The organism is Actinoplanes sp. NPDC023801, from assembly GCF_040639655.1.
GTDB lineage: Bacteria > Actinomycetota > Actinomycetes > Mycobacteriales > Micromonosporaceae > Actinoplanes.
In genome coordinates this window covers 1-111,773 of the sequence record NZ_JBFAAI010000006.1, presented here as the reverse complement: position 1 = coordinate 111,773, position 111,773 = coordinate 1, and the positions used below count along the sequence as shown (strand labels likewise).

Annotated in this window: 112 protein-coding genes and 1 tRNA gene (1 of these 113 running past the window's edge); 61 read left to right on the top strand and 52 right to left on the bottom strand. The window is 69.6% G+C overall.

The annotated features are described in order from the left end of the window. Positions 1–946, top strand: partial view of a Stk1 family PASTA domain-containing Ser/Thr kinase gene (gene pknB, locus AB0G04_RS14185; protein ID WP_360981915.1) — the 3' portion only. Its footprint begins 830 nt before the window's first position; 946 of the gene's 1,776 nt are visible here — the last part of the coding sequence; the start codon falls outside the window, past its left edge; the stop codon is at positions 944–946. A gap of 71 nt (positions 947–1,017) precedes the next feature. On the opposite strand, the gene AB0G04_RS14180 is transcribed toward pknB, so the two are convergent. From AB0G04_RS14180 to AB0G04_RS14165, 4 genes are read right to left on the bottom strand one after another with little or no spacing between them, the layout of a single operon-like run. After that, positions 1,018–1,668, bottom strand: a complete 651-nt coding sequence (locus AB0G04_RS14180; protein ID WP_360981913.1) for an aminodeoxychorismate/anthranilate synthase component II — start codon at positions 1,666–1,668, stop codon at positions 1,018–1,020. A gap of 4 nt (positions 1,669–1,672) precedes the next feature. After that, positions 1,673–1,936: a hypothetical protein gene (locus AB0G04_RS14175; RefSeq protein ID WP_360982291.1), complete on the bottom strand. Its 264-nt coding sequence runs from the start codon at positions 1,934–1,936 to the stop codon at positions 1,673–1,675. Between the two features lie 5 nt (positions 1,937–1,941). After that, positions 1,942–4,080 carry a class E sortase gene (locus AB0G04_RS14170; RefSeq protein ID WP_360981911.1) on the bottom strand — a complete coding sequence of 713 codons (2,139 nt, stop codon included), beginning with the start codon at positions 4,078–4,080 and terminating at the stop codon, positions 1,942–1,944. After that, complete coding sequence (locus tag AB0G04_RS14165; protein WP_360981909.1) at positions 4,080–4,877, bottom strand: DUF881 domain-containing protein; 798 nt, start codon at positions 4,875–4,877, stop codon at positions 4,080–4,082. The genes AB0G04_RS14170 and AB0G04_RS14165 overlap by 1 nt, the downstream gene beginning before the upstream one ends. 198 nt (positions 4,878–5,075) lie before the next feature. Between AB0G04_RS14165 and AB0G04_RS14160 the strand changes: the two genes are divergently transcribed. The 7 genes from AB0G04_RS14160 (at position 5,076) to AB0G04_RS14130 (ending at position 14,232) form a co-directional block, all read left to right on the top strand. Beyond that, the gene (locus tag AB0G04_RS14160; RefSeq protein ID WP_360981907.1) at positions 5,076–5,339 is read left to right on the top strand and encodes a cell division protein CrgA; all 264 of its coding nucleotides are present in this window, start codon (positions 5,076–5,078) and stop codon (positions 5,337–5,339) included. Between the two features lie 173 nt (positions 5,340–5,512). Then, the gene (locus tag AB0G04_RS14155; protein WP_360981905.1) at positions 5,513–7,666 is read left to right on the top strand and encodes a (Fe-S)-binding protein; all 2,154 of its coding nucleotides are present in this window, start codon (positions 5,513–5,515) and stop codon (positions 7,664–7,666) included. A gap of 135 nt (positions 7,667–7,801) precedes the next feature. Further along, positions 7,802–9,136, top strand: coding sequence for a hemolysin family protein (locus AB0G04_RS14150; RefSeq protein ID WP_360981903.1), 1,335 nt, complete (start codon positions 7,802–7,804; stop codon positions 9,134–9,136). A 66-nt stretch (positions 9,137–9,202) separates the two neighbouring features. Continuing rightward, positions 9,203–10,243: a hemolysin family protein gene (locus AB0G04_RS14145; protein WP_360981901.1), complete on the top strand. Its 1,041-nt coding sequence runs from the start codon at positions 9,203–9,205 to the stop codon at positions 10,241–10,243. A gap of 276 nt (positions 10,244–10,519) precedes the next feature. After that, complete coding sequence (locus AB0G04_RS14140; RefSeq protein WP_360981899.1) at positions 10,520–11,308, top strand: LamG-like jellyroll fold domain-containing protein; 789 nt, start codon at positions 10,520–10,522, stop codon at positions 11,306–11,308. 411 nt (positions 11,309–11,719) lie between these two features. Further along, positions 11,720–12,985: a hypothetical protein gene (locus tag AB0G04_RS14135; RefSeq protein WP_360981897.1), complete on the top strand. Its 1,266-nt coding sequence runs from the start codon at positions 11,720–11,722 to the stop codon at positions 12,983–12,985. Positions 12,986–13,014: 29 nt separating this feature from the next. Next, complete coding sequence (locus tag AB0G04_RS14130; protein ID WP_360981895.1) at positions 13,015–14,232, top strand: glycosyltransferase family 2 protein; 1,218 nt, start codon at positions 13,015–13,017, stop codon at positions 14,230–14,232. A 129-nt stretch (positions 14,233–14,361) separates the two neighbouring features. Here AB0G04_RS14130 and AB0G04_RS14125 read toward each other — a convergent pair whose 3' ends face one another. Continuing rightward, entirely contained in the window at positions 14,362–15,441 is a 1,080-nt protein-coding gene (locus tag AB0G04_RS14125) for an acyltransferase (protein WP_360981893.1), read from the bottom strand. A 227-nt stretch (positions 15,442–15,668) separates the two neighbouring features. Here AB0G04_RS14125 and AB0G04_RS14120 point away from each other — a divergent pair, with 227 nt between their 5' ends. Next, positions 15,669–15,791, top strand: coding sequence for a hypothetical protein (locus AB0G04_RS14120; protein WP_360981891.1), 123 nt, complete (start codon positions 15,669–15,671; stop codon positions 15,789–15,791). A 53-nt stretch (positions 15,792–15,844) separates the two neighbouring features. On the opposite strand, the gene AB0G04_RS14115 is transcribed toward AB0G04_RS14120, so the two are convergent. The 3 genes from AB0G04_RS14115 to AB0G04_RS14105 form a co-directional block, all read right to left on the bottom strand. Next, a complete protein-coding gene (locus AB0G04_RS14115; RefSeq protein ID WP_360981889.1) occupies positions 15,845–16,018 on the bottom strand; it encodes a hypothetical protein in 174 nt (57 codons plus the stop codon). Positions 16,019–16,263: 245 nt separating this feature from the next. Next, positions 16,264–16,337: transfer RNA gene (locus AB0G04_RS14110), tRNA-Gly, on the bottom strand. A gap of 140 nt (positions 16,338–16,477) precedes the next feature. After that, on the bottom strand, positions 16,478–16,984 hold the full coding sequence (locus AB0G04_RS14105; protein ID WP_360981887.1) for a pyridoxamine 5'-phosphate oxidase family protein: 507 nt from the start codon (positions 16,982–16,984) through the stop codon (positions 16,478–16,480). Between the two features lie 75 nt (positions 16,985–17,059). Here AB0G04_RS14105 and dcd point away from each other — a divergent pair, with 75 nt between their 5' ends. After that, on the top strand, positions 17,060–17,638 hold the full coding sequence (gene dcd / locus AB0G04_RS14100) for a dCTP deaminase (protein ID WP_360981885.1): 579 nt from the start codon (positions 17,060–17,062) through the stop codon (positions 17,636–17,638). Between the two features lie 130 nt (positions 17,639–17,768). Here the strand turns inward: dcd and AB0G04_RS14095 are convergent, their stop codons facing one another. Continuing rightward, positions 17,769–18,248: a YcxB family protein gene (locus tag AB0G04_RS14095; RefSeq protein ID WP_360981883.1), complete on the bottom strand. Its 480-nt coding sequence runs from the start codon at positions 18,246–18,248 to the stop codon at positions 17,769–17,771. 113 nt (positions 18,249–18,361) lie between these two features. Here AB0G04_RS14095 and AB0G04_RS14090 point away from each other — a divergent pair, with 113 nt between their 5' ends. Continuing rightward, positions 18,362–18,640 carry a YciI family protein gene (locus tag AB0G04_RS14090; RefSeq protein ID WP_360982289.1) on the top strand — a complete coding sequence of 93 codons (279 nt, stop codon included), beginning with the start codon at positions 18,362–18,364 and terminating at the stop codon, positions 18,638–18,640. A gap of 10 nt (positions 18,641–18,650) precedes the next feature. On the opposite strand, the gene AB0G04_RS14085 is transcribed toward AB0G04_RS14090, so the two are convergent. After that, positions 18,651–19,193 (bottom strand): phosphoribosyltransferase, encoded by a 543-nt coding sequence (locus AB0G04_RS14085; RefSeq protein WP_360981881.1) that lies wholly within the window; start codon positions 19,191–19,193, stop codon positions 18,651–18,653. A 123-nt stretch (positions 19,194–19,316) separates the two neighbouring features. Here AB0G04_RS14085 and AB0G04_RS14080 point away from each other — a divergent pair, with 123 nt between their 5' ends. Continuing rightward, the gene (locus AB0G04_RS14080; protein WP_360981879.1) at positions 19,317–20,450 is read left to right on the top strand and encodes a PP2C family protein-serine/threonine phosphatase; all 1,134 of its coding nucleotides are present in this window, start codon (positions 19,317–19,319) and stop codon (positions 20,448–20,450) included. A gap of 11 nt (positions 20,451–20,461) precedes the next feature. On the opposite strand, the gene AB0G04_RS14075 is transcribed toward AB0G04_RS14080, so the two are convergent. Beyond that, on the bottom strand, positions 20,462–20,617 hold the full coding sequence (locus tag AB0G04_RS14075; RefSeq protein ID WP_360981877.1) for a hypothetical protein: 156 nt from the start codon (positions 20,615–20,617) through the stop codon (positions 20,462–20,464). Between the two features lie 267 nt (positions 20,618–20,884). On the opposite strand from AB0G04_RS14075, the gene AB0G04_RS14070 reads away from it, so the two are divergent. Then, complete coding sequence (locus tag AB0G04_RS14070) at positions 20,885–22,741, top strand: acyl-CoA dehydrogenase (RefSeq protein WP_360981875.1); 1,857 nt, start codon at positions 20,885–20,887, stop codon at positions 22,739–22,741. 114 nt (positions 22,742–22,855) lie between these two features. On the opposite strand, the gene AB0G04_RS14065 is transcribed toward AB0G04_RS14070, so the two are convergent. Further along, positions 22,856–23,374, bottom strand: coding sequence for a histidine phosphatase family protein (locus AB0G04_RS14065; protein WP_360981873.1), 519 nt, complete (start codon positions 23,372–23,374; stop codon positions 22,856–22,858). Positions 23,375–23,488: 114 nt separating this feature from the next. Here AB0G04_RS14065 and AB0G04_RS14060 point away from each other — a divergent pair, with 114 nt between their 5' ends. Next, positions 23,489–23,764 (top strand): DUF6458 family protein, encoded by a 276-nt coding sequence (locus AB0G04_RS14060; RefSeq protein WP_360981871.1) that lies wholly within the window; start codon positions 23,489–23,491, stop codon positions 23,762–23,764. A 77-nt stretch (positions 23,765–23,841) separates the two neighbouring features. Here the strand turns inward: AB0G04_RS14060 and AB0G04_RS14055 are convergent, their stop codons facing one another. Further along, positions 23,842–24,519, bottom strand: coding sequence for a hemolysin III family protein (locus AB0G04_RS14055; protein WP_360981869.1), 678 nt, complete (start codon positions 24,517–24,519; stop codon positions 23,842–23,844). 78 nt (positions 24,520–24,597) lie between these two features. On the opposite strand from AB0G04_RS14055, the gene AB0G04_RS14050 reads away from it, so the two are divergent. Genes AB0G04_RS14050 through AB0G04_RS14040 form a run of 3 tightly spaced genes read left to right on the top strand, consistent with a single transcriptional unit; the run spans position 24,598 to position 26,778 of the window. Further along, entirely contained in the window at positions 24,598–25,203 is a 606-nt protein-coding gene (locus AB0G04_RS14050) for an allophanate hydrolase subunit 1 (RefSeq protein WP_360981867.1), read from the top strand. Then, entirely contained in the window at positions 25,200–26,039 is an 840-nt protein-coding gene (locus tag AB0G04_RS14045; protein WP_360981865.1) for a biotin-dependent carboxyltransferase family protein, read from the top strand. The genes AB0G04_RS14050 and AB0G04_RS14045 overlap by 4 nt, the downstream gene beginning before the upstream one ends. Further along, on the top strand, positions 26,035–26,778 hold the full coding sequence (locus AB0G04_RS14040; RefSeq protein ID WP_360982287.1) for a 5-oxoprolinase subunit PxpA: 744 nt from the start codon (positions 26,035–26,037) through the stop codon (positions 26,776–26,778). Before AB0G04_RS14045 ends, AB0G04_RS14040 begins: the two co-directional genes overlap by 5 nt. Here the strand turns inward: AB0G04_RS14040 and AB0G04_RS14035 are convergent. From AB0G04_RS14035 to pdhA, 8 genes are all read right to left on the bottom strand, one after another. Beyond that, positions 26,766–27,620 (bottom strand): CU044_5270 family protein, encoded by an 855-nt coding sequence (locus tag AB0G04_RS14035; protein ID WP_360981863.1) that lies wholly within the window; start codon positions 27,618–27,620, stop codon positions 26,766–26,768. The genes AB0G04_RS14040 and AB0G04_RS14035 overlap by 13 nt on opposite strands. Then, positions 27,613–28,188: an RNA polymerase sigma factor gene (locus AB0G04_RS14030; protein ID WP_360981861.1), complete on the bottom strand. Its 576-nt coding sequence runs from the start codon at positions 28,186–28,188 to the stop codon at positions 27,613–27,615. Before AB0G04_RS14030 ends, AB0G04_RS14035 begins: the two co-directional genes overlap by 8 nt. Before the next feature lie 57 nt (positions 28,189–28,245). Further along, entirely contained in the window at positions 28,246–30,039 is a 1,794-nt protein-coding gene (locus AB0G04_RS14025; RefSeq protein WP_360981859.1) for an NHL domain-containing thioredoxin family protein, read from the bottom strand. A 283-nt stretch (positions 30,040–30,322) separates the two neighbouring features. Next, positions 30,323–33,790 carry a hypothetical protein gene (locus tag AB0G04_RS14020; protein ID WP_360981857.1) on the bottom strand — a complete coding sequence of 1,156 codons (3,468 nt, stop codon included), beginning with the start codon at positions 33,788–33,790 and terminating at the stop codon, positions 30,323–30,325. A gap of 340 nt (positions 33,791–34,130) precedes the next feature. Then, positions 34,131–34,271, bottom strand: coding sequence for a hypothetical protein (locus AB0G04_RS14015; RefSeq protein WP_317789281.1), 141 nt, complete (start codon positions 34,269–34,271; stop codon positions 34,131–34,133). Positions 34,272–34,470: 199 nt separating this feature from the next. Then, positions 34,471–35,892: a dihydrolipoamide acetyltransferase family protein gene (locus tag AB0G04_RS14010; RefSeq protein WP_360981855.1), complete on the bottom strand. Its 1,422-nt coding sequence runs from the start codon at positions 35,890–35,892 to the stop codon at positions 34,471–34,473. Next, entirely contained in the window at positions 35,889–36,878 is a 990-nt protein-coding gene (locus AB0G04_RS14005) for an alpha-ketoacid dehydrogenase subunit beta (protein WP_360982285.1), read from the bottom strand. Before AB0G04_RS14005 ends, AB0G04_RS14010 begins: the two co-directional genes overlap by 4 nt. After that, entirely contained in the window at positions 36,875–38,014 is a 1,140-nt protein-coding gene (pdhA, locus tag AB0G04_RS14000; protein ID WP_360981853.1) for a pyruvate dehydrogenase (acetyl-transferring) E1 component subunit alpha, read from the bottom strand. The genes AB0G04_RS14005 and pdhA overlap by 4 nt, the downstream gene beginning before the upstream one ends. 399 nt (positions 38,015–38,413) lie before the next feature. On the opposite strand from pdhA, the gene AB0G04_RS13995 reads away from it, so the two are divergent. After that, positions 38,414–39,934, top strand: coding sequence for a hypothetical protein (locus tag AB0G04_RS13995; RefSeq protein ID WP_360981851.1), 1,521 nt, complete (start codon positions 38,414–38,416; stop codon positions 39,932–39,934). 97 nt (positions 39,935–40,031) lie between these two features. Here AB0G04_RS13995 and AB0G04_RS13990 read toward each other — a convergent pair whose 3' ends face one another. The 3 genes from AB0G04_RS13990 to AB0G04_RS13980 are packed head-to-tail and all read right to left on the bottom strand — an operon-like array spanning position 40,032 to position 44,626. After that, positions 40,032–41,234: a hypothetical protein gene (locus AB0G04_RS13990; protein WP_360981849.1), complete on the bottom strand. Its 1,203-nt coding sequence runs from the start codon at positions 41,232–41,234 to the stop codon at positions 40,032–40,034. 33 nt (positions 41,235–41,267) lie between these two features. Next, positions 41,268–42,932, bottom strand: coding sequence for a GTPase (locus AB0G04_RS13985; RefSeq protein WP_360981847.1), 1,665 nt, complete (start codon positions 42,930–42,932; stop codon positions 41,268–41,270). After that, the gene (locus AB0G04_RS13980; RefSeq protein ID WP_360982283.1) at positions 42,929–44,626 is read right to left on the bottom strand and encodes a GTPase domain-containing protein; all 1,698 of its coding nucleotides are present in this window, start codon (positions 44,624–44,626) and stop codon (positions 42,929–42,931) included. The genes AB0G04_RS13985 and AB0G04_RS13980 overlap by 4 nt, the downstream gene beginning before the upstream one ends. 393 nt (positions 44,627–45,019) lie before the next feature. On the opposite strand from AB0G04_RS13980, the gene dnaK reads away from it, so the two are divergent. The 4 genes from dnaK to AB0G04_RS13960 all read left to right on the top strand — a co-directional run bounded on the left by dnaK (position 45,020) and on the right by AB0G04_RS13960 (position 49,210). Beyond that, positions 45,020–46,864: a molecular chaperone DnaK gene (gene dnaK, locus AB0G04_RS13975; RefSeq protein ID WP_360981845.1), complete on the top strand. Its 1,845-nt coding sequence runs from the start codon at positions 45,020–45,022 to the stop codon at positions 46,862–46,864. Then, positions 46,861–47,475: a nucleotide exchange factor GrpE gene (gene grpE, locus AB0G04_RS13970; RefSeq protein ID WP_360981843.1), complete on the top strand. Its 615-nt coding sequence runs from the start codon at positions 46,861–46,863 to the stop codon at positions 47,473–47,475. Before dnaK ends, grpE begins: the two co-directional genes overlap by 4 nt. 70 nt (positions 47,476–47,545) lie before the next feature. Further along, on the top strand, positions 47,546–48,745 hold the full coding sequence (dnaJ, locus tag AB0G04_RS13965; RefSeq protein WP_360981841.1) for a molecular chaperone DnaJ: 1,200 nt from the start codon (positions 47,546–47,548) through the stop codon (positions 48,743–48,745). A 21-nt stretch (positions 48,746–48,766) separates the two neighbouring features. Next, positions 48,767–49,210 (top strand): MerR family transcriptional regulator, encoded by a 444-nt coding sequence (locus AB0G04_RS13960; protein ID WP_360981839.1) that lies wholly within the window; start codon positions 48,767–48,769, stop codon positions 49,208–49,210. A 68-nt stretch (positions 49,211–49,278) separates the two neighbouring features. Here the strand turns inward: AB0G04_RS13960 and AB0G04_RS13955 are convergent, their stop codons facing one another. From AB0G04_RS13955 to AB0G04_RS13940, 4 genes are all read right to left on the bottom strand, one after another. Beyond that, positions 49,279–49,725 (bottom strand): hypothetical protein, encoded by a 447-nt coding sequence (locus AB0G04_RS13955; protein ID WP_360981837.1) that lies wholly within the window; start codon positions 49,723–49,725, stop codon positions 49,279–49,281. A 183-nt stretch (positions 49,726–49,908) separates the two neighbouring features. Next, positions 49,909–51,117: a cation:proton antiporter gene (locus AB0G04_RS13950; protein WP_360981835.1), complete on the bottom strand. Its 1,209-nt coding sequence runs from the start codon at positions 51,115–51,117 to the stop codon at positions 49,909–49,911. 5 nt (positions 51,118–51,122) lie between these two features. Further along, positions 51,123–51,617, bottom strand: a complete 495-nt coding sequence (locus AB0G04_RS13945; protein ID WP_360981833.1) for a cation:proton antiporter regulatory subunit — start codon at positions 51,615–51,617, stop codon at positions 51,123–51,125. 10 nt (positions 51,618–51,627) lie between these two features. Further along, positions 51,628–52,845: a sugar efflux transporter gene (locus tag AB0G04_RS13940; protein ID WP_360981831.1), complete on the bottom strand. Its 1,218-nt coding sequence runs from the start codon at positions 52,843–52,845 to the stop codon at positions 51,628–51,630. 182 nt (positions 52,846–53,027) lie between these two features. On the opposite strand from AB0G04_RS13940, the gene clpB reads away from it, so the two are divergent. Then, positions 53,028–55,604, top strand: coding sequence for an ATP-dependent chaperone ClpB (gene clpB, locus AB0G04_RS13935; protein WP_360981829.1), 2,577 nt, complete (start codon positions 53,028–53,030; stop codon positions 55,602–55,604). Between the two features lie 42 nt (positions 55,605–55,646). Here the strand turns inward: clpB and AB0G04_RS13930 are convergent, their stop codons facing one another. Next, on the bottom strand, positions 55,647–55,823 hold the full coding sequence (locus AB0G04_RS13930; RefSeq protein ID WP_360981827.1) for a hypothetical protein: 177 nt from the start codon (positions 55,821–55,823) through the stop codon (positions 55,647–55,649). Between the two features lie 348 nt (positions 55,824–56,171). On the opposite strand from AB0G04_RS13930, the gene AB0G04_RS13925 reads away from it, so the two are divergent. The 5 genes from AB0G04_RS13925 (at position 56,172) to AB0G04_RS13905 (ending at position 59,984) form a co-directional block, all read left to right on the top strand. Beyond that, positions 56,172–57,215, top strand: a complete 1,044-nt coding sequence (locus AB0G04_RS13925) for a hypothetical protein (protein ID WP_360981825.1) — start codon at positions 56,172–56,174, stop codon at positions 57,213–57,215. Between the two features lie 99 nt (positions 57,216–57,314). Continuing rightward, positions 57,315–58,031, top strand: coding sequence for a hypothetical protein (locus AB0G04_RS13920; protein WP_360981823.1), 717 nt, complete (start codon positions 57,315–57,317; stop codon positions 58,029–58,031). A 371-nt stretch (positions 58,032–58,402) separates the two neighbouring features. Next, positions 58,403–58,771: a hypothetical protein gene (locus AB0G04_RS13915; protein ID WP_360981821.1), complete on the top strand. Its 369-nt coding sequence runs from the start codon at positions 58,403–58,405 to the stop codon at positions 58,769–58,771. Between the two features lie 57 nt (positions 58,772–58,828). Beyond that, complete coding sequence (locus AB0G04_RS13910) at positions 58,829–59,206, top strand: metalloregulator ArsR/SmtB family transcription factor (protein WP_092549981.1); 378 nt, start codon at positions 58,829–58,831, stop codon at positions 59,204–59,206. Between the two features lie 103 nt (positions 59,207–59,309). After that, on the top strand, positions 59,310–59,984 hold the full coding sequence (locus AB0G04_RS13905) for a class II aldolase/adducin family protein (protein ID WP_360981819.1): 675 nt from the start codon (positions 59,310–59,312) through the stop codon (positions 59,982–59,984). Positions 59,985–60,036: 52 nt separating this feature from the next. Here the strand turns inward: AB0G04_RS13905 and AB0G04_RS13900 are convergent, their stop codons facing one another. From AB0G04_RS13900 to AB0G04_RS13890, 3 genes are all read right to left on the bottom strand, one after another. Beyond that, positions 60,037–61,011, bottom strand: coding sequence for a DedA family protein (locus AB0G04_RS13900; RefSeq protein ID WP_360981817.1), 975 nt, complete (start codon positions 61,009–61,011; stop codon positions 60,037–60,039). Positions 61,012–61,086: 75 nt separating this feature from the next. Beyond that, positions 61,087–63,582: a polynucleotide kinase-phosphatase gene (locus tag AB0G04_RS13895; RefSeq protein WP_360981815.1), complete on the bottom strand. Its 2,496-nt coding sequence runs from the start codon at positions 63,580–63,582 to the stop codon at positions 61,087–61,089. Next, a complete protein-coding gene (locus AB0G04_RS13890) occupies positions 63,579–64,943 on the bottom strand; it encodes a 3' terminal RNA ribose 2'-O-methyltransferase Hen1 (RefSeq protein ID WP_360981813.1) in 1,365 nt (454 codons plus the stop codon). Before AB0G04_RS13890 ends, AB0G04_RS13895 begins: the two co-directional genes overlap by 4 nt. Before the next feature lie 97 nt (positions 64,944–65,040). On the opposite strand from AB0G04_RS13890, the gene AB0G04_RS13885 reads away from it, so the two are divergent. Then, a complete protein-coding gene (locus tag AB0G04_RS13885; RefSeq protein WP_360981811.1) occupies positions 65,041–65,523 on the top strand; it encodes a SigE family RNA polymerase sigma factor in 483 nt (160 codons plus the stop codon). Next, on the top strand, positions 65,520–66,524 hold the full coding sequence (locus AB0G04_RS13880) for an LCP family protein (RefSeq protein ID WP_360981809.1): 1,005 nt from the start codon (positions 65,520–65,522) through the stop codon (positions 66,522–66,524). The genes AB0G04_RS13885 and AB0G04_RS13880 overlap by 4 nt, the downstream gene beginning before the upstream one ends. Positions 66,525–66,528: 4 nt before the next feature. Here AB0G04_RS13880 and AB0G04_RS13875 read toward each other — a convergent pair whose 3' ends face one another. Together AB0G04_RS13875 and AB0G04_RS13870 are read right to left on the bottom strand one after the other, a co-directional pair. Next, a complete protein-coding gene (locus tag AB0G04_RS13875) occupies positions 66,529–66,711 on the bottom strand; it encodes a hypothetical protein (RefSeq protein ID WP_360981807.1) in 183 nt (60 codons plus the stop codon). Positions 66,712–66,746: 35 nt separating this feature from the next. Further along, on the bottom strand, positions 66,747–67,799 hold the full coding sequence (locus AB0G04_RS13870) for a hypothetical protein (RefSeq protein ID WP_360981805.1): 1,053 nt from the start codon (positions 67,797–67,799) through the stop codon (positions 66,747–66,749). Positions 67,800–67,959: 160 nt separating this feature from the next. Between AB0G04_RS13870 and fbaA the strand changes: the two genes are divergently transcribed. Together fbaA and AB0G04_RS13860 are read left to right on the top strand one after the other, a co-directional pair. Next, on the top strand, positions 67,960–68,985 hold the full coding sequence (fbaA, locus tag AB0G04_RS13865) for a class II fructose-bisphosphate aldolase (RefSeq protein ID WP_106327683.1): 1,026 nt from the start codon (positions 67,960–67,962) through the stop codon (positions 68,983–68,985). 110 nt (positions 68,986–69,095) lie between these two features. Next, entirely contained in the window at positions 69,096–69,617 is a 522-nt protein-coding gene (locus AB0G04_RS13860) for a hypothetical protein (protein WP_360981803.1), read from the top strand. Positions 69,618–69,627: 10 nt separating this feature from the next. Here the strand turns inward: AB0G04_RS13860 and AB0G04_RS13855 are convergent, their stop codons facing one another. The 3 genes from AB0G04_RS13855 to AB0G04_RS13845 form a co-directional block, all read right to left on the bottom strand. Beyond that, complete coding sequence (locus tag AB0G04_RS13855) at positions 69,628–69,972, bottom strand: hypothetical protein (RefSeq protein WP_360981801.1); 345 nt, start codon at positions 69,970–69,972, stop codon at positions 69,628–69,630. A 114-nt stretch (positions 69,973–70,086) separates the two neighbouring features. Further along, positions 70,087–70,404: a hypothetical protein gene (locus tag AB0G04_RS13850; RefSeq protein WP_360981799.1), complete on the bottom strand. Its 318-nt coding sequence runs from the start codon at positions 70,402–70,404 to the stop codon at positions 70,087–70,089. Positions 70,405–70,430: 26 nt separating this feature from the next. Then, the gene (locus AB0G04_RS13845) at positions 70,431–71,618 is read right to left on the bottom strand and encodes a hypothetical protein (RefSeq protein ID WP_360981797.1); all 1,188 of its coding nucleotides are present in this window, start codon (positions 71,616–71,618) and stop codon (positions 70,431–70,433) included. Between the two features lie 57 nt (positions 71,619–71,675). Between AB0G04_RS13845 and AB0G04_RS13840 the strand changes: the two genes are divergently transcribed. The 3 genes from AB0G04_RS13840 to AB0G04_RS13830 all read left to right on the top strand — a co-directional run bounded on the left by AB0G04_RS13840 (position 71,676) and on the right by AB0G04_RS13830 (position 73,863). After that, positions 71,676–72,665 (top strand): ADP-ribosylglycohydrolase family protein, encoded by a 990-nt coding sequence (locus tag AB0G04_RS13840; RefSeq protein WP_360981795.1) that lies wholly within the window; start codon positions 71,676–71,678, stop codon positions 72,663–72,665. Positions 72,666–72,779: 114 nt separating this feature from the next. Then, positions 72,780–73,202, top strand: coding sequence for a DUF3151 domain-containing protein (locus AB0G04_RS13835; protein ID WP_360981793.1), 423 nt, complete (start codon positions 72,780–72,782; stop codon positions 73,200–73,202). Between the two features lie 115 nt (positions 73,203–73,317). Then, positions 73,318–73,863 carry a hypothetical protein gene (locus AB0G04_RS13830; protein WP_360981791.1) on the top strand — a complete coding sequence of 182 codons (546 nt, stop codon included), beginning with the start codon at positions 73,318–73,320 and terminating at the stop codon, positions 73,861–73,863. Here AB0G04_RS13830 and AB0G04_RS13825 read toward each other — a convergent pair. The 3 genes from AB0G04_RS13825 to AB0G04_RS13815 are packed head-to-tail and all read right to left on the bottom strand — an operon-like array spanning position 73,860 to position 77,883. Continuing rightward, positions 73,860–75,581 carry a chromosome partitioning protein gene (locus AB0G04_RS13825; protein ID WP_360981789.1) on the bottom strand — a complete coding sequence of 574 codons (1,722 nt, stop codon included), beginning with the start codon at positions 75,579–75,581 and terminating at the stop codon, positions 73,860–73,862. The genes AB0G04_RS13830 and AB0G04_RS13825 overlap by 4 nt on opposite strands. Before the next feature lie 60 nt (positions 75,582–75,641). Further along, positions 75,642–76,589 carry a hypothetical protein gene (locus AB0G04_RS13820; RefSeq protein ID WP_360981788.1) on the bottom strand — a complete coding sequence of 316 codons (948 nt, stop codon included), beginning with the start codon at positions 76,587–76,589 and terminating at the stop codon, positions 75,642–75,644. Position 76,590: 1 nt separating this feature from the next. Next, positions 76,591–77,883 (bottom strand): adenylosuccinate synthase, encoded by a 1,293-nt coding sequence (locus tag AB0G04_RS13815; RefSeq protein WP_360981786.1) that lies wholly within the window; start codon positions 77,881–77,883, stop codon positions 76,591–76,593. A gap of 91 nt (positions 77,884–77,974) precedes the next feature. On the opposite strand from AB0G04_RS13815, the gene purD reads away from it, so the two are divergent. Beyond that, a complete protein-coding gene (gene purD, locus AB0G04_RS13810) occupies positions 77,975–79,216 on the top strand; it encodes a phosphoribosylamine--glycine ligase (protein WP_360981784.1) in 1,242 nt (413 codons plus the stop codon). On the opposite strand, the gene AB0G04_RS13805 is transcribed toward purD, so the two are convergent. Beyond that, a complete protein-coding gene (locus tag AB0G04_RS13805) occupies positions 79,206–79,787 on the bottom strand; it encodes a hypothetical protein (protein ID WP_360981782.1) in 582 nt (193 codons plus the stop codon). The two genes, purD and AB0G04_RS13805, sit on opposite strands and share 11 nt — an antisense overlap. A 175-nt stretch (positions 79,788–79,962) precedes the next feature. Here AB0G04_RS13805 and AB0G04_RS13800 point away from each other — a divergent pair, with 175 nt between their 5' ends. Both AB0G04_RS13800 and AB0G04_RS13795 read left to right on the top strand, forming a co-directional pair. Next, the gene (locus AB0G04_RS13800) at positions 79,963–81,219 is read left to right on the top strand and encodes a sensor histidine kinase (protein WP_360981780.1); all 1,257 of its coding nucleotides are present in this window, start codon (positions 79,963–79,965) and stop codon (positions 81,217–81,219) included. Continuing rightward, positions 81,216–81,860 (top strand): response regulator transcription factor, encoded by a 645-nt coding sequence (locus AB0G04_RS13795; protein ID WP_360981778.1) that lies wholly within the window; start codon positions 81,216–81,218, stop codon positions 81,858–81,860. Before AB0G04_RS13800 ends, AB0G04_RS13795 begins: the two co-directional genes overlap by 4 nt. An 80-nt stretch (positions 81,861–81,940) precedes the next feature. Here the strand turns inward: AB0G04_RS13795 and AB0G04_RS13790 are convergent, their stop codons facing one another. Next, a complete protein-coding gene (locus AB0G04_RS13790) occupies positions 81,941–82,393 on the bottom strand; it encodes an SCP2 sterol-binding domain-containing protein (RefSeq protein WP_360981776.1) in 453 nt (150 codons plus the stop codon). A gap of 127 nt (positions 82,394–82,520) precedes the next feature. On the opposite strand from AB0G04_RS13790, the gene AB0G04_RS13785 reads away from it, so the two are divergent. From AB0G04_RS13785 to purB, 3 genes are read left to right on the top strand one after another with little or no spacing between them, the layout of a single operon-like run. Beyond that, positions 82,521–83,051 carry a helix-turn-helix domain-containing protein gene (locus AB0G04_RS13785; protein ID WP_360981774.1) on the top strand — a complete coding sequence of 177 codons (531 nt, stop codon included), beginning with the start codon at positions 82,521–82,523 and terminating at the stop codon, positions 83,049–83,051. Next, on the top strand, positions 83,048–84,295 hold the full coding sequence (locus tag AB0G04_RS13780) for an MFS transporter (RefSeq protein ID WP_360981772.1): 1,248 nt from the start codon (positions 83,048–83,050) through the stop codon (positions 84,293–84,295). Before AB0G04_RS13785 ends, AB0G04_RS13780 begins: the two co-directional genes overlap by 4 nt. Then, positions 84,292–85,713, top strand: coding sequence for an adenylosuccinate lyase (gene purB, locus AB0G04_RS13775; protein WP_360981770.1), 1,422 nt, complete (start codon positions 84,292–84,294; stop codon positions 85,711–85,713). Before AB0G04_RS13780 ends, purB begins: the two co-directional genes overlap by 4 nt. A 54-nt stretch (positions 85,714–85,767) precedes the next feature. Here purB and AB0G04_RS13770 read toward each other — a convergent pair whose 3' ends face one another. Beyond that, complete coding sequence (locus AB0G04_RS13770) at positions 85,768–86,400, bottom strand: trypsin-like serine protease (RefSeq protein ID WP_360982281.1); 633 nt, start codon at positions 86,398–86,400, stop codon at positions 85,768–85,770. A 280-nt stretch (positions 86,401–86,680) separates the two neighbouring features. Here AB0G04_RS13770 and purS point away from each other — a divergent pair, with 280 nt between their 5' ends. Genes purS through purL form a run of 3 tightly spaced genes read left to right on the top strand, consistent with a single transcriptional unit; the run spans position 86,681 to position 90,104 of the window. Continuing rightward, positions 86,681–86,935 (top strand): phosphoribosylformylglycinamidine synthase subunit PurS, encoded by a 255-nt coding sequence (gene purS, locus AB0G04_RS13765; protein WP_317789226.1) that lies wholly within the window; start codon positions 86,681–86,683, stop codon positions 86,933–86,935. Beyond that, complete coding sequence (gene purQ / locus AB0G04_RS13760) at positions 86,932–87,633, top strand: phosphoribosylformylglycinamidine synthase subunit PurQ (RefSeq protein WP_360982279.1); 702 nt, start codon at positions 86,932–86,934, stop codon at positions 87,631–87,633. The genes purS and purQ overlap by 4 nt, the downstream gene beginning before the upstream one ends. Positions 87,634–87,665: 32 nt before the next feature. Next, the gene (purL, locus tag AB0G04_RS13755) at positions 87,666–90,104 is read left to right on the top strand and encodes a phosphoribosylformylglycinamidine synthase subunit PurL (protein WP_360982277.1); all 2,439 of its coding nucleotides are present in this window, start codon (positions 87,666–87,668) and stop codon (positions 90,102–90,104) included. A 61-nt stretch (positions 90,105–90,165) separates the two neighbouring features. Here the strand turns inward: purL and AB0G04_RS13750 are convergent, their stop codons facing one another. Next, entirely contained in the window at positions 90,166–91,761 is a 1,596-nt protein-coding gene (locus AB0G04_RS13750; RefSeq protein WP_360981768.1) for a carboxypeptidase-like regulatory domain-containing protein, read from the bottom strand. Positions 91,762–92,077: 316 nt separating this feature from the next. Between AB0G04_RS13750 and AB0G04_RS13745 the strand changes: the two genes are divergently transcribed. The 5 genes from AB0G04_RS13745 to amcA all read left to right on the top strand — a co-directional run bounded on the left by AB0G04_RS13745 (position 92,078) and on the right by amcA (position 96,803). Beyond that, entirely contained in the window at positions 92,078–92,437 is a 360-nt protein-coding gene (locus AB0G04_RS13745; protein ID WP_360981766.1) for a sterol carrier family protein, read from the top strand. Between the two features lie 100 nt (positions 92,438–92,537). Next, positions 92,538–94,148: an amidophosphoribosyltransferase gene (gene purF, locus AB0G04_RS13740; protein ID WP_360981764.1), complete on the top strand. Its 1,611-nt coding sequence runs from the start codon at positions 92,538–92,540 to the stop codon at positions 94,146–94,148. Positions 94,149–94,182: 34 nt separating this feature from the next. After that, the gene (purM, locus tag AB0G04_RS13735) at positions 94,183–95,334 is read left to right on the top strand and encodes a phosphoribosylformylglycinamidine cyclo-ligase (protein ID WP_360981762.1); all 1,152 of its coding nucleotides are present in this window, start codon (positions 94,183–94,185) and stop codon (positions 95,332–95,334) included. Positions 95,335–95,503: 169 nt separating this feature from the next. Continuing rightward, positions 95,504–96,607, top strand: a complete 1,104-nt coding sequence (gene amcB, locus AB0G04_RS13730) for a cyclophane-forming radical SAM peptide maturase AmcB (RefSeq protein WP_360982275.1) — start codon at positions 95,504–95,506, stop codon at positions 96,605–96,607. Then, entirely contained in the window at positions 96,576–96,803 is a 228-nt protein-coding gene (gene amcA, locus AB0G04_RS13725) for a multiple cyclophane-containing RiPP AmcA (RefSeq protein WP_360981760.1), read from the top strand. The genes amcB and amcA overlap by 32 nt, the downstream gene beginning before the upstream one ends. Positions 96,804–96,927: 124 nt before the next feature. Here the strand turns inward: amcA and AB0G04_RS13720 are convergent, their stop codons facing one another. Beyond that, positions 96,928–97,161, bottom strand: a complete 234-nt coding sequence (locus AB0G04_RS13720) for a DUF3073 domain-containing protein (RefSeq protein ID WP_360981758.1) — start codon at positions 97,159–97,161, stop codon at positions 96,928–96,930. A 182-nt stretch (positions 97,162–97,343) separates the two neighbouring features. Continuing rightward, on the bottom strand, positions 97,344–98,408 hold the full coding sequence (locus AB0G04_RS13715; RefSeq protein ID WP_360981756.1) for a Glu/Leu/Phe/Val dehydrogenase dimerization domain-containing protein: 1,065 nt from the start codon (positions 98,406–98,408) through the stop codon (positions 97,344–97,346). Between the two features lie 150 nt (positions 98,409–98,558). Here AB0G04_RS13715 and AB0G04_RS13710 point away from each other — a divergent pair, with 150 nt between their 5' ends. Next, positions 98,559–99,398, top strand: coding sequence for a hypothetical protein (locus tag AB0G04_RS13710; RefSeq protein WP_360981754.1), 840 nt, complete (start codon positions 98,559–98,561; stop codon positions 99,396–99,398). A 282-nt stretch (positions 99,399–99,680) separates the two neighbouring features. After that, a complete protein-coding gene (locus AB0G04_RS13705; RefSeq protein WP_014687221.1) occupies positions 99,681–99,890 on the top strand; it encodes a BldC family transcriptional regulator in 210 nt (69 codons plus the stop codon). A 155-nt stretch (positions 99,891–100,045) separates the two neighbouring features. Here the strand turns inward: AB0G04_RS13705 and AB0G04_RS13700 are convergent, their stop codons facing one another. Then, positions 100,046–100,417 (bottom strand): PPOX class F420-dependent oxidoreductase, encoded by a 372-nt coding sequence (locus tag AB0G04_RS13700; RefSeq protein ID WP_360981752.1) that lies wholly within the window; start codon positions 100,415–100,417, stop codon positions 100,046–100,048. Positions 100,418–100,435: 18 nt separating this feature from the next. Between AB0G04_RS13700 and AB0G04_RS13695 the strand changes: the two genes are divergently transcribed. The 4 genes from AB0G04_RS13695 (at position 100,436) to AB0G04_RS13680 (ending at position 103,707) form a co-directional block, all read left to right on the top strand. Next, positions 100,436–101,212, top strand: coding sequence for a methyltransferase domain-containing protein (locus AB0G04_RS13695; protein WP_360981750.1), 777 nt, complete (start codon positions 100,436–100,438; stop codon positions 101,210–101,212). Next, complete coding sequence (locus AB0G04_RS13690) at positions 101,209–101,775, top strand: RNA 2'-phosphotransferase (RefSeq protein ID WP_360981748.1); 567 nt, start codon at positions 101,209–101,211, stop codon at positions 101,773–101,775. Before AB0G04_RS13695 ends, AB0G04_RS13690 begins: the two co-directional genes overlap by 4 nt. Before the next feature lie 82 nt (positions 101,776–101,857). Then, positions 101,858–102,436: a hypothetical protein gene (locus AB0G04_RS13685; protein ID WP_360981746.1), complete on the top strand. Its 579-nt coding sequence runs from the start codon at positions 101,858–101,860 to the stop codon at positions 102,434–102,436. Next, a complete protein-coding gene (locus AB0G04_RS13680) occupies positions 102,433–103,707 on the top strand; it encodes a PrsW family intramembrane metalloprotease (protein ID WP_360981744.1) in 1,275 nt (424 codons plus the stop codon). The genes AB0G04_RS13685 and AB0G04_RS13680 overlap by 4 nt, the downstream gene beginning before the upstream one ends. A gap of 1 nt (position 103,708) precedes the next feature. Here AB0G04_RS13680 and AB0G04_RS13675 read toward each other — a convergent pair whose 3' ends face one another. Beyond that, positions 103,709–103,963: a hypothetical protein gene (locus tag AB0G04_RS13675; RefSeq protein WP_360981742.1), complete on the bottom strand. Its 255-nt coding sequence runs from the start codon at positions 103,961–103,963 to the stop codon at positions 103,709–103,711. Positions 103,964–104,158: 195 nt separating this feature from the next. On the opposite strand from AB0G04_RS13675, the gene AB0G04_RS13670 reads away from it, so the two are divergent. Next, a complete protein-coding gene (locus tag AB0G04_RS13670; RefSeq protein WP_106327905.1) occupies positions 104,159–104,509 on the top strand; it encodes a hotdog fold thioesterase in 351 nt (116 codons plus the stop codon). A 50-nt stretch (positions 104,510–104,559) separates the two neighbouring features. Further along, complete coding sequence (locus AB0G04_RS13665) at positions 104,560–104,949, top strand: hypothetical protein (RefSeq protein ID WP_360981740.1); 390 nt, start codon at positions 104,560–104,562, stop codon at positions 104,947–104,949. A gap of 6 nt (positions 104,950–104,955) precedes the next feature. On the opposite strand, the gene AB0G04_RS13660 is transcribed toward AB0G04_RS13665, so the two are convergent. Then, complete coding sequence (locus AB0G04_RS13660; protein WP_360981738.1) at positions 104,956–105,264, bottom strand: hypothetical protein; 309 nt, start codon at positions 105,262–105,264, stop codon at positions 104,956–104,958. A 132-nt stretch (positions 105,265–105,396) separates the two neighbouring features. On the opposite strand from AB0G04_RS13660, the gene AB0G04_RS13655 reads away from it, so the two are divergent. The 3 genes from AB0G04_RS13655 to AB0G04_RS13645 all read left to right on the top strand — a co-directional run bounded on the left by AB0G04_RS13655 (position 105,397) and on the right by AB0G04_RS13645 (position 108,279). Further along, positions 105,397–105,921 (top strand): permease-like cell division protein FtsX, encoded by a 525-nt coding sequence (locus AB0G04_RS13655; protein WP_360981736.1) that lies wholly within the window; start codon positions 105,397–105,399, stop codon positions 105,919–105,921. 37 nt (positions 105,922–105,958) lie between these two features. Beyond that, positions 105,959–106,918 (top strand): calcium-binding protein, encoded by a 960-nt coding sequence (locus AB0G04_RS13650; RefSeq protein WP_360981734.1) that lies wholly within the window; start codon positions 105,959–105,961, stop codon positions 106,916–106,918. A 137-nt stretch (positions 106,919–107,055) separates the two neighbouring features. Then, positions 107,056–108,279 (top strand): calcium-binding protein, encoded by a 1,224-nt coding sequence (locus tag AB0G04_RS13645; RefSeq protein WP_360981732.1) that lies wholly within the window; start codon positions 107,056–107,058, stop codon positions 108,277–108,279. Between the two features lie 149 nt (positions 108,280–108,428). Here AB0G04_RS13645 and AB0G04_RS13640 read toward each other — a convergent pair whose 3' ends face one another. Beyond that, positions 108,429–108,878, bottom strand: a complete 450-nt coding sequence (locus AB0G04_RS13640; protein WP_360981730.1) for an HIT family protein — start codon at positions 108,876–108,878, stop codon at positions 108,429–108,431. Positions 108,879–109,380: 502 nt separating this feature from the next. Between AB0G04_RS13640 and AB0G04_RS13635 the strand changes: the two genes are divergently transcribed. After that, on the top strand, positions 109,381–110,157 hold the full coding sequence (locus AB0G04_RS13635) for a DUF4352 domain-containing protein (RefSeq protein ID WP_360981728.1): 777 nt from the start codon (positions 109,381–109,383) through the stop codon (positions 110,155–110,157). A 142-nt stretch (positions 110,158–110,299) separates the two neighbouring features. On the opposite strand, the gene AB0G04_RS13630 is transcribed toward AB0G04_RS13635, so the two are convergent. After that, the gene (locus tag AB0G04_RS13630; RefSeq protein WP_360981726.1) at positions 110,300–110,833 is read right to left on the bottom strand and encodes a hypothetical protein; all 534 of its coding nucleotides are present in this window, start codon (positions 110,831–110,833) and stop codon (positions 110,300–110,302) included. A gap of 552 nt (positions 110,834–111,385) precedes the next feature. Then, positions 111,386–111,589, bottom strand: coding sequence for a hypothetical protein (locus AB0G04_RS13625; protein ID WP_360981724.1), 204 nt, complete (start codon positions 111,587–111,589; stop codon positions 111,386–111,388). Positions 111,590–111,773 lie beyond the last annotated feature (184 nt).

The following is a 111,773-nucleotide window of genomic DNA, read 5'->3' as shown; positions in this document are numbered from 1 at the left end:
TGCCGTCTCCGGCCGTCCGGTGATGGCCACCCCGGTGATGAACCAGGCCGAGACCGTCGCGATGCAGGGCGGCGCCCGTCAGTGGCAGCCGCAGGCGGCCACCACCGTGCACCGGCCGGTCCCGGCGACGATGGCGCCCCCCCAGAAACCGGAGAGCCGATCCTCGTGGGTGATGGCCGTGGTCGCGGGCCTGGCCGTGCTCGTGGTGGTGGTCCTCGGCGTCGCGCTGGCGATGAGCGGCGGCGACAAGAAGACCCCGACGACCAACGACCCGCCGACCACCGCGATGATCCAGCTCGAAGGGCTGAAGCCCGACGCCGCGGAGAAGCAGCTCACCGACGCGGGGTTCACCAACGTCGTGCCCGGTAAGCCCGAGACGAAGAAGGGCTGCGACGGCACGATCGTCTCCCAGACGCCGGGTGAGGGCGCCACGGTGAAACTCACCGACAAGGTCACCTACACGGTCTGCGCCGCCCCCGATCCGGTCACGGTGCCGAGGGACCTGCTCGGTACCTCCGCCGGTTCGGCCGAGAATCGGTTGAGGGAGCTCGGTCTGGATCCCAAGATCGTGCGGGTGGACGATTCGGCCAAGAAGGACGAGGTCCTCGAGGTCGAGAAGGCGGGCCAGGAGGTCGACCCCGGCACCGAGATCACCGTGAAGGTGTCGAACGCCGAACTGGTGAAGGTGCCCGACGTCGAGAACGAGACCTTCGAGACCGCTCAGGCGCTGCTCGAGCGCGAGGGCCTGATCGCCGAACCGGTCTTCGTGCTGGTCGACGGCGAGCCCGGCACGGTGATCAAGCAGCTCACCAAGGCCGGCAAGGAGGTCAAGCGGAACTCCAAGGTGCAGCTCCAGGTCATCCAGGAAGCCGACCCTGACCCCAGCCCGTCCGCGTCCACCGGTACCGGCACCGGTACGGGTGAGGGCGGCGGCGAGGGCGAGTAACCCGCGGCCGCAGAAACGGCGAAGGCCGGTGACCCGAACGGGGTCACCGGCCTTTATCGTCGGTCAGCGGGTCATGCGGTCGCGAAGGCAGCCCGGCGGCGGGTCTCCACCTCGGCGGCCAGCTCCGGCGCCTTCTCCAGCGCCGACGGCAGACCGCACGACGCCAGCCAGTTCGCCAGCATGGTGTGGCCGCCTTCGGTCAGCACCGACTCGGGGTGGAACTGCACACCCTCGATCGGCAGCTCGCGGTGGCGCATCGCCATGACCACGCCGGACTCGGTCGTCCCGGTCACCTCGATCTCCGCGGGCAGGGTGTCCGGCTCGACGGCCAGCGAGTGGTAGCGGGTCGCGGTGAACGGATCCGGCAGGCCGGCCAGCACCCCGGTGCCCTGGTGATGCACCTCGGAGGTCTTGCCGTGCAGCAGCTCGGGGGCACGGCTCACCGTGGCCCCGAACGCGGCCCCGATCGCCTGATGACCGAGGCACACGCCGAACATCGGCAGCTTCCCGGCGTACTCCCGGATCACGTCCATCATGATCCCGGCACGGGTCGGCTCGCCCGGGCCCGGCGAGAGCAGGATGCCGGCCGCGCCGAAGGAACCGACGTCGGCCACCGAGATCTCGTCGTTGCGGCGCACCTCGCACTCGGCACCGAGCTGGCCGAGGTACTGCACCAGGTTGAAGACGAACGAGTCGTAGTTGTCGATCACCAGAATGCGCACGTCTTCACCTGCTGGGGCTCGGCTTGGGCTGGTTGGAGGTAGTGCTGTAGGGCAACTCGTCCGGAGCACCCTCGTCGCCGGGGATGGTGCCACCGGCGTCCTGCCCGGTGCCGGCCTCGACCTGGACGTCATCGAACGGCAACAGCGGCGTCGCCCACGGGAAGATCACATACCAGAGCAGAGCGCCGACCGCGGAGATGAGCACCAGCGAGAAGGTGAGCTTGCTCCAGGCACCGCCCGGGAACTTGCGCCAGATCCACGCGTACATCGCCGTCAAGTCGCCTTCATCTCGGCCGGCATGCCGGCGTCGGTCAGGGTCTGGTCCCGGGGCACCGTCTTGACCAGTTCGGCGTGGATGATCAGCCGCTCGTAGTTGTTGAACTTCGGGTTGCAGGTGGTCAGCGTGAGCAGCGCCTTCGTCGGCTTGGCCCGGGGCTTGCCGGGGACCGGAGCGACCACCTCGACCTGGTTCGGCTTCACGACTTCCTGCTGGTAGACGTGATAGACGTACCAGCTGTCGCGGGTCTCGACCCCGATGACGTCGCCGTCGTTCAACTCGTCCAGCCGCCAGAAGATCTTCCGGACCCGGTGACCGGCGACCGAGAAGTTGCCGACCTGACCGGGCTTCGCGGTCTCCGGGTAGTGGCCCGGCGCGTACCGGATGTCGTCGGGCTGCACGCCGTCGACGACCACCCACTTCTTGTCGAGTTTCGGGATGTAGAGCCGGCCGACAAGACCGGCGCCCGGCGCTTTCGGGGCCTTCACCGCGGTGCTGGCGGTTGGCGCGACCGTCGGGTCGGCCCAGGCCTGGTCCAGTTCCTCGGCGAGTTGGTCCTGCTCGTCGTCGACCGCGGCCGAGTTGCCGAAGACCTGGTAGCCGGCGAAGAGCAACACGACGAGACCGAAAGTGATCATCAGTTCGCCGGAGGTGCGGATGCCGGTACGGATGCGCGAACCGATGGTGGGCCGGGTCAGCTCGGAGTAGACGCTCTTGTAGCCCTCGTCGGTCTGCTCCGGCCGCAGCTTGACCACCCGCTCACCCCGCTTCGCCCTGACCGGCTCCGGCGGGTCGGGTTCCGGGTCGCCCCCGGTGCGGGCGCCGGGGGCCGCGGGCGACACCGATGCGGCGCCGACCACCACGTCCGGGCCTGCCGCCTCGCGCGCGGCCTGCGCCGCGTTGCCGGGCGAGATGCCGGCCGGCTTGGCCGGTGGAACGGTGGGCAGGATGCCGGTGGGGGCGTCGACGGTACGGATGACCGTCGTGACGCTCGGATCACGCGTAGGCCCGGCCGTCCACGGGGGCGTCGGCCCGGCCGCTGCGGGCTCCGTGGGAGCGGGCAGCCAACCGGGCGGGGCCGCCGGTGTGGTTGCGGTGCTGTGACGTTCCGGCGGAGGCCAGGCGGTGTCCGATCGTGCCCAGCCGGGCCGGGCTCGGTCGTCCTGCTCGCCGGACGGTGCCCATGCGGTCGTCGCGCCGTCGTAAGCCTCCGCGAGACCCGCGGGCGCCTGACCCTGACCCGATCCCGACGGTGTCAGCGCGGCCGGTGTCCGTGAGGCCGCGACATCGGCCGGACCTGGTCCGAACGGTGTCGGCCCGGCCGGTGTTTGCGGCGCAGCGACGTGGAAACCCGGACCCGGCGGTGTCGGCGGGACAGGTGTTCGCGGGACCGCGGCAGGAGCTGAGGCCGGACCCGACGGCGCCGGTGACGCCGGTCCATGAGCCGGCCCGACCCCCGGGAACGCCCCATTCGGCGCCGCGGGAGACGGACGAGCCGGAGACGAGGCCGACGACGGCGCCGCGGAGGTGTCGATGCGAGCGGTCACAGCCGGATCCCACACCGGTTCGGTATGGGCCGCCGCCCGGGATGCCGGACGAGGCGCCGGAGGGGTGGCGTGCGCACCGTTCAGCGGCTCGCTGAGCGACGTGGACGGCGGAGCCGTCGTCGTGGTGGGCAACGGGGCGGTGAAGCTGTTCACGCCGCTCTCAAGGGCCGTTCCGCCAAAGAAGGCGAAGCCGGTATCCGTCGGTGACCCCTTCGTTTCCGCGGACCGGCGGCGGGCTGCCTGAGCCGCGGCGCTGATCTCGTCGAGCCCGGCAGCCGGCGGCGTGACCGCGGGCCGCACCGGTGGCTGCGGGATCGGTGCCTGCGGGACGGGTGCCTGCGAGATCGGCTGCGCGACCGGTGCCTGCGGGACCGGTGGCTGCGGAACCGGTGGCTGCGCGACCGCGGGTCTCGGCGGCCGGGGGTCGACGTTGCCGCCGAGGCCGACCGGCGGCGCGAGTGGCCCCCCGGGGACGCCGTCGGGCGAGGCGTCGGTGATGCGCGGGATGTATGCGGTCTGAGCGTCGCCGTCCGGCGCGCGGTGCCGGCCCGACCCGGACGGCTTCGCGGGGTACTCCGGGGGCACCATCACCGGGCAGCCTGCGCCGATCGGAGATCGGTCGATCCGTCGTACGCCTGCACTGTCACGTTCTTCTCCACCTTTTCCTGGTAACCGAGCCCGAAGTCGGCGACGGCCTCCCGGAACTTCCTGACTCCCTCTGACGAGTCCAACGCATGACTTAGCGCTGTGGGTTCGCCAATCGCGGTGATCTTGAAGGGTGGTGAGAAGACCTGACCGTGAAGGAGCAGCGTGTTGCCGACACAGCGTACCGCGCTCGTGGAGATCACACGGACATCCATGATCGTCATGGCCTCGGCTCCGCCGGCCCACAACGCGTTGACTACTGCCTGGACATCGCCCTGGTGAACGACCAGATCGTCGTTGTCGGGGGCGTTGTCACCGAAGTCCGATCCGCGGCGTGGTGAGTCGTTGAGCGTCACGGTGACGCCGGGGCCCCGCAGCTCCGAGAATCCCGCCGACTGCCGCAGGGCGTTGGCCTGATTCAGTGCCGTCTGGTCGAGTTGGGCCAGACGGCCGGTCTGCTGGTCGACCTCGGCGAGCAGCCGGGCGGCCTTTTTCTCGCTGGTCGCCAGCCGCTCCCGTTTCTCGGTGATCAGCTGGGTCAGTTGCGGCCGGCGGTCGTCGCGCAGTGCCGTGCCGTCGGCGGTGGTCGCCGAGGTGGTGAAAAGCAGGCCCGCGGCCAGGGCGATCAGCGGAACGCCGGCCGACCAGGCGGATCTGCGGCGGCCGCGCAACGGCCGCAGGCCTCGCGCGACGCGCCGGAGAACGAGCTGCCAGGAGGCTCCACCGGTGCCGTTCGGCACGTCGCCAACCCCACGAAAAGCCACCCAGCCCCCTCAGAAACAGACGCTCGGGGTATTTTCTCGCCCCGGCGGGTGCCTGTCTGCGTACCGCCTTGACTACGCTAGCGGGCGAACAGTATTCGCCACGGGCAGCATTCGGGAGATCCGGAGCCGCTCAGCGGTGGGTTGTTCACCACTTGTTGCCCTCAGGAGAGCACCGTGCCCAAGTCACAGGTTCGCAAGAAGAAGGTCTACACCCCGCCGTCGGACATCAGCCCGGCCGTCAAGGGTGCGTCCAACAAGCCGAGTCCGGTCTGGGTCCCCGTCACCGCGGTGTCCTTGATCGTGATCGGCATCGCCTGGCTGGTCGTTTACTACCTGTCCTCGCAGCAATGGCCGGTGGCCAGCTGGGAGTACTGGAACCTCGCCGTCGGATTCGGCTGCATGGTGGCTTCGCTGGGTCTGCTCTCCCGCTGGCGCTGAATCTCACAGCCCGCGATCACGCGGATGGTGGAAAACTCCAGAAGAAAGCGCACCCCCGCCGGGCGTGGGGTGCGCTTTCGGCGTGGGGACGAGCTTCCTTGACCAGCGGCCCGCACCCGTCTATTACTCGTGGGTAACATGGGTTGGCGCACCGCCGACCGAGGAGGCACCACATGGGGTACGCGCAGATAGTCGCCACCGTCTTAGCGGGGGCAATCACGGTGGCGGCCGTCTACCTTGCGGTCCGTGCCGTCATGACCATCACTGCGGTGATCCGGCAGGGTCAGCCCGACCCGGCCAGATTTGCCGATCCGAAGGTCCGGACGAAGACCATGCTGGTGGAGACCGTCGGTCACACCAGGATGTTCAAGTGGAGCGCGATCGGCGCGGCCCACTGGTTCGTGATGGTCTCGTTCGTCATCCTGTCGTCGCTGGTACTCGAGGCGTACTTCGAGGTCGTCGACCCGGACCTGGGCCTGCCGATCATCGGGCACTGGGTCGTCTTCGGCCTGGTCACCGAGTGGATCGGCATCCTCGGCACGATCGGCATCCTCTACCTGGTGTTCGTACGCCAGCGGGAGAAGCCGGGCGCGGTCAAGCGGAGCCGGTTCCTGGGTTCGACCATGTGGCAGGCGTACTTCGTCGAGGCCGTCATCGTCGGGGTGCTGGTCTTCGGGTTCCTGATCCGGGGCTTCAAGGTCGCCAACGACCACTTCGAGTACCCGCTGTGGGCCACGCCGCTGAGCCACGCGATCGGCTCGGTGCTCCCGGCCTGGGAGGACGGCGCCACCTGGGCCGCCCTCGTGAAGATCATCATCTCGATGACCTGGCTGATCACCATCTCGCTCAACCCGACGATGGGTGTCGCCTGGCACCGCTTCCTGGCGTTCTTCAACATCTACTTCAAGCGCAGCCCGGAGAAGCCGGCCGGGTCCGGTCTCGGCGCGCTGAAGCCGATGATGAGCGGGGGCAAGCCGCTCGACTTCGAGGAGGCCGACCCGGAGAAGGATCTCTTCGGTGTCAACCAGGTGGAGCAGTTCACCTGGAAGGGCCTCCTCGACTTCTCCACCTGCACCGAGTGCGGCCGCTGCCAGTCGCAGTGCCCGGCGTGGAACACCGCGAAGCCGCTGTCACCGAAGCTTCTCGTGCTGTCGCTGCGCGATCACGCGTACGCCAAGGCCCCTTATCTTCTCGCCGGAGGCGGCAAGGACCTGATGGGCGAGGAGAAGGCCACCGAGGCCCAGCTCGCGCACATGGACGTCCTGGCCCTGGCCGAGGCCGGCCGCCCGCTGATCGGCGGCGCCGACGACAACGGCGTCATCGACCCGGACGTGCTCTGGTCCTGCACCACCTGCGGCGCCTGCGTCGAGCAGTGCCCGGTCGACATCGAGCACATCGACCACATCGTCGACATGCGCCGTTACCAGGTGCTGATCGAGTCGAGCTTCCCCTCCGAGGCCGGCGTCATGCTGCGCAACCTGGAGAACAAGGGCAACCCGTGGGGCGCGCCGCAGAACACCCGCGAGGACTGGACCAAGGGTCTGGACTTCGAGGTGCCGCGGGTCGGCGAGGTCGAGGAGTTCGAGTATCTGTTCTGGGTCGGCTGTGCCGGCGCGTTCGAGGACCGGGCCAAGAAGACCACCCGCGCAGTGGCCACGCTGCTCAACGAGGCCGGCGTCAGCTACGCCATCCTCGGCGAGGGCGAGACCTGCACCGGCGACCCGGCCCGGCGGATCGGCAACGAGTTCATCTTCCAGATGCTCGCCCAGCAGAACGTCGAGACGCTGACCGAGGCCTTCGAGGGGCAGAAGTCGAAGAAGATCGTCGCGACCTGCCCGCACTGCTTCAACACCCTCGGCAACGAGTACGAGCAGCTCGGCCTCAAGGTCGAGGTGGTGCACCACACCCAGCTGCTGGCCCACCTGGTCGCCACCGGGAAACTCACCCCGGTGCAGCCGGTCGACGGTGGGGTCACCTACCACGACCCCTGCTACCTGGGCCGGCACAACCGGGTCTTCGACGCGCCACGTGAGCTGCTCGGCACCGCGATCGCCGGTGACGTGGTCGAGATGCCGCGCAACCAGGAACGCTCCTTCTGCTGCGGCGCCGGCGGCGCCCGGATGTGGATGGAGGAGCGGATCGGCAAGCGGATCAACGTCGAGCGCACCGAGGAGGCCCTGGCCACCGGCGCGAAGACGATCGCCGTGGGCTGCCCGTTCTGCTACACGATGATCGGTGACGGTGTCACCGGTAAGGGGAAGCAGGAGGAGGTCGAGGTCATCGACGTCGCCACGGTCCTGCTCCGTTCGCTGAAGCAGGAAGCCTGAGACAGGAACTGAAGCTCCGGGCCGAGGGCCGGTCGCGTCATGCGGCCGGCCCTCGGCCGTCTCCGGCACCATGACCGGCACGGTTGGTGGTGAGATGCCCCGGTCCGGCACAATGAGGTCCGAGGTGAAGCGATCATGGACGGCCTGATCCTGTCCGCGGTGCTCCCGTTGGTGGCGTTTGCGCTGCTCACGGCGGGCAACGCGTTCTTCGTAGCGGCCGAGTTCGGGTTGGTGACCGTCGATCGGGTGGAGATCGACGCCCGGGCCACCGCAGGCGACCGCAGGGCCCGCAGGGTCCGCACCGCCCTCCGTGAGCTCTCCTTCCAGCTCTCCGGTGCTCAGCTCGGCATCACCCTCACCGCCCTGCTCACCGGCTACCTGGCCGAGCCCGCACTGTCGGAGATCTTCGCCCCGCTGGTGGAGCCGGTCGCCGGTTCGTCCACCGACACCGCCGCGCACGTGATCTCCCTGATCGTGGCGACTCTGATCTCCATGCTCTTCGGTGAGCTGGTGCCGAAGAACGCGGCGCTGGCCCGTCCGATGGGCATCGCGCTGCGCACGGCGGCTCCGCTGCGTGCTTTCTCCATCGTCTTGAAGTGGCTGATCGCCGCTCTCAACGGCACCGCGAACTGGCTGGTCCGCCGCCTCGGCATCGAGCCGCAGGAGGAGCTGGCCAGCGCCCGTTCGCCGGAGGAACTGGGCCTGCTGGCGGCGATCAGCGCCTCGGCCGGGGCGCTGCCGACCGAGACGGCGACCCTGCTGCGCCGGACCATCCGGTTCGGCGAGAAGCGCGCGGCGAAGGCGATGACACCCCGCGTCGACGTGGTCGGGCTGAAGACCACCGCGAGCGTCGCCGACCTCATCACGGTGGCGCGACGGACCGGGCACACCCGCTTCCCGGTGTACGAGAGCACGCTCGACGTGGTCACCGGTGTGGTCGGCGTGAACGACGCTCTCGGGGTGCCGCCCGAGCGGCGTGCCGCGACGCCGGTCTCCGCCGTCGCCCGCGAACCCGTCTATGTGCCGGAGAGCCTCAACCTCGACAAGGTGCTCGAACTGCTCCGGGCTGCCGGGGCCGACCTGGCCATCGTGGTCGACGAGTACGGCGGCACCGACGGTGTGGTGACCGTCGAGGACCTGATCGAGGAGCTGGTCGGGGAGATCACCGACGAGTACGACACCGACCTCGGCGAGACCGGCAGTCAGGAGCTGACCGCTCCCGGCGGGGAGAAGACGTTCCTGGTCGACGGCCTCCTGCGGGAGGACGAGGTGCACGAGCAGACCGGTTTCCGGCTGCCCGACGGGCCGTACGAGACGCTCGCCGGGTTCCTGCTGGCACGCCTCGGGCACATTCCGGTCGCCGGTGAGTCGCTGGAGGAGCTCGGGTGGGAGTTCACCGTGATGGAGGTCGACCGGCACCGGATCGAACAGGTGCGCGTGGTGGCGCCGCCGGAGCCGGCCGATGAGTGAGCCTCCCGAATCAATCAGCACAGGTCATAACTCGTGCCGACGCCGGAGCGAAGCGGAGATAACGGCATGAGCGAGTTGTTGTTCGTCGCCGTCCTGCTCGTCGGCAACGGCCTCTTCGTGGGTGGCGAGTTCGCCCTGATCGCGTCCCGGCGGACCGCCCTGGAACCACTCGCCGAGACCTCACAGGCGGCCCGCTGGGCGCTGTCCGCGATGAGTCAGATCCCGCTGATGATCGCCGGGGCGCAGCTCGGCATCACGATCTGCACGCTGGTCCTGGGCGCGATCGCCGAACCGACCGTGGCGCACATGCTCGAGGGGCCGCTCCACGCGATCGGCCTGCCCGGCAACGCGGTGCATCCGATCGCGTTCGTGGTGGCGTTGATGATCGTGACGTTCCTGCACACAGTCATCGGCGAGATGGTGCCGAAGAACATCACGCTGGCCGGGCCGGAGCGGTCCGCGCTCATCCTGGGCCCGTTCATGCTGGCCTTCTGCAACGCCACGAAACCGCTGCTCAACGCGATGCGCTGGGCCTCCCGCAACATCCTGAAGCTGTGGAAGATCGAGACCACCGAGGCGGTCAAGACCGTCTTCACCGCCGAGGAACTGGCCGGCATGGTCACTCAGGCCCGCAGCGAGGGCCTGCTCGGCTCGGAACAGTACGCCCGCATCCACGCGGCGCTCGGCCTCAGCAACCGGACCGCGACCGACACGTTGCTGCCCTGGTCGAGGGTCACCACGGTCGCCGCCGACGTCTCGCCGGCGACCCTGGAGGCGGTGGCCACCCGCAGCGGCCGGTCACGGTTCCCGGTGGTTCAGCGCGACACCCGCCGGGTGCTGGGGTTCGTGCACGTCAAAGACATCCTCGGGTACGCGGGACCGCAGCGCCGTCTGCCGATCCCGGCTGAGGTGATCCGGCCGCTTGCCGTCGTACCGCCGGATCGGAGCCTGGCCGACCTGCTCCTCACCATGCGACGCGACCGGCTGCACATCGTGCTGGTCAGTGACGGGCGCCAGCCGCTCGGGGTGATCACCTTGGACGACGTGCTGCACGCGGTGATCGGGGAGCCCGCCAGGGCGGCGCATCCGGTGTCAAGGATGCGGTGACTTTCGTTACCCCGGTTCGGCTTCGGTGGTTCGGGCTACCGCTTTCGGGTGGTTCCGCGGCGTGCCGGTGTGCCGGAACGATACGCAGGCGACAATCCGGACAATAGTCCCATGATTGACTCTCGGCGGCGCGCTGTCCCTATCGGCGCCCTGTCGGCGGCCCTCGTACTGGCCGGGGTGTCACTCCTTCTCCAGCACACCCCGTCCGTCGCGGTCCCGCCGAAGAACACTGTTCGTAGTCCACTCGCTACTGCGGCCGCACGAACCCCGGTTCCCATGACGCCAACCCGTACCTCCCCGGTGCCGGTCCCGTCGCCCGGCAAGGTCCGTGCCGAGCCGGTCCCGGGATTCCTCAACAACGTCAGTGCCTTCTCGGCTCCCCTGCCGCCCGGCCGGATCCGGATCGCCGGCGGCCCGTTCGAGGTGCGTTACGACTTCGACGGAGGAGTGGGCCGGCCCATCGCCGACGACAACGGCAGGCACGAACTCCGGCCACTCGGACAGAACGGGGGCGCGCTCCGTCTCGTACCGCAGGGGTCCGGTCTTGCCCTCGCCTATCCGGACCGCTGCACCCTGCCGCGGGAGAGGGACTGTCCGCGCGCGATCCTCGAGGGTCTGCGCGACGACAGCCTGAACCCCGGCCGCAGGTCCCTGCGCTACGGCGCCTCCATCCGGATGACCCACGCCGATCTCGCCGACGGGGCGAACGTGCTGCAGAAGGGCTACTCGGTCGGTGGGGTCAGTCAGTACAAGCTTCAGGTCGACCATCGGCAGGGGCATCCCAGCTGTGTGATCGCCGGCCCGCGGGCCAACATCTACCGCGCCGAATCATGGGTCGACGTGGCCGACGGGGACTGGCACGACCTGGAGTGCCGCCGTACGCCCAATCGCCTGATCATGCTGGTCGACGGGGTGCTGCGGGCCTGGACATCGGTCCCTCCGCAGCTGTCGATCGCCAACGCCGAACCGCTGCGGGTCGGCGGCAAGGGCCCGGCGCCGGGTAACGACCAGTTCGCCGGCTCGATCGACGATGTCTTCATCGCCATCGGAGAATTCCAGCGCTGATCACGGAGAGTGCCGGAGTCCTCACAGGACTCCGGCACGATTCGTTGTTCGACCGCTCGATCTTGACGCGAAGCGTAGCCACCCGGTTACCGAGGCGTACACATTCAAATGAATTGCCGCAAACGTCACTAACATTGGCCGTCCGGTGCTAACCACGCGGGGTGACCCCTGCTAAGTTCGCATGCAATTTCGTGGATGGACATTGGGTGATCGTTGTTAGCTGATACCGAGACGGAACGTTTCACGGCGGAGCCCGGCTCCGGCGCCGTCATTCCTTATCACCGGCGTTTGGTCGCACTGGCTCGTCGGCACGTCGTGCTGCTCGTGGTCGTGGCTGTTGCGATCGCGTTACGGGTAGCTTTTACCGTTACCTACCAATACGCGTTCTTTTTTCCGGACACCCGGCCCTATGTGGACTCCGCAAACACCGGCATCCCCAGCCCGGTTCGTCCGTACGGCTACTCCTTCCTGATCCAGCCCTTCGTTCAGAAGCCCTATATCTGGCTCGCGATCATCCAGCACCTCATCGGAGTCGTGCTGCTCGTCGTCGGATACGCGTTCGCGGTCCGCCGTGGCATCAAGCCGTGGATGGCCGCCGTGGCGTTCATCCCGCTCGCCATCGACGCGCGCCAGCTCACTCTCGAGCACTACGTGCTCACTGAAACGGCATACGTCGCCCTGACCGCCGGTGGACTCTTCGCCATCGCCTGGCGCGACCGGCTCGGCTGGAAGGCCGCTGCCCTCGGCGGAACGCTGCTCGCCTTCGCGGCCGTCACCCGTACGACCGGCCTGCCGATCATCGCGCTGGCCGGCGTCTACCTGCTGATCCGGCGGGCCGGCATTACGCGCCTGGTCGCCTTCACCCTGCCGATCCTGGCCGTCCTCGGTAGCTATCTGGCCTGGTACGAGCACCACCACGGGGTTTACGCGTTCGGGCAGTACTCGGGACGGTTCCTGTACGCCCGGGTCGCGCCGATTGCCGACTGCGACCGGCTCGAACTGACCACGAAAGAGCGACGGCTCTGCATGCCGGAGGTTCCGGACAACTGGGACCAGCGGCCGGACATGTACATCTGGAGCAGAACCAGCCCGGCCAACATTTACTACCCCGAGGTCAAGGACGACAAGATACTCGGCGGGTTCGCCAACAAGGTGATCAAGGAGCAACCCGGCGATTATCTGCTCATGGTCGCCGAGCAGACGTCCTGGCACTTCTACCTCCGTCCGCCCATCGTGGGCGGCGCCGCATGCCTGGCCGACTGGTGGATCCCGCCGGTCGAACCGGGCAAGGGTGCGTGTGAGCCCCGGCTGTTCACGCCGGTGGCCGCACCTCACCTGGCGCCGCCACATTCCGACCCCGGTCCACTGCCGGGCGCACGCCAGTTCCATACCTACGGCGAAATCGTCACCACCCCCGGGCCGCTCTACCTGATCGGCTTCCTGGCCGCCGTCTTCGCTGCCGTCTGGCGCCCCCGCCGCGGCTCCTGGCGGAACGCCGCCGACGCCCTGCTCTTCGTCGGCGCCGGCATCGGCCTGATGGTCCTCACCGTCGCCACCAGCATTTTCGACCACCGCTACGCCATCCCCGCGGTGCTGTTCGTACCCCTCGGGCTGGTGCTGGCCATCAGCCGGATCAACGAAGTTGTAAGAACCCCTCGACCCGAAGGCGAAAAATGAGTTCCGCCGAACTTGAAGTCACAGTCCTGATGCCGTGCCTCAACGAGGCCGAGACCCTGGAGGTCTGCGTCCGCAAGGCGCTCGCCTCCCTGGCCGAACTGGGCGTCGAAGGCGAGGTGCTGGTCAGTGACAACGGTTCGACCGACGGTTCGCAAGAGATCGCGCGTGCCGCGGGCGCCCGGGTCGTGCACGCGCCGCAGCGTGGCTACGGCGCCGCCCTGATCAACGGCATCAAGGAAGCCCGTGGCCGATACGTGATCATGGCGGACGCGGACGACTCGTACGACCTGTCGACCCTCGGCCCCTTCATCGAGCAGCTGCGTGCCGGGCACGACGTCGTCATGGGCAACCGCTTCCGCGGCGGCATCGCACCGGGCGCTATGCCGCCCCTGCACCGCTACCTGGGTAACCCGGTGCTGTCCTGGCTGGGCCGGGTGCTCTTCGGCCTCAAGGGCATCGGCGACTTCCACTGCGGCATCCGCGGCTTCAACGCCGACCGCATCCGCGCCCTCGACCTGCGCATGTCCGGCATGGAGTTCGCCTCCGAACTCGTCGTCCGCGCCGCCCTCAGCGGATACGACATGGTCGAGGTGCCGACCACCCTCAAGCCCGACGGCCGCAGCCGCCCGCCGCACCTGCGCACCTGGCGCGACGGCTGGCGTCACCTGCGCTTCCTGCTGGTCTTCGCACCGCGGCGCACCCTCCTCTGGCCCGGCCTGGTCCTCTTCGTGCTCGGCCTGCTCAGCACGGCCGCGCTGTCCACCGGAGCGCGCACGGTCGCCGGCGTCGAATTCGACATCAACGCGCTCGTGTACGCCTGCCTCGCCGTCCTGATCGGAGCGCAGATCTTCCTGTTCGGCGCGGCGGCACAGCTTTACGGCGAATTCGAGGGCCTGGTACGACGCGCGCGGCCCAGCCGGCTCGCCCGCTGGCTCGGTTTCGAGCGGTCCATCCTGGGCGGCCTGTCGCTCGTGGTGCTCGGCCTCGTCGGCACGGTGATCGCACTGACCACGTGGGGCGAGGCCGGCTTCGGCAACCTCGACCCGCGCGGCACCATCCGCCTGGTACTGCCCTCGGCGACAGCGATCGGCCTCGGCGTCATCGGCATCTTCTCCGGCCTGTTCACCAGCCTGGTCACGCTGCGCGGCGCCCGCCCGATCCCGGAGATCGTCAGCACCGCGCCCGCGGTCAACATCCCGCGCCAGAAGACCCCGGAAACCGTCGCCGCCACCCCGGCCGACCACTGACCTCTGATTGCATCTCCTTCACCACCACTCCGCAGTACCGGAAGCCCGGCCGGGACCAGTTCCCGGCCGGGCTTCTCCCGTCGGGCCCCGGAACAGAGGCCAACTGGCGGCGCAAGCGCGGCCGGTGGCTCAGGACGCCAACCGACGGCGCAAGCGCTGTTCGGCCGGTCGTTCGACGCCGGCGTAGAGCAGATGTGCGGCGACGATCGAAGCGCCCAGCAGTCCGATGGCAAGGGCCAGGTGGGCGGCACCGCCGAGGTCCTGCCCGGCAACCCCCGCGTGGACGGCTTTGATCAGCGGCACATGGATCAGGTACAGCGCGAACGAGCGGTCACCCAGGGCAACCAGCGAGCGGGCCCGTAACGGTGTCCGGTCGCCCCTGATGTCGGCGCTCGCCGCCGCCGCGATGATGGCGAGGAAGAAGGGCAGCAGCACCGAGTCGGTGAGGATTCTCGGGATCTCGCCCTCGCTGTCGTGCGGCGCGAACAGCACCAGCGCCAAGTAGGCGCAAGCGCCGCCGGTGGCCGGGAGCCAGGTCGGCCAGGGCGCCCGCCGGCCGCGCCGGATCGCCAGGGCGAGGAGCATGCCCAGCCCGAACTCGCCGAGCCGGTAGAGCGGGTTCAGGTACAGCAGGAACCCCCACGTGGTGTCGGGCGCGACCGCCACGACGGCGAGCGCGGACACCACCATCATCGTCACGGTGAAGGCGGCGAGAACACGCAGGCGCTGCTGCTGCCGGCGGGCCACCCGGATCAGGACGGGAAACAGGGCGTAGAAGAAGGCCTCCGCCGCGAGCGACCAGGACGGCCCGTTGAAGGCGTAGTGCCACGCCGGGCTCGGAATCCAGACATGCGTACAGGTCAGTACGAAAGGAAGGGCACCCCAGACCGGTTCTGCCCCGCCCGCATAGATCACCGGGATCGTCAGGGCAGTCACGGCGGCGTGCGCGGGCCAGATCCGGGCGATCCGGCGGCCGTAGAAGCGGCGGGCGGTATCGGCGGGCCGGGCCGTCCAGGCCAGCACGAAACCGGACAGGGTGAAGAAGAAGGCGACGCCGACGTATCCCAGGCTGACCGCCGCGTCGATCAGATGCGGCAGATCGAGCTCGGCGCTGAGGTGCACCAGGACGACGACCGCGGCGGCGAAGAACCGGAGGCTGGTCAGCGAGTCGAGGCGGGCCGCCGGCACCCCGCTGTCGAGCGTTGCCATCGGGTCCTTCCCTGCCGGACCGTGTCGCCGGATGTGGAACGGCCGCCAAATGCTGCTCAGCGCGTAGCCAGAGGTCCTGGGCGGTTGGAGGGACGTGCCAACGCAAAGACCTCATCGCGGGATCCGGTCGAGCTTCTACCCAGGAACCGGCACCCACGCCGAGGTCTCACGCCAGTATGTGGCCCGTGCATCGTTACGCTGTGCTTATTGATCAGCAACACACCGAATTGATTACCGCATCCCAGTGGGAGGCCGACCACGGGATCGCCGACGCGATGGACCGGGCGGTCGAGGCGGCCCGCCGCAAGCCGAGCAAGCGCAAGCCGGAACGGGCCTCGGAGGGTGGGTAACTGGCCGCTGAAGGGTCCGGGCGGTGCTGCGCTTCAGAAGATCGCGTCAAGCTTCAGAAGATCGCGTCAATGAGCCAGCCGATCCCGGACACGATGCCTCCCGCGATAGCAAGCCCGATCAGCACGAGCAGGCATCCTCCACAACCGCCTCCGCCGTTACCTCCCATTCGAACTCTTTCCATGTGCTCTTTCCAGGCATCGGTATGATATGCGCCCGAATCGACCATTTACCCCTCCTCGCGAGATAGCTGTCAATTCAGACTCGCAGGTCAGGACGCTGCAAGTAGCAAATGCGCCGAAGGTTTCGAGGGAGCTCTCCGAGTTGCCCGGACGAGTGGCTGGCGTCACGCCTCGCTGAGGGCAGTCCCGCTGGGCAGCTAATGGCCCATCAATGGCCCATGGTTGTTTCAGCATCGCGTAGGAACGCAGAAGCCCTGGTCGGACCATCGGTCCTGACCAGGGCTTCCTCACGTGGAGCGGGTGACGGGAATCGAACCCGCGCTGTCAGCTTGGGAAGCTGATGTTCTGCCATTGAACTACACCCGCAAGCTGCCTCACTGTACCTGATTATCCGTCTTGGTGGCGGCACCGCCCCGGGTTCGGCATCCCCGTGCTGCCGATCCCGGGGCGGCCCCACTCGGCCGGTCCGGTGACTGAACCGGATCGGCCGAGCGATCAGTGGGCCGTCAGCTGGCGACGGCTACCAGGGTGGGTAAGTGGCGTGGGGCGTGCCAGGTCCGGGCATAGGCCGGCAGGAATGGGCTGGCGGCCAACGGCAGGGCACCGGCCGGGCCGTGACGGCGGAGCATGGCCGTTTCGACGGTCAGTTCGAAGAGGCGCCAGTCGACGTCCGGGGAGGCGTGCAGGGTGCCGGCCAGGTTGGAGATGACTCGGGCGTCGCGGACGGGCACGGCGTAGCCGGTGAGGGTGGCCTCGTCGTCGTTGTCCTCCGGTGGGTAGGCGTGGAGGGCGTAACGCCCGTCGCGTTCCAAGTCGCGGCGCTTCGGCGAGTCGACGATGAAGCAGTAGAGACCGTCATCGGTGAAGACCGGCGAGATCGGGTGGACGCGCGGACCGCCGTCGGGGCGGATGGTCGCCAGGTAGCCCATGCCGGGGCCGTACTGCTGCAGGAGCGCACGGATGCCGTCGGCGAGCGTCGGCTCGGCGGCGGCGAAATCGGACCAGGAAGCCATGCGCGCAGTCTATCGAACATACGTTCGAGACGGCCAGTGAACACACCGAAAGGGGCAGGTCGGTATGGTGTTGCGATGCTTCTCTCCGACCGTGACCTGGTCTCCGAGATCAAATCCGGCGGTCTCTCGCTGGAGCCGTTCGAGCCGTCGCTCATGCAGCCGTCCAGCATCGACGTGCGGCTGGACCGGTTCTTCCGGGTGTTCAACAACCACCTGTACACGCACATCGACCCGGCGGAGCAGCAGGACGAGCTGACCGCGCCGGTCGAGGTGGAGGACGGCCAGCCGTTCGTGCTGCACCCGGGTGAGTTCGTGCTGGCGTCGACGCTCGAGGTGATCACACTCGGACACGATCTGGCGGCCCGCTTGGAGGGCAAGAGCAGCCTGGGCCGACTCGGACTGCTCACTCACTCGACCGCGGGATTCATCGATCCGGGATTCTCCGGGCACGTCACGCTGGAGCTCTCCAACGTGGCCAACCTGCCGATCAAGCTCTGGCCGGGGATGAAGATCGGTCAGCTGTGCATCTTCAGGTTGTCCAGCCCGGCCGAGCACCCGTACGGCTCGGCTGTCTACGGCTCCCGCTATCAGGGGCAGCGAGGCCCGACCGCGAGCCGCTCGGCACAAAACTTCCGAACCTGGCCGACCCGCTGACGACACCGCAGCCGGCCCGCTGAAGACGCGCGGCCGGCCCGCTGACGACACCATGGCCGGCCCGCTGAACGGACCGGTTCGAAGCCGGCGTCATCTGCGAACCCGATCGGGCGTACCCCGATCGGGTTTTTCAATGTGCGAAGCGCCGCACCGGAAGACCGTTGGCCGAGGCTGCTCCCAGGACCTGTTCGATCTGGGCCGGGCTGAGCCCGGCGGTCGGCACCGGCAGGAGCCGGGCGCCACGCATCCGGAAGAGCAACTGCCCGGAGAGGTGCTCGACCGAGCGGACGGCCCGCCAGGCATACGAGTGCCGGCTCTCCGCGTCCGAACTGGCGATGCCGCTGGTGCTGATCTCGTAGGTGGTGACCTGTTCGGTCCGCAGGCCACGCGCGGTGTGGTTGAGCAGGATCAGTGGTACGAGGACGGCCAGGACCGCCCCGCCCGTCAGCAGCGCCGGGCTCAGATCGCCGGTGACGGCCAGCGAGAGAGCGGCGAGCAGCAGGACCGTCCATCCGGCGAGACGTGCCGCCAGGACCGGGCGGCGAAGGCCGTGCCGGGTGGCGGCCGCGATCAGCGCCGGGTCGGCAACCGCGGTGATCTGGATCTGCACCTGAAGAAAGGTAGCTTCCGTCCCGGGCATATCGTCACCATCCGGACGGCCGATCCGGCATCGCCACGCAGCGCCACAGGTCTGACGCGATCTACGATGGCGGCGTGTATTTGATGATCTCGACATATCTGAAGCCGCTCGCCGAGGTGGACGCGGCGCGTGCGGACCACCTGGACTTCATCGCCGAGCTGGAGCGCGACGGTTTCGCGGTGACCGCCGGCCGGATCGATCCGCCGACCGGCGGCATCATCCTGCTGGACGTCGACACCGAGGCCGAGGCGCAGGAGCTGATCGCCCGCGACCCGTACGTGGTCCGGGGCCTGGCCGCCTACTCGGCGACCGGGTGGCACCCGACCCGCGGCGTGCTCGCGGACTACAAGCGCGCACGCTAGTCCAACTTGATCAGGGGTCGAGGTCCATTCCGGTCAGCAGGCCCCTGATCGACAATTCGGCCGATACCGGGGGAGGGCACTCGTCGACGATCACCGCGGCACCCAGGTACCGGTCACCGAGCAGGCCGCGCAGCCCGCGCGCCTGGGACCCGGTGGACGCCCAGTCGTCGACGACAAGGACGCGGTCGCCGGGCGCGAGCAGCCTCTCCCGGACGCCGAGCCGCTGAACGTCGCCACGGTGGTCGGCAGGTACGTCGGCCCAGATCATCGGCTCTGCGATGGCTCTGCGGGCGCCGGCTCGGTATGCCTCGACGAATCCCACCCCCAGCGCTCGTGCCACCAGTGGCCCGACCATGAAACCGGTCACCTCGGGCGAGACCACGACGGTCGGCCGGTCGGCGCGGAACAGGCCGGCGAGAGCCGGCCCCAGCCCGTCCAGGATCCGGGGATCACGCCACCACCCGGAGCGGTCACTTACGAGATAATCGTGGCCGGGACCGAGATCGGTCCAGGTGAAGGTGGATCGGAGAAGATCACGGAGATCGTCGGTCACGCAGACATCCTGTCACCGGCGGCCGCCCTTCTTGGACCGACCGAATGACACCGATACGAACGGTGGGTCAGAACCGACTCAGCCTACGGGTCAACTTGATGCCCGACGTCAGGTCGATCGGGCATGCTGTTCGGCGGAACTATGCCTGATTTTCTGGCGGGAGGACGCCCGCTGAGCCCAGGGAACCGCGCCGGCGTCGGCGCGGCCCTCGTGCTGCTCGCCGTCGTGTCCGCCGTGGAGTTGGCGGACCGCGACCCGGAGGCGCACTACGTCGGCCTGCTGGCGGCGGTTCCGTTCCTGGCCGGGGTCTTCGCGGTCTGGCAGATGGTGCTCGGCGCCGGAGTGATCGCGACCGTGGTGGGGGCGATCTTCGTCGGGATGGCCGGCGACGTGCAGGGGATGGCCGGCCTGGTCAACCTGATGGGAATCGTGCTGGCGACCGGTGTGGCGGCGGCCGGCGCGACCGTCCGGGAACGGCAGTCCGAGAAGATCACCGAGCTGGTACGCCTCGCGTCGGTGGCCCAGCAGGCGGTGCTGCGTCCGATCGGGCCGCAGGTGGGGGCGCTGGCGGTGGCCGGCCGGTACATCTCCGCGACCGCGGCCGCGGATATCGGCGGTGACCTCTACGAGGCGCTCAACACGCCGTACGGTGTCCGGATCATCATCGGCGACGTGCGGGGCAAGGGCCTGGACGCGGTTCGTCTGGCGAGCATCGTGCTCGGGTCGTACCGGCATGTGGCGTACGAGCGTGCCGATCTGAAGTCGATCGTGCAGGACCTGGACCGCGCGGTGGCCCGGAGTGTCGGCGACGAGGACTTCGTGACCGCCGCCCTGGTCGAGGAGCGTGGCGGGACGCTGACGATCGTCAACTGTGGACATCCGGCCCCGTTGCTGTTGCGGCGGGGGCAGGTCATCCCGCTGGAGCCGCCGGCGCCGGCGCCGCCGCTCGGGTTCATGCCCGAGGTGAAGGCGCGCGTGGAGCGGCTGGAGCCGGGCGACCGGCTGCTGCTGTTCACGGACGGGCTCGGTGAGGCCCGTCGTGAGGGTGAGTTCTTCCCGACCGCCGACCGTGCGTGGCGGCTGCTCGGCCACGGCACGGTCGGGGACGGTCTGGCCTCGCTGGAGACGGCCCTGGTCGACTGGGTCTACGGGCGTCTCGAGGATGACATCGCGCTGGTGCTGCTGGAGTACGCCGGTCCGGACGGCGACGCTGCCGTCCCGGTGCCGAGCTGGGAAGTCGGAGCTGCGGGCAGCTGACGTCAGGCCTCTCAGGCCACGTCGTCCTCGGGTTCGATCGGTGCTGCCGGGGAGGTCGGGGCCGGCGCCGGCGGGACAGGCTCAGGCTGGCGATGCCGACCGATGTAGTTGCGCGGCTGGCTGGCTTGGCGCGGCTCCGGAATCAGGCTCTTGATCGTGGCGAACATGGCGTCCCCCTGTTCGTAGCTGTCTATCCGGTGAAACGAGCCTCGTGCGCCCGCGATACGTGGATCGATCGTTCAAGTCGGCAAATGGCCGAACGGCTGTATCGATTGCCACCTGATCGGAGACGTTTGGCCCACGAACCGGCGGACAACCGCACCTTAGCGGTGGGTTCGCCGGAAAACCCTCCCCGGGTTGTCGCTGGCTACCGATCAGTAATACAGTGGGGTTACTGACGGGTAACTCGCGTCCGGAGAGCGGGGCCAAGCACCATGACGCACTACAAGAGCAACCTTCGTGACCTCCAGTTCAACCTGTTCGAGGTTTTCGGGGCAGACCAGGCATTCGGCCAGGCGCCGTTCGACGAGATCGACGTGGAGACCGCCCGCGACGTGCTGGCGGAGGTGAACCGGATGGCCCGCGAGGACCTCTCGGCCAGCTACGCCGACGCCGACCGCAACCCACCGGTCTTCGACCCGGCGACGCACACGGCGCCGCTGCCGGAGTCGTTCAAGAAGTCCTACGAGACCTTCATGGCGTCCGAGTTCTGGCGGATGGACCTGCCGGCCGGCATCGGTGGCACCTCCGCTCCGCGGAGCTTCTACTGGGCGATCGCCGAGCAGATCCTGGGCGCCAACGCCCCCATCTGGATGTACGCATCCGGCCCCGCCTTCGCCAACGTCATCTGGCACGAGGGCACCGAGGAGCAGAAGGAGTGGGCCAAGCTCTTCGTCGAGAAGCAGTGGGGCTCCACCATGGTCCTCACCGAGCCGGACGCCGGTTCGGACGTCGGCGCCGGTCGTGCCCGGGCCATCCCGCAGCCGGACGGCTCCTGGCACATCGAGGGCGTCAAGCGCTTCATCACCTCGGGTGAGCACGACCTGACCGACAACATCATCCACTACGTCCTGGCCCGCCCGGTGGGCGTCGAGGGCGTGGGCGGACCGGGCACCAAGGGCCTCTCGCTCTTCGTCGTGCCGAAGTATCACTTCGACCCGGCCACCGGCGAGCTCGGCGAGCGCAACGGCGTCTACGCCACCAACGTCGAGCACAAGATGGGCCTCAAGGTCTCCAACACGTGCGAGATGACCTTCGGCGAGCACGGCACCCCGGCCAAGGGCTGGCTGCTGGGCGAGAAGCACGAGGGCATCCGGCAGATGTTCATGATCATCGAGAACGCCCGGATGATGGTCGGCACCAAGGCGATCGCCACCCTGTCGACGGGTTACCTGAACGCGCTCGAGTACGCGAAGAACCGGGTCCAGGGCGCCGACCTGGTGCAGAGCGGTGACAAGGCGGCCCCCCGGGTCACCATCACCCACCACCCGGACGTACGCCGGTCGCTGATGACCCAGAAGTCCTACGCCGAGGCGCTGCGGGCCCTGGTCATCTACACGGCGACCTGGCAGGACAAGGTAGCCATCGCGCAGGCCGCCGGCGACGAGAAGGCCGCCGAACTGGCCAACAAGATCAACGACTTCCTGCTTCCGCTGGTCAAGGGCGTCGGATCCGAGAGGGCGTACGAGCTGCTCGGCGCCGAGTCGCTGCAGACCTTCGGTGGTTCCGGCTTCCTCCAGGACTACCCGCTGGAGCAGTACGTCCGGGACGCGAAGATCGACACCCTGTACGAGGGCACGACCGCGATCCAGAGCCTCGACCTGATCTTCCGCAAGATCGTCAAGGACAACGGCCAGGCGCTCGGTGCCGTGGCCGCCGACATCCAGGCCTTCGTCGAGAGCAACGCCGGCAACGGCCAGCTCAAGGAGGAGCGGCTGGGTCTCGGCAAGGCGCTCGGCGAGATGCAGAACATCCTCGGCATCACGCTGGGCTGGCTGCAGGCCGTCGGCAACGGCGAGCAGCGGGAGCTGTACAAGATCGGCCTGAGCTCGCGCCGGATCCTGCTCGCCCTCGGCGACGTCATCCTCGCCTGGCTGCTGCTGCGCCAGGCCGAGGTCGCTCTGAACGCCCTGGGCGGCGAGGTCTCCGAGGCCGACAAGAAGTTCTACACCGGCAAGGTGGCCGCGGCCCGGTTCTTCGTCCGCGAGATCCTGCCGCGGATCGGCGCCGACCGCCGGATCATCGAGAACACCACCCTCGACCTGATGGACCTGGACGAGGACGCGTTCTGATCTGAAGCTTTTCCCACTCTCCTGAAAAAGACGCAGGCCCGGCGGACAACGACGTCCGCCGGGCCTGCGTCTTTGCCGGGTGACGGTCACACCGCGGCTGAGCTGCCGCGTTCGTCAGCCCCGAGCGGTGTGCGAGCGGATCAGGCGCATCGCCCCGGGCTGCGCCTCGGACCACGGTTTCGCACCGGTGTGGACGGCCAGGCCGGACGTCTTCATCTCGACGACCGTGCCGGTGTACTGGTCGTCCGGCAGCAGCAGAGCGGACACTTCAGACATCGTCGGGTTGTGGCCGATGATCAGCACCGTACGAACGCTGTCCGGCACGGTGTGCAGCAGGTCGAAGACCTCACCGCTGCGGCCCAGATAGAGCGAATCCGGGTAGTGGACCTCGGGCATCGGCTGTCCGGAACGGCCCTGTGCCAGGGCGATGGCGGCGTTCTGCCAGGTCTGCCGGGTGCGCTTGGCAGGCGAGCAGATCACCAGGTCGGGGTGCAGTCGCTCGTCCACCAGCCAGGCGCCGGCCGCGTCGGCGTCGGCGCCGCCACGCTCGCTCAGGGCGCGGTCGTAGTCGTCCAAGTCGCCGGGGATCTCTGCCTTGGCGTGGCGCAGCAGGATGAGAGTCCGCGTGGTCATCGGTACAGCTTGCCTGATTGGGATTTGACGCGGGCGGGTAAACGCTTGATCGACGCATTCATGACGGTCGAGCGAGCTCGCACGGCCGGGCGGACACCACCCGAGGAGGGTCCGATGGGCATCGGTGCAAGCATCTTCCTGCTCGCTCTGGGGGCGATCCTGGCGTTCGCCGTGGAGGCGGACATCAGTGGGCTCGACATCGGCGTGATCGGCTGGATCCTGATGCTGGCCGGTCTGGCCGGCCTGGTCATCACGCTGGCGTTCTGGAGCAACCGTCGCCGTACCGTGGTGACGCGGACCCAGGCCCCGGCTGCCGGGGCGGGTTACACCGAGTACCGCGAAGTCCGTCGGGACGACGTCCCGCCGCCGCCTCCCCCGACGTACTCCTGACGTACGACGGCCCGGACTCCATTGCGGAGTCCGGGCCGGAATCTGTCAGCGGTCGAGCGTTTCAGGCGGAGAGCATTTCAGGCGTAGAGCGCGAAGTAGACCGCGATGTGGTGGCAGATCGCGGCGATAAGCGTGCAGGCGTGGAAGAACTCGTGGTGACCGAAAACGGCCGGCCACGGGTTGGGCCGGCGCAGCGCGTAGAAGACCGCGCCGGCCGTGTAGATCAAGCCACCCACGAGGAGCAGCACCAGGCAGGTCGCCCCACCGACCTGCAGCACCTCGGGAATGATCGCGACGGCTACCCAGCCGAGCGCGACGTAGAGCGGCGCGCCCGCCCAGCGCGGCAGATGCGGCCAGATCATCTTCAGTGCCACACCGCCGAGAGCGCCGCCCCAGACCAGGCTGAGCAGGACGGCCTGCTGGCTACCCTCCAGCAGCAGGACGCAGAAGGGCGTGTAGCTGCCGGCGATGAAGATGAAGATCATCGAGTGGTCGGCGCGGCGCATGATCTGGTAGCCGCGTTCGCTCCAGACCCGCCGGTGGTACAGGGCGCTGGTGCCGAAGAGTCCGCAGACCGTGATGCTGTAGAGCAGGCAGCTCACGAACGGCGCGATACCTGGCCGATTCAGCGCGATCGAGCTGAGCACGACGCCGCACACCAAGGCGACGAAGAACGCGTACTGATGCAACCGGCCGCGTAGTCGCGGCTTGCCGAGGTCGGTCGGCTTCATCCGGAACGGGGCTGAGGTCGTCACGTCATCCAGGTTACGGCACCGTAGGTTACCAGCGGGTAGTGACGCCCGATACGGTTGACGCCGCAGGATGATTTCCTCATGAAGATACGTCGGGTGGGGGCGGCCGGCCTGCTTATCGAGTGCGCGGATGCCGACCGGGTCGAGGATTGGCGCGCTGAGCTGTGGCGACGCCGGGAAACTGGTGAGCTCCGAGCCGTGGAGATCGTGCCTGGTGCCCGCACTGTTCTGCTCGACGGGGTGGCCCCTGGCACCGCCGAACTGCTGGCGCAATGGGAGCCGGCTCCCGGGGAGATTCGGGCCGAAGGTCCTCTCGTGCAGATCCCGACGATCTTCGACGGCGCCGATCTCGGATCAGTCGCCGAGCTGTGGGAGGTCACCCCCGACGAGGCGGTGCGACGCCTGGTCGAAACCCCGCTGAGCGTCGCCTTCTCCGGCTTTGCGCCCGGTTTCGCCTACCTGCGCGGACTTCCGGAGGCCTGGGCGGTCCCGCGGCTCGCCGCTCCGCGCCCTCGCGTTCCGGCCGGCGCGGTCGCGCTCGCCGGCGGCTACGCGGGCATCTATCCCACGGCGTCCCCGGGCGGCTGGCGGCTTGTCGGCCGCACCGATCAGAACCTCTTCGATGTACGGCGTGAGCAGCCCGCCCTCCTCACGCCCGGGACCCGTGTCCGCCTGGTGGCAGCATGATCACGGTAATGCGGGCCGGGCCACTCACCACCGTGCAGGACCTGGGCCGGCCGGGCTGGGCGCATCTCGGCGTCCCCCGTTCCGGCGCGCTCGACGGAACCGCCCTGCGGCTCGCCAACCGGTTCGTCGGCAACCTCGACGACGCGGCCTGCCTCGAGACCACCCTGCTCGGCTGCACCCTGCGGTTCGAGCACGCCGCCCTGGTGGCGGTCACCGGTGCCGTCGCGCAGGTCGACGTCGACCGGCGGCCGGTCGAGCGTCCGTACGGGCATCAGCTCTTCGAGGTGCCCGCCGGTGGGGTTCTCGATGTCGGGCAGGCCAGCCGTGGGGTGCGGTCCTACATCGCGGTGGCCGGTGGGATCGCCGTCGAACAGGTGCTCGGCAGCCGATCCACCGACACCCTCTCCGGACTCGGGCCGGAGCGCCTGACCGACGGCACGGTACTGCCGGTCGGTGTGCCCAGCGGGGCGCCGTCGCTGGTCGGGGAACCGGCCCGGATCGCCGGCGAACTGGTGCTCGGTATCCGGCTCGGGCCGCGTGACGACTGGTTCGACCCGGCCGCGTTGTTCGCTTCGACGTACGACATCAGCCCGTTGAGCAACCGCATCGGCGCCCGGCTCGCCGGGCCTGCCCTGACCCGCACCCACGCCGGCGAACTGCCCTCCGAGGGGGTGGTCCTCGGCTCCGTTCAGGTGCCGTCCGGCGGGCAGCCGATCATCTTCCTGGCCGATCACCCGACGACCGGCGGATACCCGGTGATCGGTGTGGTCGGCGACGTCACACCGCTCGCACAGGCGCGCCCGGGGACTACGGTGAGATTCCGTGAGCTGGATTGATCTCAACGCGGACCTCGGCGAAGGCTTCGGCGCGTGGCGACTGGGCGACGACGACGCTCTTCTCGACGTGGTGACCTCGGCGAACGTGGCATGCGGCTTCCACGCCGGCGATTCGTCCACGATGGCCTCGGTCTGCCGGCGGGCGGTGGATAAGGGCGTCGCGATCGGCGCGCAGGTCGGGTACCGGGACCTGGCCGGGTTCGGGCGGCGCCGGATCGACTACGCCCACGACGAGCTCCGCGACGACATCGTCTACCAGATCGGGGCGCTCGAGGCGTTCTGCCGCATCGCCGGCGACCGGGTGCGATACGTGAAGCCGCACGGAGCCCTCTACAACACGGCCGCGGTCGACGATCTCCAGGCGTCCGCCGTGGTGGCGGCCGTCCACGCCTACGACCCGGCGCTGCCCGTCCTCTGCCAGCCTGGATCAGTGCTCGCCGTACGGGCCGCCGAGGCGGGACTGACCGTGATCGGTGAGGGCTTCGCCGACCGGGGCTACCTGCCGGACGGCAGGCTCGTGCCGCGATCCCGGCCCGACGCGCTGGTGCACGACCCGGACGAGGTGGTAGCCCGGGTCGTGCGGATGGCCGTCGACGGCGAGGTGGTCGCCGTCGACGGCACGGTCACGCCCTGTCCGGTACGGTCCGTCTGCGTGCACGGGGACACCCCCGGCGCGGTGCTGCTGGCCCGTGCGGTCCGGGCCGGGCTCGAAGCCCACGTCCCGGTTCAGGCCTTCTGACGGACCCGGTCCACCAGCGCGATCTCATCGATGCTCGAGTCCGGCGTACCGAGCATCTCGAAGGTTTCCGGGTTGAAGATCCACAGCGTGCGCTCCTCGGTCTGGCCCGAGGGGACCCAGGCCACCCCGACACCCTCCCGGCCGCGCGAGTCCTTCACACCCTCGACCAGTCGCACCCCGTCGATCAGTCCGATCGCCCGATAGAGTGCGGCCCGCTGTGCCGGTCGCATCCAGAGCCGGGTCGAAGCGGTGCCCAGATACTTGGTGACGGCGTCCAGACTGTCCGAACCGAACTCGGCAAGGGCCGTCCTCCGGAGCCACGCGACGGTCGCCTCCGGCTCGGTGGGCATGTCGTCCCGGTAGTGCGCGGTCACGTCACAGCCGGCGCCGGCCCGGCAACCCGGGATGGGGGCGTACTCGCCGTCCTGGTCCCGGCCCCATCCGTCGTGCCTCCCGTCGATCGACAGCCACACCTCGTTCGCGGTGCCGTCCCGCTCGACGAAACGCAGATAGAGGAACTGGTCGTCACGAGGGACCACGTCGGGTTCGTTCTCGGCCGTGGACGCGGCCTGGCTCAGGAAAGCGGCCACCGGGGTCAGCTTCGGGGCCTGCACCGTGGTCGGGGCCGGCGTGGGCGCCTGCGCCGACGGCGTCACGATCTGCGGGACGGTGATCGCCGCGATGCCCGCGGCGGTGGCCGCGGCCAGCAGAGCGGCCCACCGGCGGTTCCTCCGGCGCGGGGCGATCTCGGACATCAGCCGGGTACGCGCCGTGGCCAGACGGTCCGGCGACGGCAGCGGCGTCTCCCCGCCCATCTCCCGGACCAGCGTGATCTCATCCATGACGAACCCCTTCCTCGGCGCTGTTCAACGGGTTGCTGCCGCCAAGAGCGGCACGCAGCACGGTCCTGGCCCGGTGCAGCCGGGAACGGACCGTTCCCACCGGGATGTCGAGTGCGGCCGCGACCTGCTCGTACGTGAGCTCCTCCTGCACGACCAGCAGCAGGACATCGCGGTCGCTGTCGGCCAGATCGGCCAGCGCCGAGGTCAGCACGTCGCGCAGGGCGGCCGCGGTGACGTCGGCCGCCACCCGGTCCGCGTGACACGAGGTGTCCGGCTCGGGCGGGACCACCTGCTGCAGGCGCAGCCGCCGCACCTCGTCCCGGCGGTGCTGGGCGACCAGGCGGGTGGCGATCCCGTACAGCCACGGGCGGGCGTCCCGCTGATCCGGCCGGAACGAGTCCCGGCGGCGGAACGCGGTCAGGAACGTCTCGGCGACCAGGTCGTCGGCCTGCTGGTCGCCGAGACGGCGGGCCAGATAGCGGTGAATGTACGGGGCATGCCGGTCGAACAACGCCGCGAAGTCGTCGCGGAGCAGCGCGGCGTCATCCGGCTCGCTGTCGCTTCTCATACCCGTTATCCGTCACCCGGCGGAAAAGGGTTCACGCCGACTCGTCGACACCCGGGTTTACGCCGATTCGTCGAGGCCCCTCAGGACCAGCGGGAGCCGGTCCGGGCCGGCCGGGTCGATCACGATCGGCACACCCCAGTCCTGGCGGGTCAGGTGGCAGGCACCGAACTCAGCGTCCACGTCACACGTCGCGGCCTGCGCGACAACCTGAAGAACACCCTTCGGTACGGCCGGATTGAGCACGATCCTCCGCGACAACTCGGTGGTCGTCCCCTCGCCCTCCAGCAGCAGCTCGGCCGGGGATGCCGACACGACCAGGCGTACCGGCGAGCCGAACTGGCCGTCCAGCTTCTGACCCGGCGCCGGCGTGAAGATCACATCCAGGGTGACCTCGCCCGGAGCCAGGTGCGACGGCGGTCGCTCCGTCCGGTGCCGTTCCCCGTCGACCCGCTTGACCACACCCGCAGCAAGCCGGGTCAGCCGGTGCGCGGCCGACTCCACCACGACCACCGTGCCATCGGCCAGCGCCAGGACGTCGCTCGGCTCGGCCAGACCCGAATCCACCGTGGACACCTCGTCCGAGGCCGGGTCGAACCGCCGGACCGCCCCGTTGTAGGTGTCGGCGACCAGAACCGAACCGTCCGCCATCGCCGCCACGCCGAGCGGATGCTGGAACAGCGCCTCCCCCGCAGGCCCATCCACGTGACCGAAATCGAACAGTCCCTGACCGACTGCGGTATGCATCACACCGCCCTCGACATAACGCAGCGCCGAGGTCTCGCTGTCCGCGATCCACAACCGGTCACCGGCCGCGGACAGACCCGACGGCTGCGCCATCCACACGTCCGGGATCGGGCCGTCCCGCAGCGCCTCCACGGTCGTACCGGCGTAAACACCGACCGTGCGCTTGATCGGGTCGAACCACCACAGCTGGTGGATACCCGCCATCGCGATGATCACCCGGTCGTCGAACCAGGCCAGATCCCACGGCGACGACAGGTCCGCGGCGATCGCGTCATGCGCGTGATCGTCGACCGCCGACCGCCACGGCCGTCCGGAACCGGCCACCAGCGTCACCTCGCCGGTCTTGGTGTCGAACCCGCGGAGCTGATGATTGACCGTGTCCGCCACCACCACGTCGTAGCCGGCGATCGCGGCCACCGCGGGCGGCAGCAGGACCAGGCCCTGCGGCTCACTGAACGGCTCACCGCGTACGCCGCTGCCGATCCGGCGGACCAGCGTCTCCCCGTCGGGCGTCAACTCGACCAGAGAATGCCGCGCCGAGTCGGAGACCAGCAGGTTTCCGCCGGGCAGTTCGATCACCTTGCCCGGGAAGCGGAGTAGGCCCTCCGGGGCGGGCGGCGGAACGTACGGCCCGTCGCCACGGTGCAGGGTGCCGTTCGCCTCATGCTTCGTGATCAGCTCGTCGATCAGCCGGGACAGTCCCTCGGCATGCCCCTCACCGGCCATCGACGCGACCAGGTAGCCCTCCGGATCCACCACGGCCAGGGTCGGCCAGGCCTTCGCCGCATACTGCTGCCACACGTGCATGTCGCCGTCGTCGATCACCGGGTGGTGCACGCCGTACCGCTCGACGGCGGCGGCCAGGGCTTCCGGGTCACGCTCGTGCTCGAACTTCGGCGAATGCACACCGATCACCACGACGGCGTCGCCGTACTTCTCCTCCAACGGCCGCAGCTCGTCCAGGACGTGCAGGCAATTAATGCAGCAGAACGTCCAGAAATCCAGTATTAGGATCTTGCCCCGCAGATCGGCCAGGGTGAGAGCTTTACCGCCGGTGTTGAGCCAGCCGCGACCCTTGAGTTCGGGCGCACGCACGCGAAATTCCATGCACCCATCGTGCCCCACCCATCTTCCCGCCCAGCCGGCTGCCATCGCCCGCCGCCATCGCCCGCCCGGGCGCCGCCGTCCCCGCTCGCCGCCGTTGTCACCCGCCTGCCGCCCGCCGCCGCTCGCCCGCCGCCTTCGCCCGCGATCTTGTGAGGTTCGGGCCGGACGTTCTGCCGGAACCTCACCAGATCGGCTGTTCTGGGAGCTTGTTGGTGGAGGCTCGTTCGTGGAAGACAGATCGGCCCCGCTCCGACGGGAGCGGGGCCGATCCTGAAGCCGATCGTCAGCCGTTCTTCTGCAGGCAGAGCACCTGGTTGCCGTCGTCCTTCGGGATGATCACGTGAGGCTGCTGCGCATCGCCGCACTGCTCCTTGGCCGTCCCCACGGAGATCACCTTGAAGGTGTCCGCCTCGGAGCACTCAGCCGCCACCGCGGTGTCGCCGCTGCGCTTCACGCAGTCACCGGTGGCCACGTCCAGGCCACCACCGCGAGAGATCAGATAGACCAGGCCGAACACCACGGCAAGCAGAAGTGCGGCACCGAGCACCACGGCCAGAGCCACCGGCACGGTACGTACGTTCGTCTTCGCAGGCGGCGGAGGGGGCGTCGTCGGCTCGGCCTTGAACTGGTCGAACCGGCCCTGCTCCTCGGCCGGACCGGGCCAGCTCGTGGTGTCCTCGGGACCCGGCGGGGTCACCGTGGCACGGGCCGCCGGGCTGGCCGGGTACAGGCCACCGCCGGGCTGCTCGCCGGGCATCGGCGGCAGTGCGGGCGGCGGGACGTACGGCGAGTTGCCCCGGCCGGAGACGTCCGTGGTGTGCTCGTTGAACTGGTCCGCCTGGCGACCGCGGCCGGCGAGGTCGGTGGTGAACTCGTTGTACGGCGGGCCGGACTGGTCACCGCCGCCACCGAACGGGGGCTGACCGGCACCCGGGAACTGCGGCTGACCCGAACCAGGGAACTGCGGCTGACCGGAACCGGGGAACTGCGGCGAACCGGGCATGCCGGCCGGGCCGCCGAACTGGTCGCCGGACCCCCCGAACGGCGGGCCGGACTGCTCGCCCGGTCCTCCGAACGGCTGGCCCGACTGGTCGCCGGGCCTTCCGAACGACGGCTGGCCGGACGGGTCGCCGGGTCCCCCGAACGGGGAACCTGCCGGGTTGCCGGTAGCTCCGAACGGGGGCTGACCGCCGCCCGGCACCTGGGACGAGCCCGGAGTGTCGCCCGGGAACTGAGGAGAGCCCGGCATCGCGTACGGGGAACCACCACCCGGCGGCTCCGGCGGAGAGACCCGGGCACTCGCCGTCGCTCGGGCGGTTGCCCTGGCCGGTGACTGCGGAGCAACACCCGGGGTTCCGGGACCGTCCCCGGACGGCGGCTGGAACCGGTTGTCGTCACCGGGCCCGCCCCGAAGAGGCGCCGCGGAGCCGTAGGTGCTGCCCGCGGGCGGGAAACCACCGGACGGCGGCTCCTCGTCGGAGTGCGATCCGCCCGGGAACGGCGTGTTGCCGCCGGGGCCGCCTCGGTCCTCGGTACCGCGCTGCGGCAGGCCGAAGCCACCGGACGGACTGTCGTCCTGCGGCCGGACACCGAAGCCGTTCTGATCCTGCGGTCGCGAGCCGAACGGGCCGTCACCCTGGCCGCCGAAGCCGCCATCGTCCTGCGGGCGAGCCCCGTACGGACTGTCGTCCTGCGGGCGACTCCCGAATGGTGCCGCCGGAGCAAATCCGTCGGAAGCGCTGTCCTCGTGCTGGCCGCCGAAGGGCGCGGCCGGTGCGGGCGGGAATCCGCCGGGACCGTCGCCGGGCCGCTCGCCGTACGGACCGGACGTGAACCCACCGGACTGGTTGTCCCCGGACTGACCTGGCCGCTCGCCGTACGTGCCACCGGCCGCGAAGCCGCCCGGCGCACCCTCTCCGGGCCGCTCGCCGAACGGTGAGGCCGGTGCCGGCGGGAATTCGCCGGGCCGCTCGCTGTACGGGGCGCCCCCGAAGCCACCGGGCTGCCCGTGCTGGCCACCGAACGGTGCGTCGGCAGAGTCGCCGGCCTGGTCGTCGCCGGGCCGTCCACCGAACGGTGACGTCGGTGCGGGCGGGAAGCCGGCCGGGCCGTCACCCTGCGGGAAGGCCGGGTCCGGGCGGAAACCGCCGGATGGGCTCTCGTCCCGGATCGGCAGTCCGCTGGGCCTGCTCGGCTGACCCGGAGCGAACGGCGCGGCCGAACCGCTGTCGCCTCGCTGTGGCAGGCCGCTGGGCTGCCCCCCGCCGAACGGCGGCTCGTCGGTGCGGGACGAGTTGTCGGCGGGTTCGTCGGGTGCCGGTTCGGTCGGGCGGCCGTACACCCGTGCCTGCGGAGCCGCACTGGGCGGCGGTATCTCGGCACCCTCAGGCGGGGTGACCCGGACACCGGGAACCGAAGCGCTGGCCGTCACCGGGCGGGCCGAGCCGACCGCGGGTTTCTTCGCCGGGTCACGCGGCTGCGGGACCGGCGAGGCGCTCTGCGGGTCGAGTGCCGAACCGAGTGGATCGCCACCGGGCTGTTCGTCTCCACCCGCTGGCGGCAACGCCCCGCCACTGGCGAGCGCGGCGCCGGGAACTCGCTGCGGATAACCGGAAGCCGCCACCGGAGGCTGATCGTCGGACCCGCCACCGAAAGGCTGACCGGCAATTCCGCTGCCGAAGGGCTGATCGCCGGGTCCGGCACCGAAGGCCTGGTCACCGGGCCCGGCACCGAATGGCTGGTCGGTGGATGCGCCGCTGAACGGTTGCTGGCCGCGCACGGGCAGGTCCAGACCGGGCTGGCCGCCGGACGGGGCCTCGGCCGCCGGTCCGGCCGGCGCGCGCAGCGGGAAGCCACCCCCCTCGCCACGCCGGGACGGGAAGGTGTTGCTGACGGCCGGCGGCGGCGGGCCGGGATCGGCCGGGGTCTCGGGAGTGCGGACGTTCTGCATCCAGCTGTTCTGCGCGGGACCGGCGCTGAACGAGCTGGCCGCCGGGTCCTCGGGAAGATCGGAGAGACTTGCGCCGGGAACGCGTACCGGCTGGTCGCCGAAGGCGGAGAAGGACCGCCCGAGACCGCCGTCCTCGGGCGCGCTGGCACCCGGCGTGCGGGTCGGCAGGCCGCTGGAGCTGAACCGTCCGTCGGGCGCGGAGTCGGGGGCACCGGGAGCGGGCGGCGGCGGAGCAGCAGCCGCGCGGGCGGGCGGTGGCGCGGAGCCGACCGGCCCGAACGACGATGCGCCCTGGTCGGCGGAACCGAATGCCGGGGGTGGCGGGGCGGCCGAGCCGACCGATGCGGACCCGCTCGGAACGGGCCCGGCAGGCGGTGCCCAGGACGACTGCGGCGGACCGGCGTCGAGCGGCGTGGGAGCCGGAACGGACGCGGCGCCGGAAGCGGGTGCGGACCCGTAGGTCGGCGGGGGTGCGTCGGGCTGCCCGTACTGCGAGGGCGAGACCGAGCCGTACGGCGAGGCGTCGGGCTGCGGCACACGGGCGGAGCCGTACGGCGTACCGCCGCCGGAGGTGGGGCCCGCGCCGAAGGTCGAGACTGCGGGCACGACGAACGGCGAACCTCCGCCGGGAGTCGTGGCCGGTGGTGGCCCGTACGAGTTGGGGAAGCCCTCGACGGGTGGTTGGGCCGATGCCCGACCGGCGACCCGCTGTGCGTCGGGGTCGTGCGGGAACCCGCCCGACGTGGGTCCGCCCGACGTGGCCTCGGCCGGCTGACCGGCGTGCTGCCCCTCGGACGTCATACGCGCCTCCTCATCGATGCGGCCGTGCCAGCTTTGCACGGACGCGACCCCCCTCGGCTTCCTTACCGCCGCAGGGCCGTGCCAGCTTTCCGGCTTGGCCGTGCTGGGGCCTGGGCGTTGGTCGTCGCCCGGTGACCCCGGTCCCCGCTCCGACCGGCCGTGCCGGTTTGGGGACCGTGCCCACGGTACCGGGCGTGCGCGGCGGTAGGAATCCCGGTGTACGCCCCGCGGGGACGTCGAGCCGATCTTCACGGTGGTATCGGACACGAAACGGCCCGCCCGGGTGATCCGGGCGGGCCGTGAAACGTGTCGAGAAACCTCGGCGGCGGGCCGGTGGGTCTCAGTTGGTCCAGCGCCGCTGGGCGATGACGGCGATCTCGTCGCGCATGGCCTGAGTGGGCGCCGCCTGCATGGCCCGCTCGATGGCGCGGTTCTGGCGGCTGATCATCCGGTTCCGGCGAATGCGGTCGATCATGTTCATGGCACTGCTCACTTCTCTCCCGCGGTGGCGGGTGTCGCTATGACGAGCGTCGCCGATTCGCTTGTGGCGACTTCCGGCGCGCGTCCCGTTGTCGACTCAAGTATCCGCCGACAACGGCAACGCGGCCAGTGATTCAGAGGGTGAGCTGGGTCATGAGCCTAAGGATCGAAAGTCAACTAGCTGACAGGGCCGAATGAACTTAGGTCCAGCTGAGCAGAGTGCCCTCCGGGTCGGTCAGGAAGGCGCCGATGTCCCGCAGGAACTTCGAGCCCAGTTCGCCATCGATGATCCGGTGGTCGAACGAGAGCCCGAGGGTGGTGACCTGGCGAATCCTGATCTTCCCCTTGTGCACCCACGGTGTCGGCCGGATCGCGCCGAACGCCAGGATCGCCGACTCGCCCGGAGGCAGGATCGGCGTTCCGGTGTCGATCCCGAACACGCCCACGTTGGTGATCGAGAACGTTCCGCCGGTCATGTCCGACGGCGGGGTCTTGCCCGACTTGGCGGTACGGACCAGCGCGTTCAGGGCGTCGGCCAGCTCCCGAAGGTTGAGACGGCCGGCGTCGGAGATGTTCGGGACGATCAGGCCGCGCTCGGTGGCCGCGGCGATGCCGAGGTTCACGTAGTCCTTGACCACGATCTCCCCGGTCGCCCCGGACCAGGTCGAGTTGACCATCGGGTGCCGTTTCACCGCGAGCAGCACGGCCTTCGCCACCAGCAGCAGCGGGGAGATCCGCGTCTCGGCGAACTCGGGCCGTGCCTTCAGCTTCTCCAGCGTCTTCATCGATCGGGTCACGTCGACCGTCAGGAACTCGGTGACGTGCGGTGCCGTGAACGCCGACGCGACCATGTTCTCCGCGGTGAGCTTGCGTACCCCCTTGATCGGGATGCGCTGCTCACGGGAACCGTCGGCCACCAGGGTGGCCGGCGGTTCCGATACGACGGCCTGAGATACAACGGGCTGAGAGGCGGCCAGCTGTACGTCCTCGCGCGTCACCGAACCCATCGGCCCGGTCCCGCTGATCGTGGTGAGGTCGACGCCGAGATCACGGGCGAGCTTCCGGACGGGCGGTTTGGCGAGAACCGGCCCGGTCCGGACCACGGGTGCCGGAGCCGCGACCGGAGCCGCAACTGCGACCGGGGCCGGAGCCGGGGCCGGGGTCGCGACCGGGGCCGGCACGACAGCTGCCGGAGCGGACGCGCCGCCCGTACCGCTGCGGGGTCGCCTTTTCGCGGTCGTGGTCCGCGGGCCGTAACCGACGAGCACCGCCGTACGCCCGCCGGGCGCCGGTCCGCCGATGAGGCCCGCCTCGGTCTCACCCTCCGCAACGGGGGCGGAGGCCGGTTCCTCGGCGACAGAGCCGCCTGGGTCGGTGTCGATGGAGATGATCGGCTGACCGACCTCGACCACCGACCCGGACTCGTGGAAGATCCGGGTGACGACGCCGCCCCATTTCGCGGGGATCTCGACGGCCGCCTTGGCGGTCTCCACCTCGACGATCGGCTGGTTGAGCTCGATGGTGTCGCCCACCTTGACCAGCCAGGCGAGGATTTCGCCCTCGGTCAGTCCCTCACCGAGGTCGGGCAGGTTGAATTCCTTGATCCGCGACATCGGCGTCACCAGCCGAACGAACGGTCGACGGCGTCCAGGACCCGGTCCAGGTCCGGAAGGAACTCCTCCTCCAGCCGCGACGCCGGGTAGGGGACGTCGTAGCCGGTCACCCGCAGGACGGGCGCCTCGAGCGAGTAGAAGCAGTTCTCGGTGATCCGGGCGGCGATCTCGGCGCCGAGACCACCGTTGCCCTGGGCCTCGTGGACGACGACGGCGCGGCCGGTCCGCTTGACCGACTCGAAGATCACCGGGTAGTCGATGGGGGAGAGCGAGCGCAGGTCGATTACCTCCAGCTCACGGCCGTCCTCGGCGGCGGCCGAGGCGGCGTCGAGCGCCACCCGGACCATCGGGCCGTACGCGAGCAGAGTCGCGTCCGTACCGGGCCGGGTCACCCTGGCCGAGTGCAGCGGGTGCGCCCGGTCGAGCGGCGCCTCCAGGTCGACCTCGCCCTTCTCCCAGTAGCGCCGCTTCGGCTCGAAGAAGATCACCGGGTCGTCGGAGGCGATCGCCTGCTGCAACATGGTGTACGCGTCGGCCGGGTTGGAGCAGCTCACGACCTTGAGGCCGGGGGTGTGCGCGAAGTATGCCTCGGGCGACTCGGAGTGGTGCTCGACCGCGCCGATGCCGCCGCCGAACGGGATCCGAATGGTGATCGGCAGCCGCAGCTTGCCCCGGGAGCGGTAATGCATCTTCGCCACCTGGGCGACGATCTGGTTGTACGCCGGGAAGACGAAGCCGTCGAACTGGATCTCGCACACCGGCCGGAACCCGCGGATGGCGAGGCCGACCGCGGTGCCGACGATGCCGGCCTCGGCCAGCGGGGTGTCGATGACCCGGTCCTCGCCGAAGTCCTTCTGCAGGGCGTCGGTGATGCGGAAGACGCCGCCGAGCTTGCCGACGTCCTCGCCCATGATCACGACCTTGGGGTCGTTCTCCATGGCGCGGCGCAGGCCGTGGTTGAGGGCTTTGCCCAGGGTGGTCGTCTCGGCCATCAGTGCCCACTCCCCTCGAAGGACGCCTGGTACTCGGTGAAGGCGGCGCGCTGCGCGTCGATCTCCGGCGAGCCGTTGGGATAGACGTGGTCGAAAAGGGTCACAGGTTGTGGATCAGGCATGGCCAGCACCCGTTCACGCAGTTCCAGAGCCTGCTTCTGGGCGTCCGCGTCCACCTCGGCGAAGAAGTCCTTCTTCACGATCTTCTGCTTGGCCAGGAAGGCCTTGAGCCGGCTGATCGGGTCCTTCGCCTTCCAGGACTCGACCTCGCTCGCGATGCGGTAACGGGTCGGGTCGTCGGAGCTGGTGTGGGCACCCATCCGGTACGTGTACGCCTCGATCAGGGTCGGGCCCTGCCCGTTGCGGGCGTTGTCCAGCGCGGCCCGGGTGACGGCGTAGGTCGCCAGCACGTCGTTGCCGTCCACCCGGATGCCGGGGAAGCCGTAGCCGCCGGCCCGCTGGTAGAGCGGCACGCGGGTCTGCCGCTCCAGCGGCTCGGAGATCGCGTACTGGTTGTTCTGGCAGAAGAAGACGATCGGGGCGTTGAACACGCCGGACCAGACGAACGACTCGTTGACCTCGCCCTGGCTGGTCGCGCCGTCACCGAAGTAGGCGATCACGGCCTCACCGTCGGGCGTACCGGTCTTGCCGTCCATCGTGACGCCCATGGCGTAACCGGTGGCGTGCAGGGTCTGCGAGCCGATCACGATCGTGTACTGGTTGAACTTGAACTCGTTGGGATCCCAGCCGCCCTGGTCGACGCCACGGAACAGGCCGAACGGCATGATCGGGTCGATACCCCGGCAGTAGAGAACCCCGTGCTCGCGGTAGGTCGGGAAAGCCATGTCCTGCGGGCGCAATGCCCGGCCCGAGCCGACCTGCGCCGCCTCCTGGCCCAGCAGGCTGGCCCAGATACCCAATTCGCCCTGTCGCTGCAGTGCCACCGCCTCGGTGTCGAGTCGGCGGACGGTGACCAGATCCCGATAGAGGTCGCGGTACTCCTCATCGGTGAAGTCGACGGAGTACGTCGTCCCGTCAGCGGTGGTGACGCTGTCGACACGCTCGCCGTCGGGGGTCAGCAGTTGGACGAAGCCGCCGGCCGGGACATCGGTCCCCGCCACGCTCTCGCCTTTCGCCATCCGTGTCTCCTGTTTCCTCGTTGCGCCCGCGGCGGGTGTCTCCCGGCCACGCGGCTGACCTCTTCAAGGTGCCGCGCCTGGCCCGGGTCGGGGTTGCCGCGCGGCATGTTCCGGCTGTGGCCGGGACGGCTGCCGTGGCCCCGCTGATCGGCGGTGGCGACAGCGGCGGTGCCGTCGCCCCCATCCTGACAGAGAGAGTGAGCGGCATTACAGCCTGCGTAGATCACGAATCCAGATTTCTGCTGTATATCGTTAAGGGTATTTGTCTGATTTAGACACTTTTGTCCTCGCACTCTGGACGAATAGCCCAAGCGCGCCGCTGCCGAAAGCGCCATGCCTCGTTCATCCCCAATGACCGGAACGGATCCAAGTTGATCTTTTGGTTTGGGGGATCCACGCGTGCCGCACCTGCCCGACGACGACTATGCGCCGCCCCCCAAGGTGCTGCGCAAGCGCCTCAACGGGGTGTACCGCGAGGATCTGGGCTTCTCCGGTCCCACCCGGCGCTACGTGCTCACCGTCGCCATGCTCGTCGGCCTCGCGTCGGTGCCCACCCTCGCGGTCCTCACCACCGGATCCAGCGAAATCACCGGCGACGACCGCCCGGGGGCCATGGACGTGCCGTTCCTGCCGCCACCCGCCAGCGGGCCGGTGCTGCCGCCCATCGATCCGGTGCCTGCTCCGGCACCGTCCTCGGCGGCTTCGCCGACCGACTTCAGAACACCACCGCGCGGGTACGGCCAGAGCACCCGCCAACCCACGCCGGCCGGCCCGGCCGTACCCCCGGGTCCGGAGAGCCCGGCCGTACCCGCAGGTCCGGAGAGCCCGCCACGGTCCGGCACGTCCACGGGCACCAATGACGGCGTCAGGCCAGGGAAGGGCCCGCGTGACGAGCCGCGGACCGGCTCCACGACTCGTGCCACGCCGTCCCGGACCCACGCCACCTCTCGTCCGGCACCGCCGGGCAAACCCGCCGTGCCACTTCCCAAGCCGCCGCGCGACACCACTCCGCATCGTGGCGAACCGCCAAGAGACCGCGATCCGCACCGCGGCGAGCCGTCCAAGGGTCGCCACCCGCATGGTGGTGAGCCGCCCAAGGGCCGCGATCCGCATGGTGGTGAGGCGCCCAAGGGCCGTCATTCGCATGGTGGTGAGCCGCCCAGGGGCCGCGACTCGCATGGTGGCGAGCCGCCCAGGGACTCCGGTCCCCACCGTGGTGCGCCGTCCCGGATTCCGGTCGTGCCGGATCTGCCGACCGTGCCCGACGAGGACCGGATTCCGGAGCCGGTGCTGCCCGACGACTTCCCGACGGTGCCCGGCCTGCCGGAGGTTCCGGGCGAGCCCGATTCCGATCGTCGTGAATCCGACCCGGGCGGTTCCGGCCGTCCGGACAGGGGTATGCGCGACCCAGATGGGCGCAACGGCCGCGCCCGTTCCAGCAATCCGGACGAACCGCCGGCGCAGCCCCGTCGACGGAAGAAAGCCTGCCAGAACGCCACCGCACCGCCCGAGCGGTCCGGCCGGCGCCACACCGACCGCACCAACAGCGGCTCACGCCCGGCCGGCGACCCGCCCCGGCGTGACCAAGGATCCTCCCGTTCCGCAGTCCACGAAAGCCGGTCATCGGACCGGCTCCGGCCGAGTCGGAGGTCAGCAGTGGCCGATCGCCCGTACAACATCCGCCCGTCCCGGATCCTGGAGCAGAGCTACGGCGGCGGCGACCTCAACGTCGTCCCCCGCCTGCTGGCCGACTCCAACTCCGAGGAGAACCGGCTCGCCAACCGGCCGTACCGCGGTCAGCACCGGGCCGAACACACGAACTACCCCGACGAGCGTGGCGCCTCCTACGACCGCAGCTCCCGGGTCGGCCGCCACCACGCCGAAGCCAACCCGGACGCCCCGTACATCAACCGCCGCTGACCCCACCGCCTGGCGGGGTTGGAGTGAGGCTGGGCGTTACCGCTGTCTCAGCTGCGCCGAGACCACGCTGCGCGACAGCTGGGTTTGACGGCTGGGGTTACTCGTCGCGGTTGGCCTCGAGCCAGGCGTCGATGGCTGCCGAGTCGCTGGGGTCGACGCCCTCGGCGATGAGCTGCGCCACCGCCGCCGTGGCCGGGCTGCGCCGCTCGCCGGTCGTGTAGAGCCGGGCGAACTCCGGGATCAGCTCCTCCATCGCGGTCTCGATCTCGCGGGCTGCCGCGTCGGGCAGGCGACGCCGTCTGGTCGCATAGGCGGACCAGGCGCGGACCACCCGCGGCATCATGGCCGCGTCGTCCAGGTCGAGAACGGCGCGCCGGTGCACCCAGTCCAGCAGGAACAGCCCGGCGACGGCCGGACTCCAGCGCAGCGGATCGCCGCCCGGCAGGCTCATCGCGTGGTCGAGGACCAGGCCGAGACAGAAGTCCAGGGAAGCGCCGTCCGGCGTGGTGGCGGGGCCGGTGGGCAGCTCGAACTTGGCCGCCTCCGGTGCGGACAGGAAATCCCGGACCAGTTCGGTGCTGTCCGGTCCGGCCGGTTCGGCGAGCGGAGGGGTGGTCACCGCCGGAAGCAGCGAGATCCGGGCGGCGGCCAGTGCCCGGTCGGTGGACAGCGAGCCGTCCGCCGGCAGATCGCCGAGCTCGTCGGTGACTCGCAGGTGCCGGCCCACCTCGTCGCGCAGCCGGCCCGGGTCCTCGCTGCGGAACCAGGTCAGCTCGTCGGCGGCGCAGATCTCACGTACCTGGTCGAGAAGGGTGCCGGCCGACGTGGACACGAAGACGTCCTTGGTGATGCCGATGTTGTGGTCGACGAGGGCCACCACGGCGTGGTCGGGCCCGCCGCCGGTGCCGTCCTCGTAGGCGAAGGTGACCAGGTAGGAGGTCTGATCGCCGTACACGTCGCCGTACGCCCAGCAGCCGGTCGGCCGGACCCGCCCGAGCTGTGCGGCCCACTCCGGGGCCTCCGGGGCGTGACCCACCAGGGCCGCCCCGTCCGCGTCCGGAACAAGCGTGGCGAACACCTCGCGGATGGTCGTGGTCGCCGGTTCCTCCGGATCGGTCGTCGCGATCAGGAACCGGCCCACGAAGTCGCGGACCGCCTCGGCCCGGTCGTCGAGGGCCACCGCGTAGACGCTGCCGAGCAGCGCGGTGCCGAGCATCTCGGCGTCGAGCGCGCAGCCGAGTTTCGTGACGTCACGGGCTGCGTGCAGCACGGCGTCGTACACCGTTCGGGGCGCTGACATGCCGCGAGCCTACGCCCGCGGCACCCACCGGACCTACTCCGAACGGACCACGCTGAGCGCTTCCCTCGCCTGGGCGTACGCGTTGAGGACCTCGCGCACCGGGGCCACCACATGCGCACGCCCGACCTCGGTCACCGACGCCCGCAACCGCTGCTCGGCCCGTCGTCGCGCCCGTCGTGCGCCGGCCTCGATGACCGGCTTGAGGATCAGCCAGAGCAGCAGGCCGCCGGCCAGTCCGGACAGCAGCAGCAGGGTCGGCAGCGGGACGGCGCCGACCTTGGGGTTGTCCAGTTCGGGCAGGCCGAGGGCGGTCAGCGCGTACCCCACGATCAGCCAGGCGAGACCGGTCGCCGCGGTCGCCAGGAGCACCCATTGCAGGATGCCGACCACCCGCCACCAGACCGGCGGCTTCTCCAGGCCAAGATCGGTCTGTGCGACGGCCCGGTCGAGTGCGTCCGGAAGATCGCCCGCCTTGGACCGGGCGGCGCTGTTCAGCGCCGGGGACCACACGTCGGGCAGGGGTGCCGCCGCGCGGGCCGCGACCGCGCGCACCGACAGGCCGACCGCCGACTTCTGCGCGGCGTCGGCCTCCGGCACCGAGGTACGGGGTACGACGTCCGTCGACACCGAGTCGGTCTTGACCGGCTCGTCGAGGTGAAGCCGGCGCAACGGGTCGGGCCGCAGTCTCCGCAGTCCCCGGACGAGCGGCCAGCCGGTCGCCGCCGCGGCCCGGTGCCGGTAGGAGCCCGCGGTGGAGTCGGCCACCGCCGGCACACCGGCCGAGTCGGCGAGCGCGTCGCACAGCTGCCGCACGGTGGACCGGTCGACCTCGTCCTCGGCCGCCGGCGGCCCGATCATGGTGCCGAGCTCCTCACCGATCGTGTCCAGGTCGGCCGCCAGCCGGCGCAGCGCGGCCTGCCGGTTCGCGACTGTGTTCTCCAGGGCGCCGCGCAGCTCGCTGAGCATCCCCGGCTGCTTGGCCGAGGTGGCGATCACCGGGGCGCCGGTGAGCCCGTCCTCGGCCAGGAGCCGGTTCAGGTCGGCGAGAACCACCTCGGTGTCGTCGGGGCTGAGCCGGTCGGCCTGGTTGAGGACCACGATGGTGACCCCGGCGTGCGAGGCGAACTGCGAGAGGTACGCCCGGTGCAGCACCCGGTCGCCGTATTTCTGCGGGTCGACCACCCAGACGATCTGGTCGACCAGGCCGAGCAGCCGGTCCACCTCGAGCTGGTGGGCGCGTTCGATCGAGTCGAAGTCGGGCAGGTCGAGCAGGACCAGCCCGCGCAGCGAGGCCTCGTCGTCGCCGTCGAGCGCGCTCTCCCGGACGAACCGCTGCCGGGGCAGCACGCCGACCCAGTCGAGCAGCCGGTTCGCCGGTTCCAGCGGGCCCCAGACGACGGCGTGGGCCGTGCCGGTGGTCGGCCGCCGTACCCCGACGGGGGAGAGCTTGAACCGGGCCAGCGCGTTGAACAGGCTCGACTTGCCACTGCCGGTGCTGCCGGCGAGCGCGACCACGGTGTGATCGAGCGAGAGCGTGAGCCGGCCGCTGGCGCGCTCGACGAGCGTGTGCGCTGCCACGAGTTCACCGTCGGGCAGATAGGGGTCGACCACCCGCAGGAATCGGGCCAGCGCCTCCAACCGGCGGGTCAGCGAGTCCGCGTCGACAGAGTCGTTGCGTGGCTTCTGTACCAAGTTCATGACCCGGACCCGGTCAAAGCGAGTTCCTTCCTGGCGTTCTCCACCTCAGCGGCGGCCTGGCGAAGAAGCGTGCCATGCGACGTCTCGAGGCGTACCGGCGAGGTCCGCTCGGTGAACCGGGCGGCCTCGGCGGCGAGCAGTTTGTCGACCCGGTCCAGCAGTTCGGTGCGAGCCCGGGTGGCGAGGGTGCGGATGGCCTGGTCGCCGAAGACGGCTTCGAGGACCTTCTGCGCGGCTACCGCGCTGCCGGCGCCCGCGGCGACTTCCAGGCCGGTCGGGATGAAGGCGGTCGCGGTGAAGACCGCGATCATTACAGCGAGTCCGGCTCCGTTCACCGCGTACGCCGCGCCGCGCGCGATCGCCCGTTTGTCCGAGGCCTCGGAGCGGACCAGCTCGAGAACCCACTGCTGCCAGTCGCGGACCAGACGGTCGGCGCGCTGCGGCAGGTCGGCGGAGGCGTGCTGCAGCTCCGGCTCCAGCAGGGCGGCGCCGGCCGGGTGTGCCTGCCATGCGGCGTACGCCTGTTCGGCCGCGTCCGCCGCGACTCCGCGCAACAGGGTGACCAGCTGGGACTCCAGTGCCACGCGCAGGTTCTGGCCCGGTGTGGTGCGCCCGCTGAGAGCGGCCAGGAACCGGTCGCGCAGGTAGCCCACCCGGGACTCGAGGTTGCGGACCAGGTCGCCGGTGCCCACGTACTCCTGCCAGCGGGCCAGCACCTCGCCGCGGAGCAGCCGGCCGTCGCGCAGACCCTCCTCGACGGTGGTCCGCGCGGTGCGGTAGGCGGCCTCGACCCGTTCGTCCAGTCCCTGCGCGGTGCGGATCTGTTCGTCAGCGGCCTCGGCGAGTCCGTCGAGTGCCGGGCCCAGGGCGCCGAGCGCGCCGTCGAGGGTCTGCCGGACCACCGTGCTGCGAGCGCCCGCGTCCCCGGCCAGCTGGGCGAACCAGATGCGCATCGGTCCGATCGCCGAGTCCGGCAGCAGGCCGCGCTGTTCCAGTTCGGTCTCCGGGAGCACGAACAACGGCGCGTTGCCCAGGTCGTTGGCGGTCAGCATCTCGCCCAGGTGGGCGGCGATCTCGGCCGCGGCGTCGATCGGCACCCGGTCCAGGACCAGGGCGATCACCGTGCCGCGCAGTTTGGCGGTGGTCAACAGCTCCCAGGGGACGGCGTCGGCGTACCGCGCCGCGGTGGTGACGAAGAGCCACAGGTCGGCCGCGGCCAGGAGCTGGGCGGCGAGTTTGCGGTTCTGGTCGACCACCGAGTCGACGTCCGGTGCGTCCAGCAGGGCCAGGCCCGGTCCGATCGTCGGCGTGGCGACCACCTGAAGGGCGTCCGCCGCGTTGCTCGGCTCGCCGGTGCGGGTGAGGCCGGGCAGCAGTCCGCCCCGGCCGAACCACTGCACGTCGTCGGGATGGGTTACGAGTACTGGTGACCGGGTGGTCGGCCGGAGTACGCCGGCCGTACTCACCGGGGCTTGCACCAGGCTGTTGACCAGGGTCGACTTGCCTGCTCCGGTGGACCCGCCGACGACCACCAGCAGTGGTGCGTCCAGACGGGCCAGGCGGGGGAGCAGATAGTCCTCGAGCTGGGCGATCAATGCCGAACCGACTCGCCGGGCCTCGTCCGCGGATGGGAGGGCCAGCGGGTACGAGACCGCGCCGAGCGCCGAGCGCAGCCGGCTCAGGGCCGTCGCCAGACGTCCGACAACGGGCGGCGCTTCGACCGGTTCCGGGCGGTTTCCGTGGTTTTCCGGACGGATGGGGCTCGCCCCCGTACGCTCTATTGGGCTGCCTGCAGCCACGCTGACCTGGTTCTTCTCATCCGATGGGGCGGGGACGGCGGATAGGGCCGACGGACCGACCGCGTCTCCGTGCGTCGTCACGCGTAAAGCGTGCACGATCTATGCATCCAGGACAACGGGTGCCGGTATGCCGTGACCTGACAGGTATGTGTCGGTGCACCTTCTGAGCATCGACTTGCGCCCGGGTGGCTCAACTTCGATTTGACGGTGTGCGAGGCCGTGGCATCATTGAGTCTGTTCCACTCAACCTTCGTACGCGAACCCCAGCTGTGAAAAGCGAGGAACACCATGGCACGTGCGGTCGGCATCGACCTCGGCACCACGAACTCCTGCGTCAGCGTTCTGGAAGGAGGCGAGCCCACCGTCATCGCCAACGCGGAGGGCTCCCGGACGACGCCGTCGATCGTCGCCTTCGCCCGTAACGGTGAGGTGCTCGTCGGCGAGGTCGCCAAGCGTCAGGCGGTGACGAACCCCGACCGGACCATTCGCTCGGTCAAGCGGGAGATCGGCACCAGCTGGTCGATGGACATCGACGGAAAGCAGTACAACCCGCAGGAGATCTCCGCGCGGGTGCTGATGAAGCTCAAGCGGGACGCCGAGGCGTACCTGGGCGAGCAGATCACCGACGCGGTCATCACCGTCCCGGCGTACTTCAACGACGCGCAGCGCACCGCGACCAAGGAGGCCGGTGAGGTCGCTGGTCTGAACGTCCTGCGCATCGTCAACGAGCCCACCGCCGCGGCCCTGGCGTACGGGCTCGACAAGGGCTCCAAGGAGCAGACGGTCCTGGTCTTCGACCTCGGCGGCGGCACCTTCGACGTCTCGCTGCTCGAGCTCGGCGACGGCGTCATCGAGGTGAAGTCGACCTCCGGTGACAACCACCTGGGCGGCGACGACTGGGACCAGCGGATCATCGACCACCTGGTCAAGACCTTCCGTGGCGAGCACGGCATCGACCTGTCCCAGGACAAGATGGCCCTGCAGCGTCTGCGCGAGGCGGCCGAGAAGGCCAAGATCGAACTGTCCGCCGCGACCACGACCAGCATCAACCTGCCCTACATCACCGCGGGGGCGAACGGCCCGCTGCACCTGGACACGTCGCTGAGCCGCGCCGAGTTCCAGCGGATGACGCAGGACCTGCTGGACCGTTGCAAGGGCCCGTTCGAGGCCGCGATCAACGACGCCGGCGTCAAGCTCTCCGACATCGACCACGTCATCCTGGTCGGCGGCTCGACCCGGATGCCCGCCGTGACCGAGCTGGTGCAGAGCCTGATCGGCCGCGAGCCGAACAAGGGCGTCAACCCGGACGAGGTCGTCGCGGTCGGCGCCGCCCTGCAGGCCGGTGTGCTCAAGGGTGAGGTCAAGGACGTCCTGCTGCTCGATGTCACCCCGCTCTCGCTGGGCATCGAGACCAAGGGCGGCATCATGCACAAGCTGGTGGAGCGCAACACCACCATCCCGGCGCACCGCTCCGAGGTCTACACCACGGCCGACGACAACCAGCCCTCCGTGCTGATCCAGGTCTACCAGGGTGAGCGCGAGATGGCGGCGAGCAACAAGAAGCTCGGCACCTTCGAGCTCAGCGGCATCGCCCCGGCGCCCCGCGGCGTCCCGCAGATCGAGGTCTCCTTCGACATCGACGCGAACGGCATCGTGCACGTGTCCGCCAAGGACCTGGGCACGGGCAAGGAGCAGAAGATGACGATCACCGGCGGCTCGGCGCTGCCGAAGGAAGACATCGAGCGCATGATGCGCGACGCTCAGGAGCACGCGGACGACGACAAGAAGCGCCGCGAGGACGCGGAGACCCGCAACCTGGCCGAGCAGCTGCAGTGGCAGACCGAGAAGTTCCTGGCGGAGAGCGGCGACAAGCTCCCCGAGGACAGCAAGAACAAGATCGGCGAGGCGCTCGGCGAGCTGCGTGGCGCGCTGGGCGGCACCGACATCGAAAAGATCAAGTCGGCTCACGAGCGGCTGTCGCAGGTCTCCCAGGAGGCCGGCTCGGCGCTGTACTCGCAGGGTGAGGCCCCGCAGGCGGCTGCGGGCGACGCTCCCGGCGGCGCGACCGGTGGCCCGGCGGCCGGCGGTGACGACGTGGTCGACGCCGAGATCGTGGAGGACGACAAGAAGTGAGTGCCAAGGACGACGACAACGACGGCCTCGAGGCCGAGCGGGAAGTCATCCAGGGCGAGAGCGATTCGACGGCCGAGGAGACTCCCGCCGAGGAGCAGGCGCGGAAGAGGGCCGGCGCACACCGCGCACCCGAGGAGGACGAGGCCCCCGTGGCCGAGGACGCCAAGCCCGGCCTCGGTGCCGAGCTGGAGGCGCTGCGAAACGAGCTCGAGGAGCGTACCCACGACCTCCAGCGCGTGTCGGCGGAGTACGCCAACTACCGCAAGCGGGTCGACCGCGACCGGGGCGCCGCCGCCGAGCAGACCACCGGCAAGGTCCTCACCGACCTGCTGCCGATCCTGGACGACATCGACCGGGCCCGGGAGCACGGTGACCTGGTCGGCCCGTTCGCCTCGGTGGCCGAGCAGCTCACCGTGGTGACCGGCAAGCTCGGTCTGGCGGCCTTCGGGGAGAAGGGCGACCCCTTCGACCCCAACCGCCACGAGGCGGTTGCGCACCAGACGTCCGCCGACGTCGACGAGCCGACCTGCGTCGAGGTGATGCGCCGTGGCTACACACTGGGCGAGCGTCTGCTCCGCCCGGCAATGGTCGCGGTCGCCGATCCGGAGTGAGATCACACTGTGCCCCGCCCGCCGGTCCCGGCGGGCGGGGCGTCGCAGACAAGTCGAGGAGGTGGACTGATTGAGCTCGAAGGACTGGCTCGAGAAGGACTTCTACGCCGTGCTCGGCGTGACCCGGTCCGCCTCCCCCGACGAGATCAAGAAGGCGTACCGGAAGCTCGCCCGGGACCTTCACCCCGACCGCAACCCCGGTAACAAGCAGGCGGAGGAGAAGTTCAAGGCCGCCTCCGAGGCGTACGACGTGCTCGCCGACGACAAGAAGCGCAAAGAGTACGACGAGATGCGCTCCCTGTTCGGGTCGGGCGCGTTCCGGCGCGGGGCGCGTGGCGGCGGCGCGGGAACCCAGTTCGACCCGTCGGACCTGTTCGGCGGCTTCTCCGGCGCCGGGGGTGCGGGCGCGGACCGCCGGTTCGGCGGCACCGGCTTCTCGGACATCTTCAGCTCGATCTTCTCCGGCGGGCAGACGCCCGGTGGGCCGGCCGGAACCGCACGGCGCGGACCGCAGCGCGGGCGCGACGTGGAGACCGAGGTGACCCTCGACTTCGCGCAGGCCGTCCGCGGTACGACACTGCCGCTGACCCTGCGGACGCCGGGCGCCTGCGATACCTGCCGGGGCAGTGGGGCCAAACCCGGCACGACTCCGCGGTCGTGTGCGAAGTGTCACGGCACCGGCCTGATCTCCAGCAACCAGGGTTCGTTCAGCTTCTCCGAGCCGTGCCGCGACTGTCAGGGCTCGGGCAGCGTCGTGGACGAGAAGTGCCCGGAGTGCCGGGGCACCGGCGGGGTCACCAAGACCCGCACGATCAACGTCCGGTTCCCGGCGGGTGTGGCCGACGGCCAGCGGATCCGGCTCAGCGGCCGGGGCGAGCCGGGTGACCGCAACGGACCGGCCGGAGACCTGTACGTGCAGGTCAAGGTCCGGCCCGACGACCTGTTCGGGCGCAGCGGTGACGACCTGACGCTGACCGTGCCGATCACGATCGCTGAGGCCGTGCTCGGCACCGATCTCAAGGTGCCCACCCTGGACGGCCCGGTCACGCTGCGGGTGCCTCCGGGTACCCCGAGCGGCCGGAAACTGCGGGCCCGCGGCAAGGGTGTGGTCCGCAAGGAGGGCCAGGCGGGTGATCTGATCGTCACGGTGGACGTGCAGATCCCGGGCGGGGTGACCGGCGAGGCCCGGGACCTGCTGGAGAAGTTCGCGAAACTGACCCCGCCGCCCGCGCGGGAACGCATCGACGCCCGGTTGCGCCGGGCAGGTTAGGACCCTCCCGGGAGGTGGCACATGTATGAAGAGATCAGCATCTCGATGGAACAGGCCTCCGACGCGAAGGTTTTGATCATCTCGGTGGCGGCCCGTCTGGCCGGGATGCACCCACAGACCCTCCGGCAGTACGACCGGCTCGGTCTGGTGCAGCCCGGCCGGGCCGGCGGAGGTGGCCGGCGGTACAGCGAACGCGATGTCGCCCTGCTTCGCGAGGTGCAACGGCTCAGCCAGGAGGACGGTGTCAACCTGGCCGGTATCAAGCGCATCATCGGCCTGGAGCAGCTGGTCAACGATCTTCAGCACCGGGTGGCCGAGCTGGAGCAGGAGCTCGAGTCGGCGTACGCCCGGATGGCCCAGAGGGAAGCGATGAGCCGCCCGTATTCGGGCCGTGATCTGGTCCGTCAGGAGAACCACTCGACGGCCCTGGTGGTGTGGCGTCCGCGCCGATCGCCGGACAGATAGCGAACGGCGGCCCCTCGTGAGGGGCCGCCGTTACGACAAGTAGTGATCGCGCGAGTACTCTATGTTACTCAGCGCCGATTGAACAGGCCCAGCCGGCGCGGGTAGCGCACCAGGCCGCCCTCCATCCAGTCGTGGTGGTCGAAGAGCTCCGGCCGGGTCATCAGGACCCGGCAGTTGTGCGCCCAGATCTGCATCGGCTCGTCGCCGACCTCTTCCGCGCGTTCGACGTACTTCTTGAGCCGGCGCTTGCGCTGCCCGCTCGCGTTCTGCCGCAGACCGTCCGCGGCGTAGATGTACATGCAGTGCTGCGCGAACCGGCGGGCCGGGCACTGCCGGTCCATGGCCAGTTCGAACAGGGTCGGTCCGAGCACGTCGCCGGAGATCAGCAGATCCCAGTCCTTCGGCATCGTGTGAAGGGGAACCGACTCGGGGTTGTACGCCCATGCCTGCATCTCGTCAGGCCGAGGATCGACAGGGTTCCCGAAACCCAGGAATGTAGCTTCACGCACGCTCACGCCGCCGCCTCACTCACCGTTCGCAGTACGGCAAACGTCACCCGCTGGCCATAGTGTCGAACGTCCCAATACTCAGAGTCGTCGCCGCGCAACGGTAGCGTGCAGCGTCCTTCTGCGGAAGTGTCAAGGCTTCACATTCAGATACTGGACAGTAACTTTGAGCGTTCTCAATGGAGACCCAGGTCACTCCGTGGATGGCAGTGGCTTTTGGGCCGCTCGCTGAGCTGCCATCCGCTTCCGTACCAGCTCCTTGAACCAGGCGTAGTCAGGCAGTCGCGCAAGCAGCGGACCGGTCACCACCGTGATCAACACGTACGCCGTGGCGAGCGGAGCCAGCCGCGGGTCCACCCCGTAAGCCACCGCGAGGCCGGCGATGACGACGGAGAACTCACCGCGCGGCATCAACGCCAGGCCGGTCCGGATCCGGCCGGGCAGCGCGATGCCGGCCCGGCGAGCAGCCAGATAGCCGGTCACCACCTTGGTCAGCATGGTCAGCACGGCCAGGCCGAGAGCCGGCAGCAGCACCGGCGGGATGTCGGACGGATCGGTGGAGAGCCCGAAGAAGACGAAGAAGACCGCGGCGAACAGGTCGCGCAGCGGTGTGAGCATCTGGGTCGCGTGGTGCGCCACCGGACCGGAGATGGCGATGCCCACCAGGAACGCGCCGACCGCCTCGGACACCTTCAGCTCGCCTGCCACCCCGGCGATGAACAGCGTCAGCCCGAGCACGCTGAGCAGCAGGGCCTCCGGATCCTTCACCGACATGAAGCCGCTGATCTCACCGCCGTACCGGATCGCCACCACCAGGACCGCGACCACCGTGACCACCGCGACGCCCAGTGTGCTGAGCCCGCTGCTCAGGCTGAGCCCGGCCAGCACCGCGGTGACGACCGGCAGGTAGAACGCCATCGCCAGGTCCTCGATGACCAGGACGGAGAGGATCACCGGGGTCTCCCGGTTGCCGACCCGGCCCAGGTCCCCGAGCACCTTGGCGATCACGCCGGAGGACGACACCCAGGTGATGCCGGCCAGCACCAGTGCGGCCTTCCAGTCCCAGCCGAGCAGCAACGCGAACGCCGCCCCCGGAAGGGCGTTCAGGAGCATGTCGATCAGACCGGCTGGAGCCGCCGAGCGCATGTTGCCGACCAGCTCGTCGGCCGAGTACTCCAGGCCGAGCATCACCAGTAGCAGGATCACGCCGATCTGGGCGCCGATCGCGGTGAACTCCTCGCTGGCCCGCAGCGACACCAGGCCACCCTGGCCGAACGCCAGACCGGCCAGCAGGTAGAGCGGGATCGGAGACAGCCCGAATCGGCGGCCCAGGCGGCCGAGCATCCCCAGCCCGAACAGCAGCGCCCCGATCTCGATGAGCAGGATGGTCGGGTGCTCCACGGCGCTCAGCCGTCGTCGCCGGCCAGGATGGCGGTCACGCCGTCCAGACCGTGCCGGGTCCCGACTGCCACCACCACGTCGTTCGCGTCGAACCGGAACTCCGGGCCGGGCGAGGCGATCACCTCCCGGTCGCGGAGCACGGCCACGATGGAGGCGGTGGTACGACTGCGCGCCTGGGTGTCACCGAGCCGCCGGCCCACGAACGGGGAACCGGCGGGCAGTGCGATCTGCTCGGTCAGCAGACCGGCCGCCTGCTGCCGGAGGCCGGCGAGCTGGCCCAGCATGAGCGAGGCGCCGAGCACGTCGGCCAGCGCCTCCGCCTCGTCGTCGGTGAGCGGTATCGAGGCCAGGCTCGAGTCGGGATCGTCCACGTCGTAGAGGACCAGGTCGCGCCGCCCGTTGCGATGCGACACCACCCCGACCGTCCGGCCCGAGGAGGTCACCAGGTCATGGCGGACGCCGATTCCCGGCAGCAGAGTCTGTTCCACCCGTACGCGCACGATCTCTACGTTAGCCGTCAGTGCGCTGCGGCATGTCCTCAACAGGACGAAGGTCCGGGCCCGGTGCCGGGCTGCGAGTGGCAGGCGGCCGGAACACCAGCAGCAGGACCAGTCCGAGTGCGGTGAGGCCCAGATTCAATCCGTACGCCAGGCGGAAACCGAACTCCTGAGCCAGGCCGAAGAGCGGCGCCGACAGGACCTGCCCGATCGGGAAGGTGTTGGCGAACATCGTGCTGGCCCGGCCGGGATGGCGCGGCATCAGGTCCTGGAAGTAGGAGATGCCCAGGCCGGCAGCGGCCGCGATCAGGACGGCGTTGGGGATCTGGGCGACCGCCAGCATCCACACCGACGACGCCGAATAGACGAGAGCCTGGTAGAGGACGCCGCAGGCGGCACCGACCAGGATGATCCGGCGCAACGGGACCCGCATGGACAGCCAGCCGAAACCGAGCATCAGCGGGATCTCCAGCGCGGCGCACAGGCCCAGGATCAGGCCGACGTCGCTGACCTCGCCGTTCAGTTCGGAGCTGACGAACAGCGGCATGGCCTGCACGCTGAGGACCATGGAGGTCTGCATCGTGATGAAACCGGCCAGGATCGGATAGACCACCCACGGTGGCCGGGCGGACGTCTCCTCGCTGTCCCGGGCCGCGGCCGGAGCCTCCACCTCGGGCAGCCAGCGGATCACGCCCAGGGCCGCGATCAGGTACATGACGGCCGCGGTGCCGTAGACGTACTGGAAGTCGCCGGCCTGCAGGAGGAAGGCGGCAAGCGTGGGGCCGCCGACCCAGGCGATCGAGAACACGGTTCGCAGCGTGCTGATGCCCATGGCGGTCCGCTGGGGATCGTCGTTCTGGAGCACCTGCCGGGCGTACGCGAAGGATTGTGGGAAGAGTGATCCGGCGATCGCCATGGCCGTCGCGGTGAGCGCGAGCAGCACCCAGTAGTCCCGGACGAAGGCGGTGGCGCCGCTGGCGGCGCAGCCGGCGAGGGCCCCGATGATCAACAGGGTGCGCCGCATCGGCCGCCGGTCCGAGATGCGGCCGATGGCCCAGGACACCGCCACGCCGGACAGTGAGGCGGTCACGAGGAAGAAGGTGACCTGCACCGGACCGGCGTCGACAGCCGTGCTCAGGAACAGTCCGAGGAACGGCCCGACCACCGCGGTGGCGATGCCGACGGTCAGAAAGACCAGGCCTAGGGGGAGCAACCGGCGGTACAGCGACACGACTCCTGACGTTACGGGTTCTTTCCTGATAGCCGCCCGGCGTGGTGGTGACCGTCACCGTTCCGCACACCCGGCGGCGGCGCGCTAAAGTTGAGCGAGCTACGCTCAAGTCTGCAAGAAGCTCGAGTCTGCATGAACTCGTGAGTCTGCATGAACTCGTGGGGATCCGATCAGGGGAGCTCATGAACGCCGAACGCTGGACCACCAAGAGCCGCGAAGTGATCACCGCCGCCGCCGCCGATGCGGGCCGCCGCGGGCACGCCACGGTCGAGCCGTGGCACCTGTTGCAGGCGCTGCTGGACACCGGCGGTTCCACCGCCACCGCGCTGCTGCGAGCCGTCGGGGCAAATCCGGCCGACATCCGCCGGGCCGCGGTCCGGGCCATCGAGCAGCTGCCGTCAGCCCGTGGGGCGAGCACCGTCGAGCCGGGTCTCTCCCGCGAATTCGCCAACGCGGTCGGGTCCGCCGAGCTGATCGCCACACCGCTCGGCGACGAATATGTGTCGACCGAACACCTGCTGGCCGGCCTGGCCCGGGTCGGCGGCTCGGTGTCCGAGCTGCTCAAGACCGCCGGTGCCACCGAGGAGGCGCTGACCGCGGCCTTCCCGCAGGTGCGTGGCGGAGACCGGCGCGTCACCACACCCGATCCGGAGCAGACCTACAAGTCGCTGGAGAAGTACAGCGTCGACCTGACCGCTCTGGCTCGGGAAGGCAAGATCGACCCGGTGATCGGACGGGACGCCGAGATCCGCCGGGTCGTGCAGGTGCTGTCCCGGCGGACCAAGAACAACCCGGTCCTGATCGGCGAGCCGGGCGTGGGCAAGACCGCGATCGTGGAGGGCCTGGCCCAGCGGATCGTGGCCGGCGACGTGCCCGAGACGCTGCGCGACAAGAAGCTCGTCTCCCTCGACCTCGGCGCCATGGTGGCCGGCGCGCAGTACCGCGGCCAGTTCGAGGAACGCCTGAAGAGCGTGCTCGAGGAGATCCGCAACTCCAACGGCCAGGTCGTGACCTTCCTCGACGAGCTGCACACGGTCGTCGGTGCCGGCAAGGGCGAAGGCTCGATGGACGCCGGCAACATGCTCAAGCCGATGCTGGCCCGTGGTGAACTGCGGATGGTCGGCGCCACCACTCTCGACGAGTATCGCGAGCACATCGAGAAGGACCCGGCCCTGGAACGCCGGTTCCAGCCGGTCGTCGTCGGTGAGCCGACCGTCGAGGACACCATCGGCATCCTGCGCGGCCTCAAGGGACGTTACGAGGCGCACCACCGGGTGCAGATCACCGACGCGGCACTGGTCGCGGCCGCCAGCCTCTCCGACCGCTACATCAGCGACCGTTTCCTGCCGGACAAGGCGATCGACCTGATCGACGAGGCCGCCTCCCGGCTGCGCATGGAGATCGACTCCCAGCCGGTCGAGCTGGACCAGCTCCAGCGGCAGGTCGACCGCATGCGGGTGGAGAAACTGGCGCTGGAGAAGGAGACCGATCCGGCCTCGGTCGCCCGGCTGGAGAAGCTGGACCGCGACCTCGCCGACCGCGAGGAGGAGCTGACCGCCCTCACCGCGCGCTGGGACCGCGAGCGGGGCGGCCTCAACCGGGTCGGTGAGCTGAAGAAGCAGCTCGACGAGGCGCGGGCGGCCCAGGAACGCGCCCAGCGCGACGGCGACCTGCTCGAAGCCTCCCGCCTGCTCTACGAGGTCATCCCGGCGCTGGAGAAGGAGCTCGATGCGGCGGTCGCCTCCGAGGAGGACGCGGAACCGCCGATGGTCAAGGAGGAGGTCGGCGCCGACGACATCGCCGAGGTCGTCTCGTCGTGGACCGGCATCCCGGCCGGCCGGATGATGGAGGGCGAGACCGCCAAGCTGCTGCGCATGGAGGAGACACTGGCCGGCAAGGTGGTCGGCCAGCGTGAGGCGATCGAGGCGGTGGCCGGTGCGGTTCGCCGCGCGCGGGCCGGCATCGCCGACCCGGACCGCCCGACCGGCAGCTTCCTCTTCCTCGGCCCCACCGGCGTCGGCAAGACCGAGCTGGCCAAGGCGCTGGCCGGCTTCCTCTTCGACGACGAGCGGGCGATGGTCCGCATCGACATGAGCGAGTACGGCGAGAAGCACTCGGTGGCACGGCTCGTCGGGGCGCCGCCCGGCTACGTCGGTTACGAGGAGGGTGGCCAGCTCACCGAGGCGGTGCGGCGCCGGCCGTACAGCGTGGTGCTGCTCGACGAGGTCGAGAAGGCCCACCCCGACGTCTTCGACCTGCTGCTGCAGGTGCTCGACGACGGCAGGCTGACCGACGGGCAGGGCCGGACGGTCGACTTCCGCAACGCGATCCTGGTGCTCACGTCGAACCTGGGCTCGGCCAACTCCGATTTCACGATGAGTGACGAGGAGCGCCACGACGAGGTGCTGGCCGCGGTCCGGGCGCACTTCAAGCCGGAGTTCCTGAACCGGCTCGACGACATCGTGGTCTTCCACGCCCTCACCAAGGAGAACCTGGTCGCGATCGTCGACATCCAGCTGGCCCGGCTCCGGGCCCGGCTCGCCGAGCGGCGCCTCATCCTCGAGGTGAGCAGGGCGGCAGCCGACTGGCTGGGTCAGCACGGATACGACCCGATCTACGGGGCCCGGCCGCTGCGCCGGCTGATCCAGTCGTCCATCGGTGACCTGCTGGCCAAGGCGCTGCTCGCCGGCCGGATCCGGGACGGCGACACGGTCGAGATCGACCTCAGCGAGACCAAGGACGGCCTCGCCATCCGCTGAGTGAATACGAAAGGGCCCCGGGTCTCCCCGGGGCCCTTTCGGCTACTTGTCCGCCTCCCGTTGCCGGTAGGCCTGTGTCATCAGTACGTCCGTGATGGCGTGCTCGCCATCGGCGGACCAGATCCGGATGCCGTTGCGGTGGTGTTGATATCGGACGTCCTTGAAACGGGTCCGGGTGTCGTCATGGTGAACGATGTCCAGGGTGTCGGCGTGGGGCATGGGACTCACCGGTCCTTGTCAGGTCTGGGGCCGCCGCGGTGTGGTCACGCGGCCGGCATGATCGGAAGGGCGCCGTCAGCCGGTCTGCCTCGGCCCCGGATCTTTGTGCGCGGGGCGGGCGACTCGTGCGGGCACGGCGTGCCGCTGGAGCCTGTTGCTTCCAGGAGGACGCCACGTCATCGAAGTTTAGGGGGCCGTGTCCAGGACTGCCGCCCCCCGAACGAGCGACGGTTTGTGGTCATCTGGGGACATCACTGGCTGATGTTGCCACATCGTCGCGAACAGTGCGGCTCGGTCGCGGGATCTGGCCTCCGGCAGATACCGTGAATTGATCTATAGGAGGGCACCGTGACCGTACCGGCTTATCCGGTCCCGAATCCGGCGGCACCGAGTCGTCCGGCGACGGTGACCATTTCATCAGTCCTCATCTTCATCGTCGCCGCCATGCAGGTCCTGAGCGCCATCCTGGTGATCTCGATCTCCGGCACCCTCGCCGAGGCGTACCGGGATGCCATCGAGCTGGAGAGCTCGGAGGCTGTCGCCGATATCGGATCGATCGCCCGGATCACCTACGTGGTCATGGCCGTCATCTATGTGCTGATCGCGATCGGCATGACCACGCTGGCGCTGCTCAACAACCGGGGCAAGAACGCGTCACGCATCCTGACCTGGGTGTTCGGCGGCCTCGGGCTCTGCTGCAACTCACTCAGCCTGAGTCTCACGGCGGGCGGACTCGCGTTCAGCGGTACCGGGGAGGGCATTGAGGACGCCCGGATCGAGGAGCGCGTCAACGAGTTGATCCCGGGCTGGTTCAACGTGCTCATGACGGCGAGCACCGTGCTCACCGTGCTGGGCCTGCTCGGCGCGATCGTGCTGCTCGCGCTGCCGCCGTCGAACGCGTGGTTCCGCCGGCCGGCCGCGTGGAATCCGGCGATGCCGTTCCAGCCGTACCCGGGGCAGCCCGCCTACCCGCCGCTGCCGGGGTATCCGCAGCAGCCGGGCGCATACGGCCAGCCGGCCTACCCGCCGCCGCCCAGCCACCTCGGCTCGCCGCAGCAGTACGGCCAGCCGGGTGAACCTGCTCCGGGTCTGCCGACGTACCCGCCGGCCGCGCCGGCTCAGCCGGACCCGTGGGCGCCGCAGCCGTCGCAGTCGTCGCCGGAGGCACCGTCCGACCCGTGGGCCGCCCCGCAGGCGTCTCCGCCCTCCCCGGCTGCTCCGGCGTCGGCCCCTCCGGCGACGCCTCCCGTGTCTGCGCCTCCCGCAGCCCCGCCTGCCGCAGCCCCGCCTGCCGCAGCCCCGCCTCCCGCAGCCCCGTCTCCCGCCGAGCCGCCGTCGGCAGGTGACCAGGGCGGCGACCCGCCGCCACGGTCCTCCTCCGGCCCGGCCTGATCTGTTTCGGACCGGCCCGCCCCTCGGGGTGAGCCGGTCCGCCCACTTACCGGCCCGGTACGCGATAAGTTCTTGCCAGCCGAACCCGCGGGAGCATCGATGTCGTACGCCATCCAGCCGCAGCCCGTCGCCGCACCGCCGGCCGTGCGCCGGCCTGTCGCCGTCAACCTGGCGGTCGCCCTGCTCTGGGCCATGGCGGCGGCCGGTCTGACCTACGCGATCGGCATGGTCGCCGTCACACCCGGAGTGGTCGGCCGGTTCCGGGACGCGGCGCCCGGTTCGGCGGCCGTGGACAACTTCGTCACCGTGCTCTGGTTGATCGCCGCCCTGTCCCTCGTCCTGGGACTGCTGGTGGTGGCCCTGTTCGTGGTGCTCGGCATCGCGCTGCGCCGGGGCAGTCGCCTCGGCCGGGGCATCACTCTCGGGGTGTGCGGGCTCGGACTGCTCACCGGTCTGGGGACTCTGGCCGTCCTGGCCGTGCAGCGGGCCGGTGAGGCGGCTCCCGGGACGCTGAGCGAGGCATTGAACGAGGCTTACCCGAACGGATGGATCGTCCTGAACGTCGCCGTGGCGGCCGCACAGGTGATCGCCTACCTCGTGGTGGCGGTGCTGGTGCTGGTAGCGCCACGGACGTTCTTCGGTGGCGCCGCGGCTTATGCGCCGACGGTCAATTCCACGTCACCCGAGTGGGCTGGCCCACAAACGAAACCTTTTGTTACCGGCGGGTCCGAACACGATCAGTTCTCGGATCTACCCTCTTCGACGAAGTCCACACCCAACCCGGAAGACGAGTACTGGTCGCGACCGAACGAGTGAGCGGTTCCGTATCGACGACTGTGGGTCACACGAACGGGTACGGTCCGTTTCTGTCGCTGTCACCCGATCGGCTGTCCGGATAGATCTAGATCGGCCGGACGGTGGGGGTTTTCGCCCGGACGGACAAAGGTGATTTGGTGCCTTCACAGGCTCTTCACAGTCCCACGACCAGGTGATCCTGGGGGTGACCCGGGTACCGTGCAGGGGTTAGGTGCTTTGAGCAGCATCTATGGTCGGGGGAAGGGTCGCGATCAGATGTGGGATCGGTAAACCTTGTTTACAGAAGCCCTCAAAGTCCCGCGTCAATAGTTCCGTTCCGCCCTGCCGGGGCGAAAGATTCCGGTTTTCGTACAGCCAGTACGCTCGATGTCATGAGAGCACGGCACGACCTGGGTAAATTCATCACTGAATTGTCCGTCGCGCAGCGTGGCGTCGTGCTTTCATCGGGTCGTGGGGGTGGTGACGAACCGATGATCGCGCAGTGTGGCGTGATGGTCTCGACGCGTTCCGTGCCGAGTCATCGTCGAGGATCTGTGTGGCGAACAAATCGACGAATTGACAATGTGGTCCGCCTCACTCCGACGGCGGGGATCGAGACCTCGACACGGATGGGTAGCGACCAGATGGCGGCTGAGGCGTTGCAGGAGGCAGAGACTGAAGCCGTCATCGCACGAAAGGTGGAGCCGGGCGAGGGTGTCCGGTCGACCGACCCGGCGATCGATGTCGGCCTTACGGCCTGAAAGTTAGCCGGTTCGTCCCTGCTCGCATGCAGGAGAATCGATGCAGTTGGTGGAAGGATGGAGATCGTGGGAACTGCGTTGGCGGAAATGACCATGCCTCAGATCTCGCCGCTTGCCGGTGAGCCTATTGAACGCGCTGACGCTGAGCGCCTGGCGGGAGTGCTCAAGGCGCTCGCCGACCCGGCTCGGCTACGGCTGTTGAGCCTTATTCAGTCCGCTACGGACGGAGAGGCTTGTGTCTGCGACCTGACGGCTCCCCTGGGCCTCTCGCAGCCCACTGTGAGTCACCATCTTCGGATTCTGACCGAGGCGGGTCTGCTGGAGCGGGAGAAGCGGGGAGTGTGGGCCTACTACCGGCTCGTGCCGTCCGCGATCGCGACGATTGCGGACCTGCTGACCCCGCCGCGGAAGCGAGCCACTAAGAAGGCCCGCTGAATCCGAAGCACGCGGCAACGCCTGGCGTCACTGACTATGGGGGCGTGACGCCAGGCCGAGGACCCCGGCCCACGGACGGGCCGGCGGACCTGAGGAGGAACGGGTGAACTACGTACCCGGTGACCTGCGCGACCAGCTCGCGCATGTGGGTTACGACGTGGTGCAGGCGGGCCTCGTGTGTGGATCGGGCGGCAATCTGTCCGCCCGCATTCCCGACGAGGACGCCATCTGGATCACCGCGAGCGGCACCTGGCTGGAACGGCTCAGCCGCAAGGACTTCACCGCGGTGCGGGTGTCCGACGGGGGTCCTGCCGCCGTCGGTACCGTCCCGCTGCCGCGGATCGAGCCGACCAGTGAGCTGGCTCTGCATCTCGCTCTCTATCGGGCCAGGCCGGACGTCAACGCGGTGGTGCATCTCCATCCGCAGACGGCCCTGCTGCTCGACGCGCTCGGTGAACACATCCGGATCGTGACCACCGATCACGCGTATTACCTGCGGCGGGTGTCGACCGTGCCGTTCCGGCTGCCGGGCAGCACCGAGCTGGCCGCACTGACCGCCGCGATGGCCGCCGACGGCACCGACTGCCTGGTGCTCAGCCAGCACGGGTGCGTGGTGATGGGCGACTCCGTCGAGCTCGCACACAAGCGGGCCCGCAACCTGGAGGAGGCCGCGTCGCTGACGTACCGGGCTCTGGCGGCCGGACGTCTGGAGAACCTCCGGGAGTGTCCGGAGGAGTTCCTGGACCGGCTCTCCGGGAACGCCGCCGTCACGGTGTGAGCAAGCCACGAAAAAGGCCGGCCCGACGGGCCGGCCTTTCGTGTTCCCCAGCTCAGCTGCGCGGCCACTGCTGGTCGTTGTGGGGCTGCGGCGATCCGTACTGCTGCGGCGGGTAGTGCTGCTGCTGGGGCGGGTAGACCGGCTGCTGCGGCGGGTAAGCCTGCGGGGTGGGCTGGTAGCCCTGCTGCGGGTAGGCCGGCTGCTGCGGCACTCCGTGCTGCTGGTTGTGGTCGCCGTGCTGCTGGTTGTGGTCGAAGTGCTCGTGGTACTCCTCGCGGACGGCGTCGGCGATGCCCGCCACACTGGCGGCGGCGACCACGCCGATCGCGGTCGCCGGCTCCGCCTTGTGCAGGCCCTGCTTCTTGGCCTTCCGCTCCCGGAGGATCTCGATGAAGATCGGCAGCACCGAGACCAGGACGATCAGCACCACGACCGGCAGGATGTACCGGTCGATCTTCTCGCCGATGGCGGCGTAGATCTGCTCGGCCAGCAGGTAACCGATCAGGATGATGCCGTCGGTCCAGAGGATCGCGCCGACCACGTTCCACAGGAAGAACTGCTTGGCCGGCATGCCCAGGGTGCCGGCGACCGGGTTGAGGAACGTCCGCACGATCGGGATGAACCGGGCCAGCACGACGGCCTTGGCCGGGCCGAACTTCTCGAAGTAGTACTCCGCCTTCTCGACGTACTCCGCCTTGAAGAGCTTGGAGTTGGGTTTGTCGAACATCCGGCGCCCGTACTTGGCGCCCAGCCAGTGACCGAACTGGGCGCCGATGATGGCACAGATCGGCGCACCGATCAGCAGGCCGACGATCGACAGCTTGATGCCGAAGATCGAGTTGGCGACCTCGGAGGCCGCCACGCCCGCCAGGAACAGCAGGGAGTCACCCGGGAAGAAGAAGCCGACCAGAAGGCCGGTCTCCGCGAAGAGGATGGCCAAGACACCCGGGAGCCCGAAGGCCTGGAGCAGATCCTTCGGGTCCATCGGGTTCAGGGCTAGCTGCTCGGTGAGCGCATGGATGTCCACGAGGAGCCAGGGTACCGGCCCACTCAAGGCCGGAACCTGTATGAATCCTGTGCACTCCGGGAAGTGACCTTACGGTCACAGTCGAGGGTCGACCGGCTCGGACTCCGCGGCCAGGATTGCGAAGACCAGCTCGTGCACCCGCCAAGCCGGAGCGCCCTCGGCCAGCCGGTCCAGCGCCGCCAGGCCGAGGCCGTGCTCACGCAGAGCCAGCGAACGCTTGCGGCCCAGGTTGCGCTGGCGCAGACGTTCCAGCTGCTCAGGACGGGTGTACTCGGGCCCGTAGATGATCCGCAGGTACTCCCGGCCCCGGCATTTGACCCCCGGCTGCACAAGGCGTCCCTTGCCGTCGGTCACGGCGAGACCGGCCCACGGCTTGACCACCATGCCCTCCCCGCCCGCTCCGGTCAGTGTCAGCCACCACTCGGTCGCGGCGGCCTCGGCTGCCGGGTCGGCCAGGTCCACGATCATCCGGCGGGTCGGCGTGAAGAGCCGCGGGTCTGCCGCGACCAGGCGGTCGGCCAGCCCGAGGTGCCAGTCATGGTCCTTTTTCGCGTACGAGACGCCGGCGCCGGCGAGCACCGCGAACGGTGCCAGGGTGACCCCGGTGAGCCCGTCCGTCGGCTTCACGTAGGCACGGTATGCCGCCGAGTAGCCGGTGATCTCGGCCGCCCGCAGCTCCAGACGGTCGCGCAGCTCGGCGACGTCGTGCCCGCGCCCGGCCACCTTCTCCAGCACCGACAGCGCCGCGGGCAGGGCGGCCCGGCCGGCCGCACCCACCCCGGCGTAGTGGTCCCGGATCAGACCGCCCGCCTTCGCCGACCACGGCAGCAGTTCGGCGTCGAGGAGCAGCCAGTCGGTGTCCAGCTCGTCGAAGATCGGTGCGGCCGCGGCCCGGACCCCGGCCAGCAGCGGCTCGTCCAGTTCGGGACCGAAGAACGGCCGGCCGGTACGGGTCCAGATCGCGTCCCCGGCACCGGAGGCCGAGACCCGCACCACGGCGCGGGACCCCATGTGCTTCTCCTCGCACACCACCCGGTCCACCCCAGCGGCCCGCAGGTCGGCGAAGGCGGACGACGGGTGCTCGAGGTAACCCTCCACGGTCGAGCTGGTGCACGGCGCCATCGTGGGCGGAAGCCAGACCAGGGTCTGGGGGTCGACGGCGAACCGGCCCATGACCTCCAGGGCGGCGGCCGCGTTCTCGGCGGGGACGGTCGTATTCCCGTACCCGAAATCGATGTGTTTCCGTCCGATGACGTCCGCGATGTCCAGACCCTCGTCGCTTCGCGCGGGCGTGGTGAAGAGCGGCTTGACCGGGGCGTAGTACTCCTTCGCGGCCGGGACCGCGACGAGTTCCCGCGACGGCCAGCGCAGCGCGGTGAGGGCGCCGCCGAAGACGCAACCGGTGTCCAGGCAGATCGTGTTGTTGATCCACTCGGGGACCGGGGTGGGTACGTGGCCGTAGACGACGGCGGCGGAACCCCGGTACTCGCGGGCCCAGGGGTAGCGGACCGGCAGGCCGTACTCGTCGGTCTCGCCGGTCGTCTCGCCGTAGAGCGCGAAGCTGCGCACCCGGCCCGACGCCCGGCCGTGGTACGCCTCCTTGAGCCCGGCGTGCGCCACCACCAGGTTGCCGTCGTCGAGCACGTAGTGGCTGATCAGGCCGTCGATGAAGGTGCGGACCTCGCTCACGAACTCGTCCGGCTCGGCCGCGAGCTGCTCGAGCGTTTCCGGGAGTCCGTGGGTGAGCTGCACGTTGCGGCCGTTCAGCTTGCGGGCCAGCTTCTGCTCGTGGTTGCCCGGCACGCAGATCGCGTGCCCGGCCGCCACCATGCCCATCACGAGACGCAGCACGCCCGGCGAGTCCGGTCCGCGGTCGACCAGGTCACCGACGAAGACCGCCTTGCGAAGATCCGGGTGCACGGCGTCCACCGGACGGCCCCGCTCGTCGCGGATCAGCTCCCAGCCCAGCTTGGTGAGCAGTGCCTCCAGCTCGGCGCGGCAGCCGTGCACGTCACCGATGATGTCGAACGGCCCGTGCTCGTCCTTGCGGTCGTTGAAGAGCTTCTCGTACCGGATCTCGGCCGCCTCGATCTGCTCCGTGCCGCGCAGTACGTGGATCTTCCGGAAACCCTCCTTGGCCAGCTGGTTGAGGGATCGGCGCAGGTCACGGTGCATCCGGGTGAGGACCTGACGGCCGAAGGTACGGTCCTCGCGTGCCTGGGTGCGTTCCCAGGCCAGCGACTCCGGCACGTCCAGCACGATGGCGACCGGCAGGACGTCGTGCTCGCGGGCCACCTTGACCAGCCCGGCGCGGGCGTGCGACTGCAGGTTGGTGGCGTCGACCACGGTGAGCCGGCCGGCGGCGAGCCGCTTGCCGGCCACGTAGTGCAGCACCTCGAAGGCGTCGGAGGAGGCCGACTGGTCGTTCTCGTCGTCGGCGACCAGGCCGCGGAAGAAGTCCGAGGAGAGCACCTGGGTGGACTTCCAGTGCGCGCGGGCGAAGGTCGACTTGCCGGAGCCGGAGATGCCGACCAGAGCGACGAGGGCCAGCTCGGGAACGTCGATGATCATGCGGACACCTCGGTCTTGATCGTGAAGAGGGCGAGCTGGGTGGGAGAGCCGGTCTCCTCGTGATCCTCACCGACACCGCGGATCGTCACGTCGTAGCCGTGCTCGCCGGCCACCCGGCCGGCCCAGGCAGCGAACTCGGCCCGGGTCCACTCGAAGCGGTGGTCGGAGTGGCGCATCCCGGTCAGCCCCTCGTAGTGCACGTTGTACTCGGCGTTCGGTGTGGTGACGATCACGGCGCCGGGTCGGGCGTGCCCGAAGACAGCCGTCTCCAGGGCGGGCAGCCGTGGCAGATCGACGTGTTCGATGACCTCCATGAGTACGGCCGCGTCGAAACCGCGCAGCCGATCGTCACGGTAGGTGAGGGCGGTCTGGATCAGCCGGATCCGGTCCTTCTGGCGCTCCGGCAGCCGGTCCAGCCGCAGCTTGCGGGCCGCCACATCGAGCGTGCGGGTCGCCACATCGGCGCCGACGATCTCGGTGAAGCCGCGGTCCTTGGCCAGTGCGGTCAGCAGCGCTCCACCACCGCAACCGAGGTCGAGCACGCGGGACGCGTTCACCTCGGCCAGTGCGGCCAGGACCGCGTCCCGGCGCTGCTCGGCCAGCGGGGCCCGGCGGGCCACCGGCAGCTCGGACTCCTCCTCGGTGACCGGCTGGTCGGCTTCCAGCAGCTGCAGCGCGGTGGTCGCCAGTGATCGGCGATGGGCCAGGTACCGGCGGGCGATCAGCACCTTCTCCGGGTGCGCGGCCAGCCAGCCCTCACCGGAGCGCAGCAGTTTCTCGATCTCGTCCGGCGCGACCCAGTAGTGCTTGGCGTCGTCGAGCACCGGCAGCAGCACGTAAAGGTGGTTGAGCGCGTCGGCGACCCGTACCTCGCCGGTCAGCAGCACGTCGACGTACCGGCTGCCGCCGCCGACCTCCGCCTCGAACGGGATCGGGGTGGCCGTCACCGACCAGCCGAGCGGCTCGAACAGGCGGGTGACCAGGTCGGGCGTGCCGCGCAGCACCGGCACCCGGATCTCCAGCGGAATCGGGACGGCGGTCAGCTCCGGACGGTCCTTCGAGGCGCCGCGCAGGGCGCTGCGGAACACCTTGGCCAGTGCGCTGGAGAGCAGGCTGGAGGCCGCGTACGGGCGGTCGTTGACGTACTGGCTCAACTCGAAGGCGTCCTTCTGCGCCCGCAGCAGTTGCGGGTCGACGTCCAGCAGCAGGGCGGCGGTGCAGCGGTCCTCCTCCGCCTCGGGGTAGAGGACGTACGCCGTGCCGGTGGGCATGCCGAACGAGTGCACCTTGCCGGGGTGCTTGACCAGCAGGTAGCCCAGGTCGGTGGCGGGCCGGTGGGTGGTCGTCAGAGTGAGCAGCACCAGACGATCGTGTCAGCGGGATGCGAATCCGGCGATCGATTTGCGGCGCACCGCAATGATTCCGGTGCCCGGCCCCGTCGTAGGAGCGGAGGTGCCCGTGACCTACGAGGAATTCGCCGACAGCCGGCTGAGCGCGTTGCTGCGTTACGCCGTCATGCTGACCGGCGACCCCGCGACCGCTCAGGACCTGGTGCAGGAAACCATGGTCCGCGTCCAGCTGAACTGGCGGCGGGTGGCCCGCAGCGACTCGCCCGACGGCTATGTGCGCAGGATTCTCACCAACCAGTTCATCGATCTGCGGCGTGGGTCCTGGTGGCGGCGTGTGCTGCTGCGTGCGGATCCCGACCCGTCCGTCCCGGTCGCCTCCGACCACGCCGACGAGAGCGCCGAGCGCGACCGCATGTGGAGCCTGCTCGCGAAGCTTCCGCGACGCCAGCGTGCCGCCCTCGTCCTGCGTTACTACGAGGACCTGCCCGATCAGGCGATCGCCGACATTCTCGGCTGTCCCGTCGGCACGGTCCGCTCGGCCATCTCGCGAGGGCTCGGCACGCTCCGGGCGGAATTGGTGGTAACCCCATGAGCAGGATCGAGGAAGAACTCCGGGCCACGTTCGCGCGGCACGAGGCGAGCACCCCGGCCTCCGGGCCGGTGCGACAGAAGATCGATTTCGCCTGGGTACGCGCAAAGCGCCGCCGTGCCTGGCGGAGGACGGCGGGGGTGGCCGCCGCGGTGGTGCTGGCCGGCGCCGCCACGCCGCTGGTGATCGACAACTTGCAGCACCGGGAGGGTGGACCCGTACTGCCGGCGGCCGTCGACCCGGCGGGTCCGCTGGATGTGCTGCTGCTCGGCAGTGACCGCCGGGAAGGGCGGGAACCGGGTACCTCACTGGCCGACACGGTGATGCTGCTGCACCTGACCGCGGACCGGAAGCAGGTCTACCTGATCAGTCTGCCGCGGGGTGGCGTACTGCCGGGCGGGGAGAAACTGAACTGGACGCTGATGCGCGGTGCCTCGGCGACCAGGGACGCCGTCGAAGGACTGACGGGCGTCGAGCTGGATGCCACCGTGACTGTCGAACTGCGGGCGCTGCGTGCGGTCAGTGCGGCGGTCGGCGATGTGACCATGTGCGTCCGGCCGGGCATCGTCGCGCACCCGGGGCGCAAAGCCATCCCAGCGGGCTGTCACGACATCGGACCCGACGAGGTCGAGCCGCTGCTGCGGGGGCGGTGGAAACTGCCGAACGGGTCGTACGACCGGGACCACAACAACCGTGCGTACCTGCGGCTGCTCGCCGGTGAGGCGATGGCCGGCGGGATCAGCCTGTCCGAGCTGCAGGCCCTGCTGACCAGTGCCGGAAAGGGTCTTCGGGTCGACGGGGACGAGCTCACGCTGCTGCGGGTCGCCGCGTCACTCGACGAACCCGAACTGGTCGGTATCGGGGCGAAGAAGTCCGCCCGACGAGAGGGCAGCCGGGACGAGGCGATCTATCCCGGGGTCGGTCCCGGCCTGTATGCGGCGATCCGTGACGACCGGCTGGCCGAGTGGGCGGCCGCGAATCCGGATTACGTGGACCAGCGGTGACCGATCAGCGGTAGTCGTCGTCGAACCCGACGATCCGGTTCTGTTCCTGGGCGTCCCACTCGTTGGCGTCGCTGACCGGCGGCTGATCGTCCGGTTCGTCGTCCTGCCAGCCGGGGATCATGGTCGCCTGCTCGGCCGCGTCACCCTCGGGTGTCTCCAGGTCGATCTCGTGCATCGGATATCTCATTCTGAGCTCCCTTCCGCTTGTCGCCGGCATCCCCCTCATGGTGCGCGCATGCCGCTCCGAATGCTCGGCAATCCGGGTTCCGTGATGTCGATCAGGGCGGTGTCGTTCGACTGGTCCGGGTCGTCGAGTCCTCTGTCTTCGAGGATCTCGATCCGGCCGGCGTCGGTGGTGGGTTTCCGTACCCGTACCGCCAGATCGAAGTCCTCCCGCTCGCCGCCACCGATCGAGGCAGTCGAGTTGCACTCCACGAACTGCCCTTCGTCCGGATGCAGGAGACACCGCTCAGGGGCAGACATGATCCTGGTGTGGTGCGGGGTGGTCACCGAGATCGTCAGGTAGTTGTTGAGGTAGGAGTTCGGATACAGCCGGCCGGGACCGTGGTTGATGAGACTCGCCCGGAGGGTGCCCCGGCCGTCGGCCAGGACGCTCCGCACACCGGAGACCTCCATGTCGGCTGACCGGCCCCTGGTCACGGTCAGGTCGAGGGACGATTCCGCGTCGACCCACTTCTCCGCGTAGTCGTCCCAGACCTTCTCCGGCGGGCCGGCGGGCGGGCCGGCCAGCTCCTTCAGCTTCAGCTCGGATCCGGCGGCCCATCCTGGGCCCGGGGTGCTCACCCAGACGTACTCGCCGGCGCCCGGGGGGATCGACTCCGGCGGGATGGTCGGCAGGGCCGCGTACTCGGTGGCGGTCCACCAGGTCGCGAGGGTCCACACGATGCTGCCGGTGATCGAGTCGGCCGGTGGGCGGAAGGCCAGCGGTTCGGAAAGGCCGTAGTACCCTCCCGGCTTCAGCTTCGTGTCGAAGGTGCAGAGCAGATGCCGCTGACCGGTGGAGCAGTTCCGGTAGGACGTCTTCACCAGACGCTCGGTGTCGATCATCAGGGACACGACCGCTCCGGAGACCGGGGTGTCGCCCGCGTTGTGGACGGGCAGATCGAATCGGGCCACCTGCCCGGCCGTCATGGCGATCGGGGCGACCCGGGGCATCTTGAGGGTGGGAGATTCGATCTGCGGCGCACCGAGGCCACTCAGGGCGAGCAAGGCTCCGACACCGCCGGCAGCGATCTGCCCCGTAAGTGAGAACATGGCCTGACGGTAGTTGTCCGATATGAGAAATACGCCAGGATCTCGGTCCGGTTTTCGAGGCGGTTTCCACTACGCACCGCGACTGCGGAATACTGCCTGCTGGAGGACAGCGCGGTCCTGCCCTCTCGCAGCCGTGAAAATGAGCAAGGAGCGCATCCCGATGCCTATCGCTTCTCCTGAGGTCTACGCCGAGATGATCGATCGCGCCAAGGCCGGCGCGTTCGCCTACCCGGCGATCAACGTGACGTCCTCGCAGACCCTCAACGCGGCCCTGCAGGGCTTCGCCGAGGCGGGCAGCGACGGCATCATCCAGATCTCCACCGGTGGCGCCGAGTACGTCTCGGGCCCGACGATCAAGGACAAGGTCGTCGGCGCCGTGGCGCTGGCCGAGTTCGCCCACCACGTGGCGAAGCAGTACCCGATCAACATCGCGCTGCACACCGACCACTGCCCGAAGAACCACCTCGACGGGTTCGTCCGGCCGCTGATCGACATCTCCGCGGAGCGTGTGGCCAAGGGCCAGGCGCCGCTGTTCCAGTCGCACATGTGGGACGGCTCGGCCGTTCCGCTCGACGAGAACCTGCAGATCGCCGAGGAGCTGCTGGCGAAGACCGCTGCCGCCAAGATCATCCTGGAGATCGAGGTCGGCGTCGTCGGTGGCGAGGAGGACGGCGTCTCCGCCGCGATCGACGACAAGCTTTACTCCACCGTCGAGGACGGCCTGGCCACCGCCGCCGCGCTGGGCCTGGGTGAGAAGGGCCGCTACCTGACCGCCCTCACCTTCGGCAACGTGCACGGCGTCTACAAGCCGGGCAACGTCAAGCTGCGCCCGGAGATCCTGAAGGAGATCCAGGACGCGATCGGCGCCAAGTACGGCAAGGAGAAGCCGCTCGACCTGGTGTTCCACGGCGGCTCGGGCTCGCTGCTGTCGGAGATCCACGGCGCTCTGGACTACGGCGTGGTGAAGATGAACATCGACACCGACACGCAGTACGCGTTCTCCCGCCCGGTCGCGGACCACTTCTTCCGCAACTACGACGGTGTGCTCAAGGTGGACGGCGAGGTCGGCAACAAGAAGGCCTACGACCCGCGCGCCTGGGGCAAGCTCGCCGAGAACGGTCTCGCCAAGCGGGTCGTCGAGGCCTCGCAGCACCTCCGCTCGGCCGGCACCTCGCTCGGCAAGTAAGCACTCGATTCACTGACAGCGGCCGGTCCCCTTCGTGGGACCGGCCGCTGTTGTGTTGCGGGGTCACACAGAGGCGTGGGTACCATCGACCGATCAAGATCGGCGGGGCGGTGGTCGTGCTCGGAATCGAGGGCTGGGAACCCGAGTGGCATCACGATGCCGAAGCCCTCGCCGCGACCCATCGATACATGTTCGTGCGGCTCATCGGCAGGAAATTGCGAACAAGCCAGCTGATGTGGGACGTCGCGGAGCGTGGCTGGTTCGCTGACGGCCCGGTGATCCTCGACTTCGGACTGAGTCGCGTGGAGATCACTCATCGTAAGTTCGACGAGTGCGCGATCACCTGGAACCAGATCGACACGAGTCTGCCGGTCGACCTGTACGAGCACTTCGACTGGCGCTCCGACCCGCACGCCGCGCTGCGCAGGGCCCGGGGCCGGGTGCTCCGCGCGGTCAACGTGATCGAGCGGACCACCTCGGCCGACTGGCGGCCCCGGGTACTGCACGCCGTCGAGTTCCTCTTCGACGGCGCGCGTCTCGCGATCTACAACGCGATGGACGAGAACGGCATCACCGACGTCCCCGAGGCCGACCTGCCCGCGGTGCACTGGCGTCGCGTGCACGTCGCATGATCAGCCTCGGTCAGTAACTGCCGCCGCCGCCACCACTGTCGCCACCGCCGCCGCCCCAGGACGAGCCGCTGTCGCCGCCGCCGCCCCAGGACGAGCCGCTGTCGTTGCTGCTGCCACCCCACCAGCTCCGGCTGCCCCCGTCGTCGTTCGACGACGAGCCGCTGTCGGACCACGTGCCGCCGGCCGCCACCGTGCCGGCGTGGTGTGTGTGGTGGCTGTTCGAGCCGGCCCGCCGGATCCGGCCGGGCCGGCTCGCCAGGTAGGCGTTGCGCCGGCGGCGCTTGATCATCTTGGCCGCGAGCGACACCGCGACCAACGAGACGACGACGATGATGACGACCACGGTCAGATCCATGGATGCAGTGTGCGGTAGCCGCGCCACTACGACGAGCGAGCGGCCACGACTCTGTCCGGAGAGCCGGAAACGCTGATCAGACGGCCTGTCCGGCCGCGCGGCCGGCGGCTCCGGTCAGTCGCCGCCACCGCCACCGCCGCCGCCCCCACCGTCGCTGCCGCCACCACCGCTGTCGCCGCCACTCCAGGAGCTGCCGCTGTCACTGCTTCCCCACGACGAACCGCTGTCGTTCGACGACGAGTGGCCGTCCCACGTCCCGCCGGTGGAGCCGCTGTGACGGTGCGCATGCGAGCCACCGTGCCGCCCACCGGACTCCCGGACCTGCCGGTAGGCGGCCCGGGTGTTGCGCCGGGCCATTCGCACGGCCATCACCACGGCGAACACCGCGATCAGAACACCCAGCGCCGCCGGCAGGAACAGCAAGATTTCCATGACAGCAGTGTGCGGCAGCCGCACCGTCAGCGGGAGAGCGCTGCCATGGCCTCGTCCAGGGAGTCGGTCACCACGATGAGATCCGACTGGTCGCCGTGCGGGGACCGGGCCAGCAGCGGTCCCAGAAGGTCGGCCACCGGCAGTTTCGACCAGTGCTCGACCCCGAGGAACACGTACGCCCCGGACGGCCCGTCGGTGGCGTAGAACGTCTTCGTCGCGGCCTGGAAGATCTCCTGCACGGTTCCGGCCCAGCCGGGCGCGAAGACGATGCCGCCCCGGGCCAGCCGCAGAATCGAGTCCTCCCGGACCGCGTTGGAGAAGTACTTGCCGATCTGACCGGCGAACAGGTTGGCGGGCTCGTGGCCGTACAGCCAGGTGGGCAGCGCCAGACCGCCGTGCCGCAGCCGGCCCGCCACGTCGAGTTCCGGCAGCGGGTGTGCCGCACGCACCGCGAGAGCGGCCGCCGTGTACGACTCGTGATCCATGAAATGCGGGGAGACCGCGAGCCGGTCGATGGCAGCGGACAGGTCGGACTCCTCGGCCGACGCGAAGTAGGCGCCCAGGTTCGCCGCCTCCATCACGCCCGGGCCACCGCCGGTCACGACCAGGCGCCCGGCCGCGGCCAGACGCCGGGCCAGTGCCGCGGCCATCCGGTACGGTTCCGAGCCGCGCGGCGCCGCATGCCCACCCATGATCCCGATCGCGCCGCCCGGCCCTTTGGCGTGCGCCCACTCGTTGAGCGCCTTGCCGAGCGCGTTGTCGATCCCCGCGTCGTGCAGTCGCTGGGCCAGAGCTTCGCGGATGTCCGGGACGGCGCCGCCGTGTGCCACGAAATGGTCGTACACGACGGTGTCGTACATGCCGGCGAAGCCGCGCTCGGCGAAGCCGGCGGACAGGTCCTCGGGCGTGTACAACAGTGCCGGATGGGTCGGGTAGGGCCGCCCGTCGAACGGCGGGATGACGTGGGCACCGCGCCGGATCAGGTCGACCTCCACGTCCTCACCGGCCAGATGACAGCCGACGAACATGGTGTCGCGTACGTCCACACCGCTCAGGTCGGGCGGCTCATGGTCCAGGCGCAGCCCCAGCACACAGAGGCCGGCCAGGGTGTTCTTGGCCAGGTGCACCTCGAGCTCGGCTCGGGTCTCGATCTCGTCGGCGGTCGCGTCGAAGGGCGCGTCCCCGCCCAGAACTGGTTGCAGCGGATCGGGCATGCCGTCCATCTTGCTCGTACCGAGCACGCCGTTGACGACGAACCTAGAGTTGTCCGCATGCGTGCTGCCACAGGTTCACTTTTCGGTCTGGCCTACGGGGATTCGCTCGGTAAACCGACCGAGTTCCAGGAGTACGCGACGATCGTGGCCCGATACGGCCCGGGCGGCCCACGGCAGCTGGTCGGTGAACCGGCTCTGGTGACCGACGACACCCAGATGGCGCTGGCGGTCGGTGAGGCGCTGCTCGAGGTCCATGCGATCACCCCGGACGAGCTCGAGCCGGTGCTGCGCCGGCGGTTCATGGAGTGGGCGGCCAGCCCGGAGAACGATCGGGCACCCGGCATGACCTGTCTGCGGGCGATCGGCAACCTGGCCGACGGCCGGCCGTGGACGCGGGCCACCCAGGCCGACTCGAAAGGCTGCGGGGCGAACATGCGGGTCACCCCGGTCGGCCTGGTGCCGGGGCTGACCGACGACCAGCGGGCCGGGGCGGCACAGTTCCAGGCCGCCCTGACGCACGGGCATCCGACCGGGCTGGCGGCGAGCGAGCTCACCGCGTACGCCGTCCTCTGGCTCCGGGACGGTCTCGCGCCGTCCGGCCTCCTCGAAGCGCTGCGGGAACGCTGCGCCGAGCAGCGCAAGGTCTACCGCGGTGACTGGCTCGGCGAGCTGTGGCAGCGGCCGGCGGTCAGCTCGCCGGAGGAGTTCATCGCGCGTGGCTGGGACGAGTGCGCGGCCGCACTGGACCGGGTCGAGGCGGCTCTGGCCGCCGGTGACCACACCGGTGACCCGTGCCTGCGCACCGGCGCCGGGTGGATCGCCGAGGAGGCGCTGGCCACCGCTCTCTACGTCTACCTGGTCTCACCGGACGAGCCGGTCGCGGTGGTCGGCCGGGGTGCGGCCTCGTCCGGCGACTCCGACTCGATCGCCTGTCTCGCCGGGGCCTTCGCGGGCGCCGCCCTGGGTCTGGCGGCCTGGCCGGCCGACTGGCAGACCCAGATCGAATACGCGGACCGGCTCTTCCGCCTCGGCACCGCCTGGGACTGATCGTCACCCGGTAGGAAGCGGGCGAGACGCGGTACGGCACGCCGACGGCGGAGAAAACCAGGCGAAACGTCACAGCGACGGAATGATCGCCGTCCGGCCGGGTTGAATGAGGGCATGCAGAACCTCCTTCCCGAGCCGCCCGCCACCCGGCTGCCCGCCGACGCCGAGGCCGACAAGGCCCTGGCCGATGCCGCCGCGACAGGCTCCGAGCAGGCCTTCAAGGCGGTTGCCGCCAAGTTTCCCGCCTACAGTGCCGCCTGGGCACCGCTTGCCGCCGCTGCGCTCGGCGCCGGCGAGCCGGTCACCGCGTACGCCTACGCCCGCACCGGATACCACCGAGGCCTCGACGCGCTGCGCCGCAACGGCTGGAAGGGTCATGGCCCGGTGCCCTGGTCGCACGAGCCAAACCAGGGTTTCCTCCGCTGCCTGCACGCGCTGTCGCAGTCCGCGGCCTTGATCGGTGAGGCGGACGAGGCGGCCCGCTGTGCGCAGTTCCTGCGGGACAGCGACCCGGCCGCCGCCGACGCCCTGACGTGATGACTTCGTGACCCGGTTCCGGTAACCGGGGCCGGCCCTCGGTTCCGTCCTACTCATGGGAACGCCGATCGAATTCCATGAGGTGGACATGTCACGGCTTCGCACGATCCGACGGGTGGCGGGTGCTGTTCTGGCATCCGCCACCCTCATACCTTTGAGCGCCTGCTCGCCCGACCCTGACCCGCTGTTCGCGCTGGCGATGGTCGGCGACCGGGCCACGGTGCTGATCGCCGAGTGTGCCCGCGCCCAGATCGACTACGTCGCGGTGTGGGAGCGTGCCGATCCGGCGTCACCGGTGCCGCAGCAGCCGGGTGCCCCCGACGGCCGGACCGACAAGTGGATCGAGTGGCACGTCGAGTCGCCGCGCAAGCCGGTGCCGTCGAGCACGCTGAAGACCAGCGCCGTGGATGCGCCCGCTCAGGTCACGCTCCTCGAGACGCCGCCCGGGTGGGTGATCACGCGGGACGAGCTGACGGAACTGCGCGAGGGCGTCGAATACCACCTGAGCGGCGGCCTGGGGAAGATCGGCTCCCTCGACTTCACTCTCGCCCGGTTGCGCGAGCTGCCACCCGGTGACGTGCTGACCGCCACCGGGTATCTCGAACAGCACGTGGTGCCCGAGGCCGAGTTCCAGGCCGAGGCCCGGAAACACTGCGACTAGAGACCGTCGGCCACCGCTGCGGCGATCTTGAGCCAGGCGTCCTTGGTCTGGCCGGAGAGCTCGCCGTAACGGATCGGCTCACCCGAGTCGATCAGCCGCTCGTAGGGGGCCACCAGCACCGCCCGGGTCCGGGCCGCGAAGTGCTGCTGGATCCAGTCCAGGTCGATGTCCTTACGGGTCGGCGGCATGGTGACAACCGTCACGGCCTGCCGGACCAGCCGCCGCCGGCCACCCTGCTCCAAGTGGTCGAGCATCCGGGCGGCGGTCTCGGCCGAGTCGTTACGGGCCGACATCGTGATCACCAGCTGGTCGGTGGCGTCCATCGAGGCCTGCCAGTTCTCCGCCCGGACGTTGTTCCCGGTGTCCACGAAGATCAGCTTGTAGAAGCGGCTCACCACATCGCGGATCTCGGCGAACGAGTTCGCGGTCAGCATCTCACCGGCGGTCGCCGACTCGTCCGACGCGAGCACGTCGAACATGCCCTCGCCCTGCGCCCGTACGTACTGCGAAAGGTCACCGACCCGGCCCTGTGCGCCCTGGAAGAGATGCAGATCACGCATCATGTCCCGGACGGTGCGGGCGTGGAAGTCCTGCTGGGCACGCATGCCCAGCGTGCCCTGCGTCTCGTTGTTGTCCCAGGCCAGCACGTACCCACCGCGCTTCTGCCCGAACGTCATCGCCAGCAGCAGCACGGCCACCGTCTTGCCGGCGCCGCCCTTCGGATTGACCACAGTGACCTGACGCAGCCCGCCGAAGTTGCGGCGAACCATCTCGACGTCCTGTTTGTACTCCAGCTCGCGCTGCCCGGGAGCCAGCTTGACGAGGCCGAACATCCCCTTCTGCAGCATCGCCCGGGCACCCATGGTGGCGGACTGCTGCGCCGGCCGGGCCAGTCGCCGGCGGGCGAACTCCTCGGCCGTCGGTGTCGCCTCGGCGATCCAGTTCAGCTCTTGGAACGGGTCCGCCTCGGCGGCGGGCCGGACCTCCTCGGCCGGCGAGAACTGCTCGACCGGCGCGGGCGGGTAAGGGTTCGGCAGCCCGGGTGCCGGCTCGTGGACGGCCGGTTGCGGAGCCTGCCGCAACTCCGGCGCGACGGGCGCGTCCGGCCGGGCGTCAGCCGCGGGTCGCGGTGGCTGCGGCACCGGCAAGGACTGCGGCGGTACGGCCGGAGCGTGCCCACCCGACCAGGTGTCCGGCGCGGGCCGGGCCGTGACCGGAGGGGGCGGCGGTGACGCAACCGGAGGCGCCGGCCGCGGCACGACAGGCTGGGTCGCCTGCGGCACGACGGGCTGAACCGGTTGCGGGACGACCGGATGGGTCGCCTGCGGAACGACCGGATGGGTCACCTGCGGGGTGACCGCGTCACGCGGCGCCGGGACGGGCGGCTGCGACCACGGCGTGGCGGGGCTCACCCCCTCCTGCGGGACGGCCGGGTTCGCGTGCGCGATCGGCGGCGGAACCGGAGCGGGACCGTCGGCGACCGGCACGCGTGGCACCGGCACGTGCACGCCCGGTGGCAGGGACGGACCGTCGGCCGGCCGGAACACTCCCGGCTCGACCTGGACCATCCCGACCGGTGGCGTCCGGTCGGCCAGTGGCACGGCACGGCCGTGCACCGGCGTCTCGGGCTCATCGGCCCAGAACGGCTCCACGTCCCGGGCCGGCGGAGCAGGCTCGGCGCCCGGGACGTAGACACGGTCGGCGTTCTCGTCCGCCACGGATGAGACCTCCGGTATCACGAAATCTTGGCTCGGTGCCCGTCCAGAGTTGCACGCGAATCAGGCGGCGTACACCGCCCAGGCCCCCGCCTCGGTCCACCAGGATCGCTTGCGACTCGTGGAGCCCGCCACCCCGTCGTCGAGGAACTGGAGTTCGCCCTCACGGGGGAGGACGGACACCGCCCGGCCCCGGGTACGGCGCACCTCCACCCGTACCCGCGTGTTCTTGAAAAGCTTCTTGACCACGACCGGGACCGCCACCGCGACCTCGACCCGGCCGTCGGTGGGATCGCCGTCGGCGAGCAGCCGCAGACCGTCGAACTCGGCGTACCCGGCGCTGTTGCCGATCACACAGGCCAGCACCGGCTCCTCGCCGTCGGTCAGGACGGCGTCGTCGACCTCCACCCGGCCGCGCCACGGCACGGCACGGCCGTTGTCGTCCGAACCGCCGAGCAACGCCCCGTCCAGCGTCACCGAACCGCCGTCGTTGCGGAGCAGGTCAAGCCTGCGGACCGTGCCGTTCAGCACCGCCGCGGCCACGTCGGCCGGTGCCCGGGGCAGGCCGAGCTGAGCCGCCAGATCCCCGGTTGCGGACGGGTCGAGCGGCAGGATCCCGATCGCGGGCAGGTCCGGAACGGTCCGCTGCGCGGGCAGGTCGTCCGGGCGCTTGCTGGGTGGCGGGGCATACCGGCGGACCAGACGGCGCATCACGGCACGCAGCTGCCCGTCGGTCGCGGTGGCCACCACCAGGCGCTGCTTGCTGTCCAGATCGGGCCAGGTCAGGCCATCCGGGCGGGCCGGGCCGTCGAACCGGGCGAGCACCTCGTCGATCTCGGCGTCCGAACCGGCCAGCACGGTCTCCACCCGGGCCCCGGCCGCACGCAGCGCGTCCGCGCAGGCGAGCACCGGGGTCCGCGGGGTGGCGCAGGTGGCGTTGCAGCCACCGCAGCCCGAACCGCAGCCGTCACCCGAGCCCTCGGCCAGGCTGAGCAGTACGACGTCGTACATGTCAGACCGCGCCGAGCACCGAGTGCCGCTCGATGACCGCCTCGCGACCGGGGCCGACGCCGACGATCGAGATCCGGGCACCGATCCGGGCCTCGACGAACTCGACGAAGTCCTGGGCCTCCTGCGGAAGGTCCTCGAACTTGCGGCAGCCGGAGATGTCCTTCTTCCAGCCGGGCAGGGTCTCGTAGATCGGGACCGCGTGGTGGAAGTCGGTCTGGTTGACCGGCATCTCGTCGTGCCGGACGCCGTTGACCTCGTAGGCCACGCAGACCGGGATCTCGTCGAGATCGTCGTAGTTGTCGAGCTTGGTCATCGCGAAGTCGGTGACCCCGTTGATCCGCTGCGCATAGCGGCCGATCACCAGGTCCAGCCAGCCGATACGGCGCGGGCGGCCGGTGGTGGTGCCGTACTCGTGACCGACCTCACGCAGGTAGTCGCCGAACTTGTCGTGCAGTTCGGTCGGGAACGGGCCCTCGCCGACCCGGGTGGTGAACGCCTTGAGCACGGCCACCACGCGGTCGATCCTGGTCGGCGGGATGCCGGCACCGGTGCAGGCGCCGCCGGACGTCGCGTTCGAGCTGGTCACGAACGGGTACGTGCCGTGGTCCACGTCGAGCAGGGTGGCCTGGCCGGCCTCGCAGAGTACGACCTTGCCGGCGTCGATGGCCTGGGACAGCTCCAGGGCGGTGTCCGCCACGTACGGCCGGAGCCGCTCGACGTACGACAGCAGCTCCTGGACGACGTCCTCGACCTTCGCCCCGGTCCGGTTGTAGATCTTCGACAGCACCTGGTTCTTGAAGCCCAGGGCGGCCGTGACCTTCTGCCGCAGGATCGACTCGTCGAAGAGGTCCTGCACCCGGATGCCGACCCGGTTCATCTTGTCCGCGTAGGTGGGGCCGATGCCGCGGCCGGTCGTGCCGATCCGGCGTGAGCCGAGGAACCGTTCGGTGACCTTGTCCAGAGTGCGGTTGTACGAGGCGATGACGTGCGCGTTCGCGCTGATCCGCAGGCGCGACGTGTCGATGCCGCGGGCCTCGAGTCCGTCGATCTCCTGGAACAGCACGTTGAGGTCGACGACTACGCCGTTGCCGATCACCGGTACGACCCCCGGGGAGAGGATCCCGCTCGGGAGGAGGTGGAGTGCGTACTTCTCGCCGTCGATGACGACGGTGTGGCCCGCGTTGTTGCCACCGTTGAACTTGACCACGTAGTCGAGCCGGTCACCCAGCAGATCCGTGGCCTTACCCTTGCCCTCGTCGCCCCACTGGGCGCCGACCAACACGATCACCGGCACTTTTAGATATGCCTTTCCCCAAGGTCGTACCTGGAGGAGCCCGGGTACTGCCGAAGTTTACGCGACGGCCACCTAGGTAGGATGGGCCGTCGTGCGCGTACTTCTGATCGGCTCCGGTGGGCGCGAGCACGCGCTCGCCGTCGGGCTGTCCAACGACCCGTCCGTCGACTTCCTGGCCGCCGCGCCGGGCAACCCGGGTATCGCCCAGGTCGCCGAGCTGCACGACGTCAAAGCCACCGATCCCGCCGCGGTCGCCGCGCTCGCCGTCGAGCTGAGCGCCGACCTCGTCGTGATCGGCCCAGAGGCACCGCTGGTGGCGGGTGTCGCCGACGCGGTACGCGCCAAGGGCATCGCCTGCTTCGGGCCGTCAGCCGCCGCTGCCCGGCTGGAGGGCTCCAAGGCGTTCGCCAACGAGGTGATGGCCGCCGCCGGCGTCCCGACCGCCCGCTCGTTCGACTGCTCCTCCGTCGCCGAGGCCAAGGCAGCCCTTGAGGAACTCGGCACGCCGTACGTGGTGAAGAACGACGGGCTGGCCGCCGGCAAGGGTGTGGTCGTGACCGACGACCTCGAGGAGGCCCTGATCCACGCCGAGGCGTGCGGCAAGGTCGTCATCGAGGAGTTCCTGCCCGGCCCCGAGGTCTCGCTCTTCGTGATCACCGACGGCACCGCGGTCGCCCCGCTGATGCCCGCGCAGGACTTCAAGCGCCTGCTCGACGGTGACGAGGGCCCCAACACCGGCGGGATGGGCGCCTACGCCCCGCTCGACTGGGCCCCGGCCGACCTGACCGAGCGGGTACTGCGGGAGACCGTCGAGCCGACGCTCGCCGAGATGCGCAAACGCGGCACCCCGTTCAGCGGTCTGCTCTACGTCGGCCTCGCGCTCACCCCGGACGGCCCGAAGGTGATCGAGTTCAACGCGCGCTTCGGCGACCCGGAGACCCAGGTGGTGCTCGCCCTGCTGGACACCCCGCTGGCCGGGCTGCTGAACGCCGCCGCCACCGGCACGCTCGCCGATCACGGGCCGCTGGCCTGGAAGTCCGGCGCGGCCATCACAGTCGTCGTGGCCAGCCACAACTACCCGGGTGTGCCCCGGACCGGCGACGTGATCGAGGGCGCCGAGCGGCCCGGCGTCATCCACGCCGGGACCGCCCGCAACGCTGACGGGGCGCTGGTCTCGGCCGGTGGCCGGGTGCTCAGCGTCACCGCGACGGGCGCCGACCTGGCCGGCGCCCGCGAAGCGGCCTACGCCCTGGTCGAGGGCGTCCGTCTGGACGGGGCCCAGTACCGCACCGACATCGCGCTGCGTGCCGTCGAGGGACGCATCACGCTGTGACGAGCGCCGGCCGCGTGGCGTCCCGCAGCAGCGTGACCGACAGCCACAGGACGCCCGCGGACCCGGCGACCAGCCCGCCCAGGTAGGCCCATTCCGGGACCGAGGTACGCAGCGCGGCCGTGCAGAGGCCGGCGACGTACAACGTGAGCGCGCCGCGTGGCAGCACGCCGGCGCGCCACGACGCGATGCCGAAGAGCAGCACGCCGACCATGAAGACGAGGGCCACCACCAGGAAGTACGGCCGTCCCGGCCCGGTGAGCACCGCCTCCCGGGCCGCCGGGTCCAGATACTGCAGGACCGCGTGGGTGAGGAACTCGATGGCGAAGAGCCCGCTCAGTCCCAGGTGGTTCAGCACGAACCCGGCCAGGCCGAGCCGTCCGGCCTCGCGCCGCTGACACAGGTAGAACGCGGTCAGGGTGAGCAGCAGCAGGGCGGTGGCCGGCGGAGCGAGGGCGTGGGTGAAGGCGTTCTCCGGAATCAGTCCGGCCCGGCGGGCGACGGCCACCAGGGTGAGACCGCCACCGGCGAACCCGGCCAGGGCGGCAAGACGATAGAGCAAGCGGTCGGACACGGTACGGCTCCTTCGTTCCAGCGGATGCCGGAAACGTTGGCGCGACCACCCCGGCCGAGGACAGTGCCGCGTGGCGCCTCTCTCCCCGCCGCGACGTCCGAACGGCACATGACCTGTGGCCAGACATCAGTCGCGGCGGTGGTCCGGCCGGGTGGCGGTCACCTAGCGTGGCGTCATGGCTGTGGATACTCCGCCGCTGCGCTGGATGGCCTCGCTTCTCTATGTCGCCGTCATGCTCACCGGCCTTTACTACGCCGGCGCGGGCCTGGCCCCGGACTGGTCCGGCGGCGAGCTCGCGCTCTTCGTCGGTGGCCTGGCCGCCCTGCTCGTGGTCGAACAGGTGGACTGGAGACGGCCACGGACCCGGCGCTGGTCGGTCGGGTTGCTGCTGGTCCGGATCGTGCTGCTGGAGGTCGTGAACGCGGCCGACGGTGCCGGGTTCTCCCGCGCCCTGTTCGTACTGGTGCCGTTCTTCGCGTACTTCTGGCTGGGCCGGTCCGCCGGGATCGGGTTCGCGGTGTTCTATCTGGTGATGGCGCTGACCCGGGCCAGTACGGTCACCGGCGGCCGGACCGATCCGCAGGTCGTCTCCGAGCTGTTCATGCTCTTCATCGGCCTGGTCCTGACCGTTGCCACCGCCGCGGTCGCCGTCGAGCAACGGCGTAGCCGATTGCAGGCGGAACGGCTGGTGGAGGAGCTGACGGCGACGCAGCAGCGGGTCGCCGAACTGAGCGCGGCGAGTGAGCGGAACCGGATGGCCCGCGACATCCACGACAGCGTCGGCCACCACCTGACCGCGATCGGCGTGCAGCTGGCGAAGGCCGAGGCGTTCCGGGAGCTGGACCCGGCGACGGCGGATCGTGCGGTCGCTGACGCGCGCCGGGCGGCGGCACGTGCCCTGCGGGAGGTCCGCGAGTCCGTCGGCGCCCTCCGAGCCGAGCCGTTCTCCCTGGCCACCGCTTTGTACGCGCTTGTCGAAGGGCTCGACGAACCGGATTTCCGGGTGGTCCTCGATCTCGGCGGCGCGGAGAACTTCGGCGGTCCGGAAAAGCTCAGCGGCGCGGAGAAGCTCGGCGAGGCGGAGAACTCTGGCGGCCCGGCGGGGCTCAGCAGCCCGGAAGGGCTCGGTGGCCGGGACGTGCTCAGGCGGGCCGGCTCGGAGGCGTTGTACCGGGTCGCTCAGGAGGCGCTCACCAACGCCCGCCGGCACGCGGACGCCGGTCTGGTCCGGGTGGCGGTCCGCAGCACCGGGGACCACGCGGTGCTCGAGGTCGAGGACGACGGGCGCGGCTTCGAGCCGGAGGCCACCTCGGGCGGCGGCCTGAGCGGGATGCGGGAGCGTCTCGCGGCGCTGGGCGGGAGCGTACGGGTGGAGTCGCGCCCCGGCCACGGCACGCGGATCACCGCGAGCGTCCCGGCAGCGGCCCGATGACCGACGAGCCGGTGCGCGTGCTGGTGGCCGACGACCAGGCGCTGATCCGGGAAGGCATCGCCTCGCTGCTGGGCATCGAGCCGGGCATCGAGGTGGTGGGCACCGCCGCGGACGGTCGCGCCGCGGTGGAGCTGGCCCTGGCGACCCACCCGGACGTGGTGCTGATGGACGTCCGGATGCCGGTTCTGGACGGCCTGCGGGCCGCGGAACTGCTGCGGGAGCGGCTGCCGGCCTGCCGGGTGCTGATGCTGACGACCTTCGACGACGAGGAGTACGTCGTCCGCGCGCTCCGGGCCGGCACCGGCGGCTACCTGCTGAAGGACCTGCCGCCGAAGGACCTGGCACGGGCGGTCCGGCTGGCCCGGGCCGGTGTCGACCAGCACGACAGCGCGGTGCTGCAGCGGCTCGTCACGGCGCTGGACCGCGGCTCGGTGCCGACGACGCCACGGACCGACCTGACCGAGCGGGAACAGGCCGTCCTGCGCCTGATCGCCCGGGGTGCCACGAACCGCGAGATCGCTACGCGACTGTTCGTAAGTGAGGGGACGGTCAAGAACCACGTCTCGAACATCCTGTCCCGGCTGGGGCTGCGGGACCGGACCCAGGCCGCCATCTACGCCCGCGACCACGGCCTGCTCTGACCCCGGGCCACCACACCCCCGGCCGGCTCTGACCGCTGTCTCAGCGCTGCTGAGACAGCGGTACCGCGCAGCCGGGGCTTTCAGCCCTTCGGGATGTTGAAGAGCTTCGGGATGGTGGTGGCGAGAGTGACGTCGCCCTTGGTCTTGATCTTCCCGGTCATGAACAGCATCACCGGGTTGCCGGTGCCGGAGACGATCTTGAGGAAGGTCAAGCCGTCCATGGTCATTGCGAGCTTCGGCTCCCGCACGGGGGTACTCGTCACGGTGCAGGTCGCGTTCTCGATCACCGTCTCGTAGGTGTCCGAGGCGCCCTGGGGGCCGCCGGTGATGATCCAGTGGATCACGGTGGCGGTGTCGCCGGCCCGGTCCGCGCGGAAGAGGGTGGGCATCCGGTTGAAGACCTCGTCGAGGATCTTCGTGCGCTTCTCCGAGGCCATCACCTCAGTGATCTTGGAGTCCGGCGTCGACTTGACGAGCTGAGTGAACTCCTTCGGGCCGATCGCGGAGAGCGCCTCGGGGCTGAAATCAGTCATCGCTAAGCCTTTCGAAATGCCGGTTTACTCGTCGGTAACTTCAGCGAGATTGCCGCGTGTCCGTGCAGTGTGCCACTCCCAAACAACCATTGGACAGTCGGGGCGGCGTATCCCTAAACTGCCCAACATGTCTTTGGGAGATGGCGAGACGGCTGCGCTCCGAGCGCTGGCCCATCCGGTCCGGCTGCAGATCATGTCGCTGCTGACCGGCGCCGAGATGACCGCGGCCGAGGTCGCCCGCGAGCTGGGGCTCACCCATGCCAACGCCAGTTACCACCTGCGCAACCTTCTCTCCGGCGGACTGATCGTGGTGGCCAGCGAGGAGAAGATCCGCGGTGGTGTGGCCAAGAGATACCGGTACGACGTACACAGCGAGCCCCGTACACCCTGGTCCGACGAGCAACGCCGCGCCGCGCTCGCCACGCTCGCCCACGAGTTGATCCGGCGCAGCTCGGACGCCCGCTTCGTCGAGGGCGCCGGCCAATACGCCGACGGTGACTTCTGGGTCGACCCCGACGTGTGGCTGGGCATCCGCGACCGGATCTCGGCGGCCGTCGAGGACCTGCACCGGGCCGCCCGGCCGCCACGCACCCCCGGCACCGTTCGCACCAGCACCACGGTGGCGATGTTCCAGCTGCGACAGGAGGAGGCGGAGTGAACGCGCTCGCCCCCCTGCGTCATGTCCCGTTCCGCTTCCTGCTCGCCGGCCGGACCGTCAATGCGCTCGGCAACGCGATCGCGCCGATCGCCCTGGCCTTCGCCGTCCTCGATCTGACCGGTTCGACCCGGGATCTGGGCCTCGTCGTCGGCGCCCGCAGCCTGGCGAACGTGCTGTTCCTGCTCTTCGGCGGGGTGCTGGCCGACCGGCTGCCACGCCACCTGCTGATGGTCGGGTCCAGCGTGGCCGCCGGGGCGGTGCAGGCCGTGGTCGCCGCCCTGGTGCTCACCGGCAACGCGACGATCCCGCTGCTGATCGCGCTGTCCGTGGTCAACGGCATGACCAGTGCACTCGCCCTGCCGGCCAGCGCGGCACTGCTGCCGCAGACCGTCGACGAGGCGGTGCGGCTGCCGGCCAACGCCCTGCACCGGATCGCCATCAACGGCGCCCTGGTCGGTGGCGCCTCGCTGGCCGGCGTGCTGGTCGCGACCACCAGCCCGGGCGTCGGCCTCGCCGTCGACGCGGCCACCTTCCTCGTCTCCGCGCTCTGCTTCGCCGGGGTGCGGGTGGCCGCGCCCGCGAAGCCGTCCGGCGAACGTCCGAACGTCTTCGCCGACCTGCGGATCGGCTGGTCGGAGTTCCGCTCCCGCACCTGGCTCTGGGTGGTGGTGGCCGGATTCGCGGTTCTCAACGGCGCCTGGAGCGGCGGGTTGTACGTGCTCGGGCCGGCCGTCGCCGACGAGACGATCGGCCGGCAGGCGTGGGGTCTGGTGCTCGCCGCCGAAACCGTCGGCATGATCGTCGGCGGCCTGCTGGCGATCCGGCTGCGGGTGCGCCGGTTGCTGCTGGTCGGCGTGGTGAGCTGCTTCGGCATGGCTCTCCAGTTGTTCGTGCTCGGTGTCTACCCACGTCTCTGGGCGCTGCTGGCCGTGTCCTTCGTGGCGGGGGTGATGCTGGAGCAGTTCGCGGTCGCCTGGGACACCACGATGCAGGAGCACGTGCCCGCGGATCGGTTGGCGCGCGTCTACTCGTACGACATGGTCGGCTCTTTCATCGCGATGCCCGTCGGTGAGGTGGCCGTCGGGCCGATCGCCCATGGGGTGGGGCTGGAAGCGACACTGGTCGGCGCCGGGGCGGTGGCCACGGTGGCCGTGGCCGGCATGCTCACCAGCCGTGATGTCCGCACCCTGCGTCACCGGCTGCCGGAGGACCGGCCCCAGGCCGTGACAGAATCGGTCCCGTGACCATCCCGAACGTGCTCGCCGCCCGGTACGCCTCCGCCGACCTCGTCACCCTCTGGTCCCCGGAGGAGAAGATCCGGATGGAGCGCAAGCTCTGGCTGGCGGTCCTCAAGGCCCAGCGTGATCTCGGTGTGGACGTGCCGGAAGGTGCCGTCGAGGCCTACGAGGCGGTGCTCGACCAGGTCGACCTGGCGTCGATCGCCGCACGCGAGCGGATCACCCGGCACGACGTGAAGGCCCGCATCGAGGAGTTCTCCGAGCTGGCCGGCTTCGAGCAGATCCACAAGGGAATGACCTCCCGCGACCTCACCGAGAACGTCGAGCAGCTGCAGATCCGGGCCTCGCTCGAACTGATCCGTGACCGCGTGGTGGCCGCGCTGGCCCGCCTGGCCGCGCTCGCGGTCGAGCATTCCGACCTGGTGATGACCGGCCGCTCGCACAACGTCGCGGCGCAGGCCACCACGCTCGGCAAGCGGTTCGCCTCGGCCGCCGAGGAGCTGCTCATCGCGTACGAGCGGCTCGACGACCTGATCGGCCGTTACCCGCTGCGTGGCATCAAGGGCCCGGTCGGTACCGCCGCCGACCAGCTCGACCTTTTCGACGGCTCCTTCGAGAAGGCCGCGGACCTGGAGAAGAAGGTCGCTGAGCACCTCGGCTTCGCCCGGGTGCTGTCCAGCGTCGGCCAGGTCTACCCGCGCTCGCTCGACTTCGACGTGGTCTCCGCGCTCGCTCAGATCGTTGCGGGCCCGTCGTCGCTGGCCACCACGATCCGTCTGATGGTCGGCCAGGAACTGGTCACCGAAGGCTTCAAGCCCGGCCAGGTCGGCTCCTCGGCGATGCCGCACAAGATGAACACCAGGTCGTCGGAGCGGGTCAACGGTCTTGCGGTGATCGTCCGCGGTTACCTGTCGATGGTCGGCGAGCTGGCCGGCGACCAGTGGAACGAGGGTGACGTCTCCTGCTCGGTGGTGCGCCGGGTGGCTCTGCCGGACGCGTTCTTCGCCGCCGACGGGCTGTTCCAGACGTTCCTCACCGTGCTCGACGAGTTCGGGGCGTACCCCGCGGTGATCGGCCGCGAGCTGGACCGCTTCCTGCCCTTCCTGGCGACCACGAAGGTGCTGGTCGCGGCGGTGCGCAAGGGCGTCGGCCGGGAGGTCGCGCACGAGGTGATCAAGGAGCACGCGGTCGGCGTGGCCCTGGCCATGCGGGAGAAGGGTGCGGCGGTCAACGACCTCTTCGACCGCCTCGCGGCGGACGAGCGGCTGCGGCTCTCCCGCGCGGAGATCGACTCGCTGGTGGCCGACCGGGCGGCGTTCGTCGGCGCGGCGCCGGCTCAGGTCCAGGCGGTTGCCGCGCGGATCGGCGAGATCGTGGCTCAGCATCCATCGGCCGCCGGGTACGCCCCCGCGCCGATCCTGTGAGTGCGTGCGGAGCCCGGGCGCGCTGTGCACCCGAACTCCGCACACCCCCGTCCGCTAGACGCCGGCCACCGAGGTGATCCACGCCCGGTTGTAGGCGACACTGCCGTAGTACTGGCGGCTCTGGCCGTCCGCGGTCGACGCGACGCCCACCTGGGCTCCGTTGTAGACCTGCGGGCCACCCGAGTCACCACGCCACGCGTTGCCGTTGATGCGGGTGCTACCGATCGCCCGGCCGCCGTACGCGTCGGTCTGGTTGGTCGAGGTGACCCGCACCGTGGCGGTCTTCAGCACGGTCGACGCCGAGCAGCCGGAGTAGCAGGTCATGCCCCAGCCGTAGATGCTGTTGGTCGAGCCGACCGGCGGGTACGCGCTGGACAGCGGCATGTAGGTGGTGCTGACCGAGCTGCTCAGACGCAGCAGGGCCAGGTCGTAACGGGTGGACGAGGACGCCACGGTCCGGGTGACGCCGCCCGAGGTGCGGTTGACGCTGCCGACGCGTACCGACATGGTTCCGCTGACGCAGTGCCGGGCGGTGAGCACGTAGTTCGCCGAGATGATGGTGCCGGAGCAGGTGAAGTTTCCGTTGCTCAGGACCGCGGCGGCCCACGGTGCGGAGGAGACGGTGCCGCCTCCGATGATGTACGGGGTAACGGGCTCGTCGGCGTGGGCTGCGGCGGGGGCGACCAGTGCGGTGACGGCGCCGGCTACGGCGGCGAGGAGTCGAATGCGCACGTCGAGATCTCCTTCTGGGGAAAGTTAATCGAGATCGACGAATGCAAACTAAGCCGGGTTCACCGCCGGCGGCAGAGTCCAATTGATACATATCACTGGGTGATGGGCCGGCAGCGTACGTGCATGCCCAGCTCAAATGACGCTCGGGTCGGGCTGCCGACACCGGCCCCCGGCTCGTGCGCGGGCCCCACCGGGTAGGCTTCGGGCTGCTTACACCTATCAGTCAGGAGTGCCCGTGGCTCGCGTCGTGGTCGACGTCATGCTCAAGCCGGAGATCCTGGACCCGCAGGGTCAAGCGGTGGCGAACGCGCTGCCCCGGCTCGGCGTCACCGATGTCTCTTCTGTCCGCATCGGCCGCCGGATCGAGATCGATTTCACCGGGGAACCCGACCTTGACCGGGCCCGTGAGATCGCTGACAAGCTCCTCGCCAACCCGGTGATCGAGGACTTCGAGATCCGTGTCGAAGGCGCTGCGGCGGAGGTCGCCTGACCATGCGGATCGGTGTGGTCACCTTCCCGGGTTCACTCGACGACGGGGACGCCGCCCGCGCCGCCCGGATCGCCGGCGCCGAGGCCGTCCGCCTCTGGCACGGCGACCCGGATCTGCACGGCGTCGACGCGGTCGTCCTTCCCGGCGGTTTCTCTTACGGCGACTATCTGCGCTGCGGCGCCATCGCCAGGTTCGCGCCGGTGATGGAGTCCATCATCGACGCCGCACGGGGCGGTCTGCCCGTGCTCGGCATCTGTAACGGTTTCCAGGTCCTGTGCGAGGCGCACCTGCTGCCCGGCGCCCTGACCCGGAACCAGCACCTGCACTTCCGCAACCGCGACCAGTGGCTCAAGGTCGAGGCCACCAACACCGCCTGGACCAACGGCTTCACCCCCGGTCAGGACATCCTGATCCCGGTGAAGAACGGTGAGGGCTGCTTCGTCGCGGACACCAGGACGCTCGACGCGCTCGAGGCCGAGGGCCGGGTCATCGCCCGCTACATCAACGGCAACCCGAACGGCTCCCAGCGCGACATCGCGGGCATCACCAACGAGGCCGGCAACGTCGTCGGCATCATGCCGCACCCGGAACACGCCGTGGAGGCGCTGACCGGCCCGTCGCTGGACGGCCTCGGCTTCTTCACCTCAGTCCTGCGCAGTCTGGCGAAGGACGGTCAGCTCGCAGGGGGACAACAGTGACGACGCAGCAGAGTGGCTTCGCTGCGACCGACGTGCTCGCCACCGGCTCCGACGAGCCCGACACCGTCGAGCGGGCGGAGAAGTCTCCGGACGAGTTGCAGCCCTTCGCCGATCTCGGCCTGAAGGACGACGAGTACGCCAAGATCCGCGAGATCCTCGGTCGCCGGCCGACCGCCTCCGAGCTGGCGATGTACTCGATCATGTGGAGTGAGCACTGCTCGTACAAGTCGAGCAAGGTGCACCTGAAGCAGTTCAGCGAGAAGGCCCCGCAGAGCGTACGGATGCTCGCCGGTATCGGTGAGAACGCCGGTGTGGTGCAGATCTCCGACAAGATCGCGGTCACCTTCAAGGTCGAGTCGCACAACCACCCCAGCTACGTCGAGCCCTACCAGGGTGCGGCGACCGGGGTCGGCGGCATCGTCCGCGACATCCTGGCCATGGGCGCGCGACCGATCGCCGTGATGGACCCGCTGCGCTTCGGCGCGGCCGACCACCCCGACACCGCCCGGGTGCTGCCCGGCGTCGTGGCCGGCATCGGCGGGTACGGCAACTGCCTCGGCCTGCCGAACATCGGTGGCGAGATCGTCTTCGACCCGTGCTACCAGGGCAACCCGCTCGTCAACGCGCTCAGCATCGGCGTCCTGCCGGTCGAGCGGCTGCAGAAGAAGGAAGCCACCGGCACCGGCAACATCGTCGTGCTGCTCGGTGCGCGGACCGGCCGGGACGGCATCGGTGGTGTCTCCGTGCTGGCGTCGGCCACCTTCGACGAGGAAGCCGAACAGCGCCGCCCGTCGGTGCAGGTCGGCGACCCGTTCATGGAGAAGCTGCTGATCGAGAGCTGCCTCGAGCTCTACGACGCCGGACTCGTCTCCGGCATTCAGGACCTCGGCGGCGCCGGCCTCACCTGCGCGCTGACCGAGACCGCCGCGGCGGCCGGCACCGGCATGCGGGTCTGGCTCGAGCGGGTTCCGCTGCGTGAGGCCTCGATGTCGCCGACCGAGATCCTGGCCAGCGAGTCGCAGGAGCGCATGCTCCTGATCGTCACGCCGGAGAACCTCGACGCCGTGCTGAAGGTCGCCGAGAAGTGGGGCGTCTGGGCCACCGCCATCGGCGAGGTCACCGCGGCCGCCGCGGACGGCACCCCGGGCCGCCTCCTGATCACCTGGAACGACCACGTCGTCGTCGACGTGCCGCCGGGCTCGCTCGCCGACGACGGCCCGGTCTACAACCGGCCGTTCCGGGAGCCGAACGACGTGATGCTGCTGCAGGCCGACCGGGCCGAGACGCTGCCGCGTCCCAGCACCGGCGACGAACTGCGGGCCACCCTGCTGCGCATGGCCGCGTCGCCGAACCTGTGCGACAAGACCTGGGTCACCGAGCAGTACGACCGGTACGTCCTCGGCAACACGATCATGGCCCAGCCGGAGGACTCCGGCGTGCTGCGGATCGACGAGGAGACCGGCCTCGGGGTGGCGCTGTCCGTCGACGGGAACGGGCGGTTCGCCCGCCTCGACCCGTACGAGGGTGCCAAGCTCGCGCTCGCCGAGGCGTACCGGAACGTCGCCGTCACCGGCGCCGAGCCGGTCGCGGTCACCGACTGCCTCAACTTCGGCTCGCCCGAGGACCCGCACGTGATGTGGCAGTTCGCCGAGGCCACCCGTGGTCTCGCCGACGGCTGCCTGCAGCTGGGCACCCCGGTGACCGGCGGCAACGTCAGCTTCTACAACCAGACCGGCGCCGCCGCGATTCACCCGACCCCGGTGGTCGGCGTGCTCGGCGTCTTCGACGACGTGGCCCGCCGCGTCCCGATGGGCTTCCCGCGGCCGGCCAAGGCCGGTGGCGACCTGCTCTTCCTGCTCGGCGAGACCCGCGTGGAGCTCTCCGGCTCGGAGTGGGCCTGGGTGACCCACGGGCACCTCGGCGGACGCCCGCCGAAGGCCGACCTCGCGGCGGAGCAGGCGCTCGGCAAGGTGATGATCCAGGCGTCGAAGTCCGGCCTGGTCAGCGCGGCGCACGACCTCTCCGACGGCGGCCTGGCCCAGGTGCTTGTGGAAAGCACGCTGCGCCACGGTGTCGGCGCGAAGGTGACCTTCCCGGAGGACGGCAACTCGCCGTTCGTCCACCTGTTCAGCGAGTCGGCCGGCCGTGCACTGGTGGCCGTGCCGCGCGGCCACGACAAGGCGTTCCTTGCCCTCGCGGCCGAGCACGGTGTTCCGGTCACCCCGCTCGGTGTCACCTCCGAGGAGGCGGCACTGCAGGTGGAAGGCCAGTTCACCATCCCGCTGGACGAGCTGCGTGAGGTTTGGTCGGCGACGCTGCGCAACCTGTTCGGCGGCACTGCCGAACTGGTGAACCGGCACGCCGGCGAGGAGGAGGCCGCTCCGGTAACGTCCGGCGAGGTCCGCTCGGTGACGCTGGAACTGAGCCCGCAGGCTCCGGGTGGGCCGATCGCCCCGCCTGCCGACGCCTGATCAGCAGATATGAAGAGGGCCCCGCGCGAATCGCGCGGGGCCCTCTTCATATGCCGTTACGTCAGTCGTCCGTCCAGTCCCGGTTCGGGCGCTGGGGGTTGTTGCCATAGGCGCCGCCACCCTGCTGCGGGTAACCGCCCGGCGGCGGCGGCTGCTGCTGCTCGTAGCCGCCACCGTAGTTACCGCCCTGCTGGGGGTAGCCAGCCTGCTGCTGGTCGTATCCGGCCTGGTCGTAGCCGCCGCCGTAGTTACCGCCCTGCGGGGGGTAGCCGCCCTGGTCGTAACCACCCTGCGGGCCGTAGCCGCCGGCGTCCTGACCGTTCCAGCCCTGGTCGTAGCCACCCTGCTGCTGGTCGTATCCGGCCTGGTCGTAGCCGCCGCCGTAGTTGGCGCCCTGCTCCGGCTGGTACATGCTGGTGTGCTCGTCGTAGCGCTGCGGCTGCGCGGGCTGCTGCGGCTGCTCGGGCTGGTACATGTTGGTGTGCTCGTCGTAGCGCTGCGGACCGGCCTGGGCGCCGTAGTTCCCGCCGCCCGGCTGCTGCCCGTACGTCTGCGTGGCCCCGTAGTTGCCACCGCCGCCGTAGTTGCCGCCACCCTGCTGCGGGTCCTCCCACTGGTTCCCGCCGCCGTAGCCACCGCCCGGGGGCAGCGGAGCGCCGTACGGGTCCGGGAACTCGTCCTCGACCGGCCGGTGGATCATCGTGGGAGCGTCGGCCAGACCGGCGGGGAGTCCGCCACCCATACCGGCGGCAGGAGCGATCATCGTGGCGTCACCACCGCGGCCGGCACCGACCGGAGCCACCACCCGGGTGGAGTCGAAGCCGCCGGCAGCCGCCGGGACCGCCGTGCCGAGACCGGTGTCCGAGCTCAGCTCCTCGGCCCGCTTGCGGCGCATCATGACCAGCACCATCGCGCCGATACCGGCCGCCACGAGCAGGCCGCCCATCGCGATTAGCAACCAGTTGGTGCCCTCGTCGTCGCTCGTGCTTGCGGCCTCGTCGGTGTCCGCACCCAGGTTGACGCCCTGAGTCTCCTCGTCGGCGGGCTCCTCCTCGTCGGCCGGCTCGGTGGCCGCGACGCTGGTGGAGGCACTGGCGGACGGCGTCGGCGAGGTCGCCGCAGCGGTCTTCTTGAGGGTGAGCGGGACGTTGACGGTCCGGCCGGCGGCGCCCTGCACGCTCACGTTCGCGGCCTCGTAGCCGTCCTTGGCCGCGGCGATCTGGATGCTGCCGGCCGCGATCGGCTGGGCGTCCGACGAGGCGAAGGTGTAGCCGCCGCCGCCGTCGGTGGTGGCGGAGTAGGAGTGACCCGCCGAGTCCTTCATCACGACCTTGACGCCGGAGACCCGGGCGCCGCTGTCGTCCTTGATCCGTCCGGTGACCAGCCGCACGGTCGTCGGAGCGGCCGGGCCCTCGACCGTCACGCGCTCGGTGTCCTCGGCGGAGTCACCGTTGGCCCGCTTGGCACTGACGGTGATCGTGACGTCCCGCTTCTGTCCGGCGGCCACGTTCGGGGCGGTGAGGGTCACGTCGAAGGTTCTGTTCCCGTCGATCCGCTCGCGCGAGTCGCAACCGCAGTTCATCCCGCTGACGGTGATGTCCAGCTGCGGTTCCCCGCCCCCTTCACCGGGCCCGGGGTCACTGACGGTAAACTTCATGGTTACAGTAGCGCCGGAGGCTACGGTCGTCGGCGACACCCGCTCGATGTTCACGGTCGGGTCGTCAGCCAGGGCTGGAGCTTGTACGCCGGTCAATACCCCGAGTACCAGTGCCAGGAACGCACCGGCCTGGGCCGTCCGGGCTCGTAGGTGCGTTGTCACGTCCACCGCCTTCCGGTCGCGCGGTCCCCGGTTCCTTCGATGTCCGGTGGATCCCACGACGTGTACACCGTCGGCAACTATGCCTTGTCGTATGTCACTTACGCGACCCAGGGCGGTGTGCCGTTCTCCTCAACTCGGGTCGTATCGTCCCGACATGTCTCCTGCGCACAGTAAATCTGAGTCGGTGGCCGAGGCGTTGGACGCGCTTGACCGGGGTGTCGAGCCCGACCGTGCGGTGCTGCGTGACGCCGTGCGAGCACTACTGACCGAGTTGTCCCGGCGAGCGCCTGGCCGTTCGGTGGAGGTACGAGTTCCACCTTTCGGTGCGATTCAGTGCGTCGCCGGACCGCGGCACACCCGCGGCACACCGCCCAATGTGGTCGAAACGGATCCGAAGACCTGGCTGCTCGTGGCCACCGGCCGGATCGGGTGGGACGACGCGATGCGTGACGGTCGTCTCCGGGCCAGTGGGATCCGGACGGACATCACCGAGTACCTGCCGCTCTCCGGCTGACGAGCCCGGGTGCCCTTCCGCCGGGCTCGCGTACACTGGTCGGTCGGACGGACCAGCGAGTTCGCGGTCCGTGCAGACCCCGACATGAGGGAGCGAGCAGGTGCCCCGAGGCGACGGCCGTTTGACCGACGATCTCGACCCCCAGGAGCGCGGCCCCCAGGATGCCTGCGGCGTCTTCGGCGTCTGGGCCCCCGAGGAAGAGGTCGCCAAACTCACCTACTTCGGCCTCTACGCACTGCAGCACCGCGGGCAGGAAGCCGCCGGGATCGCGGTGAGCGACGGGTCCGGCGTGGTGGTCTACAAGGACATCGGCCTGGTCTCGCAGGTGTTCGACGAGCCGACGCTCGCGAGCCTCCGCGGCCACCTGGCGATCGGCCACGCGCGGTACTCCACCACCGGTGGCTCCAACTGGGAGAACGCCCAGCCCACCATCCGCGCCACCCCGGCCGGTACGACCATCGCGCTGGCGCACAACGGCAACCTGGTCAACACCGCCGAGCTGGCGAAGGAGGTCGCCGACCGCGGCCTCGAGGTGGGTGACTCCACCTCCGACACCGCCCTGGTCACCACGCTGCTGGCCGGCCGCCCGGACCTCTCGGTCGAGGCTGCCGCGATGGAACTGCTGCCGACCCTGCGGGGTGCCTTCAGCTTCGTCTTCATGGACGAGCACACCCTCTACGCCGCCCGTGACGCCCAGGGTGTCCGCCCGCTCGTGCTGGGCCGGATGGAGCGTGGCTGGGTGGTCGCCAGCGAGACCGCCGCACTGGACATCACCGGTGCCAGCTTCGTCCGCGAGGTCGAGCCCGGCGAGATCATCGCGATCGACGAGCACGGCCTGCGGTCCAGCCGCTTCGCCGCACCCGAACCCAAGGGCTGCCTCTTCGAGTACGTCTACCTGGCCCGTCCGGACACCACGATCGCCGGCCGCAACGTCTACTCGGCGCGTGTCGAGGTGGGCCGCAAGCTGGCCAAGGAGCACCCGGTCGAGGCGGACCTGGTGATCGGTGTGCCGGAGTCGGGCATCCCGGCCGCGATCGGTTACGCCGAGGCGTCCGGTATTCCGTACAGCGCCGGCTTCATGAAGAACGCCTATGTCGGCCGCACCTTCATCCAGCCGTCGCAGACCATCCGTCAGCTCGGCATCCGGCTGAAGCTGAACCCGCTGCGCGAGGTGGTCCGCGGCAAGCGGATCGTCGTGATCGACGACTCGATCGTCCGCGGCAACACCCAGCGTGCCCAGATCCGCATGCTGCGCGAGGCCGGCGCGCTGGAGATCCATGTCCGGATCTCGTCACCGCCGGTGAAGTGGCCGTGCTTCTACGGCATCGACTTCGCGACCCGTGCCGAGCTGATCGCCAACGGCCTGGAGCTCGACGGGATCCGCCGCTCGATCGGCGCCGACAGTCTGGGTTATGTGTCGCTCGACAACCTGGTCCAGGCGACCGAGCAGCCGAAGTCCCGGCTCTGCATGGCCTGCTTCGACGGGGAGTACCCGATCGAGCTGCCGGCCGGTGACCTGATCGGCAAGCACGTCCTGGAGGGTGTCGGCCGGCGCGCGTCGATGCCCGGTGCCACCTCCGAGGCGGCCACTGCGGCCGTAGCCGACCTCGAGGCCGGCTACGAGGCCCGCGAGCACGCGACCGACGACCGTCCGGCAACGGAGCCGCTGGTCGCCAGCCCTGGCGGCGCGACCGCGCTGCACCACCCGTGACCTTGAGTTATACAGAACCGCTAAGGGGAGAACCGTGACCCACGTGTCCGAGCGCAACAGTGCCGGATCCAACGGCGCCGAGGGAGGCGACCGTCAGCCTTGGACGGCCGGCTCAGCACGCGGACCGCGCAAGCGCTCGGCCACGTATGCCGCCGCGGGTGTCTCCATCGAGGCCGGTGACCGGGCCGTCGAGCTGCTCAAGTCGAAGGTCCGGAAGACTACCCGGCCCGAGGTGATCGGTGACCTGGGTGGCTTCTCCGGCCTGTTCCGGCTGAACACCGCCAAGTACAAGAGCCCGATCCTCGCGTCGTCCACCGACGGCGTCGGCACCAAGCTGGTGATCGCGCAGCAGCTCGACATCCACGACACGATCGGCATCGACCTGGTCGCCATGGTCGTCGACGACCTGGTGGCGTGTGGTGCCGAGCCGCTGTTCCTGCTCGACTACATCGCCTGCGGTGAGGTCGTCCCGGACAAGGTGGCCGAAATCGGCGCCGGTATCGCCGACGGCTGCCGGTACGCCGGTTGCGCGCTGCTCGGTGGCGAGACCGCCGAACACCCAGGCGTTCTGCGTCCCGACGAGTACGACGTCTCCGCCACCGGTGTCGGTGTGGTGGAGGAGAGCGAGATCCTCGGCAAGGAGCGGGTCGAGCTGGGCGACGCGGTCATCGCGATGCGCTCGTCCGGCCTGCACTCCAACGGCTACTCGCTGGTCCGGCACGTGCTCCTCGGCGCCGGCCGGATGCGCCTGGACACCGTGGTCGACGACTTCGGCACCCAGCGCACTCTGGGCGAGGAACTGCTCACCCCCACCAAGATCTACGCCAAGGACTGCCTGGGCCTGATCGAGGAGACCGACGTCCGGGCGTTCTCGCACGTGACCGGCGGAGGTATCCCCGGCAACCTGAACCGGGTTCTCCCCACCACCATGGACGCCGTGGTGGACCGGTCGACCTGGCGCCCGCAGCCGATCTTCGACCTGATCCAGGCCAAGGGCCGGATCGAGGACTCGGAGATGGAGGCCACCTTCAACATGGGTGTCGGCATGTTCGCGGTCGTCTCGTCCGACGACGCGGACCGGGCGATGGCCTACCTGACCGGCCGTGGGGTCGAGGCCTGGCAGGTCGGTGAGGTCGTCGAGGGCTCCGGCGAGGTGCAGATGCTGGGGTCGTACACCCGGGGCTGACCGGAAAGTGATTCTGGTTCGCAATAGTCCGAACGTGAAATGATCCGCGTGTGTCGATGTCCGGCACATGCGGATCTTTCGCATGGACTGTGGATCGCGAGGCCTAGCCTGACCTGAGTCACGGGTGCCGACGGGAGTGTGCGGGGACATGGCGGTTGCGTGGAGCGGGATGCGGGGCATCTCGGCAGAACCCGGGTACGTCGTCATGCAGCCCACTACGCTGTGCAATCTTGCATGTGAGTACTGCTATCTGCCGTTCCGGCGGGAGAACCGGAAGATGCCGGTCGCGGTCGCCGAGGCCGTCGCCGCCGGGGTGGCGGGATTCACCCGTACCGGCCGATTCTCGGTGGTGTGGCACGGCGGTGAACCGCTCGCCGCCGGCCGGGACCACCTGGCCGCCTTGTTCGCCCCGTTCGGCACGGCCGTGGAGCACCACGTGCAGACCAACGCGACGCTGATCGACGACGAGTGGTGCAGGTTCTTCACCGAGCACGACGTCCGGGTCAGCATCAGCGTGGACGGTCCGCGCAGCCGGAACCACGACCGGGTGGACCGGGCCGGGAAGCCCGCCTACGACCTGATCCTCCGCGGTGTCGAGCGGCTGCGGGCGCACGGCATCCCGTTCTCCACCCTCTGCGTGGTCGGTGATCCGGGCCCGGGCGTCGCTACCGAGCTGTACGACTACTTCCTCGGGCTGGGCTGTGAGGTGCTCGGCATCAACCTCGAGGAACTCGAGGGCGTCAACACCCGGTTGAACAGCCATGATCCGGCCGTGGTGAGCGCCTTCTGGGCCGAGCTGGTGACCGCCTGGCGCCGGGACCCACGGATCCACCTGCGCGAGGTGGAGTGGACGCTGCGGTACGCGGCCGCCGTTCTGGACGGCAACGCCGACGAACTGCTGCCCCGGCGGCTGGATCCGATTCCGACGATCGCCCACGACGGCTCGGTCGTGCTGCTCTCGCCTGAACTGGCCGGCTTCCACGATCCCCGGTACGGCGATTTCGCAAGTGGCAACGTACTGACCACGCCACTGCCGGAGATCCTCGCCGGCGCGGACCGGACGCCCTGGATCCGCGAGTTCCTGGCCGGGATTGAGGCATGCCGTGACAGCTGCCCCTACTTCGGCTTCTGCGGTGGCGCGCACGCCGCCAACCGTTACTTCGAACACGGCAGGTTCGACGTGACCGAAACGAACCACTGCCGTAACAGCAAGATTCGCCTATTGGAGGGAGTGCTGGATCATGCCCGAGATCACGAAGCCACGGCTGTCTGACGGCGTGGAGACGGATCCGGTGACGGCACGGGTGCACGACACTCGCGCCGGGCTGGCCGCGCTCATCGCGGAGGCGGAAGCGGCCAGGCAACAACGCGCCGAGGAGTCACCGCAGGACGGCGGCTCGGCGGTGTGCGCCTGGAACCACTTCGAGAACATCCCTACCTTCTACAACTGGAACAATCGCCCCCGCTGAAGATGGTGTCGGTTGAAGCCCACGCGGAGCTAACCCGCGTGGGCTTCATCGTCAACCGTAGGAACCGTGACCACGTGACACACTGGAGCACGCGGTAAGCCCGCGTGCTCTGTACGAAACGGGGTCAGAGCCGCCTAGTGGGCGACCAGGAGTCCTGACCTTTCCAGGTGTCCTGGTCATCCTCAGCGTCGTCCTCGTCATCGTCGACGAACTCATCGTTGTCGTCGTCGAAGTGACGGTCGGACTTACCGGCACCCGCCAGTTCGCGCTGCAAGGCGGTGAGGTCGGTGTTCGGGGAGTGGTACTTCAACTCCCGGGCCACCTTCGTCTGCTTGGCCTTAGCACGGCCGCGCCCCATGGCTCGACCCCCTCGCACAGAATTCGGGGCAGCCCGAAGGCTGGGCCCCGATGACGTCAGGCATCTCTCGTGGGTCTTACGGTACATGGACGAGGGCGCGTTCGGCACCTCGGGTTGCGTGTGACACTGCCGCGCGTCGCGGATGAGCTTCTCCGACGGCGCGCGGCAGGCCTCGGACGACCTCAGGCGAGGTGGATCGAGCGCAACCGGCCGACCTCTGCCATACGCCGCTCGGCGAGCCGGTCGGCCGCCGTCGCGGGCGGCACACCCTCGTCCACGGCGAGCTGGAGCAGCCGCCGGGTGGTCTCGAAGATCCCGGTGGCCCGGAGCTTCGCCCGGTCGAAGTTGAAGCCGTGGATCTCGTCGGCCACCTGGATCACGCCGCCGGCGTTCACCACGTAGTCGGGGGTGTAGAGGATGCCGCGGTCCTCGAGAAGCTTGCTGATGCCGGAGTGAGCGAGCTGGTTGTTGGCGCCGCCGGTCACCACCTTGGCGCGCAGCACCGGCACCGTGTCGTCGTTCAGTGCGCCGCCGAGGGCGCACGGCGCGTACACGTCGATGTCGGAAGTGATCAGGGTGGTGGTGTCCGGAACCAGCCGGATCTCCGGGTGCGTGGCCCGCGCCCAGGCGAGGGCGGACTCACTCACGTCGGTGGCGACCACCGAGGCACCGTCCTCGATCAGGTGCGCGGCCAGGTATTTGCCGACCTTGCCCAGACCGGCGATGCCGACGGTGCGGCCGGCCAGCGACGGGGTGCCCCAGGTGTGCTCGGCGGCGGCGCGCATGCCCTGGAAGACGCCCCAGGCAGTGAGGACGGACGAGTCACCGGCGCCACCGTGTTCCATGCTGCGGCCCGTCGCGTACCGGGTCTCGCGCGCGACCACATCCATGTCCTGCACGTACGTGCCGACGTCGCAGGCGGTGTAGTAGCGGCCGCGCAACGACTCCACGAACCGGCCGTACGCCCGGAGAAGGGCTTCGCTCTTGAGTTTCACCGGGTCGCCCCAGATGACCGCCTTGCCGCCGCCCAGATCGAGACCGGCCATGGCGTTCTTGTAGGCCATGCCGCGGGACAGTTTCAGTACGTCGGCGAGGGCGGCTTCCTCGCTCGCGTAGGGGTAGAAACGGGTACCGCCGAGCGCGGGCCCGAGAGCCGTCGAGTAGATACCGATGATCGCCTTGAGGCCGGTGTCCCGGTCCTGGCAGAAGACGACCTGTTCGTGCCCGTCGGTGTCGAACACGTCCATCGTTGGTTCTCCTGATCTCTGCGTAGGCCTTCGTGGGGCCGTCATCCCGGCGGGGTGAGCCGGTACCGCCGAGCGTAGTCGTGCGAATGGCGCGCCGATTACGTCCGCGCGGGAAGTTCCACCCGGCCGGATTCGTGAAAGGATCGCGCCGTGCCGTCACTGTTCGCGTCGTACCTACGGGTTTACGAGCCACTGACCGCCTTCGACCGCGAGCGGCAGATCTTCTGGCGCGAGTACGCGCGTGAAGGCCGTGATCTGGGCTTGGTCGAGGGTCCCGTCCGGCAGCGCACCGCCGTGCTCGAGGCGCTCGGGGCCGGCTGGACCCGGCTGCCCGACCTGCCCGACGAGGCGTATGTGCTGGAGTGGGAGAACACGGTGCTGGTCTGCCCGTGGAACCTGCGCCTGCGGGTCGCCGAGGCGGCGCTGAGCGCGCGGGACGGTGTGCCCGCGGTGCTCGCCGACGCGTTCGTCCCGCCGGTGCTGGCCGGACAGGCGAAAGCGGTCGTGGAGGACTGGCGCAGCGGCGCGAAGGTGCTGGAGCAGGGTGTGCCGCGGGTGCACGAGCAGATCTCCACGTGGGGCGTGCCGCTGCGGTGGTTCGCCTTCGTCGATCTGGACGAGCGGGAGATCGCGCTGACCGGCCGGCGCCGGGTGCTGCGCTACCGGACGGAGATCTCCAAGGCGCGCCGGCGGGCGCACCGGGCCGTGTCGGTGCTGCGTAAGTCGCTTGGCGACGCGCCGATCACCGAGGCGGTCGAGGAGGGCACCCGTTGGCTGGAGGAGTTCCATCCACGTTCAGTGGTGGAGCTCGACTACGGCGGCCTCGTCAACCTCCTACCGGAGGACAACCTCAGCGAGGACGATTCCCCCGGATTGGTGGCAGCCGGACTTTCGGCACTTTCTCGCGGTGACGCTGAGTCAGCAAGTGAGGCTTACGAGAAGCTCGTGGCGCGATGGCGCGTCGTGCAGCTTCTCGAGCGATGCAATTGACCTGCGGAAATGGGACAGACACCCCTTTATCTCGGCCCGCGGGAGCGCTCCCGAGGTGAACACTCTTCGTAATCACGGGTCCTCTAAGCGTGATAATCGGGCCAAACGAGACACTATCTGGCGTATAAAACGCGCAAAAATCGGGCATGCTTCATCCATCTATCTGGGGACGTTCGTCCGTTCGGCCCATGTCGGACATCGGGGACTAGCCGGACCATGAGAGACGCACCGGCCGGCGGGACCCCGGCCGATGTTTTTTAGGCACCTGTGGAGGAGTGACCGATGGCATCGCGTACGCACGATCCTGAGCCGCTACTAACGCCGGCCGAGGTGGCGTCGATGTTCCGTGTCGACCCGAAGACCGTTACCCGGTGGGCGAAGGCGGGCAAGCTCAGCGCTATTCGCACGCTGGGTGGCCACCGTCGTTACCGGGAGTCGGAGGTCCGCGCCCTGCTGCAGGGGCAGATCCCCACGCAGCGCCAGGGCGACTGACCGCGAGACTTGCTCACGACGGTGAAAGATCGCCGTCTCCGACTTACTCGCAGTGAACACGCACGGTAAGTCGGGAACAAGTCTCGGTCGATCGAGACGTCGCAAGGGGCGAACGCTGGGGAAGGCGATCGCCCCTTCTTCGTATTCTGATCCGCTCACGAGACCAGGACGGCGACCGTTCCGTCGACGCCCCGGCGCAGCCGGCTGCCGAGCATGGTCAGCCGGCCGACCAGGCCGTACTTCTTCTTGATGCCGTCCCCGACGCGCAGCCGGTCGGTGTGATCGCCGATCCGCGCGGTGGCTTCGACCGCGTCGCCGGTGGGGTTGCCCCGGATGTCGCAGGGAGCGACCGTGACTCGCCCGCTGTTGCGGATCCGCTTCAGCTTGCCGCTGCCGGCCACCGTCCAGAACGCCAGGCCGGAGCCGTCGGGCACCACCCACAGCGGGGTCGGAACCGCTCGGCCGTCTCGGCGGAATGTGGTGAGAAGGACGTATTTCTCCGAGCCGAGTTGCTCCAGTGCGGTCATCACTCAAGAGTAGTGACCATGACTCATCCGGCTATCGGTGACGCCTTCGGAGAAATGATCCGCGACGCCTACGCGGTGCACCTGGGCGTCGGCCGGCGACCACTCGCCGGCGGACGGTACCCGCGGCCCGTGATCGAGGTGATCGAGCGGGACGACGGCCTGATCAACGGAGCCCTGGCCGGTCACTATCTGACCGAGCCCGACGAATGGCGTCCCTTCGACCACCGGGCGGTACGGCTGGCGCGCGGCCGGGTGCTCGACATCGGGGTGGGTGCCGGCCGGATCGCGATCGAGCTGCAGAACCGTGGCGTGGCGGTGACCGGCCTGGACACCTCGGCCGGAGCGATCGAGGTGTCCCGTGACCGGGGCCTGCGCGACACGGTGCTCAACACCGTCGACGAGTTCTCCCGGGCCAGCGTCCGGTACGACACGTTCCTGCTGCTCGGCAACAACCTCGGCCTGATCGAGGGTCCGGAGCGGGCACCGGAGTTCCTGGCGGCGCTGGCCCGCCTGGCGGCACCCGGCGCGCGGATCATCGCGCAGGGCACCGACCCGTACGGGACCACCGATCCGCTCCACGTGGCCTATCACGAGGGCAACCGGGCACGCGGGCGGCTGGGCGGCCAGCTGCGGCTGCGACTGCGGTACCGGGAACTCGCCACCGACTGGTTCGACTATCTCAACTGCTCCGTCGCCGAACTGAGAACCCTGCTGCAGGGCACGTCCTGGCAGCTGAAATCGATCGACGACCAGGACCACCCGTACTACGTTGCGGTCATGGAGTTGATTGAATGACCGTTCTCAGCCGGGACCAGGTTCGCCTCAGCAAGCGGATGTCCCTGGTCCTGCGACACCGGCCGGAGTCGGCCGGTCTGACCCTGGACGCGAACGGGTGGGTGCCGGTCACCGACCTGCTGACCGCGCTCGGCGTCACCCGGGCCGACCTCGACCTCGTGGTCGCGCACAACGACAAGTCCCGGTTCGCCGTGCAGACCGGCGCGGACGGCGTCGAACGCATCCGTGCCAGCCAGGGGCACTCCCGGCGGGTCGGCGTGGACCTGGCGCTCCCAGCCGCGGTTCCGCCCGCCGAGCTGTTCCACGGCACCCCGCGGGCGAATCTCGAGGCCATCCTGCGTGAGGGACTGCGCCCGCGGAGCCGGCATCACGTACACCTCTCGGCCGATCTGCCGACCGCGGTGACCGTGGGTCGCCGCCGCTCGCCGGACGTGGTGGTGTTCAGCGTCGCGGCGGGGGTGATGGCCGAGGCGGGACACGTCTTCCATCACAGTGACAACGGGGTATGGCTTACCTCTACCGTGCCGCCGCAGCATCTTTCGGTAAAACGGACAAATACGTAATCTCCCAGGTTGATCCGTCCTCCACATTGGCCGGTCCCCGGTTCTCCGGACAGCGACCCGCGACCGCCGTTAACTTGGACGGATGGGGAGGGTCACTCGGCGTCATCTCACCGACCTTCCCGGCACCCTCGGTCTGCCCGCCGCGCTCGCGGTGGCGTCGATGCTGGCCGCCCTGGCCCTCGGTCTGCCCGCACTGGACCGCGCCGTTCCGGCCGAGCGAGCCGCCGCGTCCGGCCGGCCCTACCTGGTGGGCGCCGGGGTCACCGTGGTGCCACCGGCCGGGGCCACGCTCGACGTCACCGGGACCCGTCCCGGCAACGACCGGGGAACCGCCCTGTTCCGGATCGACCGGGTGCGGTACGCGATCGAGGTCGAACCCTTCGACGGCGACCTGACCGCGGCCGCCGTGCGACTCCGGCAACGCATCACCGGCACCTCCGGTCACCACATCACCGGCACCCAGCTGGCCGTCTCCACAGCCGGAGGGCTCGCCGGGGTACAGGGCGGATACACCGCCGGCGACCGCGACGGACGGTACGCCGTCTTCGTCGCACACGGGCTCACCATCGAGGTGATGGTCAGCGGTGACGACACCGACCTCGGCCGGGCCCTGCCGGCGATCGACGCCAGCACCCGCACCCTGCGCTACGAGAACAGATGAGCGAGCCGGTCCGCCCCGGCGCGCACCGGTCGGCCGCGCTCGTCCGCCAGCCGGCCTTCTGGGTGGTGATCGTGCTGCTGGCCGTCGGCGCGGTCCGGATCTCCCAGATCATGGCGATCTTCCTAAAGTCGTACCCGATCGCCACTCTCACCGCGATCCTGCTCTTCGGGCTGCTCGCGGTGCCGTTCTGGCTGTTCCTCTCGGAACTCGACTTCATGGAACGGGAACCGCCCAGTCTGCGTGTGGTCGCCTTCGCCTGGGGCGGCCTGGTCGCCACCAGCGTCTCCATTCCGGGCAGCACGGCCCTGGACAACCTGATCGCCAAACTCGGCTCGCCCGACCTGGCCGCCGAATGGGGCGCCGCGCTGGCCGGGCCCACGGTCGAGGAGATCGCCAAGACCCTCGGGGTGGTGGCGATCGTGCTGATCGCCCGCTCCCAGATCAACAGTGTGCTCGACGGCATCGTCTACGGAGCGCTCGTCGGCCTCGGTTTCCAGATCGTCGAGGACGTGGTTTTCGCGATCGGCGCGGTCCGGTCCGCCGGGGAGGGCGACCAGGTGCAGCCGGTGATCACCACGTTCCTGGTACGCGGCTTCCTGGCCGGGGTGTGGAGTCACACCCTCTTCGGTGCGCTGGCCGGAGCCGGCATCGGTTACCTCGTGGTCAATCGCGAACGCGGCCGTCCGCGCCGGATCGCGGTTGCCGGCCTCGCCCTGTTCGGCGCCTGGGCGTCACACTCGCTGTGGAACTCGCCGCTCTTCCGGGAGAGCCTCGGTGACGGCGCGGTGGCTCTGCTCGCGGTCCTGCTCTTCAAGGGACTGCCGCCGCTGCTGCTGGTCCTCTACCTGGTGCGGCGTGCGCACGATCGGGAGGCGGCCTACTACGTGGGCATTCTGGCCACGGTCCGCGAGCGGGACCTGATCACCGAAGAGGAGCTGCGGGTCCTCGGTTCGGGCTCCCGGCGGGGTGCGGCCCGCCGGCACGCCGCGGCGAGAGCAGGGCGAAAAGCCCGGGCGGCGGTACGGAGACTGCAGCGGGCCCAGGCCGGCCTGGCCGTCGAACTGAGCCGTGCCGAAGCCGGCATCCCGGACGAGGCGACCCCGGCCCGCGCGGCGGAGGTACGCGAGCACCGCGCCACCCTCGCCGCCCTGGGACATCCCGAGGCGGTCGAGGGCACACGGTCCTGGCGGCACACGGCCTCCACCCTGGGGACCGTGGCCGTCGCGATCGCGGTCGTCTGGGTGGCGCTGTCCGCGCTGGGTGGTGCCTGACTCAGACGGTGCCGGACGGCGGCAGGCCACCGTCGCCGTCGACGATCAGGTCCGGCGTACCGTCCTCGTCGAGATCGACCATGGTCACGTCGACCTTGCCGTCGCCGTCGGTGTCGAACTGGTACAGGTCGGGCTTGCCGTCGCCGTCGGTGTCGGAGACCCACACGTCCGTACGGCCGTCGCCGTTGGCGTCGCTCTTGAGCAGGTCCACGCGATCCTCACCACGGGTCTCGATGACTTCCTGCGGCTCGCTCATGGTGCTCCTCTCGTCGGCCGGTGGGCCCGGCGGTGTGCCCGTCAGTACCCAGCGGTTCAGTCGAACAGTCCCCGCCCTGTGACGGTTGTCGCTGGTCCGGCCCCGGATCGGGCGTAACGTACGCCCGTGGATATCGCGGAGGACGGTAAGCAACACCTGTTCACCAGCGGCGGCGGCGGTGCACTCGCGGAACGTATGGGCATCGAGATCACCGAAGCCACCGCGGAACGGGTTGTAGGAATCATGCCGGTCGAAGGCAACACCCAGCCGTACGGGTTGTTGCACGGAGGCGCTTCCTGCGTGCTCGCCGAGACACTCGGTTCGGTCGGCGCGGTCCTGCACGGGCAGACCGTGGACCGTCCCTTCGCGGTCGGGGTCGACATCAACGCGACCCACCACAAGGCCGCCCGCTCCGGACTGGTCACCGGTGTCGCGGTGCCGGTGCACCGGGGCCGCGCGGTGGCCACGTACGAGGTGGTGCTCACCGACGAGGCCGGCGACCGGGTCTGCACAGCCAGAATCACCTGCCTGCTCCGTGGTGCCTGAATTCCCACGTCCGAGTGCGTTCCTTGACCGCCCGACGTACCTTTTCCAACGTGACCGACGTACCACAGCATGCATTCGACGACGCCGCGCAGGTTCTGCAGTGTGCGCTCAGCGGCGACTCCGCGGCTGTGGCGGACACGTTTGACGCGGTCGTCGACCGGGACGGCGTGGTCGGTGCGTGGGACGTCGCCTGGTGCCTCGCCGCCACCATGGTCGGGCACGTTCCGCCCGGCGGCGCCTGGACGCTCGAGTTCCCCGGGATCGACGACGCGCGGTATGACAAGCGCTGGGTCGCGCGGTTCGTCAGCGCTTACGTCAACGGTGACTTCCCGACCGGTGAGGCGCTGTTCGGTGCGGCGATCGCCGACGGGACCCTGCCGGACTGTCTGCTCGCCCTCGCCGGTTCCACGGTCGCGACGCTGCGGCACCGGGCGGCCTGACCAGGCTCACTTGCCCCGCAGGTAAAGGGCCTTCGCGTACTGCGCGGCGGCGGCGTTGTTGTACATCGTCGCCTGCGCCATGAAGAAGCTGTTCTCCGAGATCGCCCGGGTGGCCTGTACCGTCCCGGCCCATCTGATGTCGGCCTCCGCCTCGGAGAGCCCCCGGGACTTGAACTGCCGCCGCATCGCGATCCGCCCGGAGCGGAACGCCTCGGATGCCTCCTCCGCGTGCTTCATGCAGGACATGGCCTTCTCGAGGAGCGCCTCGGCCAGGTTGTAGGCGGCATGCTCCGAGTCGTTCGAGAAGCCGTTCACGACGAGGCCTCCTTGCGTTCCGAGGTTGACCGATCCCGACAACACTCTGTAGCACTCAGCGACCGCCATCAAGGCCCTCCGTGACGGTGTGGACAACCACGGCATGGTGCGACTGTTATAGCTTTGCGGATCATGACCGATCCACAGCCGACACACGACCCGTTCGACGTCGAGTCGTGGACGGAAAAAGCGGACAAGCCCCGGCCGGCGAGCCGGCGGTGGCTGCATCTGCTCGGCACGGCCGCGGGCGCTCTGGTTCTCGGAGCGGTCGCGTCCACCACGGTAATGCTCGTCGCCGGGTGGCGGTATGTTCCGGAGCGCGAGTTCACCGTCGCGGTATCGATGGAACCGGACGCGGACCTCCGGCAACGCGACGCGGTGGAGCAGGCGCTCGGTGCATTGCCGGCACGGGACGGGATCCGGCTGGAGACGCGCGAGCAGGCGTACCAGAAGCTCCGGGAGCGTGCCGGCAACGACCCTGTCCAGCTCGAGGGCGTCACCGCGGAGTCGATGCCGGAGTCGCTGTCTCTGACCACTGTGGGCCGTGACTTCGAATGCGGGCCGCTGCCGGCGGTACGGAAGATGGCCGGGGTCGACCGCGTCCGGGTGGTGATGCGGCCCGGTGCTGGCCGTCCGGGCGCCGAACTGGTCTGCTGATCAACTATCAACTATCAACTCTCAACGGGGGTTTCTCATGAACCTGAAGTACCGCAGGACTCTGGTCGCGTTCGGTGCCACCGCCGCGGCGCTCGCTGCCACGACACTCTTCGGGTCGCCGGCGCAGGCGGCGTCGGCCGGTCTCGCGGCCGCAGGGAAGAGCACGGTCAGTTTCCGGGCGCTGATGGAGCGCACCAACAAGGTGTCGGTCACGATCTCGGGTCGTACCGTCACCCTCACCGACCGGGTCGCGATCAAGGCCGGCAAGGGCTGCAAGCAGGTCACTCGTTACCAGGTGCGGTGCACGACCACCCAGGCCACCAAGCTCGTCAAGGTGGCGCTCGGTGACCGTAACGACTACGTGCGCAACTACACCGGCGTCTTCATGCTGGCCGGCGGCAGCACCGGCAACGACACCCTGATCGGCGGCCCCGGCGGCGACCAGTTGCAGGGTGGCCCCGGCAACGACAAGCTCTACGGCGGCAACGGCAAGGGCGAGCTCTTCGGCGACTCCGGCGCCGACCGCATCGTGGGTGGCAGCGGCTACGACTACGTCGCGGCGGGTACCGGCAACGACACCGTCTACGGCGGGGCAGGCAACGACCAGCTGCACGGCGAGGCCGGCAACGACACCGTCTACGCCGGGACCGGCAGGGACGTCGTCCGCGGCTGGGGCGGCAACGACAAGGTGTGGGGCAGCGACGGCGACGACTTCCTGATCGGCGACGCCGGCAACGACGCCATCGCCGGTGAAGCGGGCGACGACGTACTGGTCGGCGAGGTCTACAAGGCCGTCGGCGGCCGGGGTGTGTCGTCCGGCTCGCCCACCGCGGTGGACCGGCTCTACGCCGGTGCCAACACCTCGGTCGGCGACATCTGCCTCGAGTCCTCCAGCAAGACCACGACGTCCGGGTGTGAGTGGTACACCGGTGTGGCGTCCGCCTCCGCGGCCCAGGCGCCGAGCGTGACCCGGGTGTCGCCGACCGCTATCGACTGAGCACTGTCGACTGTCCTGAAGTGATGGAGGTCACTTCGAGTGGGGGGCGACGTCGCTACGGTATCGTCCTACGCTGATCGCTGACGGGGGCGGATCTTCGTACCGTCCCGTCTGCTTTGAAACGGGGATCTTTCATCATGGCAATCATCAATCGCCGGACCCTGTCCGCGGTCGGTGCCGCCGCAGTCGCGGTGGCCGCCTCCTCCTTCTTCCTCTCGACCCCGGCGCAGGCGGCCAGCGCCGGCCTGGCCAAGGTCGTCGGCACCAACACGGTGCAGTTCCAGGCCCTGATCGGCCGGGCGAACTCGTTGACCGTCACCATCTCGGGCCGCACCGTGACGCTGACCGACCGGGTCGCGCTCCAGGCCGGCAAGGGCTGCAAGAAGGTCACCAAGTACAAGGTGCGCTGCACCACCAAGGCGAAGACGACGCGGATCACCGCGGCGCTCGGCGACAAGAACGACGTGGTGAACAACAAGACCTCCGTCTACCTGCTCGCCGGCGGGGGCACCGGCAACGACACCCTGATCGGTGGCTCCGGCGGCGACCAGCTCCAGGGCGGCTCCGGTAACGACAAGCTGTACGGCAACAACGGCAACGACAAGCTGTTCGGTGAGTCCGGTGTCGACCACATCCGCTCCGGGAACGGCAACGACAGCGTCTGGTCGGGCACCGGGAACGACAAGGTGTGGGGCGACGCAGGCAACGACGACATCTGGGGTTCCACCGGTAACGACGCTCTCGCCGGTGGCCCGGGCAACGACTACGTCGACGGCGAAGGCAACGACGACTGGATCTACGGCGACGCCGGCGACGACGAGCTGTTCGGTGGTGATGGCAACGACACCATCTCCGGCGCCAACGACGTCGACTACATCGACGGTGAGAACGGCAACGACCGGATCTACTCCGGCGCCGGTGAGCGCATCTCCGGCGACAACCTTCTCGCCGACGTGGCCTGGGGTGGGAACGGCAACGACACCATCCACGGCGAGAACGACCTGGACTACATCTTCGGCGGGGCCGGCTCCGACAAGCTCTCCGGCGGAGGCGACTTCGACTGGATCGAGGGCGACGCCGCCAACGACCTGATCTGGGGCAACGACCACGACGACGTCCTCATCGGCGAGTCCGTGGATGCCGGGAACAACCCGGTCGGCAGCCCCACCGCGGCCGACGCCATCGACGGTGGCGCCCACGGCATCGAAGGCGACACCTGCATCGTCATGGGCACCTCGACGGTCATGAACTGCGAGATCCCCCCGGCTGAGGCGCAGGGCGCCCGCAAGCAGTCGGCAATCCCGGCGGAGGCGGCCGAGCAGGCGGCCCGTGTCAAGGAGGCGCGGGCTTCCCGCCGCTGATCTCCACTGCTTCATCGACGGCCCGGCTGCCCAGGCAGCCGGGCCGTTCGCTGTTCGGAAGCGGGCTGTGCACGGCACCACCCCGGCGGCCGGGCGTTCCTCGTCACCGGCCCGCCAGGCCGTTCGTCACTGGCCCGCCAGGCCGATCGTCACCGGCCCGCCAGGTAAGGGCGCAGGCGGACACAGAGCTCGGCGATCGCCGGAGCCGTGCTGCGAGGAACACCGGGCCACTGATCGCCGGCCATCCAGCCGTACTCCGCGGGTGTGCCGCGATGGCGTACGAACAGATGTTGATGGAAATGCGCATGGCTCATACCCGCGACAGCGGAGAACACGAACTCGGCATCCACCTCGGCCCGGAGAGCCTCCGCGGCACGCCGCACCACACGACCGATGGCGGCGGCCTCCACGTCGGTGAGATCGGCGAGGTAGGGGACATGCCGGCGGCTCTCCACGAACAGATAGCCGGGCATCGTGGTACCCGACGCGTCGACCGGGCGGTGAAAGACCAGACTGTGCTCGTCCTCCCACACCCGGATGCCGCCCAGCGATCCCTCACCCCGGTGTTTGGCGCAGATCAGGCACTCCTCCATGGCCATGATCTTTGCGTGCCCGGCATCCTGAGAACCACCTCCACCGAGGCCGTATCGCGGCTGATGTCGGAAGTGACGTGCGCGGGGAAGAACCATGAGGTCGAGCATCGAGTCCGTTGCTGCCTTCGTGCGCGGCATCGCCAGCCAGCCAGCCAGCCGGGCCGTCCGCCCGCGGCGAAGGGGATTTTGAAGATGTGCGATCCGCCGCACGAAGGAGGTGCAGGGCGGTGAGCCTCCAGCGAAGGAAGTAAGTGCGCCTGGCCGACTTGATCGGTCCTGGCAATCATCAACACACGCTTTAGAGCGATCGGGCGCGTCGGCGCGAATCCGCTCTTCCATGCCGTTTTGAATCGAGCGGCTGCCAAGAATCCGTACTCAATCGGCGGAACCAACATCGGCGAAACGGCTCGTTGCAACCTCCGGACCTTACTGTGAAGCGGAGTGCGGTTTAGTTCTGGACTGGGCTTGGCCGCGCAAATCTACTCTTTGCCGGTCCGTGGAGCCTAAAGTGACCTATCAGCCGCCACCCGATCAGAACCAGCCGGAAGGTGGGCCGCCGTCCTACGGGCCGCCGTCCGGTCCGCCACCGTATGGAGCGCAACCCGGCCAGCCGTCCGGTCCGCCACCGTATGGAGCGCAACCCGGCCAGCCTTCCGGCCCGCCACCTGGCCAGCCTTCCGGCCCGCCACCGTACGGCCCGCCGCCGCACGCCCAGCAGCACAGCTACCCACCGCCGATCCAACAGCCACAGAAGAAGCGCAAGAAGTGGCCGTTCATTGTCGGTGGCATCGTCCTGGCAATGATCCTCGGCTGCGTAGGGATCTTCGTGCTGTTCGTAGGCGGCGCGAGCAAGGTGGATGACAATCAGAGCGGTAAGAACGCTGTAGCGGGCGAGATGAACAAGCCGGCAACGGATGGAAAGTTCCAGTTCACCGTAACTGGCATGAAGTGCGGTGTGGCCCAGGTCGGCGGCCAGTATGCGAACGAAAAGGCTCAAGGCGAGTTCTGCCTGATCGATGTGACCATCAAGAACGTAGGTACTTCCGCGGAGACTTTCTACGATGGTTCTCAGAAGGCTTACGACGGCGCCAATACGGAGTACTCGGTCGACTCAGGCGCCGCGATCTATGCCAACGAGGACTCCTCGACGTTCCTGGAGCAGATCAATCCAGGAAACTCCGTCGAAGGAAAACTGGTGTTCGACGTTCCGAAGGGAACCAAGCTGGCCTCAGTGGTGTTGCACGAATCGGCATTCACGGCCGGGGTGAAGGTTCCCCTCAAGTGAACGGGTACAGAGGCGGCCGCGTCCATCTCCGCGACGCGGCCGTCCTGCCCGGAAGTGCCAACGCTCCCTGAGTCGTGCCGCCAACAGGCTCGTAAGAGTCTTTGGCTGGCTCGCTCACGCAACTGCCATGCCGGACCGGCCGTCAGGCATGCTCGATGCCGAGTTCGCGGGTCAGGATCGACAGGGCCCCCGGATCGGCGAAGATGAACCCGAGCTCATCGTCGGCGTCGTCAAGTGCGACAAAGACCCGCGGGTCCGTGTCGTCGCGCGGCGTCAGCCGGTCGGTAATCTCGAAGACCATCAGCGTATCGATGTACCGGTCCGTTTGATGCTCCAGGTGCCAGACGAGTTCTTCGCCGTTGACCAGCATCCGGATACGCTCACCGTCGGCTTCTTCGAAGAGCTCGACGTCGGTGATGACCACTGTGCCTCCGCTGCTGGCAGTGAAACGGTCGAACAGATCCCGGTAGCCCTCCAGGAGGTTGTCCACCTTTGGGTGTATCCGCACGCCGGCGCCCCACTCCTCCATCATGTCGATGAGCGCGCCGGCGGGGTCCTCGCCGTAGTAGGACAGCGGCTGGTCGCGCAGGTCGTCCCCGTCCTGCCCGACCACTACCGCGATACCGAGTTCCAGTGCCCGGTCCGCCACCTGCCCCAGTGTCGTCAACACCGCCACACCGCCATCCTGTATCCCTCAGTTCCGGAGGAGGATAGTGGCCGGCCGCACCGAGGCCTCTGTTCGAATGTCAGAGGTGTCACGGTCTTCCCTGTGGGCTGAGCCGGTTGTCCTGCCCGGTCGGGCGAGGTGGTCCTCGTAGAAAGAGGTATGGCGATCTCGACCTCGATGCCTGTGGATCGACCGCCAGGGTGGGCGTGGCGCGGGGCCGTGATGATCGCCTTTAGCCGAGCGCTGTCGTGGCTCCGGTGATCGCTGCCGTGTCGCTTGGCGGCCGCCTCCGAAAGAGTGGGTGGTCGGCCCTCAAAAGTAGATGTGATGCAGGCGGTTGCCAGAGGTTGACCTCGAGGGCAGTGCGAGCGGGCCGTGAGCAGCGAACGTGCATCGCCGGTCCGCCGTGCATCATGCCGCGACGAGATCGACCGCGTCGGCCGTTGGCAGCGGAGGTCGGTTCGCTGGCGCGACTTGTGCAGGGCCAGGCAGTCGGGAAGTGCGGCGACCGGACGTCGAGACTTCCGCAGCTCGCCGCGAACTTCGAGACTTCCGGCTGTGTCAGTCATCCACCCAGGCGGTCATGTCGTAGACGGTGGCGCAGTAGTCATCCTCGATACCGGTCTGCGGCTGGCGGACCAGTGTTCCGTTACGGATAACCGAGGCCAGTTCTTGCGGGAAGGATCCGCCCATGCCTGGAACAACGTCGCCACTGGAGGACGTCAGCGGAAGTTCGATTCCACAGATCTTGCCGGTGCTGGTCACCTTTACATAAATACGCAACCGCCGCGAATCGATGATCAGGAATCCCGCGCATGTATACACATCTTCGAACCACGGGAAGCCGCCGCCGTGGGAGTGTCAAGAAAACGGTGTAACTCGATGTTGTTGAAGGTCAGTTACGGGCTGCGGTGAGTCGTCCTTCGAAGGCGAGATCGAAGGCGTTGAG

Bases quoted from the DNA above. Each gene is read 5' to 3' on its own strand.
- AB0G04_RS14175 (WP_360982291.1), bottom strand. From the start codon at position 1,936: ATGTACGCGTGGATCTGGCGCAAGTTCCCGGGCGGTGCCTGGAGCAAG.
- AB0G04_RS14170 (WP_360981911.1), bottom strand. From the start codon at position 4,080: ATGGTGCCCCCGGAGTACCCCGCGAAGCCGTCCGGGTCGGGCCGGCAC.
- AB0G04_RS14155 (WP_360981905.1), top strand. From the start codon at position 5,513: ATGGGGTACGCGCAGATAGTCGCCACCGTCTTAGCGGGGGCAATCACG.
- AB0G04_RS14150 (WP_360981903.1), top strand. From the start codon at position 7,802: ATGGACGGCCTGATCCTGTCCGCGGTGCTCCCGTTGGTGGCGTTTGCG.
- AB0G04_RS14145 (WP_360981901.1), top strand. From the start codon at position 9,203: ATGAGCGAGTTGTTGTTCGTCGCCGTCCTGCTCGTCGGCAACGGCCTC.
- AB0G04_RS14140 (WP_360981899.1), top strand. From the start codon at position 10,520: ATGACGCCAACCCGTACCTCCCCGGTGCCGGTCCCGTCGCCCGGCAAG.
- AB0G04_RS14130 (WP_360981895.1), top strand. From the start codon at position 13,015: ATGCCGTGCCTCAACGAGGCCGAGACCCTGGAGGTCTGCGTCCGCAAG.
- AB0G04_RS14125 (WP_360981893.1), bottom strand. From the start codon at position 15,441: ATGGCAACGCTCGACAGCGGGGTGCCGGCGGCCCGCCTCGACTCGCTG.
- AB0G04_RS14115 (WP_360981889.1), bottom strand. From the start codon at position 16,018: ATGGTCGATTCGGGCGCATATCATACCGATGCCTGGAAAGAGCACATG.
- AB0G04_RS14105 (WP_360981887.1), bottom strand. From the start codon at position 16,984: ATGGCTTCCTGGTCCGATTTCGCCGCCGCCGAGCCGACGCTCGCCGAC.
- dcd (WP_360981885.1), top strand. From the start codon at position 17,060: ATGCTTCTCTCCGACCGTGACCTGGTCTCCGAGATCAAATCCGGCGGT.
- AB0G04_RS14090 (WP_360982289.1), top strand. From the start codon at position 18,362: ATGATCTCGACATATCTGAAGCCGCTCGCCGAGGTGGACGCGGCGCGT.
- AB0G04_RS14080 (WP_360981879.1), top strand. From the start codon at position 19,317: ATGCTGTTCGGCGGAACTATGCCTGATTTTCTGGCGGGAGGACGCCCG.
- AB0G04_RS14075 (WP_360981877.1), bottom strand. From the start codon at position 20,617: ATGTTCGCCACGATCAAGAGCCTGATTCCGGAGCCGCGCCAAGCCAGC.
- AB0G04_RS14070 (WP_360981875.1), top strand. From the start codon at position 20,885: ATGACGCACTACAAGAGCAACCTTCGTGACCTCCAGTTCAACCTGTTC.
- AB0G04_RS14065 (WP_360981873.1), bottom strand. From the start codon at position 23,374: ATGACCACGCGGACTCTCATCCTGCTGCGCCACGCCAAGGCAGAGATC.
- AB0G04_RS14060 (WP_360981871.1), top strand. From the start codon at position 23,489: ATGGGCATCGGTGCAAGCATCTTCCTGCTCGCTCTGGGGGCGATCCTG.
- AB0G04_RS14050 (WP_360981867.1), top strand. From the start codon at position 24,598: ATGAAGATACGTCGGGTGGGGGCGGCCGGCCTGCTTATCGAGTGCGCG.
- AB0G04_RS14045 (WP_360981865.1), top strand. From the start codon at position 25,200: ATGATCACGGTAATGCGGGCCGGGCCACTCACCACCGTGCAGGACCTG.
- AB0G04_RS14035 (WP_360981863.1), bottom strand. From the start codon at position 27,620: ATGGATGAGATCACGCTGGTCCGGGAGATGGGCGGGGAGACGCCGCTG.
- AB0G04_RS14030 (WP_360981861.1), bottom strand. From the start codon at position 28,188: ATGAGAAGCGACAGCGAGCCGGATGACGCCGCGCTGCTCCGCGACGAC.
- AB0G04_RS14025 (WP_360981859.1), bottom strand. From the start codon at position 30,039: ATGGAATTTCGCGTGCGTGCGCCCGAACTCAAGGGTCGCGGCTGGCTC.
- AB0G04_RS14020 (WP_360981857.1), bottom strand. From the start codon at position 33,790: ATGACGTCCGAGGGGCAGCACGCCGGTCAGCCGGCCGAGGCCACGTCG.
- AB0G04_RS14015 (WP_317789281.1), bottom strand. From the start codon at position 34,271: ATGAACATGATCGACCGCATTCGCCGGAACCGGATGATCAGCCGCCAG.
- pdhA (WP_360981853.1), bottom strand. From the start codon at position 38,014: ATGGCGAAAGGCGAGAGCGTGGCGGGGACCGATGTCCCGGCCGGCGGC.
- AB0G04_RS13990 (WP_360981849.1), bottom strand. From the start codon at position 41,234: ATGTCAGCGCCCCGAACGGTGTACGACGCCGTGCTGCACGCAGCCCGT.
- AB0G04_RS13985 (WP_360981847.1), bottom strand. From the start codon at position 42,932: ATGAACTTGGTACAGAAGCCACGCAACGACTCTGTCGACGCGGACTCG.
- dnaK (WP_360981845.1), top strand. From the start codon at position 45,020: ATGGCACGTGCGGTCGGCATCGACCTCGGCACCACGAACTCCTGCGTC.
- AB0G04_RS13960 (WP_360981839.1), top strand. From the start codon at position 48,767: ATGTATGAAGAGATCAGCATCTCGATGGAACAGGCCTCCGACGCGAAG.
- clpB (WP_360981829.1), top strand. From the start codon at position 53,028: ATGAACGCCGAACGCTGGACCACCAAGAGCCGCGAAGTGATCACCGCC.
- AB0G04_RS13930 (WP_360981827.1), bottom strand. From the start codon at position 55,823: ATGCCCCACGCCGACACCCTGGACATCGTTCACCATGACGACACCCGG.
- AB0G04_RS13920 (WP_360981823.1), top strand. From the start codon at position 57,315: ATGTCGTACGCCATCCAGCCGCAGCCCGTCGCCGCACCGCCGGCCGTG.
- AB0G04_RS13915 (WP_360981821.1), top strand. From the start codon at position 58,403: ATGAGAGCACGGCACGACCTGGGTAAATTCATCACTGAATTGTCCGTC.
- AB0G04_RS13910 (WP_092549981.1), top strand. From the start codon at position 58,829: ATGGAGATCGTGGGAACTGCGTTGGCGGAAATGACCATGCCTCAGATC.
- AB0G04_RS13895 (WP_360981815.1), bottom strand. From the start codon at position 63,582: ATGATCATCGACGTTCCCGAGCTGGCCCTCGTCGCTCTGGTCGGCATC.
- AB0G04_RS13880 (WP_360981809.1), top strand. From the start codon at position 65,520: ATGAGCAGGATCGAGGAAGAACTCCGGGCCACGTTCGCGCGGCACGAG.
- AB0G04_RS13875 (WP_360981807.1), bottom strand. From the start codon at position 66,711: ATGAGATATCCGATGCACGAGATCGACCTGGAGACACCCGAGGGTGAC.
- AB0G04_RS13870 (WP_360981805.1), bottom strand. From the start codon at position 67,799: ATGTTCTCACTTACGGGGCAGATCGCTGCCGGCGGTGTCGGAGCCTTG.
- fbaA (WP_106327683.1), top strand. From the start codon at position 67,960: ATGCCTATCGCTTCTCCTGAGGTCTACGCCGAGATGATCGATCGCGCC.
- AB0G04_RS13855 (WP_360981801.1), bottom strand. From the start codon at position 69,972: ATGGATCTGACCGTGGTCGTCATCATCGTCGTCGTCTCGTTGGTCGCG.
- AB0G04_RS13850 (WP_360981799.1), bottom strand. From the start codon at position 70,404: ATGGAAATCTTGCTGTTCCTGCCGGCGGCGCTGGGTGTTCTGATCGCG.
- AB0G04_RS13845 (WP_360981797.1), bottom strand. From the start codon at position 71,618: ATGCCCGATCCGCTGCAACCAGTTCTGGGCGGGGACGCGCCCTTCGAC.
- AB0G04_RS13840 (WP_360981795.1), top strand. From the start codon at position 71,676: ATGCGTGCTGCCACAGGTTCACTTTTCGGTCTGGCCTACGGGGATTCG.
- AB0G04_RS13835 (WP_360981793.1), top strand. From the start codon at position 72,780: ATGCAGAACCTCCTTCCCGAGCCGCCCGCCACCCGGCTGCCCGCCGAC.
- AB0G04_RS13820 (WP_360981788.1), bottom strand. From the start codon at position 76,589: ATGTACGACGTCGTACTGCTCAGCCTGGCCGAGGGCTCGGGTGACGGC.
- AB0G04_RS13800 (WP_360981780.1), top strand. From the start codon at position 79,963: ATGGCTGTGGATACTCCGCCGCTGCGCTGGATGGCCTCGCTTCTCTAT.
- AB0G04_RS13795 (WP_360981778.1), top strand. From the start codon at position 81,216: ATGACCGACGAGCCGGTGCGCGTGCTGGTGGCCGACGACCAGGCGCTG.
- AB0G04_RS13790 (WP_360981776.1), bottom strand. From the start codon at position 82,393: ATGACTGATTTCAGCCCCGAGGCGCTCTCCGCGATCGGCCCGAAGGAG.
- AB0G04_RS13785 (WP_360981774.1), top strand. From the start codon at position 82,521: ATGTCTTTGGGAGATGGCGAGACGGCTGCGCTCCGAGCGCTGGCCCAT.
- AB0G04_RS13750 (WP_360981768.1), bottom strand. From the start codon at position 91,761: ATGAAGTTTACCGTCAGTGACCCCGGGCCCGGTGAAGGGGGCGGGGAA.
- AB0G04_RS13745 (WP_360981766.1), top strand. From the start codon at position 92,078: ATGTCTCCTGCGCACAGTAAATCTGAGTCGGTGGCCGAGGCGTTGGAC.
- amcB (WP_360982275.1), top strand. From the start codon at position 95,504: ATGCGGGGCATCTCGGCAGAACCCGGGTACGTCGTCATGCAGCCCACT.
- amcA (WP_360981760.1), top strand. From the start codon at position 96,576: ATGCCCGAGATCACGAAGCCACGGCTGTCTGACGGCGTGGAGACGGAT.
- AB0G04_RS13720 (WP_360981758.1), bottom strand. From the start codon at position 97,161: ATGGGGCGCGGCCGTGCTAAGGCCAAGCAGACGAAGGTGGCCCGGGAG.
- AB0G04_RS13715 (WP_360981756.1), bottom strand. From the start codon at position 98,408: ATGGACGTGTTCGACACCGACGGGCACGAACAGGTCGTCTTCTGCCAG.
- AB0G04_RS13705 (WP_014687221.1), top strand. From the start codon at position 99,681: ATGGCATCGCGTACGCACGATCCTGAGCCGCTACTAACGCCGGCCGAG.
- AB0G04_RS13700 (WP_360981752.1), bottom strand. From the start codon at position 100,417: ATGACCGCACTGGAGCAACTCGGCTCGGAGAAATACGTCCTTCTCACC.
- AB0G04_RS13695 (WP_360981750.1), top strand. From the start codon at position 100,436: ATGACTCATCCGGCTATCGGTGACGCCTTCGGAGAAATGATCCGCGAC.
- AB0G04_RS13690 (WP_360981748.1), top strand. From the start codon at position 101,209: ATGACCGTTCTCAGCCGGGACCAGGTTCGCCTCAGCAAGCGGATGTCC.
- AB0G04_RS13685 (WP_360981746.1), top strand. From the start codon at position 101,858: ATGGGGAGGGTCACTCGGCGTCATCTCACCGACCTTCCCGGCACCCTC.
- AB0G04_RS13680 (WP_360981744.1), top strand. From the start codon at position 102,433: ATGAGCGAGCCGGTCCGCCCCGGCGCGCACCGGTCGGCCGCGCTCGTC.
- AB0G04_RS13675 (WP_360981742.1), bottom strand. From the start codon at position 103,963: ATGAGCGAGCCGCAGGAAGTCATCGAGACCCGTGGTGAGGATCGCGTG.
- AB0G04_RS13670 (WP_106327905.1), top strand. From the start codon at position 104,159: ATGGGCATCGAGATCACCGAAGCCACCGCGGAACGGGTTGTAGGAATC.
- AB0G04_RS13655 (WP_360981736.1), top strand. From the start codon at position 105,397: ATGACCGATCCACAGCCGACACACGACCCGTTCGACGTCGAGTCGTGG.
- AB0G04_RS13650 (WP_360981734.1), top strand. From the start codon at position 105,959: ATGAACCTGAAGTACCGCAGGACTCTGGTCGCGTTCGGTGCCACCGCC.
- AB0G04_RS13645 (WP_360981732.1), top strand. From the start codon at position 107,056: ATGGCAATCATCAATCGCCGGACCCTGTCCGCGGTCGGTGCCGCCGCA.
- AB0G04_RS13640 (WP_360981730.1), bottom strand. From the start codon at position 108,878: ATGGCCATGGAGGAGTGCCTGATCTGCGCCAAACACCGGGGTGAGGGA.